Source organism: Kocuria salina, assembly GCF_013368965.1.
In the GTDB taxonomy this organism is placed as follows: domain Bacteria; phylum Actinomycetota; class Actinomycetes; order Actinomycetales; family Micrococcaceae; genus Kocuria; species Kocuria rosea.
Genome location: NZ_SSSF01000009.1, coordinates 1 through 115,067, shown reverse-complemented (window position 1 = coordinate 115,067; position 115,067 = coordinate 1). Strand labels below are relative to the sequence as shown.

Annotated in this window: 103 protein-coding genes and 1 pseudogene (1 of these 104 running past the window's edge); 74 read left to right on the top strand and 30 right to left on the bottom strand. The window is 74.1% G+C overall.

From position 1 onward, the window contains the following. A protein-coding gene (locus tag E7Z53_RS16440; protein ID WP_176338231.1) for a PEP/pyruvate-binding domain-containing protein crosses the window boundary here: on the bottom strand, nt 1–2,292 show its 5' portion. Its footprint begins 246 nt before the window's first position; only the first 2,292 of its 2,538 coding nucleotides appear in the window; it begins with the start codon at nt 2,290–2,292; its stop codon lies beyond the left edge, outside the window. A gap of 238 nt (nt 2,293–2,530) precedes the next feature. Beyond that, nucleotides 2,531–3,223: a LysE family translocator gene (locus tag E7Z53_RS16435; protein WP_176338230.1), complete on the bottom strand. Its 693-nt coding sequence runs from the start codon at nt 3,221–3,223 to the stop codon at nt 2,531–2,533. Nucleotides 3,224–3,335: 112 nt separating this feature from the next. Between E7Z53_RS16435 and E7Z53_RS16430 the strand changes: the two genes are divergently transcribed. Next, entirely contained in the window at nt 3,336–4,256 is a 921-nt protein-coding gene (locus tag E7Z53_RS16430) for a LysR family transcriptional regulator (protein WP_035928597.1), read from the top strand. 74 nt (nt 4,257–4,330) lie between these two features. On the opposite strand, the gene E7Z53_RS16425 is transcribed toward E7Z53_RS16430, so the two are convergent. From E7Z53_RS16425 to E7Z53_RS16405, 5 genes are all read right to left on the bottom strand, one after another. Next, on the bottom strand, nt 4,331–4,717 hold the full coding sequence (locus tag E7Z53_RS16425) for an MmcQ/YjbR family DNA-binding protein (protein ID WP_369598007.1): 387 nt from the start codon (nt 4,715–4,717) through the stop codon (nt 4,331–4,333). A 7-nt stretch (nt 4,718–4,724) separates the two neighbouring features. Then, nucleotides 4,725–5,300 (bottom strand): dihydrofolate reductase family protein, encoded by a 576-nt coding sequence (locus E7Z53_RS16420; protein WP_035928595.1) that lies wholly within the window; start codon nt 5,298–5,300, stop codon nt 4,725–4,727. 82 nt (nt 5,301–5,382) lie between these two features. After that, nucleotides 5,383–5,712, bottom strand: a complete 330-nt coding sequence (locus tag E7Z53_RS16415; protein WP_035928593.1) for a hypothetical protein — start codon at nt 5,710–5,712, stop codon at nt 5,383–5,385. 294 nt (nt 5,713–6,006) lie between these two features. After that, on the bottom strand, nt 6,007–6,498 hold the full coding sequence (locus E7Z53_RS16410; RefSeq protein WP_109222673.1) for a beta-class carbonic anhydrase: 492 nt from the start codon (nt 6,496–6,498) through the stop codon (nt 6,007–6,009). A gap of 209 nt (nt 6,499–6,707) precedes the next feature. Continuing rightward, nucleotides 6,708–7,403 carry a hypothetical protein gene (locus tag E7Z53_RS16405; RefSeq protein WP_176338229.1) on the bottom strand — a complete coding sequence of 232 codons (696 nt, stop codon included), beginning with the start codon at nt 7,401–7,403 and terminating at the stop codon, nt 6,708–6,710. A gap of 225 nt (nt 7,404–7,628) precedes the next feature. Here E7Z53_RS16405 and E7Z53_RS16400 point away from each other — a divergent pair, with 225 nt between their 5' ends. The 4 genes from E7Z53_RS16400 (at nt 7,629) to E7Z53_RS16385 (ending at nt 12,582) form a co-directional block, all read left to right on the top strand. Then, entirely contained in the window at nt 7,629–8,324 is a 696-nt protein-coding gene (locus tag E7Z53_RS16400) for a FadR/GntR family transcriptional regulator (RefSeq protein WP_176338228.1), read from the top strand. A gap of 171 nt (nt 8,325–8,495) precedes the next feature. Next, entirely contained in the window at nt 8,496–9,494 is a 999-nt protein-coding gene (locus E7Z53_RS16395; protein WP_176338227.1) for an asparaginase, read from the top strand. Between the two features lie 109 nt (nt 9,495–9,603). Further along, entirely contained in the window at nt 9,604–11,007 is a 1,404-nt protein-coding gene (locus E7Z53_RS16390) for an aspartate ammonia-lyase (RefSeq protein WP_176338226.1), read from the top strand. Between the two features lie 42 nt (nt 11,008–11,049). Then, on the top strand, nt 11,050–12,582 hold the full coding sequence (locus E7Z53_RS16385; RefSeq protein WP_217905889.1) for an amino acid permease: 1,533 nt from the start codon (nt 11,050–11,052) through the stop codon (nt 12,580–12,582). 37 nt (nt 12,583–12,619) lie between these two features. Here E7Z53_RS16385 and E7Z53_RS16380 read toward each other — a convergent pair whose 3' ends face one another. Then, nucleotides 12,620–13,345, bottom strand: coding sequence for a hypothetical protein (locus E7Z53_RS16380; protein WP_146202110.1), 726 nt, complete (start codon nt 13,343–13,345; stop codon nt 12,620–12,622). Between the two features lie 78 nt (nt 13,346–13,423). Next, nucleotides 13,424–13,816 carry a VOC family protein gene (locus tag E7Z53_RS16375; RefSeq protein WP_017832254.1) on the bottom strand — a complete coding sequence of 131 codons (393 nt, stop codon included), beginning with the start codon at nt 13,814–13,816 and terminating at the stop codon, nt 13,424–13,426. 36 nt (nt 13,817–13,852) lie between these two features. Here E7Z53_RS16375 and E7Z53_RS16370 point away from each other — a divergent pair, with 36 nt between their 5' ends. Then, on the top strand, nt 13,853–14,647 hold the full coding sequence (locus tag E7Z53_RS16370) for a hypothetical protein (RefSeq protein WP_176338225.1): 795 nt from the start codon (nt 13,853–13,855) through the stop codon (nt 14,645–14,647). Between the two features lie 76 nt (nt 14,648–14,723). Here E7Z53_RS16370 and E7Z53_RS16365 read toward each other — a convergent pair whose 3' ends face one another. Next, entirely contained in the window at nt 14,724–15,026 is a 303-nt protein-coding gene (locus E7Z53_RS16365; protein ID WP_126350178.1) for a hypothetical protein, read from the bottom strand. Nucleotides 15,027–15,188: 162 nt separating this feature from the next. Between E7Z53_RS16365 and E7Z53_RS16360 the strand changes: the two genes are divergently transcribed. From E7Z53_RS16360 to E7Z53_RS16315, 10 genes are all read left to right on the top strand, one after another. Continuing rightward, nucleotides 15,189–16,496 (top strand): Mur ligase family protein, encoded by a 1,308-nt coding sequence (locus E7Z53_RS16360; protein WP_176338224.1) that lies wholly within the window; start codon nt 15,189–15,191, stop codon nt 16,494–16,496. 11 nt (nt 16,497–16,507) lie between these two features. Further along, nucleotides 16,508–17,230, top strand: coding sequence for a type 1 glutamine amidotransferase (locus E7Z53_RS16355; RefSeq protein ID WP_176338223.1), 723 nt, complete (start codon nt 16,508–16,510; stop codon nt 17,228–17,230). A 141-nt stretch (nt 17,231–17,371) separates the two neighbouring features. Then, nucleotides 17,372–18,133, top strand: coding sequence for a YebC/PmpR family DNA-binding transcriptional regulator (locus E7Z53_RS16350; protein WP_035928571.1), 762 nt, complete (start codon nt 17,372–17,374; stop codon nt 18,131–18,133). Nucleotides 18,134–18,159: 26 nt separating this feature from the next. Beyond that, nucleotides 18,160–18,756 (top strand): crossover junction endodeoxyribonuclease RuvC, encoded by a 597-nt coding sequence (gene ruvC, locus E7Z53_RS16345; protein WP_232035300.1) that lies wholly within the window; start codon nt 18,160–18,162, stop codon nt 18,754–18,756. Nucleotides 18,757–18,846: 90 nt separating this feature from the next. Continuing rightward, nucleotides 18,847–19,491, top strand: a complete 645-nt coding sequence (gene ruvA / locus E7Z53_RS16340; protein WP_176338222.1) for a Holliday junction branch migration protein RuvA — start codon at nt 18,847–18,849, stop codon at nt 19,489–19,491. Between the two features lie 26 nt (nt 19,492–19,517). Continuing rightward, nucleotides 19,518–20,615, top strand: a complete 1,098-nt coding sequence (gene ruvB, locus E7Z53_RS16335) for a Holliday junction branch migration DNA helicase RuvB (protein WP_440941489.1) — start codon at nt 19,518–19,520, stop codon at nt 20,613–20,615. Nucleotides 20,616–20,721: 106 nt separating this feature from the next. Beyond that, the gene (gene yajC / locus E7Z53_RS16330) at nt 20,722–21,174 is read left to right on the top strand and encodes a preprotein translocase subunit YajC (protein WP_095650942.1); all 453 of its coding nucleotides are present in this window, start codon (nt 20,722–20,724) and stop codon (nt 21,172–21,174) included. 90 nt (nt 21,175–21,264) lie between these two features. Beyond that, nucleotides 21,265–23,106, top strand: a complete 1,842-nt coding sequence (gene secD, locus E7Z53_RS16325) for a protein translocase subunit SecD (RefSeq protein WP_017832264.1) — start codon at nt 21,265–21,267, stop codon at nt 23,104–23,106. Next, on the top strand, nt 23,106–24,125 hold the full coding sequence (gene secF / locus E7Z53_RS16320) for a protein translocase subunit SecF (protein WP_176338220.1): 1,020 nt from the start codon (nt 23,106–23,108) through the stop codon (nt 24,123–24,125). The genes secD and secF overlap by 1 nt, the downstream gene beginning before the upstream one ends. Before the next feature lie 212 nt (nt 24,126–24,337). Continuing rightward, the gene (locus E7Z53_RS16315) at nt 24,338–26,662 is read left to right on the top strand and encodes a RelA/SpoT family protein (RefSeq protein ID WP_305808698.1); all 2,325 of its coding nucleotides are present in this window, start codon (nt 24,338–24,340) and stop codon (nt 26,660–26,662) included. 17 nt (nt 26,663–26,679) lie between these two features. Here the strand turns inward: E7Z53_RS16315 and E7Z53_RS16310 are convergent, their stop codons facing one another. Both E7Z53_RS16310 and E7Z53_RS16305 read right to left on the bottom strand, forming a co-directional pair. Next, a complete protein-coding gene (locus E7Z53_RS16310) occupies nt 26,680–27,276 on the bottom strand; it encodes a type IV toxin-antitoxin system AbiEi family antitoxin (protein ID WP_035928559.1) in 597 nt (198 codons plus the stop codon). Between the two features lie 91 nt (nt 27,277–27,367). Beyond that, entirely contained in the window at nt 27,368–28,759 is a 1,392-nt protein-coding gene (locus E7Z53_RS16305) for a DUF349 domain-containing protein (RefSeq protein WP_176338273.1), read from the bottom strand. Between the two features lie 394 nt (nt 28,760–29,153). On the opposite strand from E7Z53_RS16305, the gene hisS reads away from it, so the two are divergent. Further along, nucleotides 29,154–30,509 carry a histidine--tRNA ligase gene (hisS, locus tag E7Z53_RS16300; RefSeq protein ID WP_176338219.1) on the top strand — a complete coding sequence of 452 codons (1,356 nt, stop codon included), beginning with the start codon at nt 29,154–29,156 and terminating at the stop codon, nt 30,507–30,509. Between the two features lie 191 nt (nt 30,510–30,700). Here the strand turns inward: hisS and E7Z53_RS16295 are convergent, their stop codons facing one another. Continuing rightward, the gene (locus E7Z53_RS16295) at nt 30,701–31,999 is read right to left on the bottom strand and encodes an APC family permease (protein WP_176338218.1); all 1,299 of its coding nucleotides are present in this window, start codon (nt 31,997–31,999) and stop codon (nt 30,701–30,703) included. Between the two features lie 144 nt (nt 32,000–32,143). Here E7Z53_RS16295 and aspS point away from each other — a divergent pair, with 144 nt between their 5' ends. After that, on the top strand, nt 32,144–33,946 hold the full coding sequence (gene aspS / locus E7Z53_RS16290) for an aspartate--tRNA ligase (RefSeq protein ID WP_176338217.1): 1,803 nt from the start codon (nt 32,144–32,146) through the stop codon (nt 33,944–33,946). A gap of 80 nt (nt 33,947–34,026) precedes the next feature. On the opposite strand, the gene E7Z53_RS16285 is transcribed toward aspS, so the two are convergent. The 4 genes from E7Z53_RS16285 to E7Z53_RS16270 all read right to left on the bottom strand — a co-directional run bounded on the left by E7Z53_RS16285 (nt 34,027) and on the right by E7Z53_RS16270 (nt 38,419). Then, complete coding sequence (locus E7Z53_RS16285) at nt 34,027–35,286, bottom strand: winged helix-turn-helix domain-containing protein (RefSeq protein ID WP_369598005.1); 1,260 nt, start codon at nt 35,284–35,286, stop codon at nt 34,027–34,029. 174 nt (nt 35,287–35,460) lie between these two features. Next, nucleotides 35,461–36,756, bottom strand: coding sequence for an APC family permease (locus tag E7Z53_RS16280; RefSeq protein ID WP_176338215.1), 1,296 nt, complete (start codon nt 36,754–36,756; stop codon nt 35,461–35,463). Next, nucleotides 36,753–37,991, bottom strand: a complete 1,239-nt coding sequence (locus E7Z53_RS16275) for a glutathionylspermidine synthase family protein (protein ID WP_176338214.1) — start codon at nt 37,989–37,991, stop codon at nt 36,753–36,755. Before E7Z53_RS16275 ends, E7Z53_RS16280 begins: the two co-directional genes overlap by 4 nt. Then, complete coding sequence (locus E7Z53_RS16270; protein WP_176338213.1) at nt 37,991–38,419, bottom strand: hypothetical protein; 429 nt, start codon at nt 38,417–38,419, stop codon at nt 37,991–37,993. Before E7Z53_RS16270 ends, E7Z53_RS16275 begins: the two co-directional genes overlap by 1 nt. A gap of 335 nt (nt 38,420–38,754) precedes the next feature. Here E7Z53_RS16270 and E7Z53_RS16265 point away from each other — a divergent pair, with 335 nt between their 5' ends. Continuing rightward, complete coding sequence (locus E7Z53_RS16265; RefSeq protein WP_017832276.1) at nt 38,755–39,381, top strand: maleylpyruvate isomerase N-terminal domain-containing protein; 627 nt, start codon at nt 38,755–38,757, stop codon at nt 39,379–39,381. Nucleotides 39,382–39,456: 75 nt separating this feature from the next. Here the strand turns inward: E7Z53_RS16265 and E7Z53_RS16260 are convergent, their stop codons facing one another. Then, nucleotides 39,457–40,056 (bottom strand): hypothetical protein, encoded by a 600-nt coding sequence (locus E7Z53_RS16260; protein WP_176338212.1) that lies wholly within the window; start codon nt 40,054–40,056, stop codon nt 39,457–39,459. 55 nt (nt 40,057–40,111) lie between these two features. Here E7Z53_RS16260 and dtd point away from each other — a divergent pair, with 55 nt between their 5' ends. Then, on the top strand, nt 40,112–40,564 hold the full coding sequence (gene dtd, locus E7Z53_RS16255) for a D-aminoacyl-tRNA deacylase (protein WP_017832278.1): 453 nt from the start codon (nt 40,112–40,114) through the stop codon (nt 40,562–40,564). Between the two features lie 22 nt (nt 40,565–40,586). On the opposite strand, the gene E7Z53_RS16250 is transcribed toward dtd, so the two are convergent. Continuing rightward, nucleotides 40,587–41,891: a cation:proton antiporter domain-containing protein gene (locus E7Z53_RS16250; RefSeq protein WP_176338211.1), complete on the bottom strand. Its 1,305-nt coding sequence runs from the start codon at nt 41,889–41,891 to the stop codon at nt 40,587–40,589. A 316-nt stretch (nt 41,892–42,207) separates the two neighbouring features. Between E7Z53_RS16250 and E7Z53_RS16245 the strand changes: the two genes are divergently transcribed. After that, complete coding sequence (locus E7Z53_RS16245) at nt 42,208–43,563, top strand: replication-associated recombination protein A (protein ID WP_428841365.1); 1,356 nt, start codon at nt 42,208–42,210, stop codon at nt 43,561–43,563. Nucleotides 43,564–43,572: 9 nt separating this feature from the next. Here the strand turns inward: E7Z53_RS16245 and E7Z53_RS16240 are convergent, their stop codons facing one another. Then, nucleotides 43,573–44,529, bottom strand: coding sequence for a sugar-binding transcriptional regulator (locus E7Z53_RS16240; protein ID WP_035928524.1), 957 nt, complete (start codon nt 44,527–44,529; stop codon nt 43,573–43,575). 68 nt (nt 44,530–44,597) lie between these two features. Between E7Z53_RS16240 and E7Z53_RS16235 the strand changes: the two genes are divergently transcribed. The 32 genes and pseudogenes from E7Z53_RS16235 to E7Z53_RS16080 all read left to right on the top strand — a co-directional run bounded on the left by E7Z53_RS16235 (nt 44,598) and on the right by E7Z53_RS16080 (nt 78,422). After that, nucleotides 44,598–46,397, top strand: coding sequence for a glycerol-3-phosphate dehydrogenase/oxidase (locus E7Z53_RS16235; protein ID WP_176338210.1), 1,800 nt, complete (start codon nt 44,598–44,600; stop codon nt 46,395–46,397). 113 nt (nt 46,398–46,510) lie between these two features. Next, nucleotides 46,511–47,293 carry an MIP/aquaporin family protein gene (locus tag E7Z53_RS16230; RefSeq protein WP_176338209.1) on the top strand — a complete coding sequence of 261 codons (783 nt, stop codon included), beginning with the start codon at nt 46,511–46,513 and terminating at the stop codon, nt 47,291–47,293. Between the two features lie 55 nt (nt 47,294–47,348). Continuing rightward, the gene (gene glpK / locus E7Z53_RS16225) at nt 47,349–48,872 is read left to right on the top strand and encodes a glycerol kinase GlpK (RefSeq protein WP_035928520.1); all 1,524 of its coding nucleotides are present in this window, start codon (nt 47,349–47,351) and stop codon (nt 48,870–48,872) included. A gap of 361 nt (nt 48,873–49,233) precedes the next feature. Beyond that, nucleotides 49,234–49,866 (top strand): 30S ribosomal protein S4, encoded by a 633-nt coding sequence (gene rpsD / locus E7Z53_RS16220; RefSeq protein ID WP_017832285.1) that lies wholly within the window; start codon nt 49,234–49,236, stop codon nt 49,864–49,866. A gap of 192 nt (nt 49,867–50,058) precedes the next feature. Next, the gene (locus tag E7Z53_RS16215) at nt 50,059–50,487 is read left to right on the top strand and encodes a DUF948 domain-containing protein (protein ID WP_031282383.1); all 429 of its coding nucleotides are present in this window, start codon (nt 50,059–50,061) and stop codon (nt 50,485–50,487) included. Then, nucleotides 50,484–50,855, top strand: a complete 372-nt coding sequence (locus E7Z53_RS16210; RefSeq protein ID WP_052133033.1) for a hypothetical protein — start codon at nt 50,484–50,486, stop codon at nt 50,853–50,855. The genes E7Z53_RS16215 and E7Z53_RS16210 overlap by 4 nt, the downstream gene beginning before the upstream one ends. Next, complete coding sequence (gene alaS, locus E7Z53_RS16205) at nt 50,855–53,551, top strand: alanine--tRNA ligase (RefSeq protein ID WP_176338208.1); 2,697 nt, start codon at nt 50,855–50,857, stop codon at nt 53,549–53,551. The genes E7Z53_RS16210 and alaS overlap by 1 nt, the downstream gene beginning before the upstream one ends. Then, nucleotides 53,548–54,240 carry a Holliday junction resolvase RuvX gene (gene ruvX / locus E7Z53_RS16200; RefSeq protein WP_369598004.1) on the top strand — a complete coding sequence of 231 codons (693 nt, stop codon included), beginning with the start codon at nt 53,548–53,550 and terminating at the stop codon, nt 54,238–54,240. Before alaS ends, ruvX begins: the two co-directional genes overlap by 4 nt. Then, complete coding sequence (locus E7Z53_RS16195; protein ID WP_052133031.1) at nt 54,237–55,460, top strand: endolytic transglycosylase MltG; 1,224 nt, start codon at nt 54,237–54,239, stop codon at nt 55,458–55,460. Before ruvX ends, E7Z53_RS16195 begins: the two co-directional genes overlap by 4 nt. Beyond that, on the top strand, nt 55,430–56,344 hold the full coding sequence (locus E7Z53_RS16190; protein ID WP_369598003.1) for a shikimate dehydrogenase: 915 nt from the start codon (nt 55,430–55,432) through the stop codon (nt 56,342–56,344). Before E7Z53_RS16195 ends, E7Z53_RS16190 begins: the two co-directional genes overlap by 31 nt. Before the next feature lie 63 nt (nt 56,345–56,407). After that, nucleotides 56,408–57,736: a chorismate synthase gene (aroC, locus tag E7Z53_RS16185; protein ID WP_017832292.1), complete on the top strand. Its 1,329-nt coding sequence runs from the start codon at nt 56,408–56,410 to the stop codon at nt 57,734–57,736. Beyond that, entirely contained in the window at nt 57,733–58,344 is a 612-nt protein-coding gene (locus tag E7Z53_RS16180; RefSeq protein WP_017832293.1) for a shikimate kinase, read from the top strand. Before aroC ends, E7Z53_RS16180 begins: the two co-directional genes overlap by 4 nt. Next, nucleotides 58,341–59,456: a 3-dehydroquinate synthase gene (gene aroB / locus E7Z53_RS16175; protein WP_109222648.1), complete on the top strand. Its 1,116-nt coding sequence runs from the start codon at nt 58,341–58,343 to the stop codon at nt 59,454–59,456. The genes E7Z53_RS16180 and aroB overlap by 4 nt, the downstream gene beginning before the upstream one ends. 76 nt (nt 59,457–59,532) lie before the next feature. Further along, nucleotides 59,533–60,096 (top strand): elongation factor P, encoded by a 564-nt coding sequence (gene efp / locus E7Z53_RS16170; RefSeq protein ID WP_017832295.1) that lies wholly within the window; start codon nt 59,533–59,535, stop codon nt 60,094–60,096. After that, entirely contained in the window at nt 60,093–60,503 is a 411-nt protein-coding gene (gene nusB / locus E7Z53_RS16165) for a transcription antitermination factor NusB (protein WP_031282389.1), read from the top strand. Before efp ends, nusB begins: the two co-directional genes overlap by 4 nt. Nucleotides 60,504–60,574: 71 nt before the next feature. Continuing rightward, a pseudogene (locus E7Z53_RS20875) lies at nt 60,575–60,745 on the top strand (ATP-binding cassette domain-containing protein); the annotation flags it as partial. Nucleotides 60,746–60,789: 44 nt separating this feature from the next. Then, entirely contained in the window at nt 60,790–60,960 is a 171-nt protein-coding gene (locus E7Z53_RS20870; protein WP_167590881.1) for a hypothetical protein, read from the top strand. Further along, nucleotides 60,950–61,348, top strand: a complete 399-nt coding sequence (locus E7Z53_RS20865; RefSeq protein WP_176338189.1) for a hypothetical protein — start codon at nt 60,950–60,952, stop codon at nt 61,346–61,348. The genes E7Z53_RS20870 and E7Z53_RS20865 overlap by 11 nt, the downstream gene beginning before the upstream one ends. Before the next feature lie 22 nt (nt 61,349–61,370). Further along, a complete protein-coding gene (gene pyrR, locus E7Z53_RS16145; RefSeq protein WP_017832300.1) occupies nt 61,371–61,994 on the top strand; it encodes a bifunctional pyr operon transcriptional regulator/uracil phosphoribosyltransferase PyrR in 624 nt (207 codons plus the stop codon). Beyond that, nucleotides 61,991–62,989 carry an aspartate carbamoyltransferase catalytic subunit gene (locus E7Z53_RS16140; RefSeq protein ID WP_017832301.1) on the top strand — a complete coding sequence of 333 codons (999 nt, stop codon included), beginning with the start codon at nt 61,991–61,993 and terminating at the stop codon, nt 62,987–62,989. Before pyrR ends, E7Z53_RS16140 begins: the two co-directional genes overlap by 4 nt. A 6-nt stretch (nt 62,990–62,995) precedes the next feature. Then, nucleotides 62,996–64,312, top strand: a complete 1,317-nt coding sequence (locus E7Z53_RS16135) for a dihydroorotase (RefSeq protein WP_017832302.1) — start codon at nt 62,996–62,998, stop codon at nt 64,310–64,312. A gap of 40 nt (nt 64,313–64,352) precedes the next feature. Beyond that, entirely contained in the window at nt 64,353–64,856 is a 504-nt protein-coding gene (locus E7Z53_RS16130; protein WP_017832303.1) for a PH-like domain-containing protein, read from the top strand. Nucleotides 64,857–64,917: 61 nt separating this feature from the next. Further along, nucleotides 64,918–66,174, top strand: a complete 1,257-nt coding sequence (gene carA, locus E7Z53_RS16125; RefSeq protein ID WP_017832304.1) for a glutamine-hydrolyzing carbamoyl-phosphate synthase small subunit — start codon at nt 64,918–64,920, stop codon at nt 66,172–66,174. A 1-nt stretch (nt 66,175) separates the two neighbouring features. Continuing rightward, nucleotides 66,176–69,496: a carbamoyl-phosphate synthase large subunit gene (carB, locus tag E7Z53_RS16120; protein WP_035928498.1), complete on the top strand. Its 3,321-nt coding sequence runs from the start codon at nt 66,176–66,178 to the stop codon at nt 69,494–69,496. Then, entirely contained in the window at nt 69,489–70,406 is a 918-nt protein-coding gene (pyrF, locus tag E7Z53_RS16115; RefSeq protein ID WP_176338207.1) for an orotidine-5'-phosphate decarboxylase, read from the top strand. Before carB ends, pyrF begins: the two co-directional genes overlap by 8 nt. 176 nt (nt 70,407–70,582) lie before the next feature. Beyond that, complete coding sequence (mihF, locus tag E7Z53_RS16110; protein ID WP_017832307.1) at nt 70,583–70,897, top strand: integration host factor, actinobacterial type; 315 nt, start codon at nt 70,583–70,585, stop codon at nt 70,895–70,897. Between the two features lie 68 nt (nt 70,898–70,965). Continuing rightward, nucleotides 70,966–71,565, top strand: coding sequence for a guanylate kinase (gene gmk / locus E7Z53_RS16105; RefSeq protein ID WP_031282390.1), 600 nt, complete (start codon nt 70,966–70,968; stop codon nt 71,563–71,565). Nucleotides 71,566–71,594: 29 nt separating this feature from the next. Continuing rightward, nucleotides 71,595–72,152 carry a DNA-directed RNA polymerase subunit omega gene (gene rpoZ, locus E7Z53_RS20440; protein ID WP_017832309.1) on the top strand — a complete coding sequence of 186 codons (558 nt, stop codon included), beginning with the start codon at nt 71,595–71,597 and terminating at the stop codon, nt 72,150–72,152. Nucleotides 72,153–72,186: 34 nt separating this feature from the next. Further along, nucleotides 72,187–73,419, top strand: a complete 1,233-nt coding sequence (coaBC, locus tag E7Z53_RS16095; protein WP_176338206.1) for a bifunctional phosphopantothenoylcysteine decarboxylase/phosphopantothenate--cysteine ligase CoaBC — start codon at nt 72,187–72,189, stop codon at nt 73,417–73,419. A gap of 70 nt (nt 73,420–73,489) precedes the next feature. Beyond that, on the top strand, nt 73,490–74,695 hold the full coding sequence (metK, locus tag E7Z53_RS16090) for a methionine adenosyltransferase (protein WP_035928490.1): 1,206 nt from the start codon (nt 73,490–73,492) through the stop codon (nt 74,693–74,695). 2 nt (nt 74,696–74,697) lie between these two features. After that, the gene (locus E7Z53_RS16085; RefSeq protein WP_176338205.1) at nt 74,698–76,812 is read left to right on the top strand and encodes a primosomal protein N'; all 2,115 of its coding nucleotides are present in this window, start codon (nt 74,698–74,700) and stop codon (nt 76,810–76,812) included. A gap of 128 nt (nt 76,813–76,940) precedes the next feature. After that, complete coding sequence (locus E7Z53_RS16080) at nt 76,941–78,422, top strand: glutamate--cysteine ligase (protein ID WP_017832312.1); 1,482 nt, start codon at nt 76,941–76,943, stop codon at nt 78,420–78,422. Here the strand turns inward: E7Z53_RS16080 and E7Z53_RS16075 are convergent. Both E7Z53_RS16075 and E7Z53_RS16070 read right to left on the bottom strand, forming a co-directional pair. Further along, nucleotides 78,419–79,540 carry a glycosyltransferase family 4 protein gene (locus E7Z53_RS16075; protein WP_176338204.1) on the bottom strand — a complete coding sequence of 374 codons (1,122 nt, stop codon included), beginning with the start codon at nt 79,538–79,540 and terminating at the stop codon, nt 78,419–78,421. The two genes, E7Z53_RS16080 and E7Z53_RS16075, sit on opposite strands and share 4 nt — an antisense overlap. Further along, nucleotides 79,537–80,694, bottom strand: a complete 1,158-nt coding sequence (locus E7Z53_RS16070) for an alpha/beta fold hydrolase (RefSeq protein WP_115162680.1) — start codon at nt 80,692–80,694, stop codon at nt 79,537–79,539. The genes E7Z53_RS16075 and E7Z53_RS16070 overlap by 4 nt, the downstream gene beginning before the upstream one ends. Nucleotides 80,695–80,915: 221 nt before the next feature. Here E7Z53_RS16070 and leuS point away from each other — a divergent pair, with 221 nt between their 5' ends. The 3 genes from leuS (at nt 80,916) to E7Z53_RS16055 (ending at nt 87,321) form a co-directional block, all read left to right on the top strand. Beyond that, on the top strand, nt 80,916–83,408 hold the full coding sequence (gene leuS / locus E7Z53_RS16065; protein ID WP_176338203.1) for a leucine--tRNA ligase: 2,493 nt from the start codon (nt 80,916–80,918) through the stop codon (nt 83,406–83,408). A 215-nt stretch (nt 83,409–83,623) separates the two neighbouring features. Beyond that, nucleotides 83,624–84,742: a ComEA family DNA-binding protein gene (locus E7Z53_RS20035; protein WP_217905888.1), complete on the top strand. Its 1,119-nt coding sequence runs from the start codon at nt 83,624–83,626 to the stop codon at nt 84,740–84,742. Further along, on the top strand, nt 84,739–87,321 hold the full coding sequence (locus tag E7Z53_RS16055) for a ComEC/Rec2 family competence protein (protein ID WP_176338202.1): 2,583 nt from the start codon (nt 84,739–84,741) through the stop codon (nt 87,319–87,321). The genes E7Z53_RS20035 and E7Z53_RS16055 overlap by 4 nt, the downstream gene beginning before the upstream one ends. Here E7Z53_RS16055 and E7Z53_RS20655 read toward each other — a convergent pair. Further along, nucleotides 87,318–88,103, bottom strand: a complete 786-nt coding sequence (locus tag E7Z53_RS20655) for a potassium channel family protein (RefSeq protein WP_176338201.1) — start codon at nt 88,101–88,103, stop codon at nt 87,318–87,320. The two genes, E7Z53_RS16055 and E7Z53_RS20655, sit on opposite strands and share 4 nt — an antisense overlap. A 122-nt stretch (nt 88,104–88,225) precedes the next feature. On the opposite strand from E7Z53_RS20655, the gene holA reads away from it, so the two are divergent. Next, nucleotides 88,226–89,227 carry a DNA polymerase III subunit delta gene (holA, locus tag E7Z53_RS16045; protein WP_176338200.1) on the top strand — a complete coding sequence of 334 codons (1,002 nt, stop codon included), beginning with the start codon at nt 88,226–88,228 and terminating at the stop codon, nt 89,225–89,227. Between the two features lie 115 nt (nt 89,228–89,342). Here holA and rpsT read toward each other — a convergent pair whose 3' ends face one another. Together rpsT and E7Z53_RS16035 are read right to left on the bottom strand one after the other, a co-directional pair. Then, entirely contained in the window at nt 89,343–89,603 is a 261-nt protein-coding gene (rpsT, locus tag E7Z53_RS16040; protein ID WP_017833968.1) for a 30S ribosomal protein S20, read from the bottom strand. 200 nt (nt 89,604–89,803) lie between these two features. Continuing rightward, nucleotides 89,804–90,379, bottom strand: a complete 576-nt coding sequence (locus tag E7Z53_RS16035; RefSeq protein WP_176338199.1) for a type II toxin-antitoxin system PemK/MazF family toxin — start codon at nt 90,377–90,379, stop codon at nt 89,804–89,806. Between the two features lie 169 nt (nt 90,380–90,548). On the opposite strand from E7Z53_RS16035, the gene lepA reads away from it, so the two are divergent. Both lepA and hemW read left to right on the top strand, forming a co-directional pair. Next, on the top strand, nt 90,549–92,405 hold the full coding sequence (gene lepA / locus E7Z53_RS16030; RefSeq protein WP_176338198.1) for a translation elongation factor 4: 1,857 nt from the start codon (nt 90,549–90,551) through the stop codon (nt 92,403–92,405). After that, nucleotides 92,405–93,649, top strand: coding sequence for a radical SAM family heme chaperone HemW (gene hemW, locus E7Z53_RS16025; protein WP_144836118.1), 1,245 nt, complete (start codon nt 92,405–92,407; stop codon nt 93,647–93,649). The genes lepA and hemW overlap by 1 nt, the downstream gene beginning before the upstream one ends. A 94-nt stretch (nt 93,650–93,743) precedes the next feature. Here hemW and E7Z53_RS16020 read toward each other — a convergent pair whose 3' ends face one another. Continuing rightward, nucleotides 93,744–94,208: a DUF4870 domain-containing protein gene (locus E7Z53_RS16020; RefSeq protein WP_176338197.1), complete on the bottom strand. Its 465-nt coding sequence runs from the start codon at nt 94,206–94,208 to the stop codon at nt 93,744–93,746. A 155-nt stretch (nt 94,209–94,363) separates the two neighbouring features. After that, nucleotides 94,364–95,227, bottom strand: coding sequence for a DUF3097 domain-containing protein (locus E7Z53_RS16015; protein ID WP_176338196.1), 864 nt, complete (start codon nt 95,225–95,227; stop codon nt 94,364–94,366). 174 nt (nt 95,228–95,401) lie between these two features. On the opposite strand from E7Z53_RS16015, the gene hrcA reads away from it, so the two are divergent. The 3 genes from hrcA to E7Z53_RS16000 all read left to right on the top strand — a co-directional run bounded on the left by hrcA (nt 95,402) and on the right by E7Z53_RS16000 (nt 98,418). Further along, nucleotides 95,402–96,409: a heat-inducible transcriptional repressor HrcA gene (gene hrcA, locus E7Z53_RS16010; protein WP_017833974.1), complete on the top strand. Its 1,008-nt coding sequence runs from the start codon at nt 95,402–95,404 to the stop codon at nt 96,407–96,409. 72 nt (nt 96,410–96,481) lie between these two features. Then, a complete protein-coding gene (gene dnaJ, locus E7Z53_RS16005; protein ID WP_035928454.1) occupies nt 96,482–97,633 on the top strand; it encodes a molecular chaperone DnaJ in 1,152 nt (383 codons plus the stop codon). Further along, entirely contained in the window at nt 97,630–98,418 is a 789-nt protein-coding gene (locus tag E7Z53_RS16000) for a 16S rRNA (uracil(1498)-N(3))-methyltransferase (protein ID WP_109244400.1), read from the top strand. Before dnaJ ends, E7Z53_RS16000 begins: the two co-directional genes overlap by 4 nt. Before the next feature lie 16 nt (nt 98,419–98,434). Here the strand turns inward: E7Z53_RS16000 and E7Z53_RS15995 are convergent, their stop codons facing one another. After that, on the bottom strand, nt 98,435–99,361 hold the full coding sequence (locus E7Z53_RS15995; protein WP_176338195.1) for a GerMN domain-containing protein: 927 nt from the start codon (nt 99,359–99,361) through the stop codon (nt 98,435–98,437). Between the two features lie 289 nt (nt 99,362–99,650). Here E7Z53_RS15995 and E7Z53_RS15990 point away from each other — a divergent pair, with 289 nt between their 5' ends. The 8 genes from E7Z53_RS15990 to E7Z53_RS15955 all read left to right on the top strand — a co-directional run bounded on the left by E7Z53_RS15990 (nt 99,651) and on the right by E7Z53_RS15955 (nt 108,881). After that, nucleotides 99,651–100,745 (top strand): PhoH family protein, encoded by a 1,095-nt coding sequence (locus E7Z53_RS15990; protein ID WP_136341810.1) that lies wholly within the window; start codon nt 99,651–99,653, stop codon nt 100,743–100,745. Next, the gene (gene ybeY / locus E7Z53_RS15985) at nt 100,745–101,251 is read left to right on the top strand and encodes an rRNA maturation RNase YbeY (protein WP_176338194.1); all 507 of its coding nucleotides are present in this window, start codon (nt 100,745–100,747) and stop codon (nt 101,249–101,251) included. The genes E7Z53_RS15990 and ybeY overlap by 1 nt, the downstream gene beginning before the upstream one ends. A 9-nt stretch (nt 101,252–101,260) precedes the next feature. After that, the gene (locus tag E7Z53_RS15980; RefSeq protein ID WP_109222694.1) at nt 101,261–102,589 is read left to right on the top strand and encodes a hemolysin family protein; all 1,329 of its coding nucleotides are present in this window, start codon (nt 101,261–101,263) and stop codon (nt 102,587–102,589) included. After that, nucleotides 102,582–103,658, top strand: coding sequence for a GTPase Era (locus E7Z53_RS15975; protein ID WP_031283266.1), 1,077 nt, complete (start codon nt 102,582–102,584; stop codon nt 103,656–103,658). Before E7Z53_RS15980 ends, E7Z53_RS15975 begins: the two co-directional genes overlap by 8 nt. 153 nt (nt 103,659–103,811) lie before the next feature. Continuing rightward, the gene (locus E7Z53_RS15970; protein WP_144836112.1) at nt 103,812–105,281 is read left to right on the top strand and encodes an LCP family protein; all 1,470 of its coding nucleotides are present in this window, start codon (nt 103,812–103,814) and stop codon (nt 105,279–105,281) included. Between the two features lie 178 nt (nt 105,282–105,459). Then, a complete protein-coding gene (gene leuA, locus E7Z53_RS15965) occupies nt 105,460–107,205 on the top strand; it encodes a 2-isopropylmalate synthase (protein ID WP_017833983.1) in 1,746 nt (581 codons plus the stop codon). 126 nt (nt 107,206–107,331) lie between these two features. Continuing rightward, a complete protein-coding gene (gene recO, locus E7Z53_RS15960) occupies nt 107,332–108,084 on the top strand; it encodes a DNA repair protein RecO (protein ID WP_017833984.1) in 753 nt (250 codons plus the stop codon). Between the two features lie 2 nt (nt 108,085–108,086). Next, nucleotides 108,087–108,881: an isoprenyl transferase gene (locus E7Z53_RS15955; RefSeq protein WP_017833985.1), complete on the top strand. Its 795-nt coding sequence runs from the start codon at nt 108,087–108,089 to the stop codon at nt 108,879–108,881. Here E7Z53_RS15955 and E7Z53_RS15950 read toward each other — a convergent pair. After that, nucleotides 108,833–109,891: an alpha/beta hydrolase gene (locus E7Z53_RS15950; RefSeq protein ID WP_017833986.1), complete on the bottom strand. Its 1,059-nt coding sequence runs from the start codon at nt 109,889–109,891 to the stop codon at nt 108,833–108,835. The two genes, E7Z53_RS15955 and E7Z53_RS15950, sit on opposite strands and share 49 nt — an antisense overlap. A 96-nt stretch (nt 109,892–109,987) precedes the next feature. Here E7Z53_RS15950 and E7Z53_RS15945 point away from each other — a divergent pair, with 96 nt between their 5' ends. Next, entirely contained in the window at nt 109,988–111,076 is a 1,089-nt protein-coding gene (locus tag E7Z53_RS15945) for a quinone-dependent dihydroorotate dehydrogenase (RefSeq protein WP_176338193.1), read from the top strand. A gap of 147 nt (nt 111,077–111,223) precedes the next feature. Here the strand turns inward: E7Z53_RS15945 and E7Z53_RS15940 are convergent, their stop codons facing one another. After that, entirely contained in the window at nt 111,224–111,829 is a 606-nt protein-coding gene (locus E7Z53_RS15940) for a DUF3043 domain-containing protein (RefSeq protein WP_031283270.1), read from the bottom strand. A gap of 62 nt (nt 111,830–111,891) precedes the next feature. Here E7Z53_RS15940 and E7Z53_RS15935 point away from each other — a divergent pair, with 62 nt between their 5' ends. The 3 genes from E7Z53_RS15935 (at nt 111,892) to ctaC (ending at nt 114,901) form a co-directional block, all read left to right on the top strand. Further along, complete coding sequence (locus tag E7Z53_RS15935; RefSeq protein ID WP_176338192.1) at nt 111,892–113,313, top strand: dipeptidase; 1,422 nt, start codon at nt 111,892–111,894, stop codon at nt 113,311–113,313. Between the two features lie 84 nt (nt 113,314–113,397). Next, the gene (locus tag E7Z53_RS15930) at nt 113,398–113,769 is read left to right on the top strand and encodes a HesB/IscA family protein (protein WP_017833990.1); all 372 of its coding nucleotides are present in this window, start codon (nt 113,398–113,400) and stop codon (nt 113,767–113,769) included. A gap of 250 nt (nt 113,770–114,019) precedes the next feature. Further along, nucleotides 114,020–114,901, top strand: coding sequence for an aa3-type cytochrome oxidase subunit II (gene ctaC, locus E7Z53_RS15925; protein ID WP_176338191.1), 882 nt, complete (start codon nt 114,020–114,022; stop codon nt 114,899–114,901). The last annotated feature ends 166 nt before the right edge of the window (nt 114,902–115,067 follow it).

Sequence of the window (115,067 nt, the reverse complement as noted above, 5' to 3'; positions counted from 1 at the left end):
TCCGCCGAGGGTCAGGAACAGCGGGGTCCAGCCCGGGTCGGTGGTCGGGGCGACGAGGATGTCACCGGGCTGCAGCCTCGCCTCCGACGGGTGGTGGACGATCCGCACCGGCCCGGTCACGATCCCGGTGGCCGCCGGCTGGCCGACCAGCACGTCCGGCCCGTGCTCAGGCGCGGTGTCGTCGGGCAGGGCCTGGGGGTTCGTGCCGTCGGACAGCAGCAGGCCGGGGACCTGCCGCCGTCGGGCCTCGCGGTGGTGCTCCCTGCGCCGACCGGTCACCACCGCGCGCAGGTCCGCGCCGTGCGAGGCGTCGAGGGCCTCGTCCAGGGTCAGGAACATGATGTCCTCCGGCTGCTCCAGCAGGCCGCGCCCGGTGAGCTCGGCCCCCGCGGCGAGCAGCTGCCGGCGCACCTCGGCCAGCGGGGTCAGCCAGAGGAACTTCGGCAGCTCGCGCAGGCCGGCCAGCTCCCGGCTGCGGCGCAGCATGGACCCGGCAAGGCGGGCCCGCAGCGGCCGGGTGCGCCTGGCGCGTGCTACGAGGTCAGCCAGGGCGGCCTCGGCCTCGACGGCGGCGCGGGCGAACCGGGCCGGCGGGGCCTGGTCCGGGTCGGTCACCTGCAGGTACCCGGCCAGGGCGGCGAACACGGGAGTGGGGTCGTCGGCCCACCGGGGGGAGCCGACGTCGATCTCGGCGCTGCCGCGGATCCCGTACTCCGCCAGGAAGGCCGTCAGGCCGAACTCGGGCAGCTCGCCGCGCGAGAAGCGCGCGGCGAGCTCGTCCGGGGCAGCGCCGACCAGCAGATCGCGGTGCGGGCGGGCGGCCTCGGCCACGGACCAGAGCTTCAGGTCCATCTGGGTGGTGACGTTGTGGGGCATCCCGCGCAGGGTCGCGTTCAGCTCGCCGGGCTGCAGGATGCCGTCCAGCAGCCAGCCGGCCACCCCCTGGGCGATGAGCGCCGCCCACAGGGGCGGCAGGGAGCGCATCATCGGTCCGGTCATCGTCGCGTCCTGCAGCCCGGCGGCGGAACGGACCCTTTCCGCCGTGTCCGCCGGTTCGGTCCGGGGCTGCCGGCGGACCTGTTCGAGTTCGTGGAACGCGCGCTCGCGGGCGGCGGCGGGCCGGGCCAGGGCCCGCAGCGCGCCGAGCAGCGAGGCGGGGACGGTGGCCAGGAGCAGCCGCGCGGTCGCACCGGCGGAGAACACGCGCTGACCGGGACGGGCGGGACGGGGCGCGTAGCGGGGGTCGTCCAGGACGCGCCGCACGCCCCGCGCCACGGCCGGACCGTAGACCTGCACCATCTCGGGGACGCGGGAGTGCAGGCGCGGGCTGCGGACGAGGCCGGTGAGGTCCATGAACAGCCGGCCGCCGATCTCGACGAGGAACGGATCGACCACGGCGTCGTCGACGCCGATGATCTGCAGCCAGCGGCGGGTCGTCTCCCGCAGCACGGACACGCCCATGGGGGTGACCGGGCGCCGCAGGCCCTGCATGTGGCCGACCTCCATGTAGACCCGCGGGTCGCCCTGCACCGGGTCGGTCCCGGCCGGGAGCGGGAAGAGCGTGGTGATGGGCCGGGACTGCAGCAGCCAGAGCGTGCCCTGGGCGTCGTAGGCGAACTCGATGTCCTGCGGGCTGCCGAGGGCGCGCTGCACCCGCTGCCCGGTCGCCTGGAGCTCGCGGAGCTGGTCGGGGGAGAGGCAGCCGTGCTCCTGTGTCCGGGGGAGCGGACCCTGGCCGGGCAGGACGTAGTGGTCGGTGTCCATGGTGCCGTCCACCACGCCGGTGCCCAGCCCCGGGACCGCGTCGATGACGGTCTCCGTGCGGGTGCCGGTCAGCGGGTTGGCCGTGAACATCACCCCGGCGGCCGCCGGGGCGATCATGCGCTGCACGACGACGGCCATCGCGAGGTCGCCGGTCTCCAGCCCCTGACCGGCCCGGTAGGCGACGGCGCGCTCGCCGTGCACGGAGTCCCAGCACTGCCGGATGGCCTCGAGCAGTGCGTCCCCGCCCTCGACGTCGAGGACGGTGTCCTGCTGGCCCGCGAAGCTGGCGTCCGGCAGGTCCTCGGCCGTGGCGCTGGAGCGGACGGCGACGGGACCACCGCCGAGGTGCTCGTAGGCCGTCAGCACCGCCCGCTCGGGGACGGCGCCCGAGCGGTAGGCCTCGGTGGTCAGGCAGAACCCGTCCGGCACGCGCTCGCCCGCGGACAGGAGGGCTCCGAGACCGACGGCCTTGCCCCCGACGAGCGCGGTGGTCGCCGAGGTGATGTGGGCCAGGTCGATCACGTCCATGGATGCCTCTCTGGTGCCCCGGGGCCGACGGGAGGTGCGGAACGGGCAGCGCCATGGGGCGTCCGGTGGCCCGTTCACAGCCGATGATCCGGTCGGCCGGTCGGCAGGTCAACCTCCCCGTGCCGTGAGGAACCAGCGTGACGGCGCGGCGGTGCCGGTGGTCGACACGGACCGGTTCGGCCGACGTGGCCCGTGCCTCCACCCCGGTCGTTCCGGCCGGCCGCGCGGGGGAGTCCGCTCAGATCCAGGTGGTGAGCACGGGGACGGTGGTCATCAGGCCCAGCGCCACGAAGACCGCCCCGGAGGTGAGCTCGATCCTGCGGGCCACGGTGGGACGGTTGAGCCAGGTGCCGGCGGTGTGGGTGGCCAGGGCCACGAGGAGCAGGTAGACCCCGATGGTGGCCGCCACCGTCCCGCCCATCACCACCACGACGAACAGCGCCCCGGCCCCGGGCGGGGTGAACTGGGGCAGCAGGGCCAGGAAGAACAGCCCGGTCTTCGGGTTGGTGAGGCAGCACACCAGCCCTGCGGCGAACGCCGATCGCGCCCTCGGCTCGGAGGGCTCCCGGCGGTCCGGGGCGGCGGTGACGGTCGACCCCGCGGTCCGTGCCAGGCCGACGGTCATCGGCACGGCGGCGGCCGGGGCGGGAGCGTGGGCGGTGATCGCCCGGTAGCCCAGGTAGAACAGGTAGGCGCCCCCGAGGATCCGCAGAGCCTGGAAGGCGGCCGGGGAGCTGTCCAGGAAGGCGGCCACGCCCACCGCGACCAGCCCCGCCCAGGCGAAGACCCCCACCGCGGACCCGGCGGCGGCCAGCATCCCGGCCCGGCGCTGCCGCAGGGCGTAGCCCAGGGTCAGGACGGTGTCGGGTCCCGGGGTGAGGGCCAGGACCACGGCCACGCCCAGCAGGGCCAGATAGCTCGAGGTGTCCACGGCAGCTCCTTGTCGGTCAGTGGTCCGCAGACCTCTACCGTGCCACCGCGTCACCCTTCAGCACCAGCAATGATTTCCGTGGCATTGGCAGGTGAAAGCGTACGATCATGGCATGCTCGATCCGCACCGGCTCACCATCCTGCGCGCGGTCATCGCCGCCGGCTCGATCCACGCCGCCGCCCGGAACCTCCACCTGGCCCCGGCCACCGTCAGCCAGCACCTCCGCGCCCTGGCCCGGCAGACCGGGCTGGTGCTGTTCGAGAAGAGCGGCCGGGGCATCGAGGCCACCCCGGCCGCCCGGCACCTGTGCGAGGCCAGCGCGGAGACCCTCAGCAGCCTGGAACGCCTCGAGCGCACCGTGGAGGATCTGCGGCAGGGCCGGGCCGAGCAGATCGCCGTCGCCTGCTTCGCGTCCCTGGCCCAGGCCTGGATGCCCGGGGTGGTGCTCGCCCTGCGCGCTCGGTCCCCGGACGTGGTGGTGGAAATCAGCATCAACGAGCTGCACTCCACCGGAGGCCGCCGGGCCCCCGACGTCGACGTGCGCAACGAGTCCCTCGACGGGCCCCTCGTCCACCTGGAGGGATACCAGCGCCATGCCCTGCACGAGGAGGACTTCTGCGTGGTGCTGCCGGTCGACCACCCGCTGGCCGCACGCCCCGCGGTGACGATGGCCCAGCTGCGCGACGAGCCCTGGATCGACCACGACATCCACGACGGCCCCACCGGGCGCATCATCACCCGCGCCTGTCACGCCGCCGGCTACACCCCGCACTACGTCGCCCGTCTCGACGACCACCATGCGGCCACCAGCCTCGCCGCGGCCGGGCTGGGCATCACGGTGCTGCCCCGGATCGCGCTCGCCGGGCTGCCGGCGGCTCTCACCTCGAGGCCGCTGGTCGACCCGGCCGTGCACCGGCGCATCGTCGCCCACACCCGCACCCACCCCACCCGGGCGCGGCTGATCCACACGGCCCTGACGGCGCTGCGCGAAGCCGCTCGACGGAGCCGCCCGGCACCACCGGACGAGCACTGACTCCGCGACCGCTCGGACGGACCCCGTGCTCGCATCGCGCCCCCGACGCCGGACGCGGACGGCAGGACGCCCGCTCAGGGCTGTGCTCCGGTGCGCGTGTGGCGCACCACCGGGCGCTTGGCCCGGGGGAGTCCTTCGACGACGAGCTCGTAGGCGTTCAGCACCAGCTCCTCGACGAGGTCCGGGGTGATCCCCGGGCCGGCGGCGAGGGAGATCCAGTGCTGCTTGTTCATGTGGTAGCCGGGGGTGATCGTGGGGAACTCCTGGCGCAGCGCCATCGCGTGCGGGGGCTCGCACTTGAGCGTCACGATCGGCTTCCCGGGTGCTTCCGTGGTCATCAGGAAGATCTTGCCCACGACCTTGAACACCTCGTGGTCCGGGCCGAAGGGGCAGGTGTGCGTCACGGCCGGCAGTCCGGCGGCCGCCTCCATGGCGATCTGCTGAAGTCTCGTCCCGTCCACGCCGCTGCTATCCGCGGGACCGGGGGTGGCGGACCTCGTAGCCGACCTGGACCATGCCGTTGTCGAAGCGGCGCTCCCGGAGGAGGCGCAGCTCCAGGGACAGCCCGTCGGGGAAGACCGGGGTGCCGCCGCCCACCGCGACCGGGCACAGCAGGAGCTCGACCACGTCGACCAGCCCCAGCCGCAGGGCGCTGCCGGCCAGGGTCGGGCCCTCGATCGTGAGGTCGCCGGACGCCTCGGACCTCGCGCGCTCGAGAGCCGCGGCGGTGAACTCCCGCTCGAGCCGGGTGCGCTCGGTCCAGGTCCGGCCGAGGGAGGAGGAGAAGACGATCTTCTCGGCGCGCTTCCAGGTCTCCGCGAAGCGCGCCGACTCCGGGGACCACGTCGCCGCGGACGGGTCGGTCTCCCAGACGGCCATGGTCTCGTACATGCGCCGCCCGTAGAGATAGGTGCTGACCGGTGCCAGGTCCGTGGTCAGGGCGGCGACGACGGCCTCGTCGGGCACGGCCCAGGAGAAGCTGCCCTGCTCGTCCGAGTTGTAGCCGTCCAGCGAGGAGGCGACGGAGTAGATCACTTTCCCCATGCCCCCACTCAACCCGCCGGAGCTGCCCGGGCACAAGAGGGGCAGCGGATCCGAGGTCCGTCGTGCGTCCAGCGGCGGGTCGTCAGCCGTGCCCGTCCCGGTCCTCGCCGCGGCGGGACGCCTCCGCCCGCGCGGCAGCACGCACGTGCGGGTCGGCGGCGTTGTCGGCCGCGTGGCGACGGTCGGCGGCGCTCAGGTGGTCGCTGCCGAGCGCGGCAGCCGCCACGTCGACGTCGCTGTGGTGCAGGGCGATGTCGAGCAGCTCCGCCGTGTCCGTCAGCTCCTCGACGCCGTCGGCGGTCCAGGCCTGGACCCGGCGTCGGTGGTCGGCCTCCTTCTGCGCCAGCTGCCGCATCAGCTCACCCGTGTTGATGACAGAGGTGATGGGCTGGGAGTCGTCGTGCTTCGTCACCGTGTCCTCCTGGGGGTCCGTCCGTGGTCGTTCCATTCATAGCCCACGACGCCGTCCCCTGTGGGGAACCGGCCGTCCCCGGAGACGGAAAGCAGCCCCGCGGGCCCGGGTCCGCCGCGTCGCGGAGCTCTGGGCTGCGGCTTCTGCGAGATCAGCCGCTCCCGCGTGTCGCGCCCTGGCCCGGCGATCTCCCGCCGCCGCGTCACGGTCGCCCACTGATCGCCGGACCCCGAACAGGGTCCCTCCGCCCGCTCCGGGTGGCGGGGCCCTCGGGGTGGGAGGACGGTGCAGGAGTCAGCGGACTTCGCGGAGGGAGCCGTCGGTGACGTCGTAGACGAAGCCCCGCACGCTGTCCCGGTGCGGGACGAAGGGGTTCTCGGTGATCCGCGCCATGGACCGGCGGACGTCGTCGTCGGGATCGGTGAAGGACTCCGGTGACCACGGCGGGCGCATCCCGGTGTCGGCCTCGATCTGTGCCGTGAAGGCGTCGTCGGTGAAGGTGAGCATGCCGCAGTCGGTGTGGTGGATGAGGATGATCTCCCGGGTGCCCAGCAGTCGCTGGCTGATGACCAGGGACCGGATCTCGTCGTCGGTGATCACCCCGCCCGCGTTGCGGATGACGTGGGCGTCGCCCTCGCTCAGCCCCAGCAGTCCGTAGGGGTTGAGCCGGGCGTCCATGCAGGCCACCACGGCCACCGGCAGGGCCGGGGGCATGGGCAGATCGCCCTTGGTGAAGGCGGCGGCGTAGGCCTCGGCGTGGTGCAGGAGGTCGTCGGTGGCGCTCATGGCGGGTCCTTTCCTCGAAGGGTGCGGCGGACCGCGTCCCGGGGGCCGGCTTCGGTCCCCGGTGTCCCCGGGCGCTGCGGTCCGACCCGTCCGGAGCCGCCCGGTCCGCTCCTCACCCTAGGACCGGGCGTCGCCCGTGCACACCCCTCCCGTGGTCATCGTTCGCGACGCGGAGGCCGGTTCCGGGGCCCGGCGCTGCGACCGGCTCCTCACTCCGGACCGCCCCGCAGCACGTCCACGTGCACGTGGTCGAGGTGGCGCAGGATCTCGTTGCCGGGCTCGGGCGCGTCGTAGTCCCGCCACCGCCCCCGCGAGCTGTGCGCGCTCCAGAAGCGGTCGTCGAAGATGACGTACTGGACGTCCAGGTCCTCGGCGTGCGCGACCAGCCAGTGGGCCAGCAGCCACCCCTCGCGCCGGTTCTCCTCGGTCACGGGGCGGAAGAAGACGTCGACGGCGCGGCCGTCGTAGTGCGTCGACTCCTCGCCGTGCCCCTGGCCGACGCCGCCGGGGGCGAACCCGCCCAGACTCTGCTCTCCGAACACCTCGGTCATCGCTGCGCGCACCCGCTCGGCGCGCGGGGTCAGGCCGGTTGCGGTCAGCTGCTGCTGCGGCAGGTCGTCGGCCGCTGAGCCCCGGCAGCTCAGGCTCGCGCCGGCGTCCTCGGGTGGTCCGTCGGCCAGGCGCCGCAGCACCGCCGGGTCGAGGCCGGAGGTGTCCGGGGCCTCCACCCCGCGGGCGGCGAGCGCCACCGCGGTCGTGGCCCGCTTCGCCTCCTCGCGGTCGAGCCCGACCGCTCCGTCCGCGGTCTCGACGACGCACTCGGCACCCCAGGTCAGCCGGCCGTCCCCGGCGCGCAGGCCGCTGAGCAGGCCGGGCCCGAGGAGCACCAGTGCTCCCGCCAGCATCCCGAGCGCGAGAAGCAGGGCGAGGAGTGAGCGCAGGGGGCGGCTCCGGTCCCGGTGCGCGGTGCCGGCGGTTCTGGCGGCGATGATGCACCTGCTTCCGCTCGGGGTCTGGGGATGCCTGCTCCAGCACAGCAGGCGGACCTGGCGAGAACCTGCACGAGATGTGCAGGAAACCGGCTCGGGACCCCTTGACAGTCCGGTGTGATCCGTATCATGCTGGACGACATGAGCCTGTCAGGCAGCCGGACAGCCGGACAGCCGGTGGAGCGCTTCAGTGCGGCGGAGGCCGTCTTCAAGGACCTGCTCGCGCAGATCCGGGAGGGGCGCCTCGCCGTGGGGGAGAAACTCCCCTCGGAGGCCGCGCTGGCCCAGGGGTACGGCGTGAGCCGGTCCGTGATCCGCGAGGCGCTGCGCTCCTGCGCGGCGCTGGGCCTGACCGTCAGCCGCACCGGCAAGGGGACGTTCGTCGTCTCCCAGCGGGTGGCCGAGGACCTGGCCCTGGGCGCGTACTCGGCCCGGGACCTGCACGAGGCCCGGCCGCACATCGAGGTCCCCGCGGCCGGTCTCGCCGCGCGCCGCCGCACCGAGGAGGACGTGCGCTTCCTGCAGGACGTCGTGGCGGCGATGGCGGCCGAGGACGACCCCCAGGCCTGGGTCGAGCTGGACACCAGCTTCCACGCCGCCGTCGCCCGGATCAGCCACAACCGGGTGTTCGAGAAGGTCATCGCCGACATCCGCGAGGCGCTCTTCCACCAGTCCGAGACCCTCAACGTGGTGGCGGCCCGCCAGAAGCGCTCGGACGAGGAGCACCTGCACATCTTCCACGCGATCCGCGACGGCGCGGCCGACGAGGCGGAAGCCGCCATGCAGGACCACCTCGCGGCCGTGCGCGGCGCCCTCGGCGCCATCACCGGCGAGTAGCCTGCCGGCCGTCCCGGCCACTGTTCCGGCCTCCCCGGCCTCCGCTCGAGCAGCCGCGGTCCTCGCCCTGCTCGCCCGTGGTCCTGCCGTCGACCCTGCCCTCCGTTCCGCGCGGGGCGCCCTCCGGCGCGCGCCCCCGCTCGCACCGATCACCTCCATCAAGGACCCAGCATGACCACCACAGCCCTCGGGGCACCCCTGTCCACCGCCCGCCCGCAGCACGTGCCCGTCGCCGAACAGGTCCGCGACGGCGTCGTCGAGAGCGTGCACCACGGCTCGCTCGTGGCCACGGACGCCGCCGGGCGGATCCTGTTCGAGGCCGGAGACGCCCTGGCCCTCTTCTACCCCCGCTCCTCCCTCAAGCCGCTGCAGGCGATGGCCATGCTCCGCGCCGGCCTCGAGCTGTCCGGGCCCCTGCTGGCCCTGGCCGCGGCCAGCCACTCCGGGGCGCCCCGGCACCGCGACGGCGCCCGCCGCATCCTCGCCGGCCACGGCGCGGACGAGACCGCCCTGGAGAACGTGCCCGACCTGCCGTACGGACCCGCCGAACGGGCCGCCGCCCTGCGCGCCGGCGAAGGGCCCACCCGCCTGGCCCAGAACTGCTCCGGCAAGCACGCCGCCATGGTCGCCACCTGCCGGGTCAACGGCTGGCCCGTGGCCGGCTACACCGACCCCGGCCACCCGCTGCAGCTGCTGATCGCCGAGGTCGTGACGGAGCTGACCGGCGAACCGCTGGGGCCCGGCAGCACCGACGGCTGCGGCACCCCCCTGCACGCCGTCACCCTCCGGGGCATGGCCACCGCCTTCGCCCGGCTGGCCTCCGCCGCCCCGGGCACGCCCGAGGCCTGGGTCGCGTCCGCCATGACCGGGCACCCCGAGCAGGTGGCCGGCGAGGGCCGCGACGTCACGGAGCTCATGCGCGGGGTCCCCGGTCTGCTGGCCAAGGACGGCTTCGAGGGCCTGCAGCTCGTGGGCCTGCCGGACGGGCGCGGTCTGGCCGTGAAGATCGCCGACGGCGCCGACCGCGCCCGGATGCCGGTGACCGTGCAGGCCCTGCAGCGGCTCGCGGTGGACCCCGCAGCGCTCGCCGGCCTGGACCGGGTCCCCGTGCTCGGCGGGGGCCGCACCGTGGGGTCGCTGCACGCCGTCGCCCTCGCCGCCGCCCGCTGAGCCGCTGCCCGCTGTCCCCCCGCTCCGAGAGAGACCGCCCGTCGTCCCGCTGACCCACCGTCTTGCTGCCGTCCACCACCCCGTGACACCCGAGAGAACCGAGAGAACCATGACCGCTCCCGCCTTCCGCACCGAGCACGACCTGCTCGGCGACCGCCAGGTCCCCGCCGACGCCTACTGGGGCGTGCAGACCCTGCGCGCCGTGGAGAACTTCCCCATCACCGGCCTGCCCCTGGGCGACCACGCCCACCTGGTGCGGGGCCTGGCGGCCGTGAAGCTCGCCGCCGCCCGCGCCAACCACGAGCTCGGGCTGCTCGACACCGCCCGGGCCGACGCCGTCGTGGCGGCCTGCCAGGAGATCCTGGACGGGCGCCTCCACGAGCAGTTCCGCGTGGACGTGATCCAGGGCGGCGCCGGCACCTCCTCCAACATGAACGCCAACGAGGTGATCGCCAACCGGGCCCTGGAGCTGCTGGGCGCCGGGAAGGGGGAGTACTCCCGGCTGCACCCCAACGACCACGTCAACCTGTCGCAGTCCACCAACGACGCGTACCCCACGGCTGTGAAGATCGCCACGATCACCGGCGTGCAGGAGCTGCTCGCGGCCCTGGAGGTGCTGGAGGACGCCTTCGCGGCGAAGGCCCGCGAGTTCCGCACCGTCGTGAAGATGGGCCGCACCCAGCTGCAGGACGCCGTGCCCATGACCCTGGGCCAGGAGTTCGGCACCTACGCCGTGATGATCCGGGAGGACCGCCAGCGCCTCGCCGAGGCGAGCCTGCTGGTCCACGAGATCAACCTCGGGGCGACGGCGATCGGCACCGGGCTCAACGCCCCGGACGGCTACGCCGCCGCGGCCTGCCGCCACCTGGCCGCCGTGACCGGCCTGCCGCTGGTCACCGCCGTCGACCTCGTGGAGGCCACCCAGGACGTCGGGTCCTTCGTGCACCTGTCCGGGGTGCTCAAGCGGGTGGCCGTGAAGCTGTCCAAGATCTGCAACGACCTGCGGCTGCTCTCCTCCGGGCCCCGGGCCGGGCTGGGCGAGATCACCCTGCCCGCCGTGCAGTCCGGCTCCTCGATCATGCCGGGCAAGATCAACCCGGTGATCCCGGAGGTCGTCAGCCAGGTCGCCTACGAGGTCATCGGCAACGACGTCACGATCACCATGGCCGCCGAGAGCGGACAGCTGCAGCTCAACGCCTTCGAGCCGATCATCGTCCACAGCCTGCACAAGAGCGTCGCCCACCTCCGGGCGGCCTGCACCACGCTCACGGAGCGCTGCGTGCGCGGCATCACCGCCAACGAGGAGCACCTGCGCGCGTCGGTGGAGCACTCCATCGGCCTGGTGACCGCGCTGAACCCTCACCTGGGCTATGCCACGGCCACCGCGATCGCCCAGGAGGCCCTGGTCACGGGCGCCGGCGTCGCGGAGCTGGTGCGCGAGCGCGGTCTGCTGACCGCCGAGGAGCTGGGCCGCATCCTGCGCCCGGAGCGCCTCGCCAACCTCACCGTCTGACCCGTCCACGAGCTCTTCCGCCACCACCCAGGAGACCGAGCCATGCCCCCTGTGTCCGTCCACCACCCGGACCGGCGCCACGCCACCCCGGCCCAGCCACCGACCGCCGCCCTCGACGTGCTCCACGCGGAGGACGAGGGCTACCACAAGGGGCTCAAGCCCCGGCAGATCCAGATGATCGCGATCGGCGGCGCCATCGGCACCGGCCTGTTCATGGGCGCCGGCGGGCGGCTGGCCAGCGCCGGGCCCGCCCTTGTGCTCGTCTACGCGGTCTGCGGCTTCTTCGCGTTCCTCATCCTGCGCGCCCTGGGCGAGCTCGTCGTGCGCCGCCCGTCCTCGGGCTCCTTCGTCTCCTACGCCCGGGAGTTCTACGGCGAGAAGGCGGCGTTCTTCACCGGCTGGCTGTACTGGCTCAACTGGGCCATGACCGCGATCGTGGACATCACCGCCGTGGCGCTGTACATGAAGTTCTTCGCCCGGTACTGGGCTCCCATCGGGGACGTCCCCCAGTGGCAGTACGCCCTGGCCGCCCTGCTGCTCGTCCTTGGGCTGAACCTCGTCTCGGTCAAGGTCTTCGGCGAGCTCGAGTTCTGGTTCGCCCTCATCAAGGTGGCCGCGCTCTCCGCCTTCCTGGTGGTCGGGATCTGGCTCGTGCTCTTCGGCACCCCGGCCGACGGCCAGGAGGTGGGCCTGTCCCTCATCGGCCAGAACGGCGGGCTCCTGCCCAACGGTCTGCTGCCGGCGGTCGTCGTGATCCAGGGCGTGGTCTTCGCCTACGCGTCCATCGAGCTGATCGGCACCGCGGCCGGTGAGACGGAGCACCCCGAGAAGGTCATGCCGCGCGCCGTGAACACGGTGATCGTGCGCATCGCGGTCTTCTACGTCGGGTCGCTGACCCTGCTGTCCCTGCTCCTGCCCTACACCGCCTACAAGGCCGGGGAGAGCCCGTTCGTGACGTTCTTCGGCTCCATCGGCGTGGCCGGCATGGACACCGTGATGAACCTCGTGGTGCTCACCGCGGCCCTGTCCTCGCTCAACGCCGGGCTCTACTCCACGGGCCGGATCCTCCGCTCGATGTCCCTGGCCGGATCGGCCCCCCGCTTCGCGGGACGGATGAACCGGGCCGGCGTCCCGTACGGCGGCATCGTGCTGACGGCGGCGGTGGCCGTGCTGGGCGTGGTGCTCAACGCCCTCGTGCCGGCCCAGGCCTTCGAGATCGTGCTGAACCTCGCCTCGGTCGGCATCATCAGCGCCTGGGCGATGATCATGCTCTGCCACCTCCGGCTCGTCTCCTGGTCCCGGCAGGGCAGGGCGGAGCGCCCCGGCTTCCGGCTCCCCGGCGCGCCCTTCACCGGCTGGCTGACCCTGGCGTTCCTCGTGACCGTCGTCGTGCTGATGGCCTTCGACTCCCCGATCGGGACCTGGACCGTCGCCTCCCTGCTGCTGCTCGTGCCGCTGCTGGTCCTCGGCTGGTACCGGTGCCGGGACCGGGTGCACGAGATCGCCGCGGCCCACGCCGCCGTCGCCCGGACCGCCCCGGCGGCCACCGCGGAGACGGGGCCGCCCGTCCGGTAGGACCCCGCCCCGGGGGCGCGGCATCCGCGCCCCCGGCTCACGGACGTCCGGCCCCCCGGCTCGCCTCCGCCCGGCCTGCGGCGATCTGGGCGGCCCAGCGCACCCGGAAGGGCCGCCGATCCGGGTCCGTCGTCCCCGGCGGCTCGACGGCCGGCTCCGCGGCCCCGGTGTCCGTCCCGGCGGTCTGCTGCCGGGGCCGAGGGGAGGCGTGGCGTCGGGCGGCCGCCACCGCCTCGGCGCGGCGCTGCTCGGCCTCCGCCGCGGCGCGCTGGTCCGGAGAGCGCATCGGGGTGCCGTCCTGGTGGGTCCAGGTGCGCAGGCGGGCGGCGAACCAGGCGCCTGGGTTCTCGATCCCGGTCACCGAGTCGTGGGTGTAGCGCACGCCCTGCGGGGTCCAGTCCAGGGCGTGCAGGACGTCGGCGACGGTCCACCCGGCCTCGAAGTGCGGCCCGGCCACGGCCACGGCGTAGGCGGTGGTGATCCGGCGCAGCACCAGCGCGTGGTGCTGCAGCTCCAGTCCGGCCCGCCGGAGCACCTGCTGCCGGTCACGCCGGGTCGGCGCCGTCGTCGTCGGCCGCACTGCCGCGTGGACCGGCCACAGCGGAGCTGTCCGCCGGGCCAGGGCGGCCTTGACCTCCCGCCGCTGCGCGTCGGCTCCGGCAGCGGGCCGGGGCGCGGCAGGGGCCCTCGAGGAAGGCTCCGCGCGCACGTGCGGGGAAGGGCCCGACCCCTCCGGGGGAACCGGGTCGACGTCGCGATCCACTGGCGTTGCCTCCTCTGCGAATCGTCGGTGGTGTTCTCCGGACCAGGGGCCGGCCCGTGGGCAGGAGCCCAGGATCCCTCAGTCCGCACCGGACTGGACGACCAGCAGCATCGTGCCCTCGGGATCACGGACGTAGGCGACGGTCTCGCCCCACGGCATGGCCTCCGCATCGACAGGCACGGCCGCACCGGCCCGGCGGGCGGCGTCGAGGACGGCCGGAAGGTCCTCGACGTAGACGCACAGGTCCACCGCGTGGCCGGTCGCGGGCAACGGGGTGTCGCCGTACCGTGCCGCCGTGGTGCCGACGCCCAGGCCCAGCTGACCGTCTCCCACCCGCAGGACGAGGAAGACCGGCTCTCCCGTCCCGGGGAACCGGTACGTCTGCACGGCGTGGAACACCTCTTCGTAGAAGGCCCCGGTGCCGACCAGATCCGCACAGTTGACGATGGGGAACAGCTCCTGCCCGGTCATGGTCCGACAGTACCGGGATGTGCTCTACTCGGTCGCATGAGCGGTGACTCCCTGCCCGAGGTCCCCACGGCCGACGACTTCCGCGCACTGGCGCGCAGCTCGCCGTGGCGGTTCACCACCGTGCACTTCACCCACCGGCGGCAGCGGGACGCCGGGAGCACTCCGGACGGCGAACCGGTCGAGGCCTGGCTCGACCGGCGGCTCGGCCGTGTGGTCGTCCGCTCCTCCGGGGGCGTCGAGGTCGCCGAAGGGCCTCCCTACGGTGCGGCGGTGAGTCTGGTGACCTGCGACGACGACGCGGAGGGCGCCGTTCCGTCACCGCCGCCGCCGGAGCCGGAGGTGGTGCTGCGCCCGGACGGTCTGGTCGCCCGGCGCCCGGAGGACTGGCACTTCGACCACGGTGATCCGATGTGGCAGGACTACCGGTGGACGGCCATGCTCGACCCGGCCGAGCTGAGCCGGGGAGTGGACGTCAGCGAGGTCGTCGCCACGACACTGCGGGGCCGCCTCACCTGGTCGGCCGCCTGCCGGCCGCTGCTCGGTGCCGGCGAGGACCGGGGGAACGGCTACACCCCGCGGTGCGGGTGCTGCCCTCTGCTGGACAGTGCCGCCAGCCGGATCCACGAGTACGGCCGTGAGGACCCGACCCTCACCAGCGGCGACCTCGCCACGGTCTACCGCGTGCACCTCGACGTGCAGACGGGCATCGTCGTGGACATCACCCCGCTGGACGGCCTCGACGGCACCGGCCTCAGCAACGAGCTCCACGCCGTCGACGCACCGCTGGACCCTCCGCCGCAGGGACCGGAGCAGCCGGGCCGCCCTGCCTGAGGCGGCCGCCGTCGAGGACCTCGTGGACCGGGCCTGACCCGAGGGCACGGCGCGGCCGAGGGCCTCGACCCTCCGGTCACCGCCGCGAGGCGCGCCGGCCCAGGAGCCAGCCGGCGCAGAAGGCCCACAGGACGAGCCCGGCCACCACACCGGCCCACCCCGCCGTGGCCTCCGGGGTCACCAGGGTCATGGCCGGGAACGCCGCGTCGCCCGGCGAGGCTTCCGCGAACCACCCGAACGACGCCTCCGCCGGGTGGAGCAGCACCAGCAGCGCCCCGCCCAGCACCAGGAGACCGCCGAGACACGCCAGGACCACCCACCAGGGCGGCATCCGGCGAGGCGGAACGGACGGAGGGACGGCGGGGCCGGCGGCGTTCATGGTCCGACCCTACGGCCGGTGCGCCGCCCGTCCACAGCACCCCGCCGCGACACCGTGTCGTGCGTCGTCGTCGCCCGTCCCCCCTGCGGCCTGGGGGGACGCGCGGACCGCCCGCCCCAGGCGCACCCGGGTGCCCGCCGCCGCCGGGGCGCAGACCATAGGATGGAGCGCATGTCCAGACCCCACGTGCGCCTGCTCGGCCAAGGCATCCGGTACCTGACCACCCTGCGCGGCGGAGGCTCCGCCTTCCCCGGCCTCGTGATGGAGCGGCTGCACCCCGGGTTCGTGGCCGAGGAGCTCGCGAAGCTGCCGCACGGCGTGGTGCTCATCAGCGGCACCAACGGCAAGACGACCACCACCAAGATGGCCGTCCAGCTGCTGCGCTCGCAGGGCTACAGGGTCTTCACCAACCGCACCGGCTCCAACTTCGTGCGCGGCGTGGCCGCCGCCCTGCTCGGGGAGATGAGCCTCACGGGCCGCCTCGACGCGGACGTCGCCGTGCTCGAGCTCGACGAGGCGCACGCCGTGCACTTCGTCAAGCAGGTCAAGCCCCGCCACGCGCTGCTGCTCAACGTGATGCGCGACCAGCTCGACCGCTTCGGCGAGATCGACACCACCCGGCGGATGCTCGCCCAGATCGCGGCGGCCACCACGGGCACCGTGGTCCTCAACCGGGAGGACCCCCGGATCGTGTCCCTCGCGGAGCACGTCCCCGAGGGCACGCAGACCCGCTGGTTCGGGCTGTCCGCCCCGCTGCGGCCCATGTTCCCCTCCGACGACGACATGCGCTCGGCCGGCGGACCCGACGCCGAGGCCGACCACGAGGCGGAGCTGGCGCCCCGGCCGGCCGCCGACGTGGAGCTGACGTCCTTCGAGGCGAACCGGGTCCGGCTCACGGTGGGCGGGGAGGCCGTCGAGACCACCGTGGAGCTCTACGGCGTCTACAACATGTACAACGCGGCGGCCGCGCTCGCGCTGGCGCTCGCCGTGGCCGGCCCCGACGCGGACCGCGCCGCGCTGGTGGACGAGCTCTCCCGCGTCACCCCCGCCTTCGGCCGCGGGGAGACCATCACCGTGGACGGCCGGCCGCTGCAGCTGCTGCTCGTGAAGAACCCCGCCGGCTTCCGCCTCTCCCTGGCCTCGGCCCGGCCGGGCGACTACGCCACGATGGTCGCCATCAACGACGAGTACGCCGACGGCCGCGACGTCTCCTGGCTGTGGGACGTGGACTTCCACTCCCTGCGCTCCGGCGGCGTGGACGTGGTCTCCGGCACCCGGGCGTGGGACATGGCCCTGCGCCTGGACTACGACGAGGTCGCGGTGCGCGAGGTGGTCCCGGGCCTCGGCGACGCCCTGCGGCGCTTCGTCGCCGGGGCCGGGGACCGGCCGATGCGCGTCTTCTGCACCTACACGTCCATGCTCGAGCTGCGCCGGGAGCTGTCCCGCGTGGCCGAGGTCGCCGAGATCTGAGCGGAGCCCCCGTGACCGACCGCACCGTCCACCTCGTCCAGCTCTACCCCCGGGACATGAACATCTACGGGGACTGGGGCAACACCCTCACCCTCAAGCGCCGGCTGGAGAAGTACGGCTTCGCCGTGCGGCTGAGCGACCACAACCCCGGGGACCCCTTCCCGCCCGACGCCGACCTGCTGGTGGGCGGCGGGGGCCAGGACTCGGGGCAGTTCCGGGTCCAGGAGGACCTGCAGCGGATCGCCCCCGAGCTGCGGGCCATGGCCGCCGACGGCGTGCCGATGCTCGCGATCTGCGGCCTCTACCAGCTCTTCGGCCACGAGTTCCGCACCGGCGCCGGCGAGACCCTGCCCGGCATCGGCATCCTCGACCTGACCACGGTGGGCGGGCCCACCCGCCTGATCGGCAACATCGTGCTGGAGTCCCCGGAGTTCGGGACCGTCGTCGGCTACGAGAACCACTCCGGGGTCACCCGGCTCGGCCCGGACCAGACGCCGCTGGGACGGGTGCTCAAGGGCGCGGGCAACAACGGCGAGGACGGCACCGAGGGCGCCCGCGTGCACCACGTGGTGGGCTCCTACCTGCACGGGTCGATGCTGCCCAAGAACCCCGCCGTGGCCGACCACCTCATCCGCGCCGCCGTGGAGCGCCGGCTCGGCGTCTTCGACGCCGCACCGCTGGACGACACCCTGGCCGAGCGGGCCCGGGAGGTCGCGCAGGCCCGGCCCCGCTAGGGCCCCGGCCGGGGCGGCGCGCACCCGGTAGAATGGACCGGGACTTCTCCGGCCCGTCCCGGCCACCGCCGGGGCGGGCCGTGCCGGGACGACGCACGACGCGTCCCGGCCGACCGCGAACGACTTCCCGAGGAGGGACGCATGTCAGGACACTCCAAGTGGGCCACGACCAAGCACAAGAAGGCCGCGATCGACGCCAAGCGGGCGAAGGCCTTCGCCAAGTACATCAAGGGCATCGAGGTGGCCGCGCGCATGGGCGGGCCCGACACCGCGGGCAACCCGGCGCTGGACCTCGCCGTGTCCAAGGCCAAAAAGAACTCGGTGCCGGTCGCGAACATCGACCGCGCCGTCAAGCGCGGCGCCGGCCTGACCGGTGAGGTCGTCGACTACACCGAGATCCTCTACGAGGCCCGCGGCCCGCAGGGCACGGCGCTGTACATCGAGTGCCTCACCGACAACAAGAACCGCGCCGCCTCCGAGGTGCGCGTGGCCGTGACCCGCAACGGCGGCACCATGGCCGACTCCGGCTCCGTGGCGTTCCTCTTCGAGCGCAAGGGCGTCGTGGAGGTCACCCGCACCGACGGGCTGACCGAGGACGACGTCCTCATGGCCGTCCTGGACGCCGGCGCCGACGAGGTCGTGGAGCAGGAGGACGTCTTCGAGGTCGTCTCCGAGGCCACCGACCTGCCCGCGATCCGCGCGGCCCTCGACGAGGCCGGGCTCGAGTACAACAACGACGACCCGCAGTTCCGCCCGAGCATGCTCGTGGAGCTCGACGCCGAGGGCGCCCGGAAGTTCCTGCGCCTCGTCGACGCCGTCGAGGAGCTCGACGACGTGCAGAACGTCTACGCCAACGCGGACATCCCCGCCGAGGTCCTGGCCCAGCTCGACTCCGAGGACTGACCACGGCCACGCAGCGGATCCTCGGGGTGGACCCCGGACTGACGCGGTGCGGGTTCGGCCTGATCGACATGGCCGGCAACCGCACCGCGTCCTTCGTGGACGTCGGGGTGGCCGGCACGGACGCCGCCGACCCGCTCGACGTGCGCGTGCTGCGGATCTGGGAGGCCACCGAGCGGTGGATCGAGCGCTACCGTCCCGACGCCCTCGCCCTGGAGCGGGTGTTCGCCCAGACCAACGTGAACACCGTCATCGGCACGGCCCACGCCTCCGGCGCCGTGATCGCCTCGGCCGCCCGCCACGGCGTGCCGGTGGCCTGGCACACCCCGTCCGAGGTCAAGGCCGCGGTGACGGGGGAGGGGCGGGCCGACAAGGCGTCCGTGGCCCGCATGGTGGTGCGCATCCTCCGGCTCGACGAGGCGCCCCGGCCCGCCGACGCGGCCGACGCCCTGGCCATCGCCATCTGCCACGGCTGGCGCGGCGGCGGCACGGGCGTGGACGCCACGGCCCGGACCGAGACGCACCAGGGCGCCCGCCCCCTGGCCGCCGCCCGCTCCGGCATGACCCCCGCCCAGCGGGCCTGGGCCGAGGCGGAGCACCGCGCCAAGCGGGGCGGGCGCCGCTGAGCCGGCGCCCACTGCTAGAGTGGTCGTCATTCGTAGATCTGTTCGATCGACCGTGCACGGCCCCCGCCGGGCACGGGAAGGAGTTGCGCGGTGATCGCGTCCATCACGGGACAGGTCGAGCACGTCGGCCTCACCACCGCCGTCGTGGCGGTGGGCGGGTTCGGCGTCCAGGTCCAGGCGACGCCGGAGACCCTGTCCGGCCTGCGGATCGGCGGGGAGGTCCGGCTCGACACGGCGTACGTGGCCCGCAAGGACGAGTCCCCGCTGCTCTTCGGCTTCCGCAGCCCCGCCGAGCGCGAGGTCTTCGAGATCATGCTCGGCGTCAGCGGCGTGGGCCCCCGCACGGCGCTGGCGGTGCTCTCCGTGCTCGGCCCGGACGCCGTCCACCGCGCCATCGCGCAGGGGGACGCCAAGGCGTTCACCACCGTCCCCGGCATCGGCCCCAAGGGCGCCCGCCGGATCGTGCTGGAGCTGGCCGACAAGCTCATCGTCCCGGACCGTCCCGCCCAGCCGGCCCCCGCCGCCCCGATGGAGCCGTGGCGGGAGCAGGTGCTCGAGGCCCTCGTGGGCCTGGGCTGGAACGAGAAGGACGCCGCCCGGGGCATCGCCGACGCCCTCTCCGGCCGGGAGGAGCTCGCCGCCTCCGGTGACGTGCCCGCGATCCTGCGCACCGTGCTCGGGTGGCTCGGCGCGGCCAAGGCCGGGCCCCGGGTCCCGGCGGAGCGAGGGGCCTGAGCGTGGCCCGCGACGACGGCGCCGCCGTGAACTCCCGGGACCGGCTGGTCTCGGGGGAGGACGAGCCCGACGAGAAGCAGCTCGAGTCGGCGCTGCGGCCCGCGAACCTCGACGAGTTCGTGGGGCAGAAGCGGGTGCGCCAGCAGCTGTCCCTGGTGCTCGAGGCCTCGCGGCTGCGGGGCCGCTCCGCCGACCACGTCCTGCTCTCCGGTCCCCCCGGTCTGGGCAAGACGACCCTCGCCATGATCATCGCCGAGGAGATGGGCGCGCCCCTGCGGATCTCCTCCGGCCCGGCCATCCAGCACGCCGGCGACCTCGCCGCGATCCTGTCCTCCCTGACCGAGGGAGAGGTGCTGTTCCTCGACGAGATCCACCGCATGTCCCGGCCCGCCGAGGAGATGCTCTACATGGCCATGGAGGACTTCCGGGTGGACATCGTGGTGGGCAAGGGCGCCGGCGCCACCTCCATCCCGCTGGACCTGCCGCCGTTCACCCTGGTCGGCGCCACCACGCGGGCCGGCCTGCTGCCCGGCCCGCTGCGCGACCGCTTCGGCTTCACCGGTCACCTCGAGTTCTACTCCGTGGAGGAGCTCGAGCTCGTGCTGCGCCGCTCCGCCGGTCTCATGGACCTCGCGATGACCGCGGAGGGCTTCGCCGAGGTCGCCTCCCGCTCCCGGGGCACCCCGCGCATCGCCAACCGGCTGCTGCGCCGGGTGCGGGACTGGGCGCTGGTGCACGGCATCCCCCGGATCGACGCCCGCACCTCCTCCGCGGCCCTCGACATGTACGAGGTGGACACCCGCGGTCTCGACCGGCTGGACCGCTCGGTGCTCGAGGCGCTCGTGACGAAGTTCGGGGGCGGGCCGGTGGGCCTGTCCACCCTGGCGATCGCCGTGGGGGAGGAGACGGAGACGGTCGAGACCGTGGCCGAGCCCTACCTGGTCCGCGAGGGCCTGCTCGGCCGGACCCCCCGGGGCCGGATCGCGATGGCCGCCGCCTGGGACCACCTGGGCCTGCGCCCGCCCGAGCACGCGGCGTTCAAGGACCCCGGGCTGCGGGCCGCCTTCGGCGGCACGGCCGCGGCCCCGGCCGACGAGGACGTCCCGCCGCTGTTCGAGGACTGAGCGCGGCCGCAGACCCGGGGGCTGCCTCCCGGGTGCCGTCCAGGACGCTGACGGGCCGGATCACCTACCATGGTGAGGACACCCACCACCGATCGAACGGAAGTCCGTGAGCCCGCTCCTCCTCGTCCAGTCCCTCCCCGCCCAGGCCGCCCAGCCCACGGGAGGCAGCACGGCCTGGCTGCTGCCCCTGATGCTCGTGGCCATGGTGCTCCTGCTCTGGCTGCCCATGCGCCGACAGAAGAAGGCCGTGGCCCAGGTCAAGGAGAAGCAGGCGGCCATGGGCCCCGGCACCGAGGTCATGACGAACTACGGCCTCTACGGCACCGTGCGCTCGATCGACCGGGACACCAACAAGGTGGTCCTCGAGATCGCCCCGGGCACCGCCGTGACCGTGCACCTGCAGACCGTCACCACGGTCGTCGAGGACGAGGCGGCCCCCGCCGCCGAGACCGAGGCGGCGCCGTCGGTGGTCGAGCCCGACGCCCCCGGCGCGGGATCGACCCCGGTCGAACCCCTCGACGACGACGCCCGGCGCGAGCCCGGGCAGCGCAACGACTGACCCCCCACGCGGGACGACGGGCCGACCACTGGTCGGCCCGTTCCCATGCACAGGCCCGGCCCCACCGGGCCGTCGTTCGTAAGGAAGACCATGGCACTGACCACACGCAAGACCCCCGGTGACCCGGGGCCCGCCGCCCCGGACGGCCCGTCCGGGCGGGGCGGCTCGACCGCGCCGGCGCGCTCGGGGGTGCGGGCCGCCCTCTCGACCGCCCGGCGGTCCCTGATCGGGCTGGCCGTGCTGCTCGCCCTGCTGGCCGGGCTCCTGGCCTGGGGCGCGGGCACCGACCGCACCGGCTGGGGCCCCAAGCTGGCCCTGGACCTGGAGGGCGGGACGCAGATGATCCTCTCCCCCTCCCTGCAGGGGGAGGACGCCGGCCAGGAGATCACCGCCGAGCAGCTGGACCAGGCCGTCGAGATCATCCGCCAGCGCGTCGACGGCTCGGGCGTGGCGGAGGCGGAGATCGCCACCCAGTCCGGCAACAACATCGTGGTCTCCATGCCCGGCGTGCCTTCCGCCCAGACCCGCGAGCTCATCCAGACCTCGGCGCAGATGAACTTCCGGCCCGTGCTCACCACCGCCGCGGCGGAGCCGGTGCCCGAGGACCAGCGCGTCGCCGAGGACGAGGTGCCCGAGCCCACGGCCGAGCCCACCGACGCCTCCGACCCGAACTGGATCACCCCGGACCTGTTCCGGGAGTTCGAGGAGGCCGACTGCACCGTGCCGCAGTCCCCCGAGGAGCGGGAGGCCCAGGACGCCGACGCCCCGACCATCGCCTGCGAGCCCGAGACCGGCACCAAGTACCTCCTGGGCCCGGTCGAGATCCAGGGCACCGGGATCGAGGACGCGTCCTACGGGACGGCGCAGAACTCCACCGGGGTCTCCCTGAACCAGTTCGCCGTGAACCTGCAGTTCGGCCCCGAGGCCACGGACACCTTCCGGGAGCTCTCCGAGCGGCTCTACGGCATCGGCAGCGCCACGCCCGGCGACCCCCGCAGCCAGTTCGCGATCCTGCTCGACGGCCAGGTGGTCTCCGCCCCGTCGATGAACGCCGTGATCTCCGACGGCCAGGCCCAGATCACGGGTCAGTTCACCGAGGAGCAGGCGCAGTTCCTGGCCGAGCAGCTCAAGTACGGCGCGCTGCCCATGAGCTTCGACATCCAGTCCGAGCAGCAGATCTCCGCGACCCTGGGCGCCGACCAGCTGCGGATGGGCATCATCGCCGGGATCATCGGCCTGGTGCTCGTGTGCGTGTACTCGCTCTTCCAGTACCGGCTGCTGGGCCTGGTGACCATCAGCTCGCTCGTGGTCGCGGGCGTGCTCACCTGGCTGGCGATCACGCTGCTGGGCTGGTCCGCGAACTATCGGCTGTCCCTGGCCGGCGTGGCGGGCCTGATCGTGGCGATCGGCCAGACCGCCGACTCGTTCATCGTCTACTTCGAGCGCATCCGCGACGAGATCCGCAGCGGCCGCTCCATCCCCGCGGCGGTCGACCACGGCTGGCAGCGCGCCCGCCAGACCGTGCTCGCGTCCAAGGCCGTGAACCTGCTGGCCGCGGCGGTGCTGTACTTCGTGGCCGTGGGCAACGTGCGCGGCTTCGCCTTCACCCTCGGGCTGACCGCGATCGCCGACCTCCTCGTCGTCTTCCTCTTCACGCACCCGGTGATGGTCATGCTCGCCCGCACCCGCTACTTCGGCGGCGGCGGGAAGCACTCGGGGCTCAGCCCCGAGGCCCTCGACGCGGTGCCCCTGTACCGGGGCGCCGGCCGGCTGCGCGAGCCCTCGGCGGAGCACGACGGGCTGACCATCGCCGAGCGGCGCCGGCGCGCGGGACGGACCGCGCCGCAGGACCCCCCGTCCGCGGTAGCACCGGACGGCGCGCCGGTCGGCGCGCCGTCGTCCGCCGCCCGCACCCCCGAGGAGAACGCCTGATGTCCCGGTTCGCAGATTTCGGCAACGCCCTGCACAGCGGGCGGACCTCCTACCCCTTCGTGGGCCGGGCCGAGCGGTGGCTCGCGATCGTGGGCGTCCTCGTGCTGCTCTCCCTGCTCGTGCCCGTCGCCAAGGGCGGCTTCAACCTCGGCATCGACTTCACCGGCGGGTCCGAGTTCACCGTGTCCGCCGTGGCCGATCCGGACATCGAGACCGGCCAGCAGGCCGTCGCCGATTCCTCGGACGCCGCGGAGGTCGAGGTCACCAACATCGCCCCGGAGACCGTCCGGGTGCGCACCGAGCAGCTCGACGACGACCAGACGCTCGCCGTCAAGGACGCCCTGGTCGAGGCCTACGGCGTGAGCGAGCAGGAGGTCACCTCCAACTTCGTGGGGCCCACCTGGGGCGCCGGCGTCACCAGCCAGGCCCTGCAGGGCCTGGTGGTCTTCGTGGTCCTGGCCACCGCCCTGATGGCCCTGTACTTCCGCACCTGGAAGATGTCCGTCTCGGCGGTCGCCGGCATGCTCGCCTCGGTGGCGATCACCGCCGGGATCTACTCGCTCGTGGGCTTCGAGGTCACCCCCTCGGCGGTGATCGGCTTCCTCACGGTGCTCAGCTACTCGCTCTACGACTCCGTGGTGGTCTTCGACAAGGTCCGGGAGAACACCGAGGGCCTGCTCGACGGCACGGCCCCGCCGGAGCTGGCCGGACGGAAGTACTCCGACCAGGTGAACCTCGCCGTCAACCAGACGCTCGTGCGCTCGATCAACACCTCCGTGGTCGGCATCCTGCCGGTGGGCTCGATCCTGTTCATCGGCTGGCTCGTCCTGGGCGCGGGCACCCTCAAGGACCTGTCCCTGTCCCTGTTCGTCGGGATCATCGTGGGCACCGCCGCCACCCTGTTCGTGGCCGCGCCCCTCTACGCGCTGCTGCGCCGCGGGGAGCCCGCCGTCCAGGAGCAGGAGGCCCGTGCGGGGGCGTCCGCCGAGCGTGCCGCCGAGGAGTCGCTCGCGCACTAGACTGTAGCCACCGTAGGGCGGGCCGTGCAGGTGCGGACCGCCACAGCAGCACACGTCGGACCCGGACCGGGGACGAGGACAGGGGCGGCGGCCGCACGGCCGCCGCCCCGCGTGCATCGATTGGGAAGGAAGTCCCGGCCATGAGCTCGTCCGACGACGGGGCCGTCCCCACGGGCCAGAGCGCCGCACCGACCCCGCCGCGCCGCTCGGACATGGCCGGCACCCACTACGTGGTGCCCGCGTCCCGGCCGATGCTGGGGCGGGCCGTGTTCCCGGGCCGCAGCGACCGCACCCGGTCGAGCCTGTCCTACCTCTCCGGCCGGCCCATGGACCACTCGCCGATCCTCGAGCCGCTGCTGCACACCGTGCGCGCCACCCACCCCGAGGAGGACCTCGAGGTCCTCCAGCGCGCCTTCAAGGTCGCCGAGAAGTGCCACGAGGGCCAGAAGCGCAAGAGCGGCGACCCCTACATCACCCACCCCGTGGCCGTGACCACGATCCTCGCGGAGCTCGGCATGACGGGCGCCACCCTGGTGGCCGCCCTGCTCCACGACACGGTCGAGGACACGGACTACACCCTGGAGCAGCTGCGCGCCGAGTTCGGCGACGAGGTCGCCGCCCTCGTGGACGGCGTGACGAAGCTGGACAAGGTCCAGTACGGGGACGCCGCGCAGGCCGAGACCGTGCGCAAGATGATCGTGGCGATGGCCAAGGACATCCGCGTGCTCGTCATCAAGCTCGCCGACCGCCTGCACAACGCCCGCACCTGGCGCTTCGTCTCCCAGACCTCCTCCTCGAAGAAGGCCCGCGAGACCCTCGAGATCTTCGCCCCGCTGGCCCACCGGCTCGGGATGAACACCATCAAGTGGGAGCTCGAGGACCTCGCCTTCGCGGCGCTCTACCCCAAGGTCTACGAGGAGATCGTGCGGATGGTGGGGGAGCGCCAGCCCCAGCGCGAGCGGTCGCTGGCCAAGATCCGCGAGCGGATCGCCCTGGACCTCTCCGAGGCCGGCATCGAGGCGACCATCACCGGCCGCCCCAAGCACTACTACTCGATCTACCAGAAGATGATCGTGCGCGGGAAGGACTTCGACGAGATCCAGGACCTGCAGGCGGTCCGGGTCCTGGTGAGCACGGTGCGCGAGTGCTACGCGGCGCTGGGCGCCCTGCACGCGCGGTGGCGGCCGCTGCCGGGGCGGTTCAAGGACTACATCGCCATGCCGAAGTTCAACATGTACCAGTCACTGCACACCACGGTGATCGGCCCGGACGGGCGCCCCGTGGAGATCCAGATCCGCACCCACGAGATGCACCGCCGCGCCGAGTACGGCGTGGCCGCGCACTGGAAGTACAAGGACCAGGCCAACCAGGCGAACTCCGCGACCCCGAAGGCCATGGAGGGGGACCTCGCCTGGCTGAGCTCGCTCGTGTCCTGGCAGGAGGAGACCCAGGACTCCTCCGAGTTCCTGGACTCCCTGCGCTACCAGATCAACACGTCCGAGGTGTACGTCTTCACCCCCAAGGGCGAGGTCATGGCCCTGCCCGCCGGCTCCACGCCCGTGGACTTCGCCTACGCCGTGCACACCGAGGTGGGGCACAAGACCATCGGGGCCCGGGTCAACGGCAAGCTCGTGCCGCTGTCCTCGGAGCTCCAGCACGGGGACTGGGTGGAGGTGCTCACCTCCAAGTCCGAGCACGCCGGACCGTCCCAGGACTGGCTGAAGTTCGTGCAGTCCCCGCGGGCGCGCAACAAGATCCGCCAGTGGTTCTCCAAGGAGCGCCGCGAGGAGGCCATCGAGAAGGGCAAGGACGCGCTCACCCGCGCCCTGCGCAAGCACCACCTGCCCCTGCAGCGCACGCTCACCCAGGAGTCCCTGCTCGCGGTGGCGCAGGACTTCCACCGCACCGACATCAGCTCCCTCTACGAGGCGATCGGCTCCGACGTGGTCAGCGCCCAGGACGTGGTCGCGAAGATCGTGGGCGACCTCGGCGGGGCCGACGGCGCGGAGGAGGACTTCGCGGAGACCACCATCGCCACCCAGCCGGTGCGCCCGCGCGTGTCCGATTCGGGGGTGACGGTCCAGGGCGCCTCGGACGTCTACGTCAAGCTGGCCCGCTGCTGCACCCCGGTGCCGCCGGACGAGATCATGGGCTTCGTCACCCGCGGCGCCGGGATCTCCGTGCACCGCAAGGACTGCGCCAACATGCTCGCCCTCACCTCCACCGAGCGGGTGGTCGAGGTCGAGTGGGCGCCCACCCAGTCCAGCGTGTTCCTGGTCGAGATCCAGGTGGAGGCCCTGGATCGCAGGTCCCTGCTCTCGGACGTGACCCGGGTGCTCTCCGAGAACCACGTCAACATCCTCTCCGCGTCCGTGCACACCTCGAAGTCGCGGCTGGCGATCTCCCGCTTCGCCTTCGAGATGGGCGACCCCCGCTACCTGGACCACGTGCTCAACCAGGTCCGCCGGATCGACGGGGTCTACGACGTCTACCGCACCTCGGGCAACCGCCCCATCTCGGAGCCCTCCGGTCGGTGAGCCGCCCGGCCGCCCCGTCAGCGCAGGGGGCGGCCGACGGCGCGGGCGGCGCGGCGGACCCGCAGCAGCGCCGCCTGCCGGCCGGGCATCCGCTCGAAGCTCTCGAGCGCGGCCTGCACCAGCGGGGGCGGGCAGTGCAGGTGCGGGGCGTGCATGAGCTTCTCCAGGGCCGCGGTCCCCTCTTTTCCCGGCACGTGCAGGGCCAGGTCCACCGCGGTGCGCAGCGGCGTGGTGACGTGCACCGGCCCGGCGTCGTGGACGTCGTAGCCGCCCAGCGTGACCTGGTGCAGCGCCAGGCCCTCCGGCACGGGGGACATCGTGGTGCGGCGCAGCTTGTCCAGCAGCACCGGCAGGATGCTGGGGCGCCCGGCGCAGTCGTAGAACCACGCCGCGGAGAGCCGCCCGAGCACCCCGCGCCGCAGCAGGTGGGGCGGCAGCTGCGCCTCGAGCGCCGCGACCTTCACCGCCCGGGTCACCGGGCGCCCGCGCAGCACGTGCGCCTCCAGCACCACGGGCACGAGCACTCCGTCCGTGACGAGGGCCGAGAGCTCGGCGCGCGAGAACGGCCGTGCGGGCAGGAACAGGGTGTCGGGGTGCCAGGGCGGGGCGTCCATGGGCCCACTCTCGTCCACGGCCGCGGCACGGGAAAGGCCCCGCGGCGCGCTGTGGACAGCGCGGCCGCGGGGCCTTCCGGGGCGTCCCGGGTCAGCGCAGGTCGGCCGCCGAACGGCGCAGCGTCTCGAGCCACTGGCGGCTGGTGGCGAGCTCGCCCTCCAGCTTGGCCGCGCGCTTGGTGTCCCCGGTGGCCTGCGCCCGGGCCAGCGCGTCCTCCTGGTCCTCGATCTTCGACTCGAGCTGGGTGAGCATCGAGTTGGACCGTGCCTTCGTCTCCGGGTTGGAGCGCTGCCACTTCTCGTCCTCGACCTGGCGCACGGCGTCCTCCACGGTGCGCAGCTCGGCCTCGACCCGGCGCATGTGGGCGCGCGGGACCTTCCCCGCCTGCTCCCACCGGTCCAGGATGTCGCCCAGGGCGCGCTTGGCGGCCTTGAGATCCGTGATCGGCAGCAGCGCCTTCGCCTCGGCGAGCAGCTGCTCCTTCACGGCGAGGTTTCCCTCGAACTCCTCGTCGATCCGGTCGTTGTCGGCCTTGCGCGCCGCGAAGAAGGTGTCCTGGGCGGCGCGGAAGCGCGCCCACAGGGCGTCGTCGTCCTTCTTGGAGGCACGCTTGGACTCCTTCCATCGGTCCATCAGACGGCGGTACTCCGCGGCCGTGGCGCCCCAGTCGGTGGAGCCGGACAGGGCCTCCGCCTCGGCGATGAGGGCCTCCTTGGCCTTCTTCGCCTCGGAGTTGTCGGCGTCCAGCTGCGAGAAGAACGCCCGTCGGTGCCGGTCGAACGTGGTGCGCGCCGTGCGGAACCGCTTCCACAGGGCGTCCTCCGCGGCCCGGCCCAGACGGATGCCGGACTTCTGGTGGGTCTTCCACTGGTCGAAGAGCTCCGCCATCCGGGCCGAGGACTGCTTCCACTGCGTGCGCTGCGGGTCCTGGGCGGCGATCTGCTCCGCCTCCGCCACGATCGCCTCCCGCGCCGCGACGTTCTGGGCGCGCTGCGCCTCGTGGGCGGCCCGCTCGGCGGCCTCGAGCTCCCGGATCGCCGGGCGCAGGGCCTCCAGCCGGGACTCGAGGGCCTTGACGTCCCCGAGCATCTTGCGCTGGCCGACCTGCTCGGCGAGGTGGTCCACGGTGCTCTGCATGTCGGCCGAGGGTGCGCCCGCGGCCACGCGCTGCTCGAGCAGCGCCACCTGCGCCTCGACGTCGTCGAACTTCCGGGCGAAGTAGCCCAGGGCCTCGTCCTCGGTCGCGTCCGGGAACTGGCCGCAGAGGACCTCCTCGCCGTCGACGACCACGTAGACGTGTCCGTCCTCCGTGACGCGCCCGAAGGCCCGGGCGCGGGCCACGGACTCCGGGGAGGCGAGGGCCGGCGCCGCCGGGGCCGCGGCCGGGGCCGCCGGGACGGCCGCGGGCGTGGGAGCCGGGCCGGGGGAGGCCTGCGCCGGCGCCGCGGGGGCGCCCGGCCGGGGGACCCCCGGCTTCGGCACGGGTCCCGGGGCGGGGACGGGGCGGGGCGTGGGCTGGTCGTCGGATTCGAGACGTTCTGTCACCGCTGGAACTCTTTCGCTCTCGCCGGGCGCCGACCCCGGGAGCGTGCCCCGCGTCGTCGCCCGGCTTCGGACAATCGTCCTCCCCATACTACCGAGGCCGCCTGCTCCGGCCGCCGGGAGCCCTCCGGTGCCCCCGCGCCGGGCCCGGCGGGGTTCGGGACGGGCAGGGCGAGGGGGCAGGGCACGGGACCGCGGCCGATCCGGGGCCGGACCGGGCGGGGCTTTGGGCCGGGCGCGCGGGGATCCCTAGGATGAGTGCGGAACCGTCGGGCCGGTCCGGGCCGGCCGTCCACCCGTCCCGCCGCCGAATCCACCCGAGGAGCACGTCCCCATGGCCCGCAAGACCTCCCTGTCCGGTTTCCCCGAATGGCTTCCGGAGGAGCGTCTGGTCGAGCTGCACGTCCTCGACCTCCTGCGGGAGAGCTTCGAGCTGCACGGCTTCTCCTCGATCGAGACCCGCGCCGTCGAGACGGTCGGCCAGCTGCTGCGCAAGGGCGAGATCGACAAGGAGGTCTACGTCGTCTCCCGGCTGCAGGAGGACGAGGACGCCCCTGCCGAGCGCGGCGACGACCAGCTGGCGCTGCACTTCGACCTCACCGTGCCCTTCGCCCGGTACGTGGTGGAGAACGGCGGGCACCTCGCATTCCCGTTCCGCCGCTACCAGATCCAGAAGGTGTGGCGCGGCGAGCGCCCCCAGGAGGGCCGGGCCCGCGAGTTCACCCAGGCGGACATCGACGTGGTGGGCGACGGCGCGCTGCCGTTCCGCTACGACGTGGAGCTCGCGCTCGTGATGATCGACGCCCTGTCCAGGCTGCCCATCCCGCCGTTCGTGCTGCGCGTGAACAACCGCAAGCTCGCCGAGGGGTTCTACCAGGGCATCGGGCTGCAGGACACCGCCGGGGTGCTGCGCAACATCGACAAGCTCGAGAAGATCGGCCCCGAGCGGGTCGCCCAGGCCCTGTGCGACGAGGTCGGCGCCACCCCCGAGCAGGCGCAGGCCGCGCTGCAGCTGGCGGCGATCCGCACCGAGGACACCTCCTTCGTGGAGCAGGTCCGCGCGCTGGGGGTGAACACCCAGCTGCTCGAGGAGGGGCTGGGCGAGCTCGCCGAGGTGGTGGGGGAGGCCTCCCGGCGCGCCCCCGGCACGGTGGTCGCCGACCTCTCGATCGCCCGCGGCCTCGACTACTACACCGGCACCGTCTACGAGACCGTGCTGGTGGGCCACGAGCAGCTGGGCTCCGTGTGCTCCGGCGGCCGCTACGAGTCCCTCGCGTCCACCGGCAAGAAGACCTACCCCGGCGTGGGCCTGTCCGTGGGCGTCACCCGGCTGGTCACCCGCATGCTGTCCCAGGGGATGGCCGCGCCCTCCCGCAAGGTCCCCACCGCGGTGCTGATCTCCCTGGTGGACGAGGAGTCCTGGTCCTCGGCCCAGGACGTGGCCCAGCAGCTGCGCGAGCGCGGCATCGCGTGCGAGGTCTCGGCGAGCGCGGCCAAGTTCGGCAAGCAGATCAAGTACGCCGAGCGCCGCGGCATCCCCTACGTGTGGTTCACGGTCCGCGGCGAGGACGGCTCGCTCGCCCACGAGGTCAAGGACATCCGCTCCGGCGAGCAGGTCTCCGCCGACCCGGCCTCCTGGTCCCCGCCGGCCGAGGACCTGCGCCCGGTCGTGCGCGCGGCGGGCTCCTGACCGGTTCCCGACCGACCCCGCCGCCCCGCCCCGCCCCCTCCCGCCCCACCGAGCCCCCACATCCCTGCCGCCCGCTCCGCCGAGCCCCCACTCCTGCCGCGATTCCCCAGAAAAAATGTGGGGAAAGGGCAAGGGAATGGGGGCTCGGCGCCGTGGGTGACGGGAGAGTTGGGGGCTCGGCGCGGGGGAGGTCAGGGCCGCCGGGACAGCACCAGGGCGCGTCCGGCCAGGCCCACGGCGAAGACGCCGAGCATCGTGAGCACGGACTGCCACGGCAGCGTGAACGCCAGCACCAGGCAGCCGGCCAGGCCGAGCGCGTTGACCGCCCGGGGCGCCCACCCCGGGCGCTGCCGGAGGGTGAGCGCGGAGAGGTTCGCCAGCGCGTAGTAGACGAGCACGCCGAAGCTCGAGAAGCCGATGACCGTGCGGACGTCGCCGACCAGCACGAGCACCACCACGAGCCCGGCCACGGCCAGCTCCGCCGCCCACGGCACCCGGTGCCGCTGCGACACCGCGCCCAGCGGCCCCGGGAGGTCCCGCTCGCGGGCCATGGCCAGGGCCGTGCGCGAGATCCCGGCGACCAGCGCCAGCAGCGCCCCCAGCGTGGCCAGGGCGGCGGCCGCGGTGACGACGACGGCGCCCGCGGTCGCCGGCCCGGCCGCCCAGCCGGCCTCGCGCACCACCGTCAGGAGCGGGGCGGCCGACGCCGCGAGCCGGTCGACGCCGAGGAAGCGCAGCAGCCCGAGGCCGAGCAGCCCGTAGAGGAGCAGCGTGAACGCCAGCGCCCCCAGGACGGCCCGGGGGATGGTGCGGGCCGGGTCCCGGACCTCCTCGCCCATGGTGGCGACCCGGGCGTAGCCGGCGAAGGCGAAGAACAGGGTGCCCGCCGCCGGCAGCACGCCCCAGCCGGTCCCGTCCCACCCGGGGCCGTCCCCCGCAGGGGCCCCGCCCGCAGTGGGGCCGGTGCCCGAGAACAGCAGCACGACCACGGCCAGCAGGACCACCAGCACCGGGGCGACCAGCAGCTTCGTCAGCCGGGCGGTGCGGGTGACCCCGCCCAGGTTCACCGCCGTGAGACCGAGGACGGCGGCCACGGCGAGCAGCCGCGCCCCGGCGTCGTCGGCCCCCGTGAGCTCCGCGGCGTAGAGGCCGAAGGTCAGCGCCATCGCCGCCGCGGACGCGGTCTTGCCGGTCACGAAGCCCAAGCCGGCCACGAAGCCCGGCCACGGGCCCAGCTGACGGTTCGCGTACACGTACGTGCCGCCGGAGGCGGGGTGGACGGCGGCCAGCTGGGCGGTGGAGGTCGCGTTGCACCAGGCGACCACCGCGGCCAGCAGCAGCGCCAGCGGCAGCCACGGGCCGGCGAGCTCCGCGGCCGGGGCGAAGGCCACGAACACCCCGGCGCCGACCATGGAGCCCACCCCGATCACCGTCGCGTCGAGGGTGCCCAGGCGGCGGGCGAGGGCCGGGTGGCCGGGGGAGGTGCTCATGGTCGTCCTGTCGTCGTCCTGGCGGCGGAGGCCCGGGCTGTAAACTCGTGCACGCAACGAGAGTAGGGGTCCCCGGTGAATCCTGGGGAAACGCGCCGCGGGCGCGGCCCCGTCCGCACCTCCCGAACAACGAAGGGTTTTTCAGTGCTGCGCACCCACAACCTCGGCGCCCTGCGCGCCGAGCACATCGGAGAGACCGTCACGCTGGCCGGCTGGGTCGGCCGGCGCCGCGACCACGGAGGGGTGGCCTTCCTGGACCTGCGAGACGCCTCCGGGGTCGCCCAGATCGTGGTGCGCGACGAGGCGGACTTCCACCACCTGCGCAACGAGTTCGTCCTGCAGATCACCGGCACCGTGGAGCGCCGCCCCGAGGGCAACGAGAACCCGGCGCTGGCCACCGGCGAGGTCGAGGTCATGGCCGAGACCGTGACCGTGCTCAACACCGCCGCCGCGCTGCCCTTCCAGATCGACGAGCACGTGGAGGTCGGCGAGGACGCCCGCCTGCGGCACCGCTACCTGGACCTGCGCCGCCCGGAGCCGGCCCGCATCATGCGCCTGCGCTCCGACGCCAACCGGGTGGCCCGCGAGATGCTCCACCAGGACGGGTTCACCGAGGTGGAGACGCCCACCCTGACCCGCTCCACCCCCGAGGGCGCCCGCGACTTCGTGGTCCCGGCCCGCCTGGCCCCGGGCTCCTGGTACGCCCTCCCGCAGTCCCCGCAGCTGTTCAAGCAGCTGCTGCAGGTCGGCGGGATCGAGAAGTACTACCAGATCGCCCGCTGCTACCGGGACGAGGACTTCCGCGCCGACCGCCAGCCCGAGTTCACCCAGCTCGACATCGAGGCCTCCTTCGTGGAGCAGGACGACGTCATCGCCCTCGGCGAGCGGATCGTGGCCGCGCTGTGGAAGCTCATCGACGTGGAGATCCCCACCCCCATCCGCCGGATGACCTACGCGGAGGCGATGGCGAAGTACGGCTCCGACAAGCCGGACCTGCGCTTCGGCCTCGAGCTCACGGAGCTGACCGAGTACTTCCAGGACACCACCTTCCGCGTGTTCAAGGCCCCCTACGTGGGCGCCGTGGTCATGCCCGGCGGGGCGTCCCAGCCGCGCCGCACCCTGGACGCCTGGCAGGAGTGGGCCAAGCAGCGCGGGGCCAAGGGCCTGGCCTACGTCCTCGTCGGCGAGGACGGCACTCTCACGGGACCGGTGGCCAAGAACATCACCGAGGCCGAGCGCGAGGGCCTCGCCGCCGCGACCGGCGCGCAGCCCGGGGACTGCATCTTCTTCGCCGCCGGCGAGAAGAAGTCCTCCCGCGCGCTGCTCGGCGCGGCCCGCGTGGAGATCGGCCACCGCACGGGGCTGATCGACGAGGACGCCTGGGCGTTCGTGTGGATCGTGGACGCGCCCCTGTTCGAGTCCGCGGCCGAGGCCGTCGAGTCCGGCGACGTCGCCGTGGGCGCCGGCCAGTGGACCGCCGTGCACCACGCGTTCACCTCGCCCAAGCCCGAGTTCCTGGACACCTTCGACCAGGACCCCGAGCACGCCCTGGCCTACGCCTACGACATCGTGTGCAACGGCAACGAGATCGGCGGCGGCTCGATCCGCATCCACCAGCAGGACGTGCAGCGGCGGGTCTTCGAGGTCATGGGCATCGGCCGGGAGGAGGCCGACGAGAAGTTCGGGTTCCTGCTCGAGGGCTTCAAGTACGGCGCGCCCCCGCACGGCGGCATCGCCTTCGGCTGGGACCGCGTGGTCGCCCTGCTGGCCGGGACCGACTCCATCCGCGAGGTCATCGCGTTCCCGAAGACCGGCAACGGCTTCGACCCGCTGACCGCCGCGCCGGCGCCGATCACCGCGCAGCAGCGCAAGGAGGCCGGGGTGGACGCCAGGCCGGGGGCGAAGCAGGACGAGGACCTGAAGGCCGAGAAGGCGGCCGCGCACTAGGCCAGGGCACCAGCGGGCCGGGTCCGCCCGCTCCGGGCGGACCCGGCCCGATGTGCTCCCGGTGCGCCGGTGCTCGGGCCTCAGCGCGGACACGGTCGGCGGAGCTCTCCCCGCAGCGGACCGGTCAGTTCCCCTCTCGCGTCCTCGTCCACGGCGACGGTGTCCGCGCCCAGCCACGTCGCGGTCGTCGCCAGCTCGGCCGCCAGCTCCCCGACGACGACGGAGCGCGTCGGCCACCTCGTTGCCGCGGCGGCGTCGGGACCCGGCTCCTCGGCGAAGGCGGAGCGGACCAGGAGGACGCCGCGGTCCCGGTCGTACTTGAGGTCGACCCGGGCGACGAGGGACTCGCCGAGCAGGAACGGCAGCACGTAGTAGCCGTGGGTGCGCCGGGAGGCGGGGGTGTAGATCCCGATGCGGTAGTGCATCCCGAACAGCTCCAGGAGCCGACGACGCTCGAAGACGAGCGGATCGAAGGGGGCCAGCAGGGCACGGGCGCCCGCGCGGCGCGGCACGCCGGCGTCGACGTGCAGCCACGCCGGGCGGTCCCAGCCGGCGACCGTGACGGGCAGCAGCTCGCCGCTGTCGACGAGTTCGTCGACAGCGCGGCGGGTGACGCGCTGCCCGAGGCGGAAGTAGTCGGCGAAGCACCGGACGGTCCCGATGCCGTGGGCGCGGGCGGAGATGCGGACGAGCTCGCGGACGGCGTCGTCCGGGTCCGGCGGCGGCTGACCACGGACGTGCGGGGGCAGGACCCGCTCGGCGAGGTCGTAGACCCGCTCGAACTGTGCGTTGCGGCGCGCGGCGCCGAGCTGCCCGGCGTCGAAGAGGATCTCCAGGGCGGTCCTGGCGGCGCTCCACCGCCAGCCCCAGCCCTCCTCGGCGCGCTGCGCGTGGCGGGCGTCGACGAACGCCTCGACCTCCCCGGCCGTGAGCGGGCCGCGTTCGGCGACGACGGCACGGACGAGCTCGAGCACGCCCGGGTGGCGCGCCTCCAGCGCGTCGGGGTCCATGCCGGCCCAGCGCCGGCGGGTCCAGGCGACGAGCGGGGAGGTGGCGACGGGCAGGTAGCAGGCCTCGTGCGCCCAGGCCTCGACGAGGCGGCGCGGCGCCCGGCCCGCCGCCCGATCGAGCAGGGCGGTGTCATAGGGACCGAGCCGGGCGAGCAGCGGCAGCAGGTGCGCCCGGGCGAGGACGTTGACCGAGTCGATCTGCAGCAGCCCGATGCGCTCCACGGTGCTCGTGACGTGCCGCATCGTCACCACCGGGGGCCGGGCGCGGTCCAGCCCCTGGGCGGCGATCGCGACGCGGCGCGCCTGGGCCGTGCTGATCGTGCGGGTCACCCGGACGACGATACCGAGACCGGTGTGCGGAGTCGACGGCATGAGCGGCCGCAGGCGTGCGCGCGGCCGGCGCGGCGGCTCATGCGCCGCCGGCAGCGCCGCTGTGCCACGCCGCGCCCCCGCACACCCACAGCCGGGGAATGGCGGTCCGGGCACCAGCGGTCCGACAGGGGGTCAGTCGAGCAGGCTCTCCAGGTGCGGGGTGCGCTCGTGGGCGCCCGGCAGCGGCTCGCGGCCCCGGCCCAGGAGGAACCACAGCGGGACCACGAGCAGGGCGAGCACCAGGCCCACCCACATCCACGAGGCGGTCAGCGCGTACTCCGCCCCCGTCAGCACGAGGGCGACGGCCATGAGCGCGGCGCCCAGCACGCCGAGCGCCCGCGCCCCGGCGGTGCGCCCGAGCTTCGCGACCGCGGCGCAGGCCAGGCCGTAGTAGAGGGCCACGAGCACCGAGATGATGCCGATCGAGTCGTCGAAGAGCGGTCCGGAGAACGCCATCCAGGCGGCGGCGACGGCGGCGGTGGTCCACGTGGCGAAGGACAGGGACCGGAAGCGGCGCGGCAGGTGCCCGCCGCGGGCCATGGACATCAGGCCGCGGGAGGTGGGGATCATCGTGGTGCCGATGGACGCCCCCGCCGAGACCGCCACGAGCGCGGCCAGCAGCGGGGAGGCCACCGAGGACCCCGGGGCGTAGGCCCAGCCGATGGCGGCGTAGGCGGCCGCCACCACGCCGAGCGCGACCCACGCCGAGACCCGCGGAGCCCGCTGCGTGGTGGACTCCTCGGTGAGCGAGAACGTGGAGTCCCACCCCCAGTACAGGAACAGGGCCAGCAGCAGGGCGGCCGCCACGTCCCCGGCCGAGACCCCGGAGCCGGCGGCGAGCTCCGCGGCGCCGTAGAAGCCGGTCCACTCCCCGTCCTCGGCGCCCGTGCCGCGCGGCAGGGCCGGCGCGGTGCGCACCGCCCAGACCAGCACGCCCACCCCGATCAGCTGCAGGACGGCCAGGACCCACTGCACGGCGGCCGAGACCCTGATCCCCGAGGCGGACACCGCCGCGAAGACCGCCATGAGCAGGGCGGCCACGGCGGTGGTGGTCCAGGGCCCGGCGCCGATCCCGAGGGCGAACAGGGCGGAGTCGGCCGTGACCCAGGCGAGGGAGGCGAGCACGAGGGTCGCCGAGAGCCACAGCCCCCACCCGCCCAGGAACCCGGCGAACGCGCCGTAGGCCTCCCGGGCCCACCGGTAGACGGTGCCCTGGTCCTCGTAGAGGGCGTCCAGGCGGGCGAAGCAGACCGAGACGACCACCATGGGGAGCACGGCGCCGACGAGCACCACGGGGGTCCAGGCGCCGACCAGGGCGTGGATGAGGCCCACGGTGACCACGGCCGAGTAGAGCGGGGCGATCGAGGTGGACCCGATGACCGCGGAGGTCGTGGTGGAGATCGACCGGGGGAGCAGGTGGGCGGTCACAGCAGACCCTTCTTGTCGATGACGTTGGGCACGAACCGGCAGTAGTAGTCGGTCAGCGGGCCGTCCGACTCGCGGATGCCGATGCCGGCCGCGCCCGCCTCGCCCACCACCCACGAGCCGATGACCGGGTGGTTGGGGGCGCCGTCGGAGCCCGGGAAGTTGCGGATGGGCGTGTAGGCCTGCCACACGTCCAGCGGGGACGGGTGGGGGTGCTCGGAGCGGATCCGCACGTCGCGGGCGTGCATCTCGATGCCGTCCCCCTCGCGGCCGAACACGGGCTTGCGCACCCACTCCCGCAGCTCGCCGGGCCCGTCCGGGTGGGCGGCCAGCAGGTTCTCGTGCCCGGGGAAGCACCGCCACAGGGCCACGAGCAGGAGCTTGTTGGACTGGAACATCTTCCACGCCGGCTCGTACCAGTGGTGCATCCGGGTGGGGTCGTCGAGCACGAACGCGCCGGGTCCGTCGTCGACCATGTGCTCCCACGGGTGCAGGGCGAAGATCTCCTCGATCGGGCCGACCACCACGGGCTCGTCCACGTCCCCGGTCGCGTGCACCCAGCCGCCGGACCGGGTGTCGTAGCGGACGTCCTCGACGGGCAGCAGGACGGCCCGGTAGCCGGCCTCGACCGCGGTGTTCGCGATGACGGCGGCGTTGGCCGCGTCCTCCCCGGACTCCTCCTCCCGGGTGTAGGCCACGTGCAGGGTCTTCGTGGCCGAGTACGGCAGCCGCTGCCGCCACCGGTCCACGAGCATGGGCCACAGCCCGTTGAGCTGGTCGAACTCCGGGTCGTCCTCGCCCAGGCCCGGGAACAGCGCCTCCATGCGGCTCCACTGGCAGATCGCCCCCTCGACCAGGCCGGTGGGGGTGTCGCCGTTGAGCTCGAGCATCTTCGGCGGGCCGGTCCCGTCCCAGGCCAGGTCGAAGCGGCCGTAGATCGAGGGCTCCCGCAGCCGGAGGGAGTGCTGGGCCAGCTCGAAGGCCGCGTCCGAGAGCCCGAGGGTGCCCAGGGCGCCGGTGGCCAGGTACCGGGCGGCCTCGGCGCACATCCGGTGCAGCTCGTCGGTGACGGACTCCAGCTCGTCCACCTCGTCGGGGGAGAAGACGTAGGCGGCCGTCTCGTTCCAGTACGAGAAGGACCGGCCGTCGGGCCGCTCGGTGCGGGCGTAGGTGAGCCCCTCGGCGCGGACGGTGCGCTCCCAGCCGGGGCGCGGCGCCAGGCCGTCGATGCGCCGCATCAGGAGCCCCAGCCGCTCTTCGACCCGCCGAAGCCGCGCGAGACGCCGCTCTTGCCCACGGCGGCCCCGTCGCGGGGCAGACCGCGGGCCACGGTGGCCGAGCCCGGCGGCCGGCCGGTGCTCCAGCCCGCCGCGGACGACACCGGTGAGCCCACGGCGGGGACGGCCGTGGCCCGGGCGGAGCTCATGAGCACCCACATCGGGAAGAAGCCGCCCACCCGCGGCCCGCGGTCGTCGTCGCACTCGTCGTCGTCGACCCGCACGGGCTCGGCGCCGCCGTCTCCGTCCGGGTCCTCGACGCAGATCTGGGCGTAGTCCGAGTCCACCTCCTGCACGTCCTGGGCCTCCTGCCCGCAGCCGGTCAGGGCGATCGTCAGGGCGCCGATCGAGGCGGCGGCCATGGTCCGTGAGGAGGGGCGGGGCGGCATGCGGGGCCTTCCGGGACGAGGACGGGACGGGGCGGTCGAGGGCTGCGGTGGCGCCGGGCCGGGCGCGGGGCCGGCCCGGCACGGTCCGCACGGCGGCGCCGGCGCACCGGGCCCGCCCGTGCGGGGTCCTCCGAGCGTACGACGTCCCGGCCCGGTCCGGGCGCCCCGCCCCGGCCCGTGTCCCGGGCGCCGCCGGCGCCCGGCCGCCGGAGGTGCGGGCGCAACCAGGCGCAACATCGGCCCGCCCGCCGTCGCCGCGCAGTAGGCTTCGGGCACCTCAGGGGCCGGGTCCCGCCGACCGGACCCGCCCCCGCGCCGAGCACCCAGGGGAGCCCATGAGCCGTGATCCCGCCGCCGCCCGCACCGCCCTCCTCGACGCCGGGGCCTGGTTCGCCGACCTCGTCGGGGAGATCCGCCCGCACCACTGGACCCGGCCGGGCCTGGGCGCCTGGGACGTCCGGGCGCTCGTGGGGCACACCCACCGCGCGCTCGTCACGCTCGGCACCTATCTCACGGTCCCCGCCGACGACGAGACCTGCACCGGCACGGCCCAGTACTACGCGCTCTCCGCCGCGGCCACGGACCCCGCTGAGGTCGAGGCCCGGGGCGTCGCCGCCGGCCGCGAGCTCGGCCGGCATCCGTCCGCCACCGTCCGGGCCTCGCTGGACCGGGCCCGGGACGCCCTGGCGCAGGTGCCCGTCGACGAGGACCCGCTGATCCGCACCCTGGTGGGCGGCACCCGGCTGCGCGCCTACGTGCCCACCCGCACGTTCGAGCTGGCGGTCCACGGCCTGGACGTCGCCGGGGCCTGCGGGCTGGACCGGAGACCCCCCGAGCACGTCCTGGCCGACGCCGGACGGACGGCGCTGGAGCTCGCCGCCCACGGCGGGCACCTGCCCGGGGTCCTGCTGGCGCTCACGGGCCGGCGGCCGCTGCCCCCGGGCTTCTCGGTCCTGGGCTGAACCGATCGGGGCTGCACCGACCAGGGCTGCACCGACCGGGGCGCCGGTCCTGGGCGGAAGCGGCCCGGACGCCGGTCAGAGCACCGTGTGCGCGACCGACGCCCAGCCCAGCGCGACGAGCACGCCGATCAGGGCGCCGACGACCGTCTGCGCCGGGGTGTGGTCCCCGGTGCGCACCCGCGAGACGGCCAGCACGACCGGCACCGGCGCCGCGGCCAGCGACGCCCACGGGGTGCTGAGGACGCCGAGCCCCACGGCCCAGCACGCGGCCATCGCCACGTGGGCGGAGACCTTCCACCACAGGGTCACGACCAGCAGCACCAGCAGGCCCAGCAGCACGAACGCCGTGGTCACGGGCACCACCGGAGGGACGCCCAGCGCGAGCTCGGCGACCACCACGAGCGCCGTCAGCACCCCCGTGGCGGCGTAGACCGGCAGCCGCTGGGCCCGGGCGCGCACGAAGTGTCCGTCCACCCGCCCGCGCCGGGCCAGCACCCGCAGCACGAGCATCGGCAGCGACGCCACGACCACCGCCGTCCCCAGGCCCCACATGGCCCCGGGCCACCCGGCCCCCGACCAGCCGGCGAGCACCAGCAGGGACAGCACCAGCGGGGCGGGCGCGAACACCTCGGCCACCAGGGTGCTCGGTCGGGGCGTGCTGCGCGCGGCGGTCATGGGTCGAGGCTAGCGGGGCCCCGGGTGCGCCCGGTCCTGTGGTGGACTGGGGCCCATGCGCATCGTTCTGCAGAGAGTGGCCCGGGCCGCCGTGACCGTCGGAGGAGAGGTCGTGGGGGCCGTCGAGGAGCCGGGGCTGCTGGCCCTGGTGGGCGTGACCCACGACGACGACGCCGCGACGGCCGCGAAGCTCGCCGAGAAGACCTGGACGCTGCGGCTGCTGGAGGGCGAGCGGTCCTGCGCCGACCTCGGCGCCCCGGTGCTCGCCGTCAGCCAGTTCACCCTCTACGGCGACGCCCGCCGGGGCCGGCGCCCCTCGTGGTCGGCCGCCGCGCCCGGCCCTGTCTCGGAACCCGTGTTCGAGGCGTACGTGGCCGCGCTGCGGGAGCTCGGCGCGCGCGTGGCGACCGGCCGCTTCGGGGCCGCGATGCAGGTGGAGCTCGTCAACGACGGCCCGTTCACCCTGGTCCTGGACAGCGCCGAGCTGGAACGGCCCCGGCGGGGCTGAGACCGGGTCCCGGCGCGGACCGTCAGATCGCCGTGCGGGGAGCGGCCTCCTCGGAGCCCGTCTCCTCGCGCGCCTTCCGCTCCCGGGCGCGGTCGAGGGCCGCGATGACGGGCCCCGCGGTGACCCCGTGCAGCAGGACCGAGCCGACGACCACCAGCCCCACGATGCGCCACAGGGCCTGGTCCTCCGCGGCGAACTCGCCCTCGGACAGCGCGTAGGCGAGGTAGTAGATCGAGCCGATGCCGCGCACGCCGAAGAAGGCGAGCACGCCGCGCTCCCACGGTCCCGTCCGGCCGCCGAGCAGACTGATCCACCCGGCGAGGGGGCGCACCAGCAGCAGGAAGGCCGCCGCGACGAGCACCTCCCGCCAGGTCAGCCCGGCGAGCAGCCCCCGGGCCACGGCGCCGCCCAGGAGCACGAGCACCACCACGGTGAGCAGCCGCTCGAGCTGCTCGATGTAGCTGTGCAGCACGCCGTGGGCGCCGTGCACCCGCTCGCCCGCCCGGATGGTCACGGCGCACACGAACACAGCGATGAACCCGTAGCCCTCGACCATCTCGGTCAGACCGTAGGTGAGGAAGGTGGCGGCCAGGGCCACGAACCCCTCGGTCTGCGCGGTCGTGCGGACGCTGTCGAGCCGGGAGCGGAAGAAGAGCCGCCGCAGGAGCAGGCCCACGAGGACCCCGGCGAGACAGCCGACCGCGATCCGCCAGGCCACGTCCACGCTCAGGAAGTGCGGCAGCCACGCGCCGGGAGCGGTGCCCACCACGCTCAGGGCGATGGCGAGGTAGACGAACGGGAAGGCCAGGCCGTCGTTGAGCCCCGCCTCGGAGGTGAGCCCGAAACGGACCTCGTCCTCGCCCTCGAGGTCCTCCTGCGACTCGGAGGGCTCACCGACCTGCACCTCGGAGGCCAGGACCGGATCGGTGGGGGCCAGCGCCGCGGCCACGAGCACGGCGCCGGCCGCGCTCAGCCCCAGCACCGACCAGCCCAGCAGGGCCGCCCCGAGCAGGCTCAGGGGCATGGCGATCCCCAGCAGCCGCCAGGTCGTGGCCCAGCGCCGGAAGCCCAGCGGGCGGTCCAGGGCCAGCCCGGCGCCCATCAGCGAGACGATCACGCAGATCTCGCTCAGGTGCAGGGTGGCGGCGCTGTGGGCCACCGGGTCCGGGTCGGGCAGGGTGTCGGCCAGGGCGAAGATCACCGCCCCGGCGGCCAGGAACACCATGGGCATCGACACGGGGGCCCGCACGAGCAGGCGGGGCAGCAGGGCGGCCGCGAACACGGCGAGCCCGGCGGCGGCGAAGAGCAGACTCGGGGCCTCGAACACCGGTACCTCATTCCTGGAAGGGCCGGGCGGGATCCCCGGTGGACCCCGCGCCGCAGCGGTCGTGGCCGTCGCCGGGCGGAGCGCGCCCGGTGGCGGCACCGACGTGATCAGCGTGCTGATCGTACGCCCATCCTCCCCGCTTCCGACAGGCCGCGACGGGCGCAGCCGCTAGCCTGAAAGGGTGACCGGCTCCCTCTTCGACGACCTCGACGCCCCCGACCCCGGTCCCTGCGCGACCGGGGACCAGGCGGACCGCACCGCCCGCCCCGCCGGCCGGGCGCGGCGCTCCCGCTCCCGGGCGCCCCTGGCGGTGCGGATGCGCCCGCGCCGCCTCGACGAGATCGTGGGCCAGCAGCACCTGCTCAAGCCCGGCTCCCCGCTGCAGGTGCTGGCGGGGGAGGACCGGGGCCCGGCGGGACCGTCGTCGATCATCCTGTGGGGGCCCCCGGGCACGGGCAAGACCACCCTGGCCCACGTGATCGCCCGGGGCGTGTCCCGGAAGTTCGTGGAGCTCTCCGCGATCACCGCCGGCGTCAAGGACGTGCGGAAGGTGATGGACGAGGCGCTCACGGACCGGGACCTGCACGGGCGCACCACGGTGCTGTTCCTCGACGAGATCCACCGCTTCACCAAGGCCCAGCAGGACGCGCTGCTGCCCGGGGTGGAGAACCAGTGGGTGGTGCTGGTCGCGGCCACCACGGAGAACCCGTCCTTCTCGGTGATCTCGCCGCTGCTCTCGCGCTCGCTGCTGCTCACGCTGCAGCCGCTCGAGCGCGCCGACATCGGGGCGCTGCTGGACCGGGCCGTCGCCGACCCCCGGGGACTGAACGGCGAGGTGGAGCTCTCCGCGGAGGCCCGCGAGCACCTCCTGGACCTGTGCGGCGGGGACGCCCGCAAGGCCCTGACCTCCCTCGAGGCCGCCGCCGGGGTCGCGTTCTCGGAGCAGCCGGACGACCACGACGCGGTCGAGGGCGCGGACGGGGACGAGGGCATCGACGGGGACGACGGCGGGGACCGCGCGCGGCCGGTGCCGGTGCCGGTGATCACCCGGGAGCACGCCGAGGAGGCCCTCGACCGGGCGGCCGTGCGCTACGACAAGAACGGCGACCAGCACTACGACGTGGTCAGCGCGTTCATCAAGTCGATCCGCGGCTCCGACGTCGACGCCGCGATGCACTACCTGGCCCGGATGATCGAGGCGGGGGAGGACCCGCGGTTCATCGCCCGCCGGCTCATCATCTCCGCCTCCGAGGACATCGGCACCGCCGACCCGACCGCCCTGCAGACCGCGGTGGCGGCCGCCGACGCCGTGCAGCTCATCGGCATGCCCGAGGGGCGGATCCCGCTGGCCCAGGCCGTGGCGCACCTGGCGACCGCCCCGAAGTCCAACGCCGCCTACACCGCGATCAACGAGGCGATCGCCGACGTCCGCGCCGGCCGGGCCGGACCCGTCCCGCTCCACCTGCGCGACGCCCACTACCCCGGCGCGGGCCAGCTCGGCCACGGCCGGGGCTACGTCTACTCCCACGACGAGCCCAACGGCGTGGCCGCCCAGCAGTACCCGCCCGACGAGCTCGTCGGCACCGACTACTACCGGCCCACCGAGCACGGCCGCGAGCGCGAGATCGCCCACCGCCTCGAGATCCTGCGGGGCATCGTCCGGGGCCGGTGACCGCCGGGCTCAGCGGCCGAACAGGTGGCGCACCACCGACGCGGCCGTGCGCTCGTCGATGAGCAGGTCCGTGACCACGCCCGCCCGCAGGGCGCCCACCACGCCCGGCACCTTGTGGTCCCCCGCCACCACGCACAGCCGGCGCGGGATCCGCCGCAGCTCCATCGGCGTGGGCCCGCTCGCCCGCCGGTTGTAGTCGATGTCGGCGTAGGTCCCGTCCTCCCGCAGGAAGACCGTGCACACGTCGCCGACCACCCGGTGCGCGGACAGCTCCCGGAGCGCGTCCTCCGGCAGGTAGCCGCTGGTGTACACCTGGGAGATCATCGGGCCGCGGAAGGCCCCCACGCTGAACACCGCCAGGTCCGCCGCGTTGCGCACCGCCAGCACCCGCCGCACCGAGGACTCCTGCCACATCAGCCGCCGCGTCTCCTCCTGGTCGAAGAACGCGGGGGTGGGGAAGGGCAGCAGCGCGGCACCGAAGGCCGCCGACATCTGCCCGAGCAGCGCCGAGGACTGCGCCGCCCCCGTGGAGCGGGCGCTGACCGCGCCGTTCATCTGCACGACCACCGCGTCCCGTGTGGCCTTCGGCTGCAGGTGGCCCCCGATCGCCGAGGTCGTGATCCCCCAGGCGACCGCCAGCGTCATCCCGTCCCCGAACCAGTCGCCCAGCAGCCCCGCCGCGGCCCGGGCCACGGACTCCAGCCGCTGCGGCTCCGTGGCCGTGCGCGGGGTGCCCGCCACGTGCACCGTCACCCCGAAGGCCTCCCGCAGCCGGTGGGACAGGTCGTGTCCCGCGTCCGGGGGAGCCGCGAGGCTGATCCGCACGATGCCCCGCTCCCGGGCGGCCTGCAGCATCCGCGAGACCGTGGGGCGGGAGACCCCGAAGCGGTCCGCCACCGCCTCCATCGTCATGCCCTGCACGTAGTACAGCTCCGCCGCGTGGTGGAGCTCGGCATCACCGTGCATGTGACCCACCCTTCCCTGCACGTCCGTTCATTTGCTTTGAGCATAGGTGCAACCCAGGACAGAGTGTGATGCAGAGCACCTTCCCGCCCGCAACCACCCGCCCCGAGGAGTTCCCCACCATGGCCCACCCCACCCTCTCCAGCGCCGAACGGGACCGCGCGCTCGCCGAGTTCTCCGACGGCCCCGAGCTCGACGTCCTCGTGGTCGGAGGCGGCATCACCGGCGCCGGCATCGCCCTGGACGCCGTGACCCGCGGCCTGCGCACCGGCATCGTCGAGGCCCAGGACTGGGCCGGCGGCACCTCGCAGTGGTCCTCCAAGCTCGTCCACGGCGGCCTGCGCTACCTCCAGCAGCTCGACTTCAAGCTCGTCTCCGAGGCGCTGCGCGAGCGCGAGCTGCTGCTGGACTTCCTCGCCCCCCACCTCGTCAAGCCCGTGCCCTTCCTCTACCCGCTGACCCACCGCTTCTGGGAGCGGCCCTACGTCACCGCCGGGATCGGCCTCTACGACGCCCTCGCCCACATCGGCGCCAAGGTCGCGACCCTGCCCTACCAGCGGCACTACAGCTTCAAGGGCGTCCAGCGGGTCTTCCCCGACATCAAGCCCGGCTCCATGGTCGGCGCCGTCAAGTACTGGGACGGCCAGGTCGACGACGCCCGTCTCGTCGTCACCATCGTGCGCACCGCCGTGCGCTACGGCGCGCTCGCGGCCAACCGCACGCGGGCCGTGTCCTTCCCCACGGACGAGACCGGCCGGGTGGTCGGCGCCACCGTGCGCGACCTCGAGACGGGGGCGGAGCACACGGTGCGGGCGAAGACCGTCATCGCCGCCACCGGGGTCTGGACCGAGCAGACCCAGGACCTGGCCCACGCCGAGGGCGGGCTGAAGGTGCTCGCCTCCAAGGGCATCCACATCATCGTGCCCCGCGAGCGGATCCGCGGCGAGAGCGGGCTGATCCTGCAGACCGAGAAGTCCGTGCTCTTCATCATCCCGTGGGCGCGGTACTGGATCATCGGCACCACCGACACCCCCTACCACCAGGACCTCGTCAACCCGGTGGCCACCGCGGAGGACATCGACTACGTCATCGACCACGCCAACGTGGTCCTCGACCGGCCGCTCACCCGCGAGGACGTGATCGGCACGTACGCCGGGCTGCGGCCGCTGCTGCAGCCCGGGACGAAGAAGGGCGGCGGGGACGCCCAGTCCACGAAGATCTCCCGCGAGCACACCGTGACCGAGGTCGCCCCCGGGCTGATCACGATCGCCGGGGGCAAGCTCACCACCTACCGGGTGATGGCCGAGGACGCCGTGGACCTCGCCCTGGGGGAGGAGCGGGCCAAGGCCGTGCCCTCGGTCACCGACCGCACTCCGCTGCTGGGCGCGGAGGGCTATCTCGCGCTCCGCCACCAGGCCGGCAGCCTGGGCGCCCGGCACGACTGGAACGAGGAGCGGGTGCAGCACCTGCTCGGCCGCTACGGTTCGGCGATCACCGAGATCGCCGAGCTCGTGGCGGACCGCCCCGACCTGGGCCGCCCTCTGGAGGGGGCCCCGGCCTACCTGCGGGCGGAGATCGTGCACGCCTGCACCCACGAGGGCGCGCTGCACCTCGAGGACATCTTCGACACGCGCACCCGGCTCACGTGGGAGCAGGCCCGCCACGGCCTCGACGCGGTCGAGGAGATCGCGGACCTCGCGGCCGAGGCCCTCGGCTGGGACGACCGGCGGCGGGGGGCCGAGGTCGAGGCCTACCGGCTCCGCTGCGCGGCGGAGGACGAGGCCGCGAGGACCCCGGACGACACCGCGGCCGCCGCCGCACGGGCAGCGGCCCCCGACGTCCTGGAGCTCGTGCGCCCCTCCGAGGCCTGAGCGCCCACCCGTCCCACCGAGCCCCGTCCCCTGACCCCACCCCCCCACCGGCCGTCCCCGACGGACGGCCGGTCCACCCAATCCGCACCACCTGAGGAGTCGCAGTGCTGTCGATGTCGAACGCAGTGGTACAGGCCGTCGCGCCCACCGTGCCCATCTCCCTGTCCACCGTCTTCTGGTCCGAGGTCGCGGGCACCGCGATGCTGATCCTGCTCGGCGCCGGCGTGGTCGCCAACGTCGCACTGCCGAGGTCAAAGGGCCTCGGCGGCGGGTTCCTGATGGTCAACTTCGGCTGGGGCCTGGCGGTGTTCGCCGGCGTCTACGTCGCCTGGCAGTCCGGCGCGCACATCAACCCCGCCGTGACCGTGGGGCTGTGGGCCAGCGGCGCCGAGGAGTACGCCCCGGGGGTGGCCGTCACCCTCGTCAGCACGCTCGTCTACTTCGCCGGAGAGCTGATCGGCGCCTTCCTGGGCGCCGTGCTCGCCTTCCTCGCCTACAAGAAGCACTTCGACGAGGAGATCGACGCGGCGACCAAGCTCGGGGTCTTCGCCACCGGCCCGGCCGTGCGCTCCTACGGCTGGAACGTGGTCACCGAGGTGATCGGCACGTTCGTCCTCGTCATCGTGATCCTGCTCTTCGGCAACACGCCCTCGGAGATCGGGCCGCTGGCCGTGGCGCTGCTCGTGGTCGGCATCGGCGCGAGCCTCGGCGGGCCCACGGGCTACGCCATCAACCCCGCCCGTGACCTCGGTCCGCGCATCGCCCACGCCGTGCTGCCCATCCGCGGGAAGGGCTCCAGCGACTGGGCCTACGCCTGGGTCCCGGTCGTGGGCCCGCTCATCGGCGCCGTGCTCGCCGGCGGCTTCTACCAGCTGTACTCCAACGTTCCCGCCTGACGCCCGCACCACCACCGACCCGTCCACGACACCACAACGAAGTGAGGGACCACCCATGAGCACCGACACCAAGTACGTCATGGCCATCGACCAGGGCACCACGAGCTCCCGCGCGATCATCTTCGACCACCGGGGCACGATCGTCAGCACCGGCCAGCTCGAGCACGAGCAGATCTTCCCGCGCGCCGGCTGGGTGGAGCACGACCCCATGGAGATCTGGCGCAACGTCCGCAAGGTCGTCGCCGACGCCGAGGCCTCCGCCGAGATCAACGCCCGGGACCTGGCCGCCGTGGGCATCACCAACCAGCGCGAGACCACCGTGGTCTGGGACCGCACCACCGGGGAGCCCGTCTACAACGCCATCGTCTGGCAGGACACCCGCACCCAGAAGATCGCCGAGGAGCTCGGCGGGGAGGCCGGCCCGGACCGGTACAAGGACCGGGTGGGCCTGCCGCTGGCCAGCTACTTCTCGGGCCCGAAGGTCAAGTGGATCCTGGACAACGTGGACGGCGCCCGGGAGCGGGCCGAGCGCGGGGACCTGCTCATGGGCAACACCGACTCCTGGCTGGTGTGGAACATGACGGGCGGCGTGGACGGCGGGGTGCACGTCACCGACGTCACCAACGCCTCGCGCACCATGCTGATGAACCTGGCGACCCTCGACTGGAACGAGGAGATCTGCGCGGACATGGGCATCCCCACGTCGATGCTGCCCGAGATCCGCTCCTCCTCCGAGGTCTACGGCAAGGGCCGCACCCGCGGCTTCCTCAAGGACGTGCCGATCGCCGGCATCCTCGGCGACCAGCAGGCCGCGATGTTCGGGCAGGCGTGCTTCGAGAAGGGCATGGGCAAGAACACCTACGGCACGGGCAGCTTCGTGCTGATGAACGTGGGCACCGAGGTGGTGCACTCGGAGAACGGGCTGCTGAGCACGGTGTGCTACAAGATCGGCGACCAGGACGCCGTCTACGCCCTGGAGGGCTCCATCGCCGTGACCGGGTCCCTGGTCCAGTGGCTGCGCGACAACCTGGGCATCCTCTCCTCAGCACCGCAGGTCGAGTCCCTGGCCGCGTCGGTCGAGGACAACGGCGGGGCCTACTTCGTCCCGGCCTTCAGCGGCCTGTTCGCCCCGTACTGGCGCTCGGACGCCCGCGGCGCCCTGGTGGGCCTGACCCGCTACGTCAACAAGGCCCACATCGCCCGGGCCGCCCTGGAGGCCACGGCCTACCAGTCCCGCGAGGTGGTCGAGGCGATGAACGCCGACGCCGGGGTGGACATCATCGAGCTCAAGGTGGACGGCGGGATGACCGCCAACGAGCTGCTCATGCAGTTCCAGGCGGACCAGCTCGGGGTCCCGGTGATCCGCCCGGAGGTCACCGAGACCACGGCCCTCGGCGCCGCCTACGCCGCGGGCATCGCCGTCGGCTTCTGGTCCGGGACGGAGGAGGTCACCGCGAACTGGGCCGAGAACAAGCGCTGGGAGCCGCAGATGGAGGACGCCGAGCGCGGCCGGCTGTTCCGCAACTGGCAGAAGGCCGTCACCAAGACCTTCGACTGGGTGGACGAGGACGTCGACTGACCGCGTCCGCGCCGAGGGCTCGTGCGCCGGAGCGCCGTCCGGGACTCCCGGGCGGCGCTCCGGCGCGCCGGGACCGGGACGGGGGCCGGCCCGCACCGCGAGCACCCCGGGGCGCGCCACGGCCCCGCACACGCTATAGTGGGACGTCGGCCGGCAAGGCCCGTGCTCCCGCACGCCCGGCGCACCGCCTCAACCACGGTGCGCGGCGCGCGGCCACGGCGCTTGCAGGACAGGAGGATTGCGGCTGATCCTCACCTCTCCGGCGGGACCGATCCCGTCCTCGGAGGCCGGACCGAACAGAACACGCTCCCCCCGCACCGCACGCCGGACGGGGGAGGGCACCGCATTGTGAAAGGTAAACGTGGCTAACAACACGCGTGCGCGCCGCCAGGTGCGCAAGTCCCGCGCCCTCGGGATCGCCCTGACCCCGAAGGCCGAGAAGTACTTCGAGCGCCGTCCCTACGGCCCCGGCGAGCACGGCCGTGCCCGCCGGAAGGCAGACTCGGACTACGCCGTCCGGCTGCGCGAGAAGCAGCGTCTCCGGGCGCAGTACAACATCCGCGAGAAGCAGATGCACATCGCCTACGTCGAGGCCAAGCGCCAGGAGGGGCAGACCGGTGAGAACCTGGTCGCCCTGCTGGAGTCCCGCCTGGACGCCCTGGTCCTGCGCTCCGGCTTCGCCCGGACCATGGCCCAGGCCCGCCAGATGGTCGTGCACCGCCACATCCTGGTGGACGGTGAGCGGGTGGACCGCCCCTCCTACCAGGTCAAGGAGGGTCAGCTGATCCACGTGCACGCCAAGTCGGAGAAGATGGTGCCCTTCCAGGTCGCCGCCGCCGGCGCGCACCAGGCCGTGCTGCCCGACACCCCGGGCTACCTCGACGTGCAGATCGAGAAGCTGCAGGCCAAGCTGGTCCGCAAGCCCAAGCGCGCCGAGGTCCCCGTGACCTGCGAGGAGCAGCTCGTGGTGGAGTACTACGCCCGCATGGCCTGATCCTGCGGGCTCCTGCCGCCGGGACCCCCCGGGGCAGGGCCTTCCCTGCGGAGAGCCCGCGGCGCCTGCGCCGCGGGCTCTTCCGTTCGGTACAGTTGATCCCCGGGCACCGCGCCGGTGCCCGTCCCCGCACGCCCGGGCGGTCCTGCCGCCCCGGCCCCCCGACCCGACCAGCAAGGAGCGCGCCGCGCCATGACCGGTGGAGAAATCGCAGGACTGCTCGCCGCGGGGGTGTTCGCCGTGCTGGTGCTCCTGCTCGCGGTGCCGATCCTCAAGCTCGGCAAGGTCTTCGACGAGCTGCGGCTGACGATCCGCTCGCTCAACAACGAGACTGTCCCCCTCATCGACGAGGTCACCCGCACCGTCTCGACCACCAACTCGCAGCTCGAGAAGGTGGACGGGATCACGACCAACGTCTCCGACGCCTCCGCGAACGTCTCCGCGCTGTCCTCCCTGGTGGCCTCCACCGTGGGCCAGCCGCTGATCAAGGTCGCCGCGTTCTCGCACGGCGTCCGCCGGGCGTTCACGGGCGACACCGCGCCGCACGGCTCCCACCGGGCCGACCGCTTCGGGGCCGCCGACGAGCAGGCCCCCGGCGCCCCGGGGGAGGACCGGCCATGAGCTTCTGGGGCCGGCTCGCCCTCGTGGCCGCCGGCGGCGTGCTCGGCGCCGCCGCCACCCGCCTCGCCCGATCACCCGGCCAGGACCTCTCCGTGCCGGGCGGGGCCGGCGCCGCGCGCACCCCCCGCCCCGGGGACTGGCGCTCCCGGCTCTACCGCTTCGCCGCCACCGTGCGCGCGGGCATGGACGAGCGCGAGGCCGAGCTGCGCGAGTCCTTCGGCGTCGCCGCCCCCCGGCCGCAGACCGGCCGTCTCGACGCCGGTCGCACCGCCCCGCCGGTGCTCGACGGCACCGCCGCCCCCCGCGCGGCCGGGGCCGCGGCGGAGCCCACCGACCCCTCGACCGAACGCGAAGGAAAGCACCGGTAATGCTCTCTCAGGAAATCACCAAGCGCTGGCTGGACTACTTCGAAGGCCAGGGCCACACCGTGGTGCCCTCCGCCTCGCTGATCTCCTCCCAGCCGGGTGCCATGTTCACGATCGCGGGCATGGTCCCGTTCATCCCGTACTTCCTCGGCCAGGAGACCGCCCCCTACCGGCGCGCCACGTCCATCCAGAAGTGCATCCGCACCCTCGACATCGACGAGGTGGGCAAGACCGCCCGGCACGGCACGTTCTTCCAGATGGCCGGCAACTTCTCCTTCGGCGACTACTTCAAGGAGCGCGCCATCCCCATGGCGTGGGAGCTGCTCACCAGCCCGCTCGAGAAGGGCGGCTTCGGCCTGGACCCGGACCGGCTGTGGGTGACCGTCTACGAGGGCGACGAGGAGTCCTACACGCTCTGGAAGGACACCGTGGGGGTGCCTGCCGAGCGGATCCAGCGGCTGGGCCGGGACGAGAACTACTGGGACACCGGCCAGCCCGGTCCCGCGGGCCCCGACTCCGAGATCTTCTACGACCGCGGCCCCCGGTACGGCCGGGAGGGCGGCCCGGCCGTCGACGACGACCGGTACATCGAGATCTGGAACCTCGTCTTCATGCAGTACCAGCGCGGTGAGGGCTCGGGCAAGGACTACGAGATCCTGGGCGACCTCCCCGAGCAGAACATCGACACCGGCCTCGGCGTCGAGCGCCTGGCCATGCTGCTCCAGGGCGTCGAGAACTTCTACGAGACCGACCAGGTCCGCCCCGTCCTGGACCGGGCGTCCGAGCTCTCGGGGAAGCGCTACCACGGCTCCGAGAAGCCAGGGGAGGAGGGCTACGACGACGACGTGCGGATGCGCGTGGTCGCCGACCACGTCCGCTCCTCGCTGATGCTCATCGCGGACGGCGTGAGCCCGTCCAACGAGGGCCGCGGGTACATCCTGCGCCGCCTGCTGCGCCGCGCGATCCGCGCGATGCGCCTGATGGGCGTCACCGAGCCCTGCCTGCCCGTGCTGCTGCCCGCCTCCCGGGACGCCATGCGCGGCGTCTACCCCTACGTGGCCGAGGACTTCGAGCGGATCTCCCGGATCGCCTACGCCGAGGAGCGGGCGTTCCTGAAGACCATCGAGTCCGGCACCACCCGGCTCAACGAGGCCGTGGCCGGCGCCCGGCGCCAGGGCCAGGCCGTCTCCGGCGCGGAGGCCTTCGCCCTGCACGACACCTACGGCTTCCCCATCGACCTGACCCTCGAGATGGCCGCGGAGGCCGGGGTCGCGGTCGACGAGACGGCCTTCCGCGGTCTCATGGAGGAGCAGCGCCACCGCGCGCAGCAGGACGCCCGCGCCAAGAAGGGCGCCCACGCCGACCTCTCGGTGTTCCGCCGGCTCGTCGACGAGGGCGGCTCGGTGTTCACCGGCTACACCCGGCTCGGCCACGAGACCGTGCTGCGCGCCCTGCTGCAGGACGGCGTGACCGTCCCTGCAGCCTCGGCCGGGGAGCACGTCGAGGTCGTCCTCGACGAGACGCCGTTCTACGCCGAGGCCGGCGGCCAGGCCGCCGACCGGGGCACCATCAGCGGCGACGGCTTCGTGCTCGAGGTCACCGACGTCCAGCAGCCCGTGAAGGGGCTGTCCGTGCACCAGGCGGTCGTGCGCGAGGGCGAGGCCCTTTCCGGAGCCACGGTGCTCGCCCAGGTGGACGTCGCCCGCCGGCGCGCCGCCGAGGCCGCCCACACCGGCACCCACATCGTCCACGCGGCCCTGCACGACATCCTCGGCCCCGAGGCCGTCCAGCGCGGTTCCTTCAACAAGGAGGGGTACCTGCGCTTCGACTTCGCGTGGGGCGAGGGGCTCGCCGAGGCCCAGCGCCGGGAGATCGAGGAGGTCTCCAACGCGGCGATCCACGCCAACCACGAGGTCGTCACGCAGGAGATGGCTCTCGACGAGGCCAAGGCCATGGGCGCCATGTCCCTGTTCGGCGAGAAGTACGGGGACCGGGTGCGCGTGGTCGAGCTGAACGGACCCTGGTCCCGGGAGCTGTGCGGCGGCACGCACGTGGGCGGCACCGCCCAGATCGGCTCCCTCACCCTGCTCACCGAGCAGTCCGTGGGCTCGGGCAACCGCCGCGTCGAGGCGCTCGTGGGCCTGGACTCGTTCCGCCACCTCGCGGCCGAGCGGACCCTCGTGCACCAGCTCACCGGCATGCTCAAGGTGCAGTCCTCCGCGGAGCTGCCCGAGCGCCTGGCGGGCACCCTCGAGAAGCTGAAGTCGGCCGAGAAGGAGCTCGCGGTCCTGCGCCGGGAGAAGCTCCAGGCGCAGGCCGGCGCCCTGCTCGACGGCGTGCGGGAGGTCAGCGCCGTGAAGGTCCTGACCCACGACATGGGCGAGGTCTCCGGGGCCGACGACGTCCGCTCGCTCGCCCTCGACCTGCGCGGCCGGATGACGGCGGAGCCGTTCGTCGTCGCCGTCACGGGCACGGCCAAGGGCCGTCCCCTGGTCCTCGTGGCGACCACCGAGGGCGCCCGCGCGGCCGGGGTGCAGGCCGGCCGGCTCGTGCGCACGGCCGCCAAGGTCCTCGGCGGCGGCGGCGGCGGCAAGGACGACATCGCCCAGGGCGGCGGGCAGGACCCGGCCAAAACGGGGGCCGCCCTGGACGCGGTGCTGGCCGACATCGCCCGGGCGACGGGCGGCGCCGCCGCGTGAGCGACGCCTACGCCCGGGGACGGCGGATGGGGGTCGACGTCGGCCTCGTCCGCGTCGGGGTCGCCCTGTGCGACCCCGACGGCATCCTCGCCACGCCGCTCACCACGCTGCGGCGCGACCCCGACCCCCGGAAGGGCTTCGACGTGAAGCTGCTGGCCGGTCTGGTCCAGGAGCACGACGTCGTCGCCGTCTACGTGGGGCTGCCCCGCAGCCTCGACGGCGGGGAGAACGCCTCGACCGCGATGGCACGCGACTACGCGGAGGCCCTCGTGCGGCGGCTGCGCGTGAAGGGCCGCGACGTGCCGGTGCGGCTGGTCGACGAGCGCCTCAGCACCGTGGACGCCCACCGGGCGCTGCTGGAGGCCGGGGTCGCCCGCCGCGACCACATGGACAAGGTCGACCAGGTGGCCGCGGTCACCATCCTGCAGAGCGCCGTGGACCGGGCCAGGGCGACCGGGGCGGAGCCCGGCGCGCCGGTGGAACCGCCGGTCCCCGGCGCCGCGGCACCCGCCGTCCCGCATAATGGGGGTGACCGCGACGGGCAGGGTCCGGCCGCGGCCCGCCGCGGGGAGTCGTCCACCGGAGCCGGGAACACGGCCGAGGACACCGCCGAGGACACCGCCGGAGCGCCCGACCGGGCGCGGACGGCACCGTTGACGACCACCGATCCGGACGGAGAGCATTCGTGAGCGACGATCCGTACGACCAGTCGGCGCCCCGCCGACCCGAGGCGCCCCGGGAGTCGTCCGGCGGCGGTCTGGGCAGCCTCCTGGACGCCCCGTCCTCGAGGGAGCCCTCCACGGGCCTGCGCGGCGTCTTCGAGCACGAGGAGCTCACCCCCGAGCAGGTCAAGCGGCGCCGGCGCCGCGGCCGCGTCTCACTGACCACGGCCATCGCCCTGTTCCTGCTCGCCGCGCTGATCACGGTGTCCGTGCTCGGCTCCACCTTCCGGTGGTTCGAGGTCCGCGACTACCGCGGCGACGGCAAGGACCCCGTGACCTTCTCCGTGGCCGACGGCGCCACCACCGGCCAGATCGCCGTGGCCCTCGAGGCGCAGGGGATCGTGGCGGACGCCGAGACGTTCGTCGAGACCTACCAGGAGGAGCACGCCGAGCAGTTCATCCAGCCGGGCGAGTACGAGCTGCGCACGGAGATGAGCTCGGAGGCCGCCGTGGACGCGCTCATGGAGGAGGACGAGGCCACCCACTACGCGGCGGTCAACCGGACCCTGCGCATGACCGACGTGTTCGGGGTCCTCAGCGAGTCCACCGGCATCCCCGTCTCCGAGTTCGAGGCCTACCGGGAGGACACGGCGACGTTCGGGATCCCGGACCGCTTCCCCACCCTCGAGGGCTGGCTGCACCCGGGCGAGTACCGGTTCCCGCTGGACGCCACGGCGGAGCAGATCCTGCAGACGATGGTGGACCGCACCCGCACGACCCTTGACGACAACGGCATCAGCGACGAGGACCAGATCTTCGAGGTGCTCACCATCGGCTCGATCATCGAGTTCGAGGTCCAGCCCGAGCACTACGACGTGGTGGCCGGCGCGATCGAGAACCGGCTCGAGAACCCCGACGGCGAGACCTCCGGTTTCATCCAGTCCGACGCGTCCGTGACCTACGGCCTCGACCGCCGCAGCTACGACTTCTCGGAGGAGGAGCGCCGCGACGAGTCCAACCGGTACAACACCTTCGCCAACCCCGGCCTGCCGGTGGGCCCCATCGGCTCCCCGGGCGACGCCGCCATCGCGGCGGCCGCCGACCCGCAGGACAACGACTACTACTTCTGGGTGACCGTGGACCTGGACACGGGCGAGACGAAGTTCGCCGAGACCTACGCGGAGCACCTGGGGTACGTGGAGGAGTACAACCAGTGGTGCAGCGAGAACGAGGGCCGGTGCGGGTGAGTCCCGCCCGCGCCGCCGTGGTGGGCCACCCCATCGGCCACTCGAGGTCCCCGGACCTGCACCGCGCCGCGTACGCGGTGCTGGGCGAGGACGTGCACTACGACGCCCACGACCTGGTCGAGGAGCAGCTCCCGCCGTTCGTCGACGCCCGCCGGTCCGATCCCGCCTGGCGCGGGCTGTCGGTGACGATGCCCCTGAAGTCGGTGGCCGCCGCGTGCGCGGACGAGCTCACGGTCCTCGGGGCGGCGGTGGGCGCGGTCAACACCCTGCTCTTCCGCCCGGACGGGACGGTGCTCGGCCACAACACCGACGTCACCGGCATCGTGGGCGCGGTGCTCGCGGCGGGCACCGTGCCGGCCGTCCCCCGGGCCGCCGTCCTCGGCGGGGGCGGCACGGCCACGGCCGCCGTCGCCGCCGCGCAGCGGCTCGGGGCCGCCTCCGTGGACGTCTTCGTGCGCTCCGCCACCCGCGCCGGGCGCGCCGTCGAGGCGGGGCGCCGGCTCGGGATCCCCGTGCACCTGCGGGCGTGGGACGAGGCGCCGGGCCTCCTGGCCGCGTACGACGTGGTCGTCTCCACCCTCCCGCCGCACGGCGCGGACGAGCTGGCGGCGCAGCTGGAGGCCGCCGCCCCGACCACCACGGGCGTCCTCCTGGACGCCGCCTACGACCCGTGGCCGTCGGCGGTGGCCACGGCCTGGTCCCGGGCCGGGGGAGCGGTGGCCCCGGGACTCGATATGCTGATCTTCCAGGCGGTGGACCAGATCCGCCTGTTCACCGGCCGCGATCCGGGCACACCCCTGCCCCGCGAGCAGGACGTGGTCGCCGCGATGTGCGCGGCCGTGGGGCGGCCCATCCTCGCCGCCCCGTCCCTGCCCCGCACCTGAGACCTGTCGGCGGCCGCGCCCCGCGGGGCCCTGTCGCCGAGACCCCGAACGGAAAGAGTTGTTATGTTGCGTTGGCTCACGGCCGGCGAGTCGCACGGCGAGGCGCTCGTCGGGATCATCGAGGGCGTCCCGGCTGGGGTGAGCCTGACCAGCCAGGACGTCCGCGACGCCCTGGCCCGCCGCCGGCTCGGCTACGGGCGCGGCGCGCGGATGAAGTTCGAGCAGGATCAGGTGCGCCTGCTCGGCGGCGTGCGCCACGGCGTGACCCAGGGCGGGCCGGTGGCGATCGAGATCGCCAACACCGAGTGGCCCAAGTGGCGCGAGGTGATGTCCGCGGACCCCGTGGACCCGGAGGTGCTCGCGGGCCGCGCCCGCAACGCCCCCCTCACCCGCCCCCGCCCCGGCCACGCGGACCTCACCGGCATGCAGAAGTACGGCTTCGACGAGGCGCGGCCCGTGCTCGAGCGCGCCAGCGCCCGGGAGACGGCCACGCGCGTGGCCCTCGGCGCCGTCGCCGCGAAGATCCTCGAGGCCGTGGGCGTGCAGCTCGTCTCCCACACCACGGCCGTGGGCGCCGTCAGCGCCCCGGTGGACGCCGCGCGCCCGCTGCCCTCCGACGTCCCCGGCCTCGACGCCGACCCCCTGCGCTGCTTCGACCCCGCCACGGCGGAGGCCATGGTGACGGCGGTGGACGCCGCCCACAAGGACGGGGAGACCCTCGGCGGCGTCGTCGAGGTCCTCGCCTACGGGCTGCCCCCGGGGCTCGGCTCGTACGTGCACTGGGACCGGCGGCTCGACTCGCGCCTGGCCGGGGCCCTGATGGGCATCCAGGCCATCAAGGGCGTCGAGGTCGGGGACGGCTTCCTGACCGCCGCCCGGCCCGGCTCCGAGGCCCACGACGAGATCTCCCGCGGCGCCGACGGCGCGGTGCGCCGCGTGAGCAACCGCGCCGGCGGGATCGAGGGCGGCATGTCCATCGGTGACGTCCTGCGCGTGCGCGCGGCCATGAAGCCCATCGCCACCGTGCCGAAGGCGCTGCGCACCGTCGACGTCGCCACCGGCGAGGCCGCCCGCGCCCACCACCAGCGCTCGGACGTCTGCGCCGTGCCCGCCGCCGGGGTGGTCGCCGAGGCGATGGTCGCCCTCGTGCTCGCCGACGCCGTGACGGAGAAGTTCGGCGGGGACTCGATCACCGAGACCGCCCGCAACAAGGACGCCTACCTCGCCGCGATCCCGGAGTCCCTGCACTCCGCCGGCGAGCTCGGGGCCTTCGGGGACGACGCCGCCGCGGCGCGCGACGACCACATGGGCGACCCCCTCGTGGCCCCCGCCGAGACCGGGGCCCCCGCAGATGCGGCCGCGCCCGCCGAGCCCGGGGAGGCCCAGGCGTGAACGCGCAGTTCCCCGCCCCGGCCGACGCCGCCGAGACCCCGCAGCGGCCCGTGGTGCTCATCGGGCCCATGGCCGCCGGGAAGTCCTTCCTGGCCCTGCACATGTCCAAGTTCTACGGCTACGACTTCGTGGACGCCGACCAGGTCATCGTCTCCCGGTACGGGGTGATCTCGAAGATCTTCGCGGAGCACGGCGAGAAGTACTTCCGCGACCTCGAGGCGGACACCGTGGCCGAGATCCTGCGGGACCCGGACCACGCCAACGCGATCTTCTCCGTGGGCGGCGGCGCCCCCATGACACCGTCCACCCGCGAGCTGCTGCGCCACGAGCTCGTCGCCTACCTCGAGGTGGACACCGAGACCGTGCTGCCCCGGATCAGCGGCAACCGGACCCGCCCCATGCTCCAGCCGGACCCGGAGCGGCGCTGGCAGGAGCTCTACGAGTCCCGGCGCGCCTGCTACGAGGAGCTCGCCGACATCACCCTCGACGGCCGCGGCAACCGGCCCGTCGCCGAGATCGGCGCCGACCTCGAGGCGGAGCTCACCCGCCTGCGCTCCGCACGGAGCGCCGGCGGCACCACCGACAGCACCCAGGAGGCCCAGGCATGAGCGAGTCCGCTCCCCGCACCGTCACGACCATCCCCGTCACCGGGGAGCGCCCGGCCGAGAACTACGACGTCCTCGTCGGCCACGGGCTGCTCGGCGAGGTCCCCCGCGTGCTCGGCGACCGGGTCCAGCGCGTGCTCGTCATCCACCCGCGGGCGCTGCGCAGCACCGGCGACGTGGTCATGGAGGAGCTGCGCGGACAGGGCTACCAGGCGTTCACCGCCGAGATCCCCGACGCCGAGGAGGGCAAGCACGTCCAGGTGGCGTCCTTCTGCTGGCAGGTCCTCGGGCAGAACGACTTCACCCGCTCGGACGCGATCGTGTCCGTGGGCGGGGGAGCGGTCTCCGACCTCGCGGGGTTCGTGGCCGCCACGTGGCTGCGCGGCGTGCGCGTGGTGCACGTGCCCACCACCCTGCTCGGCATGGTCGACGCCGCCGTGGGCGGCAAGACCGGGATCAACACGGCCGAGGGCAAGAACCTCGTGGGCGCCTTCCACCCGCCCGCGGCCGTGCTGTGCGACCTCGACACGCTGCGGACGCTGCCCGAGAACGAGCTGCTCACCGGCATGGCGGAGGTCGTCAAGTGCGGCTTCATCGCCGACGAGCGGATCCTCGAGCTGATTGAGGACCACCCGGAGGCGGTGCGCGACTCGCAGTCCGAGGTGGTCCGGGAGCTCGTGGAGCGCAGCATCCGGGTCAAGGCCGAGATCGTCTCCGGCGACCTGCGCGAGGCCGGCCGCCGGGAGATGCTCAACTACGGGCACACCCTCGGCCACGCGATCGAGCACAACGAGCGCTACCAGTGGCGCCACGGCGCCGCGGTCTCGGTGGGGCTGGTCTTCGCCGCCGAGCTCGCCCGCACCGCCGGGAACCTGGCCGACGACGTCGTCGAGCGCCACCGCAGCATCCTCGCCTCCCTCGGCCTGCCGACCGCGTACCGGTGGGACCAGTGGCCGCGGCTGCTCGAGGTCATGAAGCGGGACAAGAAGACGCGCGGGAACCTGCTGCGCTTCGTCGTCCTCGACGCCGTCGGCCGGCCCCGCGTGCTCGAGGTCCCCGACCCCGCGATCCTCTTCGCGAGCTACCAGGAGATCGCCGAGGGCGCGCCCAGCTAGACTGGTCCGCGGTCCGGGACGACACCCCCTGTCCGCGCCGACCTGCCGACTTCGCAGACAACCAGAGAGAGAACCTGTGGCTACGACCAACGACATCAAGAACGGCACCGTCCTGAAGCTGGAGGGCAACCTCTGGAACGTGATCGAGTTCCAGCACGTGAAGCCGGGCAAGGGCGGGGCGTTCGTGCGCACCAAGATGCGCAACATCACCTCCGGGAAGGTCGTCGACAAGACCTTCAACGCCGGTGCGAAGATCGAGACCGCCACGGTGGACCGCAGCGAGTACCAGTACCTGTACCAGGACGGCGCCGACTACGTCTTCATGGACAACAAGACCTACGACCAGATCACCGTCCCCGGTGAGGTGGTGGGCGACGCCGCCAACTTCATGCTCGAGAACCTCAACGTGACCATCGCGCTGCACGAGGGGGCCCCGCTCTACATCGAGCTGCCCGCGTCCGTGGTCCTCGAGATCACCTACACCGAGCCGGGCCTGCAGGGCGACCGCTCCACCGGCGGCACCAAGCCCGCCACCGTGGAGACCGGCTACCAGATCCAGGTGCCGCTGTTCCTCGAGCAGGGCACCAAGGTCAAGGTCGACACCCGCACGGGTGACTACCTGGGCCGCGTCAACGAGTGAGCGCCCGGGGCAAGGCGCGCCGGCGCGCCGTGGAGATCCTCTTCGAGGCCGAGCAGCGTTCCGAGGACGCCCGCGAGGTCATGGAGCGGCGCCGGATGCACAGCGACTCGCAGGTCTCCCCGTACGCCGAGGAGCTCGTCCTCGGCGTCACGATGCGCCGCGGTGAGCTCGACGAGTACCTCGAGACGTACTCCCAGGGCTGGACCCTCGAGCGGATGCCCGCGGTGGACCGCAACGTGCTGCGCGTGGGGGCCTGGGAGCTGCTGTTCAACGACGACGTCCCGGACGGGGTCGCCGTGGCCGAGGCCGTGAGCCTCGCCAAGGAGCTCGCGGGCGACGACTCCCCGCGCTTCGTCAACGGTCTGCTGGGCCGGCTGCAGCAGATGAAGCCGACCCTGCTCGGCTGACGGGGCCGGCGGACCCCGCCCGGGGCGCTACCATTTCCGGGACCACGACCGTGCGTCCCGGGGAGGTCCGCATGACAGCTCCCGCGCTGCGCCTGCAGGGCGTCTCGAAGCACTACGGGACCGTGCGCGCGGTCGACCGCGTCACCCTCGAGGTCAGCCCGGGGGAGGTCTACGCGCTGCTGGGCCTCAACGGCGCCGGCAAGACCACCGTCATGCGGACGGTCCTCGGCATGGTCCGGCCCTCGGCCGCGGGTGCGGCGACGCGCACCGCGAGGGGCCCGCAGTCGTGCTCGGCGACGCCGGCGCCGCGGACCGCCCGGACGCCGTGGCCGCCGCCCTCGTCCACGGCGGCGTGCCCCCCCCCACCGGCCTCGCGGTGGTCCGCGAGGACCTCGAGGCCTACTTCCTGCGCCTGGTGGGCGCGCAGCACCGGCAGGAGCGCCCCGGTGACCGGTGAGCCGGCGGCCGCCCTCGGGGCGGAGGGGCTGAAGCTGCGCCGCTCCAGCGTGCCCTGGGCCACCGCCGGGGCCGTGGCCCTCACCGTCCTCGTGGCTCAGGTGCTCCCCGCGGTCGGCCACGGCGCGTGGTACCCCTGGGCCGTGCCCGCCCTCCTCGCCGGGACGGCCGGCCCGGACGCCGCCGGCGCCGGTCCGGGCGGCGTCCTGGGCGTCGCGCTCGTCGCCCTCGGCTCCGCCGCGGCCACCGCCGCCCGGTGGGAGCGGGCCGACCACAGCGCCCAGCCCGGGCGGGGTCGCCGGGGGAGGCGGGCGTCACACCGGGCCCGGGGCGTCAGGGCCGCTGTGCTAGTTTGGGGCGAGCAAGCAACCTTTAAGTCCGTCCTGTGAGGCGGGGAAGGAGGCGGCACCCATGAACGACGACACCTCCGCGGCCGGTCCCTCGACGGGACCCGCCGCCGCGCGCGTCATCCTCTCGGCAGCCGACATCGACCGCGCCCTGACGCGCATCGCCCACGAGATCCTCGAGGCCAACAGGGGCAGCTCGGACCTCGTCCTGCTCGGCATCCCGCGCCGCGGCTACCCGCTGGCCCAGCGGATCGCCGCCAAGATCGCAGCCTCCGACACCGGCTTCGACGCCGCCGCGAGCCTCGGCCAGCTCGACGTCACGATGTTCCGCGACGACCTGCGCAAGAATCCCGCCCGCGCCCCCCAGCCGACCCGCATCCCCGTGCAGGGCATCGACGGGCGCACCGTGGTCCTCGTCGACGACGTCCTGTACTCCGGGCGCACCGTGCGCGCCGCCCTCGACGCCCTCGTGGACGTCGGCCGGCCCCGCGTGGTCCGCCTCGCCGTGCTCGTCGACCGCGGCCACCGGGAGCTGCCCATCCGCGCCGACCACGTGGGCAAGAACCTGCCGACCTCCTCCCAGGAGAAGGTCCGGGTCCGGCTGGCCGAGACCGACCCCGAGCCCCGCGCGGCGGAGAACGCCGACTGCGTGGTCATCGAGACCACCGTGCCGGGAACCGGCGCATGAGGCACCTGCTGTCCACGAAGGACCTCTCCTACGACGCCGCCCTGACGTTCCTGGACACCGCGGACCAGATGGCCGCCGTGGGCCAGCGCTCCGTCAAGAAGCTCCCCGCGCTGCGGGGCCGCACCGTGGTCAACCTCTTCTTCGAGGACTCGACCCGCACCCGCATCTCCTTCGAGACGGCCGCCAAGCGCCTGTCCGCGGACGTCCTCAACTTCTCCGCGAAAGGCTCCTCGGTCTCGAAGGGGGAGTCCCTCAAGGACACCGCCCAGACCCTCGCGGCGATGAGCGCCGACGCCGTGGTGATCCGGCACTCGGCCTCCGGCTCCCCGCAGCAGCTCGCGGAGTCCGACTGGATCGACGCCGCGGTGGTCAACGCCGGCGACGGCACCCACGAGCACCCCACGCAGGCCCTGCTCGACGCCATGACCCTGCGCCAGCACCGTGCCCGCACCGAGGGCCGCGAGAGCACCCGCGGGCTCGACCTCGAGGGCATGCACGTGGTGATCGTCGGCGACGTCCTGCACTCCCGGGTGGCCCGCTCCGACCTGTGGCTGTTCACCACCCTGGGCGCCCGGGTCACGTTCGTGGCCCCGCCCACCCTGCTGCCCGTCGGCATCGCGGACTGGCCGTGCCGGGTGGTCTTCTCCCTCGACGAGGCCCTGGACCCCGCCCCGGACGCGGTGATGATGCTGCGCGTGCAGCGGGAGCGGATGCACGCCGCGTTCTTCCCGACCGCCCAGGAGTACGCCCGGGAGTGGGGGCTCACCCCCGAGCGGGTCGCCGCCCTCGACGCCGCCGGGGCCGCCACGGCGATCATGCACCCGGGACCCATGAACCGCGGGCTGGAGATCTCCTCCGCCGCGGCGGACTCCCCGCGCTCCACGGTCCTGGACCAGGTGCGCAACGGCGTCTCCGTGCGGATGTCGGTGCTCTACCTGCTGCTCTCCGGCGACGACCTCGACCCCACCTCCACCCCGCACCCCCAGGAGCGCTGACCTCTCGTGACCTCGTACCTCATCCAGGGCGCCCAGCTGCTCGGCGAGCAGACCGCCGACATCCTCGTCGAGGACGGCGTGATCCGGCGCATCGGCCCCGACCTCGCCGCGGACGCGGGCGACGCCCGGATCCTCGACGCCGCCGGGCTCGTGGCCCTGCCCGGGCTCGTGGACATCCACACGCACCTGCGCGAGCCCGGCCGGGAGGACGCCGAGACCGTCGAGACCGGCACCCGGGCGGCCGCGCTCGGCGGCTACACCGCGGTCTTCGCGATGGCCAACTCCGATCCCGTGGCGGACACCGCCGGTGTGGTGGAGCAGGTGCACGAGCTGGGCCGCTCCGCGGGCTGGGTCGAGGTCCGTCCCGTGGGCGCCGTGACCGTGGGTCTGAAGGGCGAGCGGCTGTCCGAGATCATGGCGATGGCCGAGTCCCGCGCGGGCGTGCGGATGTTCTCCGACGACGGCATGTGCGTGCACGACCCGGTGCTCATGCGCCGGGCCCTGGAGTACGTCAAGGGCTTCGACGGCGTCGTGGCCCAGCACGCCCAGGAGCCGCGGCTGACGGAGGGCGCCCAGATGAACGAGGGCGCCGTGTCCGCCGAGCTCGGGCTGACGGGCTGGCCCGCCGTCGCGGAGGAGGCCATCATCGCCCGCGACGTGCTGCTCGCCGAGCACGTCGGCTCCCGCGTGCACATCTGCCACCTCTCGACCAGGGGCTCCGTGGACATCGTCCGCTGGGCCAAGCAGCGCGGCATCGACGTCACCGCCGAGGCCACCCCGCACCACCTGCTGCTCACCGACGAGCGGGTCCGCAGCTTCGACCCGGTGTTCAAGGTCAACCCGCCGCTGCGCACGGACGAGGACGTGCACGCCCTGCGCGCGGCCGTGGCCGACGGCACCATCGACGTGATCGGCACCGACCACGCCCCGCACCCCGCCGAGGACAAGGAGTGCGAGTGGTCCTGCGCGGCCAACGGGATGACCGGGCTCGAGACCGCGCTGTCCGTGGTCCAGCTCAGCCTCGTCGACACCGGCCTGCTGACCTGGCGCGACGTCGCCCGGATCACCTCGGCGACCCCCGCCCGGATCGGGCGCCTCGCCGGCCAGGGCCGGCCGCTCGAGGAGGGCGAGCCCGCTCACCTCACCCTGTGGGACCCGGCCGCGACCACCGTGGTGGACCCCGCCCGGCACGCGTCCAAGGGCCGCAACAGCCCCTACCGCGGCATGGAGCTGCCCGGCGCGGTCCGCGCCACCTTCTTCCGCGGCCACCCCACCGTCCTCGACGGGGCCCTCAACACCCCCGCCCCGACCCCCGCCGCCTGACCGCGCCGACCCCCTTCCACCGCCCGGAGGCCCCCGTCCCATGGACCAGCTCAGCACCGTGCTCGTCACGGTCATCGTCCTCGCCGTGCTCTTCGCCCTGCTCCGCCGGGGCTGGCGCACGCGCGTGCGACGCCAGTCGGGGATCGCGGCGCCGGCCGCGCCGCCCGAGGGGATCGAGGAGCGCGAGCCCCGGCTCGTGGTCCCGGGCATGTACGTGAGCACCACGGAGACCGGCGCCCCGCTCGAGCGGATCGCGGCCCACGGACTGGGCGTGCGCGCCCGGGCGACGGCCCTGGTCCACGACGACGGCGTGCTCCTGGACCGGCAGGGCGCCCCGGGCCTGTTCGTCCCCGCCGCCGACCTCGTGGCCGTGGGCACCAGCTCCGGCATGGTCGGCAAGTTCGTGGAGCGGGACGGGCTCGCCGTGCTGACCTGGCGGCTGGGCTCCACCGTGGTGGACACCGGCTTCCGCACCCAGCGGGCCGAGGACAAGCAGCGCCTCCTCGACGCCGTGGAGGCGATCGTCCCGGCACCGCACTCCTGACCCGCCGGCGGCACCCGCCGCCCCGCCTTCCCGACCCACAGACCCGAACGTGAGGACGACCTTGAGCTCGATCACCACTGACCCCGCCGTGCTCGTGCTGGAGGACGGCCGCGTCTTCCGCGGCCGCGCCTACGGCGCCCTCGGCACCGCCCTCGGCGAGGCCGTGTTCTCCACCGGCATGACCGGCTACCAGGAGACCATCACCGACCCGTCCTACGCCGGCCAGCTCGTCGTGCAGACCGCCCCGCACATCGGCAACACCGGCGTCAACGCCGCCGACGCCGAGTCCCGGCGGATCTGGGTGTCCGGCTACGTCGTGCGCGACGCCGCCCGCCGCCCGTCCAACTGGCGCTCCGAGGGGTCCCTCGACGAGCAGCTGGTGGCCCAGGGCGTCGTCGGCATCCAGGACGTCGACACCCGGGCCATCACCCGCCACCTGCGGGACCGCGGCGCGATGCGCGGCGGGATCTTCTCCGGGGACGCCGCGCTGCGCCCCGACGCCGAGCTCGTCGCCGAGGTCGGCGCCGCCGAGCGGATGGAGGGCCGCCGGCTCGCCGAGACCGTCTCCGCCCCCGAGGCCTACGTCGTGGAGCCCGCCGAGCACGGCTGGACCGGCGAGGTCCTGCACGAGCTGGTGGCGGTGGACCTCGGCATCAAGTCGATGACCCCGCACCGCTTCGCCGAGCGCGGGGTGCGGGTGCACGTGGTGCCCGCCGACACCGGCTTCGAGCAGATCCGGGCCCTGGCCCCGCGCGGGGTGTTCTTCTCCAACGGCCCCGGCGACCCCGCCACCGCCGAGCGGCAGATCGAGACGCTGCGGGAGGTGCTGCGCGCCGGGATCCCGTTCTTCGGCATCTGCTTCGGCAACCAGCTGCTCGGCCGGGCCCTGGGCTTCGGCACCTACAAGCTGGTCTTCGGCCACCGCGGGATCAACCAGCCGGTCCTGGACCGGCGGACCGGGCGCGTGGAGATCACCGCCCACAACCACGGCTTCGCCGTGGACGCGCCCCTCGACGGCCCGGTCGAGGCGCCCCTGGGCGAGTTCGGCCGCGTCGAGGTCAGCCACGTGTGCCTCAACGACGACGTGGTGGAGGGCCTCAACTGCCTCGACCTGCCCGCGTTCTCGGTGCAGTACCACCCGGAGGCCGCCGCCGGCCCGCACGACGCCTCCTACCTCTTCGGCCGGTTCATCGAGCTGATGGACAGCCACCGGGACGGCCGCGCCGACCCGACCGTCGACAACGCCGTCCCCGGCGGCGCCCAGGGCGCCCAGAGCCCCGAGGACACCCCGAACGCACAGGAAGAAGGGCAGAACTGACATGCCGCGCAGGACAGATCTCACCAGCGTTCTGGTCATCGGCTCCGGGCCGATCGTCATCGGACAGGCCGCCGAGTTCGACTACTCGGGCACGCAGGCCCTCCGGGTGCTCAAGGAGGAGGGCCTGCGGGTCATCCTCGTGAACTCCAACCCGGCGACCATCATGACCGACCCCGAGTTCGCCGACGCGACCTACGTGGAGCCCATCACCCCCGAGGTGGTGGAGAAGATCATCGCCAAGGAGCGGCCCGACGCCCTGCTGCCCACCCTGGGCGGGCAGACGGCGCTCAACACGGCGATCGCCCTCGACGCCAACGGCGTGCTCGACAAGTACGGGGTGGAGCTGATCGGCGCCAACGTCGAGGCCATCAACCTGGGCGAGGACCGCGAGAAGTTCAAGGGCGTGGTGGAGCGCTGCGGCGCCGAGTCCGCCCGCTCCGTCATCGTGCACTCCATGCCCGAGGCCCTGGCCGCCGCCCAGGAGCTGGGCTACCCCATGGTGGTCCGCCCGTCCTTCACGATGGGCGGCCTCGGCTCGGGCCTGGCCTACGACGAGGAGGACCTGCACCGCATCGCCGGCGCCGGCATCCAGTACAGCCCCACCTCCGAGGTGCTCCTCGAGGAGTCCATCCTCGGCTGGAAGGAGTACGAGCTGGAGATGATGCGCGACAAGAACGACAACGTCGTGGTCGTGTGCTCCATCGAGAACTTCGACCCCGTGGGCGTGCACACCGGGGACTCGATCACCGTGGCCCCGGCCATGACGCTGACCGACCGCGAGTACCAGAACCTGCGGGACATCGCGATCGCCGTGATCCGCGAGGTCGGCGTGGACACCGGTGGGTGCAACATCCAGTTCGCGATCGAGCCGGACACCGGCCGCGTCGTCGTCATCGAGATGAACCCGCGCGTCTCCCGCTCCTCGGCCCTCGCCTCCAAGGCCACGGGCTTCCCGATCGCCAAGATCGCCACGAAGCTGTCGCTGGGCTACACCCTCGACGAGATCCCCAACGACATCACCCGCAAGACCCCCGCGTCCTTCGAGCCGACGCTGGACTACGTCGTCGTGAAGATCCCGCGCTTCGCGTTCGAGAAGTTCCCCGCCGCGGACCCCACGCTGACCACCACCATGAAGTCGGTCGGCGAGGCCATGGCGATCGGGCGCAACTTCACCGAGGCGCTGCAGAAGGCCATGCGCTCCCTCGAGCAGAAGGGCTCCAGCTTCTCGTTCGTGCGCCCCGAGCTCGACGACGACGCCCTGGCGCGGCTCGTCGACGCCACCCGCACGCCCACCACCGAGCGGATCCAGCAGGTCCAGCAGGCCCTGCTGGCCGGCGCGTCCGTGGAGCGGCTCTACGAGGCCACGGGCATCGACCCCTGGTTCCTCGACCAGCTGGTGCTGCTCAACGAGGTCGCGGACGTGGTGCGCCAGGACGCCGACCTCACGGTGCGCACCCTGCGCCTGGCCAAGCGGCACGGCTTCTCCGACGCCCAGATCGGCGAGCTCGCCCACCTGGCCGAGGACGTGGTCCGCGGCGTGCGCCACGCGCTGGGCATCCGTCCCGTGTTCAAGACCGTCGACACGTGCGCGGCGGAGTTCGAGGCGTTCACCCCGTACCACTACTCCTCCTACGACGAGGAGAGCGAGGTCGGCCGGCACGAGCGCCCCTCCATCATGATCCTCGGCTCCGGGCCGAACCGGATCGGGCAGGGCATCGAGTTCGACTACTCGTGCGTGCACGCCTCCATGGTGCTGCGCGAGGCCGGGCACGAGACCGTGATGGTCAACTGCAACCCGGAGACCGTCTCCACCGACTACGACGTCTCCACGCGGCTGTACTTCGAACCGCTGACCTTCGAGGACGTCATGGAGGTCGTCGAGACGGAGCGGCGCACCGGCGGGCTGCTCGGGGTGTTCGTGCAGCTGGGCGGGCAGACCCCGCTCAAGCTCGCCGCCCAGCTCAAGGCCGCGGGCGTGCCGATCCTCGGCACCACCCCGGAGGCCATCGACCTCGCCGAGGACCGCGGGGAGTTCGCCCGGGTGCTCGCCGAGGCCGGGCTGCGCCAGCCGAAGAACGGCACGGCGTCCACCTTCGAGGCCGCCAAGCGGATCGCGGACGACATCGGCTACCCGGTGCTCGTGCGCCCCTCGTACGTGCTCGGCGGCCGCGGCATGGAGATCGTCTACGACGAGCCGGCCCTGGCCCGCTACCTGCAGAACGCCACCGAGGTCTCCGCCTCGCGGCCCGCGCTGATCGACAAGTTCCTCGAGGACGCCATCGAGATCGACGTGGACGCCCTCTACGACGGGACGGACCTCTACGTGGGCGGCGTGATGGAGCACCTCGAGGAGGCCGGCATCCACTCCGGGGACTCCGCGTGCACCCTGCCGTCCATCACCCTCGGCCCGGACGTGGTCGAGCGCGTGCGCGAGGCCACCCTGGCCATCGCCCGCGGCGTGGGCGTGTGCGGGCTCATCAACATCCAGTTCGCCGTGGCCTCCGACATCCTCTACGTCATCGAGGCCAACCCGCGGGCCTCCCGCACCGTGCCGTTCGTCTCCAAGGCCACGGGCGTGCAGCTGGCCAAGGCCGCCGCCCTCATCGGCACCGGCACCACCATCGCCCAGCTGCGGGCCCAGGGCCACCTGCCGCAGCGGATCGACGGGTCCACGCTGCCCGCCTCGGCCCCCGTGGCCGTGAAGGAGGCCGTCCTGCCCTTCGCGCGCTTCCGCACCGCCGAGGGGGCGGTGGTCGACTCCCTGCTCGGCCCGGAGATGCGCTCCACCGGCGAGGTCATGGGCCTGGACAAGTACTTCGACACCGCCTTCGCCAAGGCGCAGGCGGCGGCGAACGTGTCCCTGCCCACGTCCGGGCGGATGTTCGTGTCCGTGGCCAACAAGGACAAGCGCTCCTCGATCGCCTACGTGCGGATGTTCCGCGACCTCGGCTTCGAGATCCTCGCCACCGGCGGCACCGCGGACGTGCTGCGCCGCAACGGCATCGAGTCCACCGTGGTCCGCAAGATCCGCGAGACGGCCCCCGGGGAGCGGACCATCGTGGACCTCATCGCCGACGGGGAGATCGACCTGATCTTCAACACCCCGGCCGGCGGTGCCGCCCGCGGCGACGGCTACGAGATCCGCGCCGCGGCCACCAGCGTGGGCGTGCCCCTGATGACCACGGTCTCCGTGCTGGGCGCCGCCCTGCAGGCCGTCACCGCGCTGCGCTCCTACTCGTGGGACGTGACGAGCCTGCAGGAGCACGAGCAGCGCCTGGAGGTCCTCCTGCGCGCTGGCGAGCCCGAGGCCGTGCGTGCCTGAGGACACCGCCCCGGCGCCCGGCCCCGTGACCCCGGCGCCCGGCCGGGCGCCCTTCGGCGCGCGGCTGGGCGCCGCGATGGACGAGCACGGGCCCCTGTGCGTGGGCATCGACCCGCACCCCGGCCTGCTGGACGCGTGGGGCCTGCCCCGCTCCGCCGAGGGCCTGCGCCGGTTCGCGCTCACGGTCCTGGAGGCCGCCGCCGGGCACGCCGCGGCGATCAAGCCCCAGGTGGCGCTGTTCGAGCCCTACGGCGCCGCCGGCTTCGCCGTGCTCGAGGAGGTGCTCGCGCAGGCGCGCTCGGCGGAGCTGCTGACGGTCGCCGACGCCAAGCGCGGGGACATCGGCTCCACGATGGAGGCCTACGCGGCCGCGTGGCTGGGGGAGGGGTCCCCGCTCGCGGCGGACGCCGTGACCCTGAGCCCCTACCTCGGCTTCGAGTCGCTGCGCCCGGCCCTCGACCTGGCGGCCCGCACCGGCCGCGGCACGTTCGTGCTGGCGCTGACCTCCAACCCCGAGGGTCGCTCCGTCCAGCACGTCGGGGGCCGGGAGTCCGTCGCCGGCTCCGTGTGCGCCGCGGCGGCCGCCGAGAACGACCGGCTCCGCGGTTCCGGGGGAGAGCCGGCCGCCCGGGCCGGTCTCGGCTCCTGCGGGCTCGTGGTGGGCGCCACGGTCGGCAGCGCGCTGACCGAGCTCGGCATCGACCTGACGGCGGTGCGCGGGCCGCTGCTCGCCCCCGGCTACGGCGCGCAGGGCGCCCGCGCCGAGGAGCTCCCGGCCGTGTTCGGCGCCGCGGCCGGGCAGGTGCTCGCGGCCTCGAGCCGGGCGATCCTGCGCCGGGGACCGGAGGTGCCGGCGCTGCGGGAGGCGGTCCTGCGCTCGGCAGGGGAGCTGGCGGCAGCCCTGGACTGAGCCCCCGCGGTGGTCCCGCGCCTCCTCCCGCCGGCTCCCCGGCGACGACACCCCTGGTCACACCACGGTCGTGTCGCCTTGCGAAGCATCGTTCTTCATGTAGTTTCTTTAGCAAACGGGCTGTCCGTCCTCTCGTGGGACGGGGGCTGCAGTCCGTGGCGACGAGGAGGAACCACATGGCACTGCGTCCGTTGACCGACGAGGAGCGAGCCGCCGCGAGGGAGAAGGCGACCCGGGCACGGACGGCGCGCGCCGACGTGAAGAAGGGGCTGCGCGAGCGCCGCATGACGGTCGCCGAGATCCTCGACCGCGCGGACCGGGACGAGGCCGTGAGCCGGCTGAAGGTCTCGGACCTGCTCGAGGCCACCCCCGGCATCGGCAAGGTCCGCTCCGCGGCCATCATGGACGAGATCGGCATCGCCCGCACCCGGCGGCTGCGCGGGCTCGGCGTGCACCAGCGCAGGGCGCTCATCGAGCACCTGGACCGCTGAGCCGGGCGGGGCGCGGAGGCCCCGGGCGCGATCCGCTAGATTGGGGGAAACACCCCAGTCCCAGGAGGATGCCCGTGAGCCTCGACGCGCCCCGCGCCGCGCGCCCGTCCCTGACCGTGCTCGCCGGACCCACGGCCGTGGGCAAGGGCACGGTCTCGACCTACGTCCGGGACCACTACCCGCAGGTGTGGCTGTCCGTGTCCGCGACCACCCGGGACCCCCGCCCCGGGGAGGTCGACGGCACCCACTACTTCTTCGTCTCCGACGAGGAGTTCGACGCCATGGCCCGCGACGGGCAGCTGCTGGAGTGGGCCGTGGTGCACAACTCGCACCGCTACGGCACGCTGCGCTCCACCGTGGAGCGGGCCCTCGAGCGCGGGCTCAGCGTCCTGCTCGAGATCGACCTGCAGGGCGCCCGCCAAATCCGCAACACCATGCCGGAGGCCAACTTCGTGTTCCTCGCCCCGCCCAGCTGGGACGAGATGGTCGCCCGGCTCGTCGGCCGGGGCACCGAGACGGCGGCCGAACAGCGGGTCCGGCTGGAAACCGCTAAACTGGAGCTCGCGGCAGAGCCGGAGTTCGACCACACCGTGATCAACGACCGGGTCGAGCGCGCCGCCGCCGAACTCGTGCAGCTCATGGGGGTCGACCCCGAGCCGGCATCCTGAGACCCGTCCACCCCGTCTGGAGCAATCGCTTGTCTACCCACACCGAAGGCATCATCAACCCGCCGATCGACGCCCTGCTGAAGAAGTCCGACTCCAAGTACGGACTCGTGATCTTCGGCGCCCGGCGGGCCCGGCAGATCAATGCCTACTACTCGCAGCTGCACGAGGGCCTCTTCGAGTACGTCGGTCCCCTCGTGGACACCCAGCTCAACGAGAAGCCGCTGTCGATCGCCTTCCGCGAGATCGACGAGGGCCTCATCGAGGGTCGCCCGGTCGAGCACGCCGGGTTCGCCGAGAACGGCCAGCTCACCACGGAGGCCGACCTCGCCGCCGACGTCTTCGGCGCCGACTTCTTCGCCCAGGGCACCGAGGAGAGCGCCGTGGACTTCTCCGCGGACGCCGCCTTCTCCGGCGGCACCTCGGTGGACTTCTCCTCGGGCGACGACAGCCCCGCCGAGCCGCTGGGCGACCTGCCCGGCAGCGGCGCGGCCATCGCCGCCGACAACGCCTCCGACGGCGCCGGCGACGCGGCGGACGCCGCTCCGGAGGAGCCGGGGCGCGAGCCCGGGGACCTCCAGGACCTGTGAGCCGGCCGGCACCCCGACGACGGGGCGCGGCGGCGTGAGGATCGTCCTCGGCATCGGCGGGGGCATCGCCGCGTACAAGGCGGCGCTGCTCCTGCGCCTGTTCACCGAGAGCGGCCACACGGTGGTGCCCGTCCCCACCGAGGCCGCGCTGCGCTTCGTCGGCGCCCCCACCTGGGAGGCGCTCTCGGGCCAGCGGGTCAGCACGGACGTCTTCGACCGCGTGGACGAGGTCAACCACGTCCACCAGGGCCAGGCCGCCGACCTCGTCGTCGTCGCCCCGGCGACCGCCGACCTGCTGGCGCGCGCCGCCCACGGGCACGCCGACGACCTGCTGACCACCACGCTGCTCGCCACGCGCGCCCCGGTGCTGTTCGCCCCGGCGATGCACACCGAGATGTGGCTCAACCCGGCCGTGCAGGCCAACGTCGCGCAGCTGCGCGCCCACGGGCACACCGTCCTGGAGCCCGCCGACGGCCGGCTCACCGGCCCCGACTCGGGCCCCGGCCGGCTGCCCGAGCCCGAGGTCGTCCGCGACGCCGCGCTTCGCCTGGCCGGGGACGGCGGCGCCCCCGACGGCCCGCTGGCCGGCACGCGGGTGCTCGTGAGCGCGGGCGGCACCCGCGAGCCGCTGGACCCCGTTCGTTTCCTGGGCAACCGCTCCTCCGGCAAGCAGGGCGTGGCGCTCGCCGCCGCCGCCCGGGACGCCGGTGCCGCGGTCACCCTCGTGGCCGCCCACCTCGAGACGCCGGTGCCCGCCGGCGTCGAGGTCGTGCACGCCGGCACCGCCGAGCAGCTGCGCCGCGCCTGCGTGCGCGCCGCGGCGCGGGCCGACGTCGTGGTGATGGCCGCCGCGGTGGCCGACTACCGCCCGGCCCGGATCGCCGACGCCAAGCTGAAGAAGGCCGAGGACGGGTCCAACCCCGTGCTCGAGCTGGTGCGCAACCCCGACATCCTCAAGGAGCTCGTGGACCTGCGCAACACCGCCCGGCGCCGCCAGCTCCTCGTCGGCTTCGCCGCCGAGACCGGGGACGCCGAGACCGACCCCCTGACGTTCGGGCGCCGGAAGCTCGTGCGCAAGGGCTGCAACCTGCTGGCCGTCAACCACGTGGGCGAGAACCTCGTCTTCGGCCAGGACACCACCACCCTGACCGTGCTCAGCGCGGCCGGGGCCCCCGAGCAGGTGCTCGAGGGCTCCAAGACGGACGTGGCCCGCGGGCTCGTGGCGCGGATCGCCCAGGAACTGGCCGGCGTCCGCGCCGGAGCCTGACCCGCCCGGGCCGGCGGCGCCGACCGGTGCGGCGCTGCGCCGTCCGGGGCGCCCGGTAGTGTGGTCTCCCGTGAGCGAGACGACCCAGCACCTGAGACTGTTCACCTCCGAGTCCGTCACGGAGGGACACCCCGACAAGATCTGCGACCAGATCAGCGACTCCATCCTGGACGACCTCCTGCGCCAGGACCCCGAGTCCTCCGTGGCGGTCGAGACCATGGTGACCACCGGGCTGGTGCACGTCGCCGGCGAGGTGAAGACCCGCGGCTACGTGGAGATCCCCAACGTGGTGCGCAAGACGCTGCTCGACATCGGCTACAACTCCTCGGTGCACGGCTTCGACGGCGAGTTCTGCGGGGTGTCCATCAGCGTCGGGGAGCAGTCCCCGGAGATCTACGAGGGCGTGTTCCAGTCCCTCGAGGTCCGCGAGGGCACCGCCCGCGACGCCCGCGACGCCCAGGGCGCCGGGGACCAGGGCATCATGTTCGGCTACGCCTCCAACGAGACCGAGGTGCTGATGCCGGCGCCGATCCACATCGCCCACCGCCTCTCCGAGCAGCTCACCCGCGTGCGCAAGACCGCCGTGCTGCCGGGTCTGCGCCCCGACGGCAAGACCCAGGTCACCCTCGGCTACGACGGCGACCGCCCCGTGGCCGTGGACACCGTGGTGGTCTCCGCCCAGCACGTCGAGGGCTACGACCTCGACCAGCTCGCCTCCGACCTGCGCCGCAGCGTGATCAGCCCCGTGCTCGAGGAGTCCGGGCTGGACCTCTCCGGCACCCAGGTGATCATCAACCCGGCCGGCAACTTCGTGCGCGGCGGGCCCGTGGGGGACGCCGGTCTGACCGGCCGCAAGATCATCGTGGACACCTACGGCGGCATGGCCCGCCACGGCGGGGGCGCCTTCTCCGGCAAGGACCCCTCGAAGGTGGACCGCTCCGCCGCCTACGCGATGCGCTGGGTGGCCAAGAACGTGGTGGCGGCCGGCCTCGCCGACCGCGTGGAGGTCCAGGTCGCGTACGCGATCGGGCGCGCCGCCCCCGTCGGGCTCTACGTCGAGACCTTCGGCACCGAGAAGGTCGCCCCCACCCGGATCGAGCACGCCATCCGTGAGGTCTTCGACCTGCGGCCGCTGGCCATCATCGAGGACCTGGACCTCAAGCGCCCCATCTACGCGCGCACCGCCGCGCACGGGCACTTCGGCCGCTCCGAGCCCGAGTTCACCTGGGAGCGCACCGACCGCGTCGCGGACCTGCGGTCGGCCGCCGGGGTCTGACCGTGGACCCGGAGGGCGCCGGGGACGCCGCGGAGGGCCCGCGGCAGCTGTCGCTCCTCTCGGGCTTCCCGCCCCGGCCCCCGCGCGAGGACGCGAAGGGCGTGGGCGCGGTGCTGCCGGCCGAGCACGACCCCGTGGCCCGGGTGCTGCTGGACACCCACGTCCCGCACCTGGACCGCCCGTTCGACTACCTCGTGCCGGCCGAGCTGGCCGGGGCGGCGGTGCCGGGCGCCCGCGTCAAGGTCGGCTTCGGCGGGCAGGAGCTGACGGGCTTCGTGCTCGAGCGCACGGGCGAGTCCGAGGTCATGCACCGGATCCAGCCCCTGCGCCGGGTGCTGTCCCCGCTGCCCGTGCTCGTCCCGGAGATCGCGCGGCTGGCCGAGGACGTCGCCGCCCGCTCGGCCGGCACGGCCGCGGACGTCGTCCGGGTGGCCGTCCCGCCCCGCGTCGCCCGCGTGGAGAAGGAGGTCGAGCAGCGGCTGGCCGAGGTGCCCGGCCACTCGACCGGGCTGTCCCCGCACGCCCCGGGTCCCTCCCACGACGCCGCGCTGGCGGACTACGCCGGCGGTGCGCAGTTCCTGGCGGAGCTGGCGGCGGGGGCCTCCCCGCGGGCCGTCGTCGAGGTGCTCCCCGCCCATCCCGCCCACGACTGGACGGACGTCCTGGCCGCCGCGATCGGCGCGGCGTGGCGGGCCGGGCGCGGGGCGGTCGCCGTCGTCGCGGACCAGAAGGCGCTGGCGCGGCTCGAGCGCTCGGTCGCGGACGAGATCGGCGGGGAGCACCTGGTGCGCCTGCACGCCGAGGACGGGCCCACGCCCCGCTACCGGGCGTTCCTGGCCGCGGCCACCGGGCAGGTGCGGGTGGTCCTCGGCACCCGCTCCGCCGCGTACGCCCCCGTGGACGACCTCGGCCTCGTGGCGTGCTTCGACGACGGCGACGAGAACCTCGTGGAGCAGCGCGCCCCCTACCAGCACGTCCGGGACGTGCTGCTGCTGCGCGCCGGGCGCAGCGGGTGCGCGGCGCTGTTCGCCGGTCACGCGGTCAGCCCCGAGGCCCAGCGCCTCGTCGTCTCCGGGTGGGCCCGCCGGATCGCTCCCGCGCGGGACGTGCTGCGCGTCCACGCCCCGCGGATCGTCTCCACCGCCGACTCCTTCCACGCCGCCCGGGACCCGCTGGCCTCCCGGGCCCGGCTGCCCGAGACGGCCTACCGGGCGGCCCGCGAGGCCCTCGAGCGGGGCCCCGTCCTGGTCCAGGTCGCCCGCGCCGGCTACGCCCCGCACCTGGCGTGCGAGCGCTGCCGGGAGCCCGCCCGCTGCACCGCCTGCGACGGGCCTCTCGGGGTCGTGTCCCGGCGCGGGGTGCCCCGGTGCGGCTGGTGCGGCCGCTCGGCGCACGCCTGGTCCTGCGCCGCCTGCGGGTCCCCCCGGATGCGCCTGGTCACCGTCGGGGCGCTGCGCACCGCCGAGGAGCTGGGGCGGGCGTTCCCGAAGGTGCCCGTCGTGGCGTCCTCGGGCGACGCGGTGCGCGCGGACGTCCCCGGCACGCCCGCTCTCGTCGTGGCCACCCCGGGCGCCGAGCCGGTCGCGGAGGGCGGCTACGCGGCCGCCCTGCTGCTGGACGGCAACCGGATGCTGATGCGCCCCGCCCTGCGCGCCGCGGAGCAGACGCTGCGCCGGTGGTTCAACGCCGCCGCGCTGGTGCGCCGCGCCCGGGACGGCGGGATCGTGGTGGTCACCGCGGAGCACGAGGCCGCCGTGGGCGCGCTCGTGCGGTGGGACCCGGCCGGGTACGCCGAGCGCGAGCTGGTGGAGCGCCAGTCCCTGGGCCTGCCCCCGGCCGTGCGCTCGGCGGCCGTGACGGGCCCGGCCGCGGCGGTCGCGGCGTTCCTGGCCGACCTCGAGCTGCCGCCCGCCGTGCGGGTCATCGGGCCCGCCCCCCTGGAGGACCACGAGCCCGGGCCTGAGGGGGAGCCGGCCCCGCACCGGGCGCTGCTGTTCTTCGGCTACGGCGTGGCCGGGGAGGTCACCCGCCGGCTGCGGGCCGCCCGGTCGAAGGCCTCCGCGCTGCGCAAGCACGCCCCGGTGCACGTGCGCTGCGACGTCACCGACCTGCTCTGAGGACCGCGCCGGCCCAGGCGCACCCGTGGTCGGCGCAGCGGCGGGTGCGCCCGGGTGTTGGCGCACGGGCCGCGGTGTGGTTGGTTGGTGTCCTGGGGCCGCGCCGCGGCCGGGAGTCGGAGGCCACCGTGGGCGAAGAGGTCAGTTCCCGCAGCTACACGCGCGAGCAGCGCCAGCGCTACCGGGAGAAGGTCCGTGCGGACCTCGACGTGTTCGAGCAGATGCTCGCCCGCGCCTCGTTCGAGTTCGACCGGCCCATGACGGGGCTGGAGATCGAGCTCAACCTCGTCGACGGGAGCTTCGACCCGCACTTCCACAACGACGAGGTGCTCGCCGCGATCGCCGACCCCGGGTACCAGACCGAGCTGGCGCGGTACAACATCGAGCTCAACGTGCCTCCCCGCCCGCTGCCCGGACGGGCCGCCCTCGAGCTCGAGGAGGACCTGCGCGCCTCGCTCAACGCCGCGGACGCCGCGGCCCGCGGGGTCGGCTCACGGATCGTGACGATCGGCATCCTGCCCACCCTGCGCCCCGAGCACTACGAGCAGGAGTGGATCAGCGACAACAACCGCTACACGGCGCTCAACGACTCCATCTTCGTGGCGCGCGGGGAGGACATCCGCCTCGAGATCGAGGGGCCCACCGGCGAGCGGGTCGACACCTGGTGCGACTCGATCGCCCCCGAGTCGGCGTGCACCAGCGTCCAGCTGCACCTGCAGGTCGCCCCCGCCCAGTTCGCGGCGCACTGGAACGCCGCCCAGGCGCTGTCCGCCCCGCAGATCGCCCTCGGCGCGAACAGCCCGTTCTTCTACGGCCGGCGGCTGCACGCCGAGACCCGGATCGCGCTCTTCACCCAGGCCACGGACACCCGCCCGGTGGAGCTGAAGAACCAGGGGGTGCGTCCCCGGGTGTTCTTCGGCGAGCGGTGGATCACCTCGATCTTCGACCTGTTCGAGGAGAACGTCCGCTGGTTCCCGGCGCTGCTGGCCGAGAGCTCCGAGGAGGACCCGGCCGCGAAGCTGCGGGCCGGGATCGCCCCGGACCTCTCGGAGCTGCGGCTGCACAACGGGACGGTCTACCGCTGGAACCGGCCGATCTACGACGTCGTGGGCGGCCGGCCGCACCTGCGGGTGGAGAACCGGGTGCTGCCCGCGGGCCCGACGATCACCGACGTGATGGCCAACGCCGCGTTCTACTACGGGGCCGCGCGCGTGCTGGCCCGGCAGGAGCGGCCGGTGTGGACCCGGATGAGCTTCCCGGCCTGCGCCGAGAACTTCACCCGCGCCGCCCGGGACGGCATCGACGCCCGGCTGTACTGGCCCGGCTACGGGGAGGTCAGCGCCGACGAGCTCGTCCTGCGCCACCTCCTCCCGCTGGCCCACCAGGGCCTCGAGGAGTGGGGGGTGGCTCCGGAGGTGCGCGAGCGCTACCTGGGGATCATCGAGGGCCGGTGCGTCTCGGGGGTCAACGGCGCGGTGTGGCAGACCCGGGCGGTCGAACACTTCGAGCGCCACGGCGCGGACCGGCCCACCGCCCTGCGCCGGATGCTGGAGGCCTACGCCGAGCACATGGACGAGAACGAGCCGGTGCACACCTGGTCGGTGCCCTAGGCGCGGCGGCGCCGGATGCGGGACTCGTGGACGCCGCGGGCGACCGCCAGCAGCTCGCGCGCGGAGTCATCCCACGAGTAGGCCCGGGCCCGCTCGAGCCCGGCCAGCACCCGGGCGCGGGCCCGGTCCGGGTCCTCGAGGGCGCGCACGGCGGCGGCGAACCCGGCGTCGTCGTCGGGCGCGGCGTAGCCGGCGGCGCCCCCGGCGACCTCCCGGAAGATCGGCAGATCGCTGCACACCACGGGCGTGCCCGCCGCGAGCGCCTCCACGAGCGGCAGCCCGTAGCCCTCGGCCCGGGACGCGTGCACCAGGGCGGCCGCTTCGGCGAGCAGGGCGGCGTACTCGGTCTCGTCCACCCCGTCGTGGAAGACGACCCGCGCCCCGTCCGGGACGAGGGCCTCCAGCTGGGCGCGGCGGGCCGGGGAGATCCGGGAGAGCAGGTGCAGCTCGTGGTCCGGGAGCCGGCCGGCCGCGCGCAGCAGGGTCTCCACGTTCTTGTACGGCAGGAAGGAGCCCATGTAGAGCAGCTTCCGGCCGCGCCGGGGCAGCCGTGCCAGGGCCTGCCCGGTGGGGAGCACGGACCCGGGCTGGGGGGCGTTGGGCACCACGTGCACGGGGCGGCGGGTGAGCCGGTGGGCGGCGATGAGCTCGCGGGTGGTGTCCGAGACGGTCACCACGGCGTCGGCGCGGTCCAGCAGGACCCGCTGGGGCCACCAGGCCCGGTGGTAGAGCCGCCAGCCCGCGCGCACGGCGGCGGGCAGGTCCCCGGGCGGCTGGGGGTGGTCGTAGTAGATGAGGTCGTGCAGGGTGAGGATCAGCCCGTGCCGGCGGCCCGCGGAGCCCATGGTCTGCATGGGGGAGAACACGACGTCGGGCGCGTACCGGTTGAGCACCAGCGCCGTGGCGGCCTCGGCGGCCGACACGGGGGAGGGCCCGGTGACGTGGGGGAGCCCCGGCAGCAGGGCGAGCTGGCGGGGGTCGCTGACGAGCAGGGCCACGTCCAGCCCTGGGGTCGCGCCGGCGAGACCGGCCACGGCCTCGGCCAGGCTCGCCCCGTAGCGGCTGATCCCGTCGTGGCGGTCGAGACGGGTGTAGCGGGCGTCCAGGAGCAGTCTCACCGGCGGCGTCCTGCCTGCTGGTCCCGGCGGGCCCGGTGCCCGCGGCGCACGATGCGCTGCAGACCGGTGAACGGGGCGGTGTCGGGGGCGGGGGCGTCGACGGGGGGCGCCTGCGCGTGCAGCGCGGGCGGCCCGCCGTCCGGTCCGGGGGGCGGGCCGGGGACCGGCTCGGGGGCGGGGGAGGAGAGGAAGTCGTGGACGAGCTCGGCGGTGCGCCCGGGGGCCTCGTAGTGGATGAGGTGGCCCACGCCGTCGAGGACCTCGAGGCGGTGCCGGGGGATCCAGGAGGCCATGGTCCGCTGCGCGGCGAGCGAGCCCAGCTCGTCCTGGGCGCCCACGACCAGCAGGGTCGGCATGCTCAGCTGCATCGCGACCTCCGCGACGGTGTGCGAGACGGAGGCCTCGTAGGCCTCCAGCAGCACGTCCCGGTCCGCGAAGGACGAGAAGTAGGCGCGGTGCTGGTGGCGCACGTAGCCGCGCACCCGGGGGTCCTGCGACTTGGTCATCACCCCGCTCATCGCGTCCGTGACGAGCCAGCTGGAGAGCAGCCGCCGGCCCAGCCGCCGGGGCAGAGCCCGGCCCAGCCGGTAGTAGCCCACCGTCAGGCGGCTCAGCAGCGCCTGCTCGCCCTCCAGCGCGGGTTCGCAGATCGGGTTGACGAGCACCAGCCGCTCGACCATCGCCGGGTGCGCGGCGGCGAAGTGCGCGGCGACCACCGAGCCGAAGGAGTGGCCCAGCACGGCGACCCCGTGCGGGGCGCCGTCGTGCACCGCGCCGTCGGTGAGGGTCTCCACGAAGCCGCGCAGGAACTCCGCGTACCCGGCGATGTCGTGGGGCCGGTCGGGGAAGGGCTCGGAGCGGCCGAAGCCGGGCAGATCGGGGACGACCACGTGGTAGCGCTCGCGGAGCCGGTCGGCGACCAGCTGCAGGCCGTGGTGGTCGCCGCGGAAGCCGTGGACCAGCACGAGCAGCGGCTTGGGGGCCCGGTCGACGTCGTAGAACCAGTAGCGCACCTTGTGCCCGTCCAGGACCATGCTGCGCCGCTCGGCCCAGGGGTTCTGCACCGCGCTGCCCGGAACGTCGGCGTCGCGGCCCGTGCCGGTGGGCCCGCCGCCGTCCGCCGCGCCGTGCCGTGCGCCGGCCGCTGCCGCCATGGTTCCTCCCTGCGGGCCCGGCAGGCGCCCGGTGCGTCCCGGCCCGCTGTCGATGCTAGCCCCTGCGGGCCGGGAGGCCGGGCGGCGCTGGGCTAGGATGGGACGGATTCCACCACCGTCGGCGCACCGCCGGGCATCCGTGATGCCCGGGTGCCGCACACGCGACCGCGCGCCGCCCGTTCCGGGGCCGGCGGCGGTCCACGACCGCGAAGGCGAGGACCGTGACCGAACAGCAGCACACGACCGAGACCACCGGGTACGACTTCCGTGCCATCGAGGCGGCGTGGCCGTCGTTCTGGGCGGAGCAGCAGGTCTACGCGCCCGTCGACGACGGCTCACGGGAGCGCCGCTACGTCCTGGACATGTTCCCCTACCCCTCGGGCGACCTGCACATGGGGCACGCGGAGGCCTTCGCGATGGGGGACGTGGTGGCCCGGTACTGGCGTCAGCGCGGCTACGACGTGCTGCACCCGATCGGCTGGGACTCCTTCGGGCTGCCGGCGGAGAACGCGGCGATCAAGCGCGACGCCCACCCGGCGGAGTGGACCTACGCCAACATCGAGACGCAGAAGGCCTCCTTCCAGCGCTACGCGATCAGCGCGGACTGGTCCCGGGAGATCCACACCTCCGACCCCGAGTACTACCGGTGGACGCAGTGGCTGTTCCTGCAGTTCCACCGCAAGGGCCTGGCGTACCGGAAGAACTCGCCGGTCAACTGGTGCCCCAAGGACCAGACGGTGCTGGCCAACGAGCAGGTCGTCAACGGGGCGTGCGAGCGCTGCCACACCCCGGTGACGAAGAAGGCCCTGAACCAGTGGTACTTCAAGATCACCGACTACGCCGACCGGCTGCTCGACGACATGGCCGCGCTCGAGGGCCACTGGCCCGAGCGGGTGCTGGCCATGCAGCGCAACTGGATCGGGCGCTCCGAGGGAGCCCACGTGCGCTTCGCCATCGAGGGCGCCGGCGAGGGCGGCACGGACCGCGAGGTCACCGTGTTCACGACCCGCCCCGACACCCTCTACGGCGCCACGTTCTTCGTGGTCGCCGCGGACGCCGAGCTGGCCGGGCAGATCGTCGCCCCGGAGCACGCGGCGGAGCTGGCCGCCCACCGGGAGCAGGTCAAGGCGCTGTCCGACATCGAGCGCCAGGCCACCGACCGGCAGAAGACCGGGGTGTTCCTGGGCCGCCACGCCGTCAACCCGCTCAACGGCGAGAAGCTGCCCGTGTGGGCCGCGGACTACGTGCTGGCCGACTACGGCACGGGCGCGATCATGGCCGTGCCCGCCCACGACCAGCGCGACCTCGACTTCGCCCGCACCTTCGACCTGCCCGTGCGCGCGGTGCTCGACACCGGCGAGGAGGACCCCGCCGTCACCGGGACCGCCACCACGGGCGAGGGCACCCTGATCAACTCGGGCGAGCTCTCCGGGCTGGAGAAGACCGAGGCCATCGAGCGCGCCATCGGCCTGGTCGAGGCCGCCGGGACGGGCAACCGCCAGGTCAACTTCCGGCTGCGCGACTGGCTGCTGTCCCGCCAGCGCTTCTGGGGGGCGCCCATCCCGATCGTGCACTGCGGGGCCTGCGGCGAGGTGCCGGTGCCCGAGGAGCAGCTGCCGGTGCGGCTGCCCGACGACCTGCGCGGCGAGCAGCTCGCGCCCAAGGGCCGGTCCCCTCTCGCGGCGGCCGAGTCCTGGGTGCACGTGAACTGCCCCTCCTGCGACGGCCCCGCCCTGCGCGACACCGACACCATGGACACGTTCGTGGACTCCTCCTGGTACTACCTGCGCTTCGCTTCCCCGAACGACGAGACCGCGGCGTTCGACCTCGAGCAGACCCGCAAGTGGCTGCCCGTGGACCAGTACGTGGGCGGCGTGGAGCACGCGATCCTGCACCTGCTCTACTCCCGGTTCTTCACCAAGGTGCTCTTCGACCTGGGACTCGTGGACTTCACCGAGCCGTTCAAGGCGCTGCTGAACCAGGGCCAGGTGCTCAACGGGGGCCGGGCGATGTCCAAGTCCCTGGGCAACGGCGTGGACCTGGGCGAGCAGCTCGACCGGTTCGGCGTGGATGCCGTGCGCCTGACCATGGTCTTCGCCTCCCCGCCGGAGGACGACGTGGACTGGGCCGACGTCTCCCCGCAGGGCTCCCAAAAGTTTCTGGCCCGGGCCTGGCGCCTGGCTCAGGACGTGACCGGCGACCCCGGGGCCGACCCGGCCGACGGGGACCTGACCGTGCGCCGGGCCACCCACCGGGCCGTCGAGGACGCCGCCCAGCTGCTCGACGCCGCGAAGTTCAACGTGGTGATCGCCAAGACCATGGAGCTGGTGAACGTGGTCCGCAAGGCCATCGACTCCGGCTGCGGGCCCGCCGACCCCGCCGTGCGCGAGGCCGTCGAGGCGGTCGCGGTCCTGCTGTCGCTGGTCGCCCCGTACACGGCCGAGGACATGTGGCACGCGCTGGGCCACGAGGGCTCCGTCGTCGTCGCCGGCTGGCCCGCGGTCGACCCGGAGCTGCTGGTGGACGACACCGTCACCGCCGTGGTGCAGATCAAGGGCAAGGTCCGGGACCGGCTCGAGGTGCCCGCCGACATCGGCGAGGACGCCCTGCGCGAGCTCGCCCTGGGCTCGGAGACGATCCGCCGCCAGCTGGGTGACGCCCAGATCCGCAAGGTGATCGTGCGCGCGCCCAAGCTCGTCAACATCGTGGCCTGAGCCGCCGCTCCCGCACGGGAGCACGACGACGCCCCGCCGCTCCCGGCCCCCGGCCCAAGCCCCCGCCCCGCACCCGGGGGCCGGTGCCCGGACCGGGGGCCGGGCCGGTGTTCAGGCCGGTGTCCGGGCTCCACAGTCCTGCTCCGGGCCCGCGCGCGTCCCCAGCGGGGCCCCGTTCGGCGCGTGGGACCGGCCGGCCGGGGTGGGCTGGGGCCATGACCGGTACCGTGCCGCGCGCCCGACGGCGAGCGAACCCCACCCCGCCCGCGCCCGTCGTCCCGCCTGCGCCTTCCGCGTCCGGCGCGACGGCTGCCGGGGCCGGGCCCGGCCGTGCTCCGGCACCAGGCGCTCCGGCACCCGGTGCTCCGGCACCCGGTGCTCCGGCACCCGGTGCCCCGGCGCCCGCCGAACGGCTGGCGTCGCTGCTGGCCGAGGCCCGCGGCGAGGCCACCGGCCCCGGCCGGGCGCCGTCGCCCCAGGACGGGGCACCGGGGGCCGCTCCCGCCCACCGTCGGCTGGTCGCCGCCCGGACCCGGGTCCCGGCCTCGCTGCTGCTGATCGTCCTGGCCGCGCTCGCCTGGCTGAGCTGGACGGTGCTGGGGCCCGGGAAGGACGGCGGGGAGGTCCCGGAGACCGCCGGGCGGCCCGTCCTCGCCGAGGCGGAGCTGGGCGGCGACCAAGGGCAGGACACCGGGCAGGACCCCGGCCGGCACGGCGGGGGCGACACCGGGCGGGAGGCCGGGGACGGAGCCGTGGCCGGTGCGGGCATGGCGACCGGACCCGGGACGGGCCCGCCGGGGTCCGCCGCGGCCCAGCCGCCCGCGGCGGGGTCGACGCTGCACGTGCACGTGACCGGGGAGGTGGCCCGCCCCGGCGTCGTGTCCCTCGAGGCCGGGGCCCGGGTCGTCGACGCGGTCGAGGCCGCCGGAGGCCTCACAGATGCCGCCGTGACGGAGTCCGTGAACCTGGCCGCCCCCGTCACGGACGGCCAGCAGGTGCTCGTCCCCGACACCGAGACCGCTCCCGTCCCTGCTCCCGGAGCTCCGGCGCCCGGAGCCGCCGCGGCGCCGGGAGCGGCGGTGCCGCCCGGGGTCCCGGGTGCACCGTCCGGGACTGGGGCACCGGAGGGCGCCGCCCCGGGTGGGACGCTGAACCTCAACACGGCCACCGCGGCCGAGCTCGAGACCCTCCCGCGGGTCGGGCCCGTGCTGGCCGGACGGATCGTGGAGTTCCGGCAGAAGCACGGTGGATTCGCCGCCGTCGCCGACCTCGACGCCGTGCCGGGGATCGGCCCCGCCCTGATGGAGTCGCTCGGGCCGCTGGTGAGCGTGTGAGGCGCCCCGTCGAATGGTGGGCCGGGGCCCTGGAGCACCAGGAGCACCGCGACGCCCGCGCGCCGGGCCGCACCTGGGACCTGCGGCTCGTCCCCGCCGCGCTGGGCGCGTGGCTCACCGGTCTGCTCGCCGCGCACCTGCCCCCGGCACGGGTCGCGGCCGCCGGGGCGCTCTATCTGGCGGCGCTGGTGCTCGGCGCCGCCCTGGTCCTCGTCGTGGCCCGCGCCCTCCGGCGGGAGGAGCCCCCGCCCGGGCGGCCCCGCGCCTCCGGGCTGTGGCGGGCCCTGCCGTGGTCGGCCGTGGCCCTGAGCGCCCTCGCCGTCACGGCCGTGCTGCTGAGCACCACGGCCGCCCAGCGCGAGACCGCCCACGGCCCGCTCGGGGCAGCACTCGCCGGGGCCGGGACGGTGGCCGTCACGGCGGAGGTGGCCGAGCCGCCCCGGCGGTGGACGGCGCCCGCCCCCGGGACCGGCCACGCGGACGAGGACCGCACCGGCGTGGTCCTGGGGCTGCGCCTCGAACAGGTCACCCACGAGGGCCGCGGCGGACCCGCCGACGTCGACGTCACGGTCTTCGCGGACGGGCCCGCCTGGGCCGGGCTGGTCCCGGGGCAGCGGATCACCGCCGTGCTCACCGCCGGGGCCCCGTCCCCCGGACCCCCGGTGCTGCGCGCCGCCGCCCCGCCGGCGGTCCTCCCGGCACGGGAGCCCGGCCGGCGGGAGCAGGTCCGGGAGCGCTTCGTGGCCGGCACCGCAGGACTGGGCCCCGACGCCGCGGGGCTGCTGCCCGGGATGACCTTCGGCGAGCGCGCCGGGATCGGCCCGGAGCTCGACCAGGCCATGCGGGACACCGGACTGACCCACCTGACGGCCGTCTCCGGCGCCAACTGCGCCCTCGTCACGGCCCTGGCCGGGCACGCCGCGCTGTCCCTCGGCGCGGGGCGGCGCACCTGCCTGGCCGCCGGCCTCGGCGCCCTGGCCGCGTTCGTGCTCCTCGTCGGTCCGGACCCGTCCGTGCTGCGCGCCGCCGTGATGGGCGGACTCGCCGCCCTCAGCCTCCTCACGGGGCGCACCGCCGTTTCCCTGGCCACCCTTGCGGGCGCCGTGATCGCTCTCGTCGTCGTCCGGCCGGCGCTCGCCGCCGAGTACGGCTTCGTCCTCTCGGTGCTGGCCACCGCGGGGATCGTGGTGAGCGGGCGGCCCCTGACCCGGTGGCTGGGCACCCGGGTCCCGGAGGTGCTCGCCGTGGCTGTCGCGATCCCCGCGGCCGCCCAGCTGTGGTGTGCCCCCGTGCTCGTGCTCCTCCAGCCCGCCGTGCCCGTGTACTCGCTGCCGGCCAACGTCCTCGCCGCCCCGCTGGTGCCGGTGGTGACCGTCTGCGGCCTCGCGGGACTGCTCCTGCTGAACCTGCCCGACGGGGCGGGCGCCGCGGCGGCCGTGCTGCCCCTGGGCGCCGGCGCACTGGGGGCGCGCCTCGTCGCCGGCACCGCCCGGGCGCTGGCCGGGGCCCCCGGGGCACTGGCCCCGTGGCCCCAGGGCCTGCCGGGCGTGCTGCTGATGACCCTGGCGAGCGCGGCGCTCCTGCTCGCCGTGCACGCCCTCGACGTGCGCCGCCGGCGCCCCCGGCCGACGTCCGGGACCGTGCACGAGGGCGACGCGCCGGTCCCCGTCCCGGAGGAGCACTGGCGGGAGCGGTCCCGCCGGCGCCGGCGGCGGTGGATCGCGGCCGCCGCGGCCGTGCTGCTCGTCCTCGCGGCGCTGGCCCTGCGCGCCGCCGTGGACGCTCGACGTCCGCCGCCGGCCTGGGAGGCCGTGCTGTGCGACGTGGGCCAGGGGGACGCCGTCCTCCTGCGCACCGCACCGGGCCGTGCCGTCCTTGTGGACACCGGCCCCGACCCGCAGGCCCTGGCACGGTGCCTGCGGCGCAGCGGGGTGGAGCACCTGGACCTCGTGGTCCTCAGCCACGACCACGCCGACCACACCGGAGGCCTGCCCGCCCTCGCCCGGCACGGGCGGATCGGCGAGGTCTGGTACGCCACGGCGGCCGCGGCACCGCCGGACGGGCTGACCGACGCGCTGCCCGGCACCCCGGCCCGCCGGCCGGCCCCGGGGGAGACCCGCACGCTGGGCGGACTGCGCCTGACCGTCCTCGCCCCGGCACCGACCGCGCCGGGGCGCTGGAGCGACCCGTCCTCCGCCGACGAGAACAACGCCTCCCTCGTGCTGCGCGCCGAGCTCACCGGCGAGGACGGCGGGTCCACCTCCTGGCTGCTCACCGGGGACCTCGAGGAGGAGGGGGCACGCGCCCTCCTGCGCACCGCCGGGCCGCTCGTCGACGTCGACGTGCTCAAGGTCTCCCACCACGGCGCGCGCAACGGCGGCACCGCCGTCATCGACGCGGCCGCTCCCCGGCTGGCCGTCGTCTCCGCCGGCCGGGACAACGACTACGGCCACCCCCACCCCCGGATCCTCGACCACCTGCGCACCCGGGGGATCCCTCTCGTGCGCACGGACGAGCACGGCAGCGCCTATATCCTGCGCGAGGGCGGCCGGCTCCGTGCCGTTCCCGCCGAGCCTTAGTCCGCCGGCCCCCGGTCCGCCGTCCCGGGTCCCGGCGGGTCCTCGCCCCCCGCCCCCCGGTCCGGGGGACCCGGCCCGGACTCCTCCCGCCGGCGCAGCTGCTCGGTGAGCTCCGCCACCTGCGCCCGCAGCGCCGCGACCTCCGCGGCCGGGTCACGGCCCCCGCGGGCGGCCACCGCCTCCACCAGCCAGGAGGCCAGCAGAGCCGTGACCAGGCCCAGCACCCCCACACCGCCCAGCATCAGGAGCACCGCCACACCCCGGCCCAGCACGGTGACCGGGTACAGGTCCCCGTAGCCCACCGTGCTCATCGTCGTGACCGTCCACCAGGCGGCGTCCCCGAAGCTCGTGATGCCCGCCCCGGGAGTGCCCCGCTCGGCGTCCAGCACGGCCAGCGACCCGACCACGCCCAGCAGCAGCGCCCCGCCGGCCAGGTGCACGGCTACCCGCCCCCGCAGGTCCGCCGAGGCCCGCCGGTTGACGACGAGCACCAGGGCGACCAGCCGCACCAGCTCCAGCTGCCGGAGCACCGGGAAGACCAGCACCAGCAGGTCCAGCAGATGACGGGAGACGAACTCCCGCCGGTCCCCGGCCCGCACAAGGCGCACCACGTAGTCCCCGACGAACAGCGCCCACACCGCGCCCAGGACCACCCGGCACGCCAGCACGAGCCGCGGATCCAGCCCCGGATCGAGGATGGGCCACGCCCACGCCACCAGGAACACGACGGCGGCCCCCGTCAGCACCCGCCCGGCCACCCGTTCCCCGCGACCCCTCCGCATGCCACGATCATGACCCCACCACCCGGGACCGCGCCACCACATGTCGCCCGGACGTGGGAAGCTGGAGACCACCCCACCCAGCAGGCGGCCCCGTCCGGCCGCCACCACAGGAGGACGCGGCCATGACCCCACCGAGGCGCCCCGCACCCACCGCCGGACCCACCTGGCGCGACGTCGAGCCCACCCCGCTGATCCTGCTCACCGGCCCCGAGGACTACCTCGCCGCCCGCGCCCGCGACCGCGTCCGCACCGCCCTCAAGGACCGGCGCGGCCCCGTCGAGCTCTCCACCGTCGACGCCGCCGCCTACGCCCCCGGACAGCTCGCCGTGCTCGCCAGCCCCTCCCTGTTCGACGACGCGAAGCTCATCCACGTCAGCAATCTCGCCGCCATGAACGACGACTGCCTCGCCGACGGCCTCGCCTACGTCCAGGCCCCCGACCCGGACGTCGTCGTGCTCTGGGAGCACAGCGGCGGCAACCGCGGCAAGAAGCTCCTCGACGCCCTCAAGGCCGCCGGCGCCGCCGTCGTGGAGTGCAAGCCCCTCAAGAACGACCGTGACAAGACCGACTTCATCGTCACCGAGTTCCGCACCCACCGGCGCCGCATCGACCCCGACGCCGCCCGCGCGCTGGCCGCCGCCGTGGGCAGCAGCACGGCCGAGCTGGCCGCCGCGTGCGCCCAGCTGCTGTCCGACGGGCCCGAGAGCATCAGCTTCGACGACGTGGAGAAGTACTACGGCGGGCGCGTGGAGGCCACCGCGTTCAAGGTCGCGGACGCCGCGCTGGCCGGACGCGCCGAGAGCGCCCTCAAGCTGTGGCGCCAGGCCCTCGACACCGGGGTGGACCCCGTCCCGATGGTCGGGGCGCTGGCCGCGAAGCTGCGCACGATCGCCCAGGTGCACGGGACCCGCGGCGGCGCGGGTCAGCTCGCCCAGCGGATCGGGGCGGCCCCGTGGATGGTGGAGCGGGCGCAGGAGGAGTCCCGGCGCTTCTCCGAGGAGGACCTCGTGCGGGCGCTGCGGGCGCTGGCCGAGGCCGACGCCCAGGTCAAGGGCGAGGGGCGGGACCCCGCCTACGCGGTGGAGCGGGCGATCACGACCATCGCCCTGTCCGGCCGCCGCTGAGCGGAGGTCCCCGGGCCGGACGGGCCCGGGGGACGACGGAGGCCCCGTCCCTGAGCGGGACGGGGCCTCCGTGCGGCCCGCCGGAGCGGCGGGCGCGGTTCGCGGGGAACCGGGATCAGATCTTGGCGACCAGCTTGGCCAGGCCGGACTTCTTGTTGGCCGCGTTGTTCTTGTGCAGGACGCCCTTGCTGACGGCCTTGTCGAGCTTGCGGGAGACGACGCGCAGGGCGTCCTGGGCGGTCTCCTTGTCGGAGGCGCCGACGGCCTCGTCGACGCGGCGGACCAGCGTCTTCAGCTCGGACTTGTACGCGTTGTTGCGCAGGCGCGACTTCTCGTTGGTGAGGTTGCGCTTCTTCTGGGACTTGATGTTGGCCACGTATAACTCCTTGGCGATGGGTGCGGAATTCGGTCAGTGAGGGCAAACAGGACAGCCATGTGACTGAGTGGGAGTGGGGACGCCCGTGTGGCGACCGTCCTGCAGTGCCCGACGACCAGCGCGGACACACAGCAGAAAAGTCTAGCAGACCGCGCCCCGCCGCCGGATGGCGCCGACACGGGCGGTCCTGAGCCGCCGGCTCAGCCGCGCAGGCGGTGGAGCCGCCCGGCCACCCGGTCGAAGAGGGGCTCGGGCAGGACCGCGCCCTCGCGCCGGACGTCGGCGGGCAGCACCTGGACCACGCGGTCGAGCTTGACCTCGGACGGCCGGCCCCGCGGGTCCCACGGCCCCGTCCCGACGTCCACGTAGTCCGGGTCCTGCGCCAGTCCATTGCTGCGGTCCCGGGAGGTGAGCATCAGGCACAGCAGGTGGTCCCCGGCCCGGTCCACGACCAGCACGGGCCGGTCCTTGCCGCGGCGGTGGTCCTCCTCGAAGGGCACCCAGGTCCACACGATCTCGCCGGGATCGGCCTCGCCGTCGGACAGCGGCCGGTAGACGGGCCGCACCGGACCCGTCCAGTCCCCGGGGTAGGGGCGCGAGAGCCCCGCGGGGAGGCCGTCGCCGGCCCGGGACGGCACGGTGGGCCGGGGCCGCGCGGACGGCGAGGCGGTGCGCCGGCCCGGCCGGGAGGGCTCCGGGCGGCGCCGCCCGGAGCGCTGGTAGGCGTCCACGGCGCGGGCGGCGAGCCGGGTCAGGGTGCCGAGGTTGAGCTTCATGCGACCACTCTAGCCAGGGGCCCTCCGGCGCGGCCGGGGCCCCCGCGGGCCGAAATGGCTCTCCATGACCGAACGTGGGAAACTGGACAGTTGAATCCCCGGCGCGGTCCACCCGCCGGTAGCCCCAGGACCTGCCGGAAGCGACGTTCTCCCGGAGAAAGGACCGCCCGTGTCACCGCTGGCCGTCAATGCCCCGGTTCCCGCCTCGACCGACCCGTCGATCCTCCGAAACTTCTGCATCATCGCCCACATCGACCACGGGAAGTCCACGCTCGCGGACCGGATGCTGCAGGCCACCGGCGTGGTCACCACGCGGGAGATGAAGGCCCAGTACCTGGACCGGATGGACATCGAGCGCGAGCGCGGGATCACCATCAAGTCCCAGGCGGTGCGGATGCCCTGGAAGGTGGGGGGCACGGACTACGCGCTGAACATGATCGACACCCCGGGCCACGTGGACTTCACCTACGAGGTCTCCCGGTCCCTGGCCGCCTGCGAGGGCGCGCTGCTGCTGGTGGACGCCGCGCAGGGCATCGAGGCGCAGACCCTGGCGAACCTGTACCTGGCCATGGAGAACGACCTCACGATCATCCCGGTGCTGAACAAGATCGACCTGCCCGCGGCCCAGCCGGAGAAGTACGCCCAGGAGCTCGGCAACCTCATCGGCGTGGACCCCGAGGACGTGCTGCGGGTCTCCGGGAAGACCGGTGAGGGCGTCGAGGCGCTGCTCGACCGGATCGTGGAGCTGGTCCCCGCCCCGCAGGGGGACGCGGACGCGCCCTCGCGGGCCATGATCTTCGACTCCGTCTACGACACCTACCGCGGCGTGGTCACCTACATCCGCGTGGTCGACGGCAAGCTGACCCCGCGGGAGCGGATCCGGATGATGTCCACCGGCGCGCAGCACGAGCTGCTGGAGATCGGGGTCATCTCGCCCGAGCCGAAGCCCACGGAGGGGCTCGGCGTGGGCGAGGTCGGCTACCTCATCACCGGGGTCAAGGACGTGCGCCAGTCCCGGGTGGGGGACACCGTCACCAACCACCAGCGGCCGGCGGCCGAGAACCTGGGCGGCTACGAGGACCCCAAGCCGATGGTCTTCTCGGGGCTGTTCCCCATCGACGGCTCCGACTACCCGGTCCTGCGCGACGCCCTGGACAAGCTCCAGCTCAACGACGCCGCCCTGGTCTACGAGCCCGAGAACTCCGCGGCCCTGGGCTTCGGCTTCCGGTGCGGGTTCCTGGGCCTGCTCCACCTCGAAATCGTCCGGGAGCGCCTCGAGCGCGAGTTCAACCTGGACCTGATCTCCACGGCGCCCTCCGTGAGCTACAACGTCACCCTCGAGGACCGCTCCGAGCGCGCCGTCACGAACCCCTCCGAGTTCCCCGAGGGCAAGATCGCCGAGATCCGCGAGCCCATGGTGGCCGCGACGGTGCTGGCCCCGTCCGAGTTCATCGGCGCGATCATGGAGCTGTGCCAGTCCAAGCGCGGTCAGCTCAAGGGCATGGACTACCTCTCCGAGGACCGGGTGGAGCTGCGCTACCGGCTGCCCCTGGCCGAGATCGTCTTCGACTTCTTCGACCAGCTCAAGTCCCGCACCAAGGGCTACGCGTCCCTGGACTGGAAGGCCGAGGGCGAGGAGGCCGCGGACCTCGTGAAGGTCGACATCCTCCTGCAGGGCGAGCCGGTGGACGCCTTCAGCGCGATCACCCACCGGGACAAGGCGTACGCCTACGGGGTGATGATGACCGGCAAGCTGCGCGAGCTCATCCCGCGCCAGCAGTTCGAGGTGCCCATCCAGGCGGCCATCGGCTCCCGGGTGATCGCCCGCGAGAACATCCGGGCGATCCGCAAGGACGTGCTCTCCAAGTGCTACGGCGGCGACATCTCGCGCAAGCGCAAGCTGCTCGAGAAGCAGAAGGAGGGCAAGAAGCGGATGAAGATGGTCGGCCGGGTGGAGGTCCCCCAGGAGGCGTTCGTCGCGGCGCTGTCCTCCGACGAGTCCGGGGCGAAGGACAAGAAGAAGTAGTGGCCCCCGCCCAGCCGGAGGGCCTGCCGGGCCCGCTCGACGGACTGCTGCCGCCCTCCGCCGCGGTGGGCTCCGCCGACCGCACGCTCAGCCTCTACGTGCACGTGCCGTTCTGCGCGGTCCGGTGCGGCTACTGCGACTTCAACACCTACACGGCCGTGGAGCTCGGGGCGGGGGTGTCCCAGGACGCCTACGCCGGGGACGCCGCGGCGGAGGTCCGCTGGGCGCGCCGGGTGCTGGAGGACTCCGGGGTGGCTCCCCGACCGCTGCACAGCGTGTTCTTCGGCGGCGGCACCCCCACGCTGCTGCCCGCCGAGGACCTCGCCGCGGTCCTGGCGCAGGCCGCGGAGAGCTTCGGGCTCGCGGCGGGCGCGGAGGTGACCACCGAGGCCAACCCGGACTCCGTGACGCCCGAGTCCCTCGCGGTGCTCGCGGCGGCGGGGGTGACCCGGGTGTCCTTCGGGATGCAGTCGGCCGTCCCGCACGTGCTCGCCGTCCTGGACCGCACGCACGACCCCGACAACGTGCCGCGGGCCGTGCGGTGGGCGCGCGAGGCCGGCCTGGGCGTCAGCGTGGACCTCATCTACGGCACCCCGGGGGAGTCCCTGGCCGACTGGGAGCACTCGGTGCGCACGGCGGTGGGCTACGAGCCCGACCACGTCTCCGCGTACTCGCTGATCATCGAGGACGGCACGAAGCTTGCGGCGCGGATGCGGCGCGGGGAGGTGCCGCCGATCGACGAGGACGACCAGGCCGACAAGTACGAGCTCGCGGACCGGGTCCTCGCCGAGGCCGGCTTCGAGTGGTACGAGGTGAGCAACTGGGCCCGGCCCGCCGAGGGCGCGGACGCCGGCGCCCACCGCAGCCGGCACAACCTCGCCTACTGGCGCAACCAGGACTGGTGGGGGATCGGGCCCGGGGCGCACTCGCACGTGGGCGGGACGCGCTGGTGGAACCTCAAGCACCCCGTGCCCTACACGAACCGGGTGCGCGCCGGGCAGTCGCCGGCGGCCGGGCGCGAGATCCTCGACGCCGACACCCGCCACCTCGAGCGGGTGATGCTGGAGGCCAGGATCCGCGACGGCCTGCCCACGACCGCCCTGGCCGGCGGCGGGCGGACCGCGGTGGCCGGGCTGATCGCCGACGGGCTGGTGGAGCCCGCGGCGGCGCTGCGCGGCTCGCTGGTGCTGACCCTGCGGGGCCGGCTCCTCGGCGACGCCGTGGTGCGGCGGCTGCTCGCCTGACGGGGGCACCCCGGCCGGGGCGCCCGCACGAGGAACGGACGCACCCGTCGGGAACGGATGCGTCCGTCAGGGACGTCCCCGGCGCGGACCGGGATCAGCCGCGCGCGGCGCGCCCCCGGGACCGCTCGAGGAGGCGCTCGACGAGCCGGTCGTAGAGCCGGGTGTTGAAGCGGTAGAGGTGCGGTTCGCCGCGGTTGACCCGGACCCCGCCGATCAGGGAGCCGACGGCGAGCAGCAGCCACGCGGCGGCGGCGGCGAGCGCGAAGAACCAGCCGATGAACGGCACCGGGGCGAGCAGGATCCCGGTGACCACCACGAGGGTCGGCAGCAGGGTGAAGTTCATGGCCTCCATCGACTCCTGCTCCGTGAACGGGCCGCGCCCGCGGAAGACGCGGTGGACGAGGAACGAGGGGAGGAAGCCGATGACGCCGCCGAAGTGCGCCAGGGTCGCCCACTGGTGGTCCTCGGTGACGGTCAGCGGCTGGGCCACGGGGGAGAGGCCCTCGAACGGGGCCCCGGCGTTGTCGCGGCTCGGTCGGGGGTCGGTCTGCACGGGCACGGATGTCCTTCGGCGGTGGGACCGCGGCGGGGCCGCGGACGGTGGGTGGGACACGACCATCCTACCGAGCGGCCCGGAGGGCGGAGGATCCGCCCCGCGCACGTGTGCCTTTGTGACGATCTGCTGGGCGTTGCCCGTGCACGCGGGGCGCCGGGTCAGGCCCCGGGGGCGGTGAGGAAGTCGATGAGCTCCTCGACCCGGCCCAGCAGGGACGGCTCGAGGTCGGCGTAGCTGTCCACGCGGGACAGGATGTGCTGCCAGGCCCGGCTGAGGTCTCCGGGGGTGCGGTGCGGCCACCCGAGGGCGGCGGCGGTGCCGGTCTTCCAGTCCGTGCCCCGCGGGACCACGGGCCAGGCGTCGATGCCGAGGGTGCGCGGCCTGACCGCCTGCCAGATGTCGACGTAGGGGTGGCCCAGCACCAGGACGTTGCCCGCTGCGCCGGGCAGGCGCATGGTCTCAGCGGCGATCCTCGACTCCTTGGAGCCGGCCACGAGGTGGTCGACGAGGATGCCGAGCCGCCGCCCGGGGCCCGGCCCGAACTCCCGCACGGCGGCGGGCAGGTCGTCGATGCCGTGCAGCGGCTCCACGACGATGCCCTCGACCGCCAGGTCGTGGCCCCACACCTTGGCCACCAGTTCGGCGTCGTGGTAGCCCTCGACCCACACCCGGGAGGCCTTCGCGGTGCTCGCGCGCAGCCCCTCGACGGCCACGGAGCCCGAGCGCGTGCGGGAGGGCTTGCGCGCCGCGGGGGCCCGGCGGGGCTCGACGACGACCACGGGCTCGCCCTCGAGCAGGAACCCCGGTCCCAGGGGGAACGCCTTGACCCGCCCCCTCCGGTCCTCGAGCCCCAGCACGCGCATCCCGCCGATGGTCTCCAGGGACACGACCGCGCCGACCCAGCCGGTCGTGACGTCCTCCAGGAGCATTCCCGGGGCGACCGGGACCTCCGCGGAGACCGGCCGGCGGCGGGCGAGGGCGTCGTCGTCGAGGCTGCGCGGCCCCCAGCCGTGGTGGCTCATGGTCGTCCTCCCGGGTCGCGGTGCCGCGCGTCCGGCGCGGATCAGCCGGAAGCGTACCAAACCGCGGGGGCGACCGGCCGTCGGACACGGGGGCTACACTGGACGCCGTTGGCACTGTGGCCACCCGAGTGCCAGGGCATCTTCGGGGGCGTGGACGGACCGGGGAGGAGCGACGTGAACCATCCGAGACGACTGCAGATCCTGCAGGCCATCGTGGAGGACTACGTGCACTTCCGCGAGCCGGTCGGCTCCAAGGCCCTCGTGGACCGGCACCGGCTCGGCGTCTCCTCGGCCACCGTGCGCAACGACATGGCCGCGCTCGAGGAGGAGGGCCTGATCACGGCCCCCCACACGAGTTCGGGCCGGATCCCCACGGACAAGGGCTACCGCACGTTCGTCGACCAGATCGCGGCCGTCAAGCCGCTCTCGGGTCCGGAACGGCGGGCCATCCAGCGGCTGCTGGACGACGCCGCGGACATCGACGACGTCATGGAGCGCACCGTGCGGCTGCTCGCGCAGCTCACCCAGCAGGTCGCGGTCGTGCAGTACCCGCACGCCTCCGGGGTCACCGTGCGCCACGTCGAGGTCGTGGACCTCGGCGCCGGCCGGGTGCTGGTGGTGCTCATCCCGACCAACGGCCGGGTGGCGCAGCGCGTCGCCGTGCTGCGGGCCCCGCTCGAGGAGTCCCAGCTGCTCGAGCTGCGCGCCCGGGTGCTGGCCGCCGTGGTCGGGCGCTGCCTGACCGCGGTGCCGGACGCCCTCGCCGTGATGACCGCGAGCACGGCCCCGCCGCTGCAGCCGGCCGCCGCCGCCGTGGCGGAGGCCGTCGGCGCCCTCGCGGCGGGCGGGGCCGAGCACCGCATGGTCATGGCCGGCACCGCCAACCTCGCCCGCTCCACCGGGGACTTCCACCTGAGCATCGGCCCGGTCCTCGAGGCCCTCGAGGAGCAGGTGGTGATGCTCCGGCTGCTCTCCGAGATGGAGCAGGACGCCCGCGGGGTGGCCGTGCGGATCGGCACGGAGAACGCCGAGGGCCCCCTGTCCGAGGCCGCCGTCGTCGCCACCGGCTACGGGCCGCAGTCCAAGGTGGGGGTCGTGGGCCCCATGCGCATGGACTACCCGTCCACGATGGCCGCCGTGCGCGCCGTCGCCCGCTACCTCTCCCGTATCCTCGGGGGCTGAGCCCCCACGGGCCCCGTCCCCCGGGGCCCACCAGCGAAACCCACCACAGACCTCTCGACAGAACGGACCACGGTGAGCGATCACTACGAGACCCTGGGCGTGTCCCGGGACGCCAGCCAGGAAGAGATCAAGAAGGCCTACCGCAAGAAGGCCCGCCGGCTGCACCCCGACGTCAACCCCGGCCCGGAGGCCGCCGAGGACTTCAAGCGCCTCTCCCACGCCAACGACGTCCTCTCCGACCCCGAGAAGCGGCGCGTCTACGATGCGACCGGCAACGAGAACGGCACCGACACCGGCTTCGGCGGGGGCTTCCCCGGCACGGGGTTCGGCTTCGCCGACATCTTCGACACCTTCTTCCAGGGCGCCGGCGGCGCCGGCTCCGGCCGGCGCGGACCCGCGTCCCGCACCCGCCAGGGCCAGGACGCCCTGATCAACGTCCGGGTCACCCTCCGGGACGCGGTCTTCGGCACGGAGAAGAAGATCACCGTGGACACCGCCGTGGTCTGTCCCACCTGCGACGGCACCTGCTGCCAGGCGGGCACCCAGCCCGAGACCTGCGACGTCTGCCACGGATCCGGCCAGGTGCAGCGCCAGGTCCAGTCGATCCTCGGGACCGTGGTCACGGCGGCGCCGTGCGCCACCTGCCAGGGCTTCGGCACCGTCATCAAGCACCCGTGCCACGAGTGCTACGGCGAGGGCCGCGTGCGCGACCGCCGCCCGCTGACCGTCAAGATCCCCGCCGGCGTCTCGACCGGCAACCGGATCCGCCTCTCGGGTCAGGGCGAGGCCGGCACCGCAGGCGGGCCGAACGGCGACCTCTACGTCGAGCTCAAGGTCGATCCCGACCCCACGTTCGAGCGCCAGGGCGACGACCTGCACGCCCGCGTCCGGGTGCCCATGACCTCCGCGGCCCTCGGCACCACTGTGACCCTCGAGACCTTCGACGGCGAGCGCGAGGTGCCCGTCGGCCCCGGCACGCAGACCGGCCACACCGTGACCCTGCACGAGCTCGGTGCCACCCGGCTGCGCGGCGGCGGCCGGGGCGAGCTGTTCGTCCACCTCGAGGTCGAGACCCCCACGGCGCTCGACGACGAGCAGCGCGAGCTGCTCGAGCAGCTGTCCCGGCTGCGCGGCGAGGACCAGTCCACCGGCACCACCCTGAACTCCCCGGCCGGCTCCGGCGGCTTCTTCTCCCGGCTCAAGGACCGGTTCTCCGACCTGTGAGCCTGCCGGTCTTCAAGGTCGAGCCGGGCCGGCTCGCCGGTCTCGGTCCCGGGGCGGCGCTCACCGTCACCGGCCCGGAGGCCCGGCACGCCGTCACCGTGCGCCGGCTCGCGCCCGGTGAGCGGCTCGAGCTCGTCGACGGTGCGGGGACCCGGGCCACCGGGGAGCTGCGCGCGGGGGACCGGGACAGCATGGAGGTCGGCGTGGTCTCGGTGACCACCGAGCCCGCCCGCACGCCCCGGCTGGTCCTCGTCCAGGCCCTCGCGAAGGGCGACCGGGACCTGCTGGCCGTGGAGACGGCCACCGAGCTGGGCGTCGACGCCGTGGTGCCCTGGCAGGCCGACCGCTCGATCGTGCGGTGGAAGAAGGAGCGCGCCGCCAAGAGCCACGAGAAGTGGGTGCACACCGTCGCGGCGGCCGCCAAGCAGTCGCGGCGGGCGGTCTGGCCCGAGGTGCTGCCCCTGTCCGCCACCCCTGAGCTCGCCCGCCTGCTCGGGGAGCCGGGGACCCGCGGCCTCGTCCTGCACGAGGAGGCGCACGAGTCCCTCGCCGACCTGGCCGGCGCCGCCGGCACCCCCGGTGCCCCGTGGGCGGGCGCCGAGCGGATCGTTCTGGTGGTGGGCCCCGAGGGGGGCGTCGCGCCGGCGGAGCTCGAGGTCCTGGCCGGGGCGGGGGCCCTCGCGGTCCGGCTCGGCCCGGAGGTGCTGCGCAGCTCCACCGCCGGACCGGCCGCGCTGGCGGTGCTCAGCGCCGCACTCGGCCGCTGGGCGTCCGGGACCCCCTGAGCCCCGGACGTCCGGTTCAGCCGGGGACGACCTCCACGTCCTTGTCGTCGCGCACGGTCCCGCCCTCGGCGTCCCGGCCGACGACCGTCACCACGTAGGGGCCCGGCGCCAGCTCGAGCTCGGCCCGGAACCCGGCGGTCCCGTCGCCCCGCGGGACCTCGTCCGCCGTGCCGCTCGAGACGCGCTCCCCGTCCGGTCCGGCCACGGTCCACCGGCAGTCCCGCACCTCGTCCAGCGCCCGTCCCGAGAGGGTGAGGGTCCCCTCGGACCGTTCGTCCTGCCGGGGCTCGTCGAGCCAGAGCGGGGCCTCCAGCGCCTCGTCGGGGCGGAGGGGGCCGTCGAGGCGCACGGACCCGAAGACCTCCTCGTCGGGCCGGCCGTCCACGAGCACCACGACCTCGGCCGCGGAGCCCTCCGGCAGCAGACCCGCCGTGGCCGCCGTGGCGGTCACGGTGTGCGCGAGCTGCTGGAGGGCCAGCCGGACCTCGCGGTCGTCCAGGTCCGGGCGGAAGGCCTCGGACGGCAGGTCCACGGTGATGGTCCCGCCCGGGGACGTCGAGGCGCCCACCCGGTCCACCGGGGACCACAGCGTCCGGTAGTCCGGGTCCTCCGGGGACGCCCCGGTCATCAGCGCCGCCGCCGCCGCGATGGGGTCCACGGCCGCGGCCGCCTCGGAGGCGTCCCGGAACTCGCGGAACAGCCGCTCCTCGCCGTCCGCGCGGCCCACCCAGTAGACGGGCAGCTTCGTGGTGGCCACCCGGCCGTCCGCGGTGCTCGCCGTGGTGGACGAGGCCGGCGCGGCGCCCGACGCGCTGACCGTGCCCTCGAGGGCGGGCTCCGGACCGGTGCCGCACGCGCCGAGGACCAGGGCGCCCGCGGCGGACAGGGCGAGCACGGGGAGCCGGCCGCCGGCGGACCGGGGCCGGGAACGGGCAGTGGCCATGGGGGGACGCGCACCTCGGCTTTCCGGGATCGGGTGGGGGGCGGTGCCGGCACCGGGGGAGGCCGCACCTGTCCCCCTGCCGGAGGACCGGACCATTCCAGCACAGGGCCCGTGGACGCCCCCAGCCGAGGAGCCCCGGCGGGCGTGACCGATACCAAATCGCAATGTGCGGCGGGCGACCTCCGGTGCCGGAGCCGCGCGGTACCCTGGGGTGAGGACGAGTCCCGTCCGCCGTCCCTACCACGGCGACCCACGAGAGAGCGAGAGCACGGCCCGCGCGGCCGGACCCATGACTGAGACGCTGCCCGGCACCACGCACCCCCTGACGGCCCGCACCGTCATCACCTTCCCCGACCGCGAGACGATGGTCCGGTGCCTCGGCTCCGGGGACGACACCCTGCGCCAGGTGGAGACGGCGTTCCCCGGCCTCACGACCAGCCCGCGCGGTCTCGAGCTCGGCATCGAGGGCCCCAGCGGGCCCGTGCAGATCGTCGCCACCCTCTTCGACGAGCTGAAGGTCCTGGCCGGCCGCGAGACCGCGGTCACCCCGCAGGTCATCACCCAGCTGCTCGAGCTGATCGGCAGGGACCTCACCGCCCGCCCCAGCGGCGCCCTGACCCAGAACATCCTCTCCGGCCGCGGCCGCAAGATCCGCCCCAAGACGCTGCACCAGAAGACCTACGTGGACGCCATCGACGAGCACACCGTGGTCTTCGGCATCGGTCCCGCCGGCACCGGCAAGACCTACCTGGCCATGGCGAAGGCCGTCCAGGCGCTGCAGGCCAAGGAGGTCTCCCGGATCATCCTCACGCGCCCCGCCGTGGAGGCGGGGGAGCGGCTGGGCTTCCTGCCCGGGACGCTCAGCGAGAAGATCGACCCGTACCTGCGCCCGCTCTACGACGCGCTGCACGACATGATGGACCCGGACTCGATCCCCCGCCTCCTGGAGGCGGGCACCATCGAGGTCGCCCCCCTCGCCTACATGCGCGGCCGCACCCTCAACGACGCGTTCATCATCCTCGACGAGGCGCAGAACACCACGCCCGAGCAGATGAAGATGTTCCTCACCCGGCTCGGCTTCGGCTCCAAGATGGTCGTCACCGGGGACGTCACCCAGGTGGACCTGCCGGGCAGCGCGTCCTCGGGGCTGCGCCAGGTCCAGCACGTGCTCAGCGGCGTCCCGGACGTCGCGTTCACGGAGATGACCGCGGAGGACGTGGTGCGCCACGAGCTGGTGGGCCGGATCGTCAGCGCCTACGACGCCTTCGACACGACCAACCGGCACCGCAACGAACGGCGCCGGCGCAAGGACGACGCCCGCGCCGCCCGCGCCGCCCGCGACGCCGCGCCGGCGGCCCCGGACGCGGACGGGGCGGAGGCCTGATGGCCGTCGAGTTCGACCTGCAGGTCGACCCGCAGGACGTCCCCGCCGGGGAGCGCGGGGCCTGGGAGGCGGTCGACGTCGAGCTGCTGGGCCGGCTCGCGGACCACGTCCTGGAGCGCCTGCACGTCCACCCCGACGCGGAGCTGTCCATCGCGGTGGTCGACGAGGACGAGATGGCCCGCCTGCACGTCGAGTGGATGGACCTGCCCGGCCCCACGGACGTGCTCTCCTTCCCCATGGACGAGATGCGCCCGGGGACCCCGGAGGAGCCTGTGGAGGGCACCCTGGGCGACATCGTGCTGTGCCCCCCGGTCGCCCGCCGGCAGGCCGAGGCCGGCGGTCACTCCGTCGCGGACGAGCTGTGCCTGCTCACCACCCACGGGATCCTGCACCTGCTGGGGCACGACCACGCCGAGCCCGAGGAGCGGCAGATCATGTTCGCCCTCCAGCGGGACCTGCTCACCGACTTCCTCGGCCGGCCCGCGCCGGTCGAGACCATGGAGTAGCGCCCCATGATGACCACTGCCGTCCTGGTCGTCGCGGCGATCGTGTTCCTGGGCACGGCGTTCGTCCTCACGGCCGCCGAGACGGGCCTCACCTACCTGCCCCGCGCGGACGCCGAGGCCATCGCCCGGGACGCCCCCGACTCCTCCGCCGCCAGGATCCTGGCCACGCCCACCGCGCACCTGCAGGCCCTGCGCTTCTGGAGCGTGTGGTTCGAGACGGCCTCCGCCGTGGCGGTGGCCCTCGCGATGTTCGACGGCCTCGACGACGTCTGGCTCGCCGGCCTCCTGGCCACCGTGGTGATGGCCGCCGTGGGCTTCGTCCTCACCGGGGTCTCCCCGCGCCAGGTCGGGCGCAGCCACGCCGCCGGCACCGTCCGGGCCACCGCCGGCCTGGTGCGCCTGCTGCGCATCGTGCTCGGGCCGGTCCCCGGGATGCTCGTGCGGCTGGGCTCCTCGGGCACCCGGGACGCCGGGAACATCGCCCCCGGCTACCTCACCGAGGAGGAGCTGCTCGAGTTCGTGGACCGGTCCACGGGCCAGGCCCTCATCGAGGACAACGAGGCGGAGCTGCTGCACTCGGTCTTCGACCTCGACGACACCAACGTCCGGGCCGTCATGGTGCCCCGCACCGACATGGTCTCCGTCGACGACGACGACACCGTGGACAACGCCCTGAACCTCTTCTTCCGCTCCGGCTACTCCCGCATCCCGGTGATCGGCGAGAGCGCCGACGACGTCCTCGGCATCCTGTACCAGAAGGACCTCGCCGAGCGGGTGCACCGGCTGGGCACCGGGCTGCGGCTCACCGGGCTCTCCGAGCTCGCCCGCGAGGTCCGCTACGTGCCCGAGTCGAAGAAGGTCAACGAGCTGCTGCGCGAGATGCAGCTCGAGTCGATCCACGTGGCGATCGTCGTCGACGAGTACGGCGGCACCGCCGGGCTGGTGACCCTCGAGGACCTCATCGAGGAGCTGCTCGGCGAGATCGTCGACGAGTACGACCGGGAGAAGCCCGAGGTGGCCGAGCTCGGCGACGGCCGCTACCGGATCTCTGCCCGGCTCAGCGTCGAGGACCTGGGCGACCTGTTCGGCCTCGACCTCGAGGACGACGAGGTGGACACGGCCGGCGGCCTGCTCGCCAAGTCCACCGGCCGGGTGCCCATCGTGGGCTCCCGCGCCACCGTCGAGGGCATCGTCCTCGAGGCCATCACCCTGGAGGGCCGGCGCAACCGGGTGGGCCAGCTCGAGGTCCGCCGGGACCCCGACTGGGTCCCCCCGGGCTCCACAGCCGTGGAGCCCGCCGCCCAGGAGTCCGAGGAGGAGACCCACCACCATGTCTGAGCCCACACCCGCCGTGCCCCCCGGGGTCGGCGATTCCACCACCGGGGAGCCGGTCCCGTTCCGCGCCGGCTTCGCCGTGCTGGTCGGCCGCCCCAACGCCGGGAAGTCCACGCTCACCAACGCCCTGGTCGGGCAGAAGGTCGCGATCACCTCGAGCCGGCCGCAGACCACGCGGCACACCATCCGCGGCATCGTGCACCGGCCGGAGGGCCAGCTCGTGCTCGTGGACACGCCGGGCCTGCACCGGCCGCGGACGCTGCTCGGCGAGCGGCTCAACGACCTCGTGGCGGACACCCTCGCGGAGGTCGACGTCATCGGCTTCTGCGTGCCCGCCGACGAGAAGATCGGCCCCGGGGACCGGTTCATCGCCCAGCAGCTCGCGGCCTCCGGCAACAAGCCGGTCGTGGCGATCGTCACGAAGACGGACACCGTCTCCCGCGTCGAGCTCGCCGAGCAGCTGCTGGCGGTCACCGAGCTGGGCCGCTCCGTCATGGAGGCAGAGCACCGGGTCCGCGCCGAGCGCGCCGAACGGGCCGCCCGCAAGCCCCGCCACCGCTCCGCGGCCGCGCACGCGCCCCGTCCCGACGCCGACGACCCGGGCTGGGCCGACGTCATCCCCGTCTCCGCCGTGGACGGCTTCCAGGTCGACGCCCTCGCCGGGCTGCTCATCGGCAGGATGCCGGAGTCCCCGGCCCTGTACCCCGACGGCGAGCTGACCGACGAGCCCGAGATGACGATGGTCGCCGAGCTCGTCCGGGAGGCCGCCCTCGAGGGGGTGCGGGACGAGCTGCCGCACTCCCTCGCGGTCGTGGTCGAGGAGATGGTGCCCCGCGAGGGCCGCCCCGCGGACCGGCCGCTGCTCGACGTGCGGGTCAACGTCTACGTCGAGCGGTCGTCGCAGAAGGCCATCATCATCGGCAAGGGCGGCGCGCGGCTGCGCGAGATCGGCACCCGGTCCCGGACCGCCATCGAGGCGCTGCTGGGCACGAAGGTCTACCTCGACCTGCACGTGAAGATCGCCAAGGAGTGGCAGCGCGACCCCAAGCAGCTGTCCCGCCTGGGCTTCTGAGCCACCCGGGGCCCCCGGATCGCGCCCCCACCCCGCCGCGTCGCCCGCCCCGAGTCCCGGGGCGGGCGACTAGCATGACACCCGGCGCCCCGGCCGGGCGCCGTCCCCCCGACCCCGGGCCCCGCGCCCGGGGCCTGCCAGGAGAGAGTCACCGTGTCCTCTACGCCCCCCGCCGCCCACGGACGCCACCGCGCCCGCCGATGGTCCCGGAAGCGCTGGGCCGCCGTCGGGCTGGTCGTCGTCCTGCTCGCGGTCCTCGGGGCCGGCGTGGCCGCGACCTGGCGGCTGCAGTCCAACCTGGACACCTCCCCGCTCGACCTCGGCGACGGGACCGGCCCCGAGGCCGGCCCGCTGGACATCCTCGTGATGGGCACCGACACCCGTGACGGCGAGGGCAACGACCGGTACGGCGACGACGAGGACAGCGCCGGCGCCGGCCTGACCGACGTCATGATGCTGGTGCACGTGAGCGAGGACCGCAGCGGCGTGACCGTGGTGTCCCTGCCGCGCGACCTGGTCGCGGACATCCCGCGCTGCACGGACCCCGAGTCCGGCGAGGTCCACCCGGCGGAGGAGGACGCGATGCTGAACTCGGCGATCGCCAACGGCGGCCCCGGGTGCACGGTCGCCACCGTCAACCAGATGACCGGCCTCAAGATCGACCACTTCATGCTCGCCGACTTCAACGCCGTCAAGGAGCTGTCCTCGACCGTGGGCGGCGTCGAGGTGTGCGTCAACGACGCCGTCGACGACCCGAAGTCGGGGCTGGAGCTGCCCGCCGGCGTCTCCTCCGTGGAGGGCGAGCAGGCCCTGGCGTTCCTGCGCAGCCGCGCCGCCTTCGGCGACGGCGGGGACACGAGCCGGATCCGCTCCCAGCAGTCGTTCCTCGCGTCCATGGCCCGCAAGATCAAGGACGAGGGGACGCTGTCGGACCTGCCGAAGCTCTACGAGATCGCCGACGTCGCCACCCGCAACCTGCACGTCGACGAGGGGCTCGGCTCCGTCCCGACGGTGGTCGGCCTCGGCACGGCGGTCCGGGGGATCGACCTGGGCAGCATGGTCTTCGTGACGGCGCCCACCGAGCCCTACGCGCTGGACCCCAACCGGCTCCAGCTCGACGCGGACCCGGCCGAGCACCTCTTCGAGGCGCTGCGCGAGGACCGGCCGCTCACGTCGCCCTCCGCGGAGCCGGCCGACGAGCCGACCTCCTCCGCGACCCCGTCGCCCGACGCCGCCGTCCCGGCCCCCACGGTCGACCCGGCCACGGTCCCGCTCACGGTCGCCAACGTCTCCGGCGTCGACGGCCGGGACGCGGACATCGCGGACGTGCTCGAGGACGAGGGCTACACGGCCGTCGAGTCCGGCCCGCAGGCCACCGAGCTGCCGGGCACGCAGATCTTCTTCGGCGCGGGGTGGTACGAGGCGGCCGTCGAGGTCGCCGAGCTGCTCGGCGTCCCCTCCTCGCAGATCGTGCCGACCACCGACGTGGTGGGGGTGTTCGTGTCGGTGGGCCAGGACTTCCGCGAGGGGGAGCGGCTCGAGCTCGGGGCGGGGCTGCCCGGGGAGCTCAACGGCCAGACCGCGGAGCAGTACACCTGCCAGCAGGCGGCCGGCGACTGGTGAGAACGCGACCCGGCGCGCCGGACGCCCCGTGATAGGTTGAACACATGCGGACCGGGACGCTCCTCCTCCTTACGTGCCGCAACGGGGCCTGACCCGAGGACTGGATGGCCGGCCTCCCGTTGCGGAGTTCCTGATGCCCGGCCACCCGCAGACGTCTCGAGCAGAACAGGCCCCTTCCATGCGCAACTACCAGCAGCCCTCCGGCATGCCGATCCACAAGTACGTGCCGTACCAGCAGCAGTTCCCGTTCGACCTCTCCGACCGCACCTGGCCGGACCGGGTGATCACCGAGGCGCCCCGGTGGTGCGCCGTGGACCTGCGGGACGGCAACCAGGCGCTGATCGACCCCATGAACTCCGACCGCAAGCTCAAGATGTTCGAGCTGCTCGTGCGGATGGGCTACAAGGAGATCGAGGTCGGGTTCCCCTCCGCCTCCCAGACCGACTTCGACTTCGTGCGCCGGCTCATCGAGGAGGACCGGATCCCCGACGACGTCACGATCCAGGTCCTGACCCAGTCCCGTGAGCACCTCATCGAGCGCACCTACGAGGCCATCGACGGCGCCGACAAGGCGATCGTGCACCTCTACAACGCGACCTCCACCCTGCAGCGGCGCGTGGTCTTCGACCAGGACATGGACGGGATCGTGGACATCGCCCTCACGGGGGCGCGGCTGTGCCTGAAGTACGAGGAGCAGCTGAAGAACACGTCCGTGACCTACGAGTACTCCCCGGAGTCCTACACCGGCACCGAGCTCGAGTTCGCGGCGCGCATCGCCAACGCCGTGGCCGAGACCTTCGAGATCGGCGGGGACCGGGAGATGATCCTCAACCTGCCCGCCACCGTGGAGATGGCCACCCCCAACGTCTACGCCGACTCCATCGAGTGGATGTGCCGCAACCTCTACAACCGGGACGCCACCGTGGTCTCCCTGCACCCCCACAACGACCGCGGCACCGGCGTGGCGGCGGCCGAGCTGGGCTACCTGGCCGGCGCCGACCGCATCGAGGGCTGCCTGTTCGGCAACGGTGAGCGGACCGGCAACGTGGACCTGGTGACCCTGGGCCTGAACCTGCTGACCCAGGGCGTGGACCCGCAGATCGACTTCTCCGACATCGACGACATCCGCCGGACCGTCGAGTACTGCAACCAGCTGCCCGTCCCCGAGCGGGCCCCCTACGGCGGGGACCTCGTGTTCACGGCGTTCTCCGGCTCCCACCAGGACGCCATCAAGAAGGGCTTCGACCGGATGGCCCGGGACGCGCAGGAGCAGGGCCGGGGCGTCGACGAGCTGGTGTGGGCCGTGCCCTACCTGCCCATCGACCCCAAGGACCTGGGCCGCACCTACGAGGCCGTCATCCGGGTGAACTCGCAGTCCGGCAAGGGCGGGGTCGCCTACCTGCTCGCCAACGAGCACGGGCTGGACCTGCCGCGGCGGGCGCAGATCGAGTTCTCCCGCGTGGTGCAGGAGCACACCGACACCTCCGGCGGGGAGGTCTCCGGCGCGGAGCTGTGGAAGGTGTTCGCGGACGAGTACCTGCCCACCGTCCAGGACGGGGACGCCGGGCGCTGGGGCCGGTACCGGATCACCAACATCACCACGACCTCCGAGGAGGACGGGGAGAGCACCCTCGAGATCGGCCTGGACGTCGACGGCGTCCAGCACCACCGCACGGCGCAGGGCAACGGCCCCATCGAGGCGCTGCAGACGATCCTCGCGTCCGAGGGCGTGGACGTGCGCGTGCTCGACTACAGCGAGCACGCCCTCTCGGCCGGCGGCGACGCCCAGGCGGCCAGCTACGTCGAGGCCGCCGTGGGGGACCGCGTCCTGTGGGGCGTCGGCATCGACGCGAACACCACCCGCGCGTCCCTGAAGGCCCTCGTCTCGGCGGTCAACCGGGCCGTGCGGGACGCCCAGGGCTGAGCGCCCGGCGCACCGTGCGACGGCGGGCCGCCCCGGACGTGGGGCGGCCCGCCGTCGTCGTCCCGCCCGGCCCGTCCCGCTGCGCCGTCGGCCTGCGCCGTCCGCCCCGCGTGGGACAATGATGCGGTGGCCAGGACGACGTTCGCATCACGCAGCTACCGGGACGACGCCGTCGTGCTGCGCACCTACAAGCTCGGCGAGGCCGACCGGATCGTCGTGCTCCTGACCCGGGACCACGGGCAGGTCCGGGCCGTGGCCAAGGGCGTGCGGCGCACGACCTCCCGCTTCGGCTCCCGGCTCGAGCCGTTCAACGTCGCCGAGCTGCAGCTGGTCACCGGTCGCAACCTCGACATCGTCTCCCAGGCGCTGGGCAAGCGCGGCTACGGGTCGGTCATCGCCGCCGACTACGCCAAGTACACCGCCGCCGCGGCCATGACCGAGGCCGCGGAGAAGTTCACGGAGAACGACGACGAGTCCGCGGCCCAGCAGTACCGGCTGCTCGTCGGCGCCCTGTCCGCCCTGGCCCGCGGGCTGCACGAACCCGGGGCCGTCCTGGACTCCTACCTGCTGCGTGCCGTGTCCACGGCCGGGTGGGCCCCGAGCTTCACCGACTGCGCCCGGTGCGGCGCCCCCGGACCGCACGAGGCGTTCTCGGCCCCGCTCGGCGGCGCCGTCTGCCCGGCCTGCCGCCCGCCGGGGGCCGCCGCCCCCGACCCCGCGACCGTCGAGCACCTCTCCGCCCTGCTCACCGGGGCGTGGGAGCGGATCGACGCCGTGGAGCCCCGCACGGCCCGGGCCGCCGCCGGGATCGTGGCCACCTACGTACAGTGGCACCTGGAGAGGGCCGTCCGGTCCCTGAACCTCGTGGAACGGAGCTGACCATGCCCGGCTTTGCCGCCCCGCCCGCCCATCCCAGCGGCGCCAGCGCCCCGCCGATCCCGCGGCAGTTCGTGCCGCAGCACGTGGCCGTGGTCATGGACGGCAACGGGCGCTGGGCGAACCAGCGCGGGCTGCCGCGCAACGAGGGCCACAAGGCGGGGGAGGCGGCCCTGATCGAGGTGATGGCCGGGGCCATCGAGATGGGCATCCCGTACGTCAGCGCCTACGCGTTCTCCACCGAGAACTGGAAGCGCTCCCTGGACGAGGTGACGTTCCTGATGAACTACACCGCCGACGTCATGGAGCGCCAGCTGCCCACCTTCCAGGAGTGGGGCATCCGGATCCGGTGGGCCGGGCGCAAGCCCCGCCTGTGGCGCTCGGTCATCAACCGCCTGGAGGAGGCCGAGCGGGCCACCCGCGACAACGACGTCGTCACCCTCACCATGTGCGTGAACTACGGGGGGCGGGCCGAGATCGCCGACGCCGCGGCCGCCATCGCCGCCGACGCCCGGGCGGGCGTCCTGAACCCGCGGAGCATCGACGAGAAGACCGTCCAGCGCTACCTCGACGAGCCCGACCTGCCGGACGTCGACCTCTTCCTGCGCTCCTCCGGGGAGCAGCGGATCTCCAACTTCCTCCTGTGGCAGTCCGCCTACGCCGAGCTCGTCTTCCAGGACGTGCTCTGGCCGGACGTCGACCGCCGCACCCTGTGGGAGGCCGTGGAGGTCTACGCCCGGCGGGACCGGCGCTACGGCGGAGCCGTCGACCGCGTCGCCGGCCCCGGCGCCTCCGCCTGAGGCCGGCGCCGTCGCAGACCGCGCAGCCAGGCGGCGAGATCCCTCTGCGCGGCCCGGCGCACGGCCTGCCGGGAGAGGTGCACGTCGTGGACGGCGCCCTCGTAGGAGCGCAGCGTCACGTCGGTGCCCAGATCGGGCGCGTGCCGGCGGATCTGCCGGACGTCCAGCACGGTGTCGGCCGAGCGCATCCGCTCGCTCCACCAGGGGCGGATGCACGAGCGGGCCGAGGTCTGCACCAGCACTGGAAGGTGAAGGTTCAAACCCTTCGCCACTTCACCCTGAGCCTGAAGGACAGCGTTGAGCCACCCCGGGGTGATGTCGAAGCTGGTCTCGGGCCGCCACCGGGCGTCGATCGGCCACTCGCCCTCCGCGTGCTCGCTGATCACCCGGTAGTAGTGGCTGCGCAGCCGGGCCCGCACCGGGACGTCCGGGCGCTGCTCGGCGAGCCGGGCCACCAGGGGGCGCAGGACGGCGCCCACGGCGTCGGAGCCGTGGCTGCCGATCCAGGGGGCGTTGAGGGCCAGTCCGTCGAGCCGGTCGGGGTGCCGTGAGGCCCACATCGCCGCGGTGAGACCCCCGGTCGAGTGGCCCATCAGCACGAGCCGCCCCCGCGGACCGGGCAGACCGTCCTCGGCCATCACGCCGAGCGCCGCGGCGATGTCGTCGTCGTAGTCCGCGAGGTCCGTGGTGTGGCCCGGGCGGCCCTCCTCCACGGCGAGCACCTCGTCGGTGAGGTTCCGGCCGTAGCCGTGCAGGTCCAGGGCGTAGAACGCGTAGCCCGCGGCCGCGCACGTCCGGGCCAGCTCGGCGTTGAAGAAGTAGTCGGACCAGCCGTGCAGGTACAGCACGGCCCCGCGCAGTCGGCCCGGCACGAGCGGGACGTCCCCCGGCCGGTAGCGGACCACCGTGGCAGTGGAGTGGGGGGCGGAGCCGGGGTCCAGGTCCACGGTCCGCGCGCGGAAGCCGGGTCCCAGCACGTCGGGGACCCACGGGTCCGGGGGAGCACCCATGCCCTCACCTCGTGCGAGCGGCCCGTCGGGGCGCCGGTCCGTCAAGCCCCTCCGCGGCCGCCCGGCCGGAGGAGTGCCCTGTGGAAGACTGGGACCATGCGCTTCTACCCTACGTTCTTCATGGCTGTCTTCTCCCGGATGGACCCCGAACGGGCCCACCGGGTCGGGTTCCTCGGGATCCGGGCGGCGCGCGCCGCCCGGATCAGCACCGCGCTGCGGGTCTACACCCGGCCCGATCCCGCGCTCGAGGTGGAGGCGCTGGGCCTGCGGTTCCCGTCCCCGTTCGGGCTGGCGGCCGGTTTCGACAAGGGCGGCGAGGGGATCGGCGCCCTCACCGACCTCGGCTTCGGGCACGTCGAGATCGGCACCGTGACCGCCCAGGCGCAGCCGGGCAACCCCCGGCCCCGTCTGTTCCGGCTCGTCCGGGACCGGGCCGTGATCAACCGGATGGGCTTCAACAACGAGGGTGCGGCGGCCGTGGCCCCGCGCCTCGCGCAGGCGCGTCGCGAGCTCGAGGCGGACCACCGCGACCGCGCCCGTCCGGTGCTCGGCGTCAACATCGGCAAGACCAAGGCGGTGCCGCTGGAGGACGCGGTGGACGACTACCTGCAGAGCGCCCGGGTCCTCGCCCCCCTCGCGGACTACCTCGTGGTCAACGTGTCCTCGCCCAACACCCCGGGCCTGCGCCAGCTGCAGGAGATCGAGAGCCTGCGGCCGCTGCTCGGCGCGGTGGGCCGCGCGGCCGACGAGGCCGCGGACCGGCACGTCCCGCTGCTCGTGAAGATCGCCCCGGACCTGTCGGACGAGGACGTGCTGGCCGTCGCGGACCTGGCCCTCGACCTGGGCCTGGACGGCATCGTGGCCACCAACACGACCATCGCCCGCACCGCGCTCGGGCTGGCCTCCGATCCCGCCGAGATCGAGGCGCACGGGGCCGGCGGGCTCTCCGGGGCCCCGCTGCGGCGGCGCTCCCTCGAGGTGCTGCGGCTGCTGCGCGAGCGCGTGGGGGACCGGCTGGTGCTGGTCTCCGTGGGCGGGGTGACCACGGCGGAGGACGTCCAGGAGCGCCTCGACGCCGGCGCGACTCTCGTGCAGGGCTACACCGCTTTCCTCTACGAGGGTCCCTTCTGGGCGCGCCGCATCAACCAGGGCCTGGCGCGCCGGGCGGGCCGCGCCTGGAGCTGACGGCTCACCGGGGCTGACGGCTCTCGTTACGACGGGGCGCCGCCGACGGCCGTCCCGTCGTCGGGAACAGGACTGCCCCCGGACCGTGCGGTCCGGGGGCAGTCCTGTCGCGGCCGGGCCCTGCGCGGGGCGCGGGCCGGCCGGGGCTCAGGAGGGGCGCTCCCCGCGGGCGACCTGGGGCTTGGGCAGGCGGAGGCGGCGCATCGTGAAGGAGCGCATCGCGGCGTACCAGCGCACGCCGCGCTCCACGGTTCCGAACTTCGCCTGCATGGCCTTCTTCATCCGGGCCGTCGACAGCACGGCGTCCACGATGCCCAGGATCATCAGCGCCCAGATGAGGTAGACGCCGTAGGTGGCCACGTCCTGGACGGGGAAGAACAGGATGACGAGCGCGAGCAGCGCCACGACCATGAGGTACTCGCCCACGTTGATCCGGGAGTCCACCCAGTCCCGCGCGAACCGGCGCTGCGGGCCGCGGTCCCGCGGCCCGAGGAACCGCTCGTCCCCGGCCGCCATGCCGGCCTGAGCCCGCATCCGCTGCTCGCGCGCGGCGTCGCGGGACTGCGCCTTCGCGGCCTTGCGGTCCTCCGGGACCAGGGGCCGGCGCCGGGCCGCCTCCTGCTGCCGGCGGCTGGGCGTGGGCCGGCCCTTGCCCGGGGTCTGCCGCGGGGCGGCCACCGGTTCCGTCGGGGCGGCCGCAGCGGTCACCGACGTGGACCCTGCGCGGTCTGCTTCCTTCTTGCGTCCAAACACCCGTCAAGGATAGCCGACGGACCTGCCGGTCCCCGCCGGGCCCCGGACATAGGGTGGGTGCCATGAGCGAGCCCTGTGCCCCGACCGTCCCCGTCCCCGTCGACACCGTGCGCGCGGCCGTGCGCGCGGACATGCCGCGGACCCTCGAGCAGCTCGTCGAGCTGGTCGCGATCCCCGGCATCGCCTGGGAGTCCTTCGACGCCGCGCAGCTCGAGCGCAGTGCGGTGGCCGTGGCCGGCGTGCTCGCGGACGCCGGCCTGGAGGAGGTGGAGATCCTGCGCGTGCCCCTGGGCGACGGGCCGGGACACCCCGCCGTCGTCGCCCACCGCCGGCCCGCGCCCGGCCGGCCGACCGTGCTGCTCTACGCCCACCACGACGTCCAGCCCCCGGGCCGGCGCGAGCTGTGGGACTCCGAACCGTTCGTCGCCGAGGAGCGCGACGGCCGCCTGTACGGGCGGGGCGCGGCCGACGACAAGGCCGGGGTGATGGCCCACGCCGCCGCCCTGCGCGCCGCGACCGCCCACCGCGGCGACGACTTCGGCCTCGGCGTGACCGTCTTCGTGGAGGGGGAGGAGGAGGCCGGCTCCCCGTCCTTCCGGGACTTCCTGGAGGCCCACCGGGAACGGCTGGCCGCGGACGTCATCGTGATCGCGGACTCCGCCAACTGGGAGGTCGGCGTGCCCGCCCTGACCACGAGCCTGCGCGGGATGGTCGGCGCCGTCGTGGAGCTGTCCGTGCTCGAGCACGCCGTGCACTCGGGCATGTACGGCGGCCCGGTCCTGGACGCGCCCACGCTGCTGGCCCGGCTCATCGCGACCCTGCACGACGACGACGGCGCGGTCGCCGTCGAGGGGCTGCTCGCCGAGGACCGCACCGACCTGGTCTACGACGAGGAGCGGTTCCGGGCCGACGCGGCGGTCCTGGAGGGCGTCCGGCTGGCCGGGTGCGGTTCGATCGCCTCCCGGCTCTGGACGCAGCCCGCGCTGTCGGTCACGGGCATGGACGTCACGCCCGTGGACACCGCCGCCAACACCATCGCCGCATCCGCCCGCGCGAAGCTGAGCCTGCGCACGGCGCCGGGCCAGGACCCCGCCGAGGCCGCGGAGGCCCTCCGGCGCCACGTGGAGGAGCACGCGCCGTTCGGGGCGCACGTGCGCTTCGAGCTCGAGGAGACGGGACAGTCCTTCCGCACCGACATGAGCTCGGAGTCCGCGCGGATCGCCCGGTGGGCGCTGGGGGAGGCGTGGGGCCGGCCCGCCGTGGAGACGGGCATCGGCGGCTCCATCCCCTTCACCGCGGACCTCCTGGAGGTCTATCCTGAGGCCGGCATCCTCATCACGGGCGTCGAGGACCCGGACTCCCGGGCGCACAGCGCCAACGAGTCGCTGCACCTGGCGGAGTTCGAGCGCGCGGTGGTCGCGGAGACGCTGATGCTGCTCGCCCTCGACGACGCCGCCCGCCCCGGGCGGCGGATCCGGGAATGAACCCGATCGCCTATCCGTTGTGCCCGTGACAGACCCGCCGCCGGTCCGACCCCGTGCGGCACCCCTCCACAGAAAGTGAGCATCATGAGCGTCACGACCGAGAACGGCGCCGCAGTGGACGGCCTGCCCACCCACGGCGTCCAGCTGACCGACGTCGCGTCCCAGAAGGTCCGCGCCCTGCTCGAGCAGGAGGGCCGCACCGACCTCCGGCTGCGCGTGGCGGTCCAGCCCGGCGGCTGCTCGGGCCTCATCTACCAGCTGTACTTCGACGAGCGCATCCTGGACGGGGACTCCGTGCGGGACTTCGGCGGCGTCGAGGTCATCGTGGACAAGATGAGCGTGCCCTACCTCGAGGGCTCCACGGTCGACTTCGAGGACACGATCTCCAAGCAGGGGTTCTCGATCGACAACCCCAACGCGGGGGGTTCCTGCGCCTGCGGCGACTCCTTCCACTGAGTCCGTCCGCTCCTCCCGATAGGCCCGTCGTCCGTCCGGACGGCGGGCCTCTCGGCGTTTTCGGGGGGTCCCGCGAACCGCTCCAAGAGGGGCCTCCGAGCGCCGCGCGGAAGCTGACACTGTGTCACCAGATGTCAGCGACACGGGGTAAGCTCGGAGGGAAACATTCCACCTGACTGTGTCCGGGCTCTTCGAATCGGGGCCTTCGGCGCGCAGACGACGAGCACGAGAAGAAGAGGAAGGGCCGTCTGTGAGTTCGCACACACGAACCGACAGCCTCCGGCGCCGCACGGCGAAGGTGTCTGCGGTAGCAGTCCTGGCAGCAACCGCGCTGACGGGTTGCTCGGAAGAGGCGAAGCTCGGCTGGATGCCCACCGAGCGTGGCACCACCGACAACGCCGACATGATCCTCGATCTGTGGGTCGGGTCCTGGATCGCGGCCCTCGTCGTGGGACTGGTGACCTGGGGCCTCATGCTCTGGTGCATGATCGCCTACCGCCGGCGCAAGAACGAGACCGGCTACCCGCGCCAGGTGGCGTACCACGCCCCGCTCGAGGTCTTCTACACGATCGTCCCGATCGCCCTGATCATGTCCCTGTTCTTCTTCACCGAGCGGACCCAGGCCGAGATCACGGCCCAGCACGACAACCCGGACGTGACCGTCCAGGTCTACGGCAAGCAGTGGGCCTGGGACTTCAACTACCTGACCGACGACGTCTGGGACACCGGCATCCAGGGCCACCTCGACGGCGAGGAGGGCGTCCCCGAGCGGGTGCCTACCCTGTACCTGCCCGTCGACAGCGACGTCGAGCTGCAGGTCACCTCCCGCGACGTCATCCACTCCTTCTGGGTCCCCGCGTTCCTCGAGAAGGCGGACATGTTCCCGGGACGCACCAACAACATCAGCATCACCACGGGCCGTGAGGGCGAGTACTTCGGCAAGTGCGCCGAGTTCTGCGGCGAGTACCACTCGGAGATGCTGTTCAACGTCAACGTGGTCAGCCAGGCCGAGTACGACGACCACATCCAGTCCTTGCGCGACGCCGGCCAGACCGGGGCCCTGGGCGAGGAGTACAGCCGCGACTCCTACCCGGGCGCGGACGACCAGCAGCAAGAATCTTTTAACAACTAAGGAGTACCGGTGTCCACACTCGAGTATTCACGGGACGAGGCAGCCACTGTCGCTCCGCGCGTGGTGCCCCGGTCCAAGGGACGGATGGTCGTCAACTGGATCACGTCCACCGACCACAAGACGATCGGGTACATGTACCTGATCACCTCCTTCGCCTTCTTCTGCA

Excerpts from the sequence above, each read along its gene's own strand:
- E7Z53_RS16315 (WP_305808698.1), top strand. The coding sequence starts at position 24,338 with ATGGCCGGCACCCACTACGTGGTGCCCGCGTCCCGGCCGATGCTGGGG.
- E7Z53_RS20655 (WP_176338201.1), bottom strand. The coding sequence starts at position 88,103 with ATGCGGAGGGGTCGCGGGGAACGGGTGGCCGGGCGGGTGCTGACGGGG.
- E7Z53_RS16350 (WP_035928571.1), top strand. The coding sequence starts at position 17,372 with ATGTCAGGACACTCCAAGTGGGCCACGACCAAGCACAAGAAGGCCGCG.
- E7Z53_RS16365 (WP_126350178.1), bottom strand. The coding sequence starts at position 15,026 with ATGAACGCCGCCGGCCCCGCCGTCCCTCCGTCCGTTCCGCCTCGCCGG.
- holA (WP_176338200.1), top strand. The coding sequence starts at position 88,226 with ATGACCCCACCGAGGCGCCCCGCACCCACCGCCGGACCCACCTGGCGC.
- E7Z53_RS16420 (WP_035928595.1), bottom strand. The coding sequence starts at position 5,300 with ATGGGGAAAGTGATCTACTCCGTCGCCTCCTCGCTGGACGGCTACAAC.
- E7Z53_RS15950 (WP_017833986.1), bottom strand. The coding sequence starts at position 109,891 with ATGGGTGCTCCCCCGGACCCGTGGGTCCCCGACGTGCTGGGACCCGGC.
- E7Z53_RS16400 (WP_176338228.1), top strand. The coding sequence starts at position 7,629 with ATGAGCCTGTCAGGCAGCCGGACAGCCGGACAGCCGGTGGAGCGCTTC.
- E7Z53_RS16265 (WP_017832276.1), top strand. The coding sequence starts at position 38,755 with ATGAGCCGTGATCCCGCCGCCGCCCGCACCGCCCTCCTCGACGCCGGG.
- E7Z53_RS16295 (WP_176338218.1), bottom strand. The coding sequence starts at position 31,999 with ATGAGCACCTCCCCCGGCCACCCGGCCCTCGCCCGCCGCCTGGGCACC.
- E7Z53_RS15995 (WP_176338195.1), bottom strand. The coding sequence starts at position 99,361 with ATGGCCACTGCCCGTTCCCGGCCCCGGTCCGCCGGCGGCCGGCTCCCC.
- E7Z53_RS15935 (WP_176338192.1), top strand. The coding sequence starts at position 111,892 with ATGAGCGAGCCCTGTGCCCCGACCGTCCCCGTCCCCGTCGACACCGTG.
- leuA (WP_017833983.1), top strand. The coding sequence starts at position 105,460 with ATGCGCAACTACCAGCAGCCCTCCGGCATGCCGATCCACAAGTACGTG.
- E7Z53_RS16405 (WP_176338229.1), bottom strand. The coding sequence starts at position 7,403 with ATGCTGGCGGGAGCACTGGTGCTCCTCGGGCCCGGCCTGCTCAGCGGC.
- E7Z53_RS16235 (WP_176338210.1), top strand. The coding sequence starts at position 44,598 with ATGCAGAGCACCTTCCCGCCCGCAACCACCCGCCCCGAGGAGTTCCCC.
- gmk (WP_031282390.1), top strand. The coding sequence starts at position 70,966 with ATGCCCGTGAGCCTCGACGCGCCCCGCGCCGCGCGCCCGTCCCTGACC.
- E7Z53_RS15930 (WP_017833990.1), top strand. The coding sequence starts at position 113,398 with ATGAGCGTCACGACCGAGAACGGCGCCGCAGTGGACGGCCTGCCCACC.
- E7Z53_RS16385 (WP_217905889.1), top strand. The coding sequence starts at position 11,050 with ATGCCCCCTGTGTCCGTCCACCACCCGGACCGGCGCCACGCCACCCCG.
- carB (WP_035928498.1), top strand. The coding sequence starts at position 66,176 with ATGCCGCGCAGGACAGATCTCACCAGCGTTCTGGTCATCGGCTCCGGG.
- pyrR (WP_017832300.1), top strand. The coding sequence starts at position 61,371 with ATGAACGACGACACCTCCGCGGCCGGTCCCTCGACGGGACCCGCCGCC.
- E7Z53_RS16260 (WP_176338212.1), bottom strand. The coding sequence starts at position 40,056 with ATGACCGCCGCGCGCAGCACGCCCCGACCGAGCACCCTGGTGGCCGAG.
- E7Z53_RS16215 (WP_031282383.1), top strand. The coding sequence starts at position 50,059 with ATGACCGGTGGAGAAATCGCAGGACTGCTCGCCGCGGGGGTGTTCGCC.
- dtd (WP_017832278.1), top strand. The coding sequence starts at position 40,112 with ATGCGCATCGTTCTGCAGAGAGTGGCCCGGGCCGCCGTGACCGTCGGA.
- glpK (WP_035928520.1), top strand. The coding sequence starts at position 47,349 with ATGAGCACCGACACCAAGTACGTCATGGCCATCGACCAGGGCACCACG.
- E7Z53_RS16270 (WP_176338213.1), bottom strand. The coding sequence starts at position 38,419 with ATGCCGCCCCGCCCCTCCTCACGGACCATGGCCGCCGCCTCGATCGGC.
- alaS (WP_176338208.1), top strand. The coding sequence starts at position 50,855 with ATGCTCTCTCAGGAAATCACCAAGCGCTGGCTGGACTACTTCGAAGGC.
- E7Z53_RS15945 (WP_176338193.1), top strand. The coding sequence starts at position 109,988 with ATGCGCTTCTACCCTACGTTCTTCATGGCTGTCTTCTCCCGGATGGAC.
- E7Z53_RS16390 (WP_176338226.1), top strand. The coding sequence starts at position 9,604 with ATGACCGCTCCCGCCTTCCGCACCGAGCACGACCTGCTCGGCGACCGC.
- E7Z53_RS16245 (WP_428841365.1), top strand. The coding sequence starts at position 42,208 with ATGCGCCCGCGCCGCCTCGACGAGATCGTGGGCCAGCAGCACCTGCTC.
- E7Z53_RS16360 (WP_176338224.1), top strand. The coding sequence starts at position 15,189 with ATGGAGCGCATGTCCAGACCCCACGTGCGCCTGCTCGGCCAAGGCATC.
- secF (WP_176338220.1), top strand. The coding sequence starts at position 23,106 with ATGTCCCGGTTCGCAGATTTCGGCAACGCCCTGCACAGCGGGCGGACC.
- E7Z53_RS16395 (WP_176338227.1), top strand. The coding sequence starts at position 8,496 with ATGACCACCACAGCCCTCGGGGCACCCCTGTCCACCGCCCGCCCGCAG.
- E7Z53_RS16230 (WP_176338209.1), top strand. The coding sequence starts at position 46,511 with ATGTCGAACGCAGTGGTACAGGCCGTCGCGCCCACCGTGCCCATCTCC.
- E7Z53_RS20035 (WP_217905888.1), top strand. The coding sequence starts at position 83,624 with ATGACCGGTACCGTGCCGCGCGCCCGACGGCGAGCGAACCCCACCCCG.
- aroB (WP_109222648.1), top strand. The coding sequence starts at position 58,341 with ATGAGCGAGTCCGCTCCCCGCACCGTCACGACCATCCCCGTCACCGGG.
- E7Z53_RS16370 (WP_176338225.1), top strand. The coding sequence starts at position 13,853 with ATGAGCGGTGACTCCCTGCCCGAGGTCCCCACGGCCGACGACTTCCGC.
- E7Z53_RS16240 (WP_035928524.1), bottom strand. The coding sequence starts at position 44,529 with ATGCACGGTGATGCCGAGCTCCACCACGCGGCGGAGCTGTACTACGTG.
- E7Z53_RS16375 (WP_017832254.1), bottom strand. The coding sequence starts at position 13,816 with ATGACCGGGCAGGAGCTGTTCCCCATCGTCAACTGTGCGGATCTGGTC.
- E7Z53_RS16310 (WP_035928559.1), bottom strand. The coding sequence starts at position 27,276 with ATGGACGCCCCGCCCTGGCACCCCGACACCCTGTTCCTGCCCGCACGG.
- E7Z53_RS16130 (WP_017832303.1), top strand. The coding sequence starts at position 64,353 with ATGGACCAGCTCAGCACCGTGCTCGTCACGGTCATCGTCCTCGCCGTG.
- E7Z53_RS16210 (WP_052133033.1), top strand. The coding sequence starts at position 50,484 with ATGAGCTTCTGGGGCCGGCTCGCCCTCGTGGCCGCCGGCGGCGTGCTC.
- E7Z53_RS15990 (WP_136341810.1), top strand. The coding sequence starts at position 99,651 with ATGACTGAGACGCTGCCCGGCACCACGCACCCCCTGACGGCCCGCACC.
- E7Z53_RS16430 (WP_035928597.1), top strand. The coding sequence starts at position 3,336 with ATGCTCGATCCGCACCGGCTCACCATCCTGCGCGCGGTCATCGCCGCC.
- aroC (WP_017832292.1), top strand. The coding sequence starts at position 56,408 with ATGTTGCGTTGGCTCACGGCCGGCGAGTCGCACGGCGAGGCGCTCGTC.
- ybeY (WP_176338194.1), top strand. The coding sequence starts at position 100,745 with ATGGCCGTCGAGTTCGACCTGCAGGTCGACCCGCAGGACGTCCCCGCC.
- E7Z53_RS16140 (WP_017832301.1), top strand. The coding sequence starts at position 61,991 with ATGAGGCACCTGCTGTCCACGAAGGACCTCTCCTACGACGCCGCCCTG.
- E7Z53_RS16015 (WP_176338196.1), bottom strand. The coding sequence starts at position 95,227 with ATGAGCCACCACGGCTGGGGGCCGCGCAGCCTCGACGACGACGCCCTC.
- E7Z53_RS16410 (WP_109222673.1), bottom strand. The coding sequence starts at position 6,498 with ATGAGCGCCACCGACGACCTCCTGCACCACGCCGAGGCCTACGCCGCC.
- E7Z53_RS15975 (WP_031283266.1), top strand. The coding sequence starts at position 102,582 with ATGTCTGAGCCCACACCCGCCGTGCCCCCCGGGGTCGGCGATTCCACC.
- E7Z53_RS16070 (WP_115162680.1), bottom strand. The coding sequence starts at position 80,694 with ATGGCGGCAGCGGCCGGCGCACGGCACGGCGCGGCGGACGGCGGCGGG.
- mihF (WP_017832307.1), top strand. The coding sequence starts at position 70,583 with ATGGCACTGCGTCCGTTGACCGACGAGGAGCGAGCCGCCGCGAGGGAG.
- E7Z53_RS15980 (WP_109222694.1), top strand. The coding sequence starts at position 101,261 with ATGACCACTGCCGTCCTGGTCGTCGCGGCGATCGTGTTCCTGGGCACG.
- secD (WP_017832264.1), top strand. The coding sequence starts at position 21,265 with ATGGCACTGACCACACGCAAGACCCCCGGTGACCCGGGGCCCGCCGCC.
- E7Z53_RS16275 (WP_176338214.1), bottom strand. The coding sequence starts at position 37,991 with ATGCGGCGCATCGACGGCCTGGCGCCGCGCCCCGGCTGGGAGCGCACC.
- E7Z53_RS15955 (WP_017833985.1), top strand. The coding sequence starts at position 108,087 with ATGCCCGGCTTTGCCGCCCCGCCCGCCCATCCCAGCGGCGCCAGCGCC.
- E7Z53_RS16035 (WP_176338199.1), bottom strand. The coding sequence starts at position 90,379 with ATGAAGCTCAACCTCGGCACCCTGACCCGGCTCGCCGCCCGCGCCGTG.
- hisS (WP_176338219.1), top strand. The coding sequence starts at position 29,154 with ATGGCCCGCAAGACCTCCCTGTCCGGTTTCCCCGAATGGCTTCCGGAG.